Here is a 112,554-nt window from a genome sequence, read left to right as displayed (position 1 = left end):
CCGTCGAGGCCCTGGAGGAGGTGGTCCGGCCCGCCACGGCGCGCGGCACCGTGCGCCTCGCCGCCGTCCCCACGGTGTGCCAGGGCCTGCTGCCGCGGCTCCGCGAGCTGTGGGCGGTGACGCTGCCGGACGTCGACGTGCAGGTCTACGAGGGCGACGACGACGAGATGCCCGAGTGGCTCGAGGCCGGGACGGTCGACGCCGCCGTGCTCGTCGACCCGTCCCCGCTGCCGCCAGGAGGCGTGGTCGTCGCCGAGGACGAGATGGCCGCCGTGGTCCGGCGGGACCATCCGCTGGCCGACCTCCCCGCACTGACCCTCGACGACCTGCACGAGGACGGTCTGGTCGCGGGTGGCGGCGGGTGCGAGCACCAGATTCAGCGGCTGCACGAGCTCGACGGGCAGCCGTTCCGGTACGCCCACCGCGTCCGCGAGATGAGCACGATGTTCGGGATGATCGAGCGGGGCGAGGGGGTGTCCATCGTGCCGACGCTCGGCCGGGTGATGCTGCCGCCGGACCTCGTCATGGTGCCGATGGCCCGGCGGCTGGCGCGGACGCTGGTGCTGAGCGGACCGACGTCCAGGGCGTGGCACCCGCTGGCGAAGGCGCTCGTCGACGCGGTCTGAGGCGGAGTCGAGGCGGCTTCGGCAGGATGGGGCGATGGCCGCGACGCACGTGAAGACCTTCGCCTCCCCCGACGAGGCCGCCGCCGAGGCAGCCGGCCTGGGCTGGCTCGCCGAGGCCGAACCGGACGGCGGCACCCGGATCGCCCGCGTGCTCGGTCGACCGCGCCCGACGGTCCTCGACCTCGAGCTGATCCCGGACGGCTCCCCGTCCACCCGGCAGGCCGAGCGCTTCGGTCGGTCCCTCGCGCACACGCACGCGGCCGGCGCCGAGCACTGGGGTGCGCCGCCGCTCGGCTGGCCGACGGGCACGCCGCTCCGCATGGGACGCTCCCGCACGCCGTTCGTCGACGCCGCACACGCACCGGCCACCTGGGGCGAGTTCTTCGCCGAGTACCGGATCCGCGACTTCGTCCGCCGCATCGTCGATGCCGGCGGGTTCGACCACGCCCAGGCCGCGGTGTTCGACCGGGTCGCCGACCGGGTGCAGGACGGCACCCTCGGGTCCCCGCAGCCGGCGCTCGTCGGGGACCGTGCGGCGCGGCTGCACGGAGACCTCTGGGCGGGCAACGTGCTCTGGCCGACCGACGCGGACCCGGTCGACGGGACGACACCGACGGGCGCGGTGCTCATCGACCCGATCGCGCACGGCGGGCACGCCGAGACGGACCTGGCGCTCCTCGGGCTGTTCGGGCTCCCCCGGCTCGAGGCCGTCCTCGCCGCGTACGACGCCGAGTCGCCGCTCGCCGCCGGGTGGCAGGAGCGCGTCGCGCTGCACCAGCTCGCGCCGCTGCTGCTGCACGTGTTCCTGTTCGGGGGCTCGTACACGGGTGCGGCCCTGCGCGCGGCCGAGCGGTACGCCTGACCGCGCGCGGCGGCTTCGCGCGCACCGTGCCGGTTCGCTCACCCCGTGCGAGGTTGCCCGCCCCGTGCCTGTTCGGTCATCCCGTGCGAGGTTGCCCGCCCCGTGCCCCGCTGCGACCCCGCGCCGAGCGGGCAGCGCCGCACCCGCCGAACAACCCCGCACCGTGCCGGCCGGCAAGGCGACCCCGCGGCCGAACACTTCGCGACCCGCACCGTGCCGGTTCGCTCACCCCGTGCGAGGTTGCCCGCACCGTGCCCCGCTAGGACCCCGCACCGAGCAAACAGCACCGCACTCGCCGAACAACCCCGCACCGTGCCGCCCGGCAAGGCGACCCCGCCGCCGGACACTTCCCGGCGCCGCACCGTGCCGGTTCGCTCACCCCGTGCGAGGTTGCCCGCACCGTGCCCCGCCACAACCCCGCACCGAGCAAACAGCACCGCACCCGCCGAACAACCCAGCACCGTGCGGGCCGGGCGCCGACCGGAGCCGGACGAGCCAGCACCATGCGTCCTTAGCGCCCACATAGCCAGCGCAGTGCATCGTTCGGGGAACGCCCGGAATCCTCACTGCCATGACCACGTACCCGATACCCGTGACCGATCGACGCGAGACCGCGCGCACCGACGCGCGGGATCGGCGCCGCAAGCCCCTCGCCCGACTCTTCCTCGGCGAACGCGAGGACGCCCGCTGGCTCCGGCCGGCGTTCTGGGCGCTCCTGGCCCTGACCGCGGTCGTGTACCTCTGGGACCTCAGCGTCTCCGGGTACGCGAACAGCTTCTACGCCGCCGCCGTGCTGGCCGGCACGAAGTCGTGGGAGGCGTTCTTCTTCGGCTCCCTCGACTCGTCGAACTTCATCACCGTGGACAAGCCCCCGGCGTCGCTCTGGGTGATGGTGCTGTCCGCGCGACTGCTCGGCTTCTCGAGCTTCAGCCTGCTGCTCCCCCAGGCGCTCATGGCGGTCGGCTCCGTCGCCCTGGTGTGGGGCACGGTCCGCCGCACCCTCGCACGCGTCGGCACCACCACCGCGAACCTCGGCGCCCTGCTCGCCGGCTTTGTCGTCGCAGCGACCCCAGCGGCGGCCCTGATGTTCCGGTTCGACAACCCGGACGCCCTGCTCGTGTTCCTGATGACCGCCGGCGCCTACTGCACCGTGCGGGCACTCCCGAAGGGCAGCTGGAAGTGGATCGCGCTCGCCGGCGTCGCCCTCGGGTTCGCGTTCCTCACGAAGATGCTGCAGGGGCTGCTCGTCCTGCCGGCGTTCGGCCTCGTCTACCTGTTCGCCGCTCGCACCTCCTGGGGCCGGCGCGTCGTCGGCCTGCTGATCGCCGCCGGCTCCCTCGTGGTGTCCGCCGGCTGGTGGGTCGTCGCCGTCTGGCTCTGGCCGGCCGAGTCCCGCCCGTACATCGGCGGCTCGACGAACAACACCGTCCTCGACCTGGTGTTCGGCTACAACGGCCTCGGCCGGATCTTCGGCGGCTCGGGCAACGGCGGCGGAGGCGGCGGCATGACGGGTGGCACCGCCGGGAGCTCCTTCGGCGGCTCGACGGGCCTGAACCGGCTGTTCTCCTCCGAGATGGGCCTCGAGATCTCGTGGCTCCTGCCCGCGGCACTCATCGCGCTGATCGTCGGCCTGGTCGTCGTCGGACGCCGTCACCTCGCCGACCCGGCCCGCGCCGGACTGGTCCTCTGGGGCGGCTGGCTCCTCGTCACCGGACTCGTGTTCTCCTACATGTCCGGCACGATCCACCCGTACTACACGGTCGCACTGGCCCCGGCGATCGCCGGACTGGTCGGCACCGGCGGCGCCCTGCTCTGGCACGCTCGCGAACGGTTCGTCGGCCGGCTCGGCCTCGCCGCGATGATCGGCATCACGGCCTTCTGGGGATGGTGCCTGCTGAACGAGAACCCGACGTGGCTGCCCTGGCTCCGCTGGGTGATGCTGGCCGGCGGTCTGCTGTCGGCAGCGCTCGTGGTCATCGGCAGCGTCCCGTCGCTCCGCAAGCTCGTCACGGTCGGCGTCCTCGCCGGCACCCTGTTCGGGCTCAGCGGCACCACCGCCTACGCCCTCGCCACGACGACCGTCGCGCACTCCGGCTCGATCCCGAGCGTCGGCCCGGCCGGCAGCAGCTCCGGTGGGATGGGCGGCGGTGGCACCGGTGGTATGCCGGGAGGCGCGGGTGGACCCGGCGGGTCGACCTCCGGTTCCGAGAGCAGCGGCTCCACGTCCGACGACGGCTCGCAGCAGGGTCCCGGCGGGACCCCGCCGGAGGGCATGACCGGTGAGGCGCCGGAGGGCGCCGACGGGACGGCGCCCGGTGGCGCCTCCGGGACCACCGAGGGCTCGACCGGGACGACCGACGGCACCGCCGAGGGGTCGACCGACGGTGCCCCGAGCGGCATGGGCGGTGGCGGGTCGACGACCTCGTCGGCGCTGCAGAAGCTCCTCGAGGCGTCCGACGCGAAGTGGGCGGCCGCGGTCAACGGCTCGCAGTCGGCCGCGCAGCTCGAGCTCGACACCGACACCGCGGTGATGGCGATCGGCGGTTGGTCGAGCGACCCGGCGCCCACGCTCGCCGAGTTCAAGGCCTGGGTCGCCGCCGGTGACATCGGGTACTACGTCTCCTCCGGTTCGGGCGGCGGCATGGGCGGCGGATCGTCCACCGCGTCGGCCATCCAGGAGTGGGTCGCGGCGAACTTCTCGTCCACGACCGTGGGCGGGCAGACCGTGTACGACCTGAGCAGCACGAAGTGACCGACGACGAGGGCGCGGTGGATAGGCTCGCGGGCGTGACCGGCCAGCCGCTGCAGCGCACCGACGGGTCCCCCGTCCGCGTCCTCGTCGTCGACGACGAGCACGCCCTCGCGGACGCCGTCGCCCTCGCGTTCGAGGGCGACGGCTGGTCCGTGCGGACGGTGCACCGCGGACGCGACGTCCTGTTCGCGGCACGCGAGTCGCAGCCGGACGTGATCGTGCTCGACGTGATGCTGCCGGACATCGACGGCTTCGAGGTCCTCGAACGGCTCCGGGACGCCCGGGACGACGTGCGCGTGCTGTTCCTCACCGCACGGGACGCCCCCGAGGACCGGCTCGCCGGACTCACCGGCGGTGGCGACGACTACCTGACGAAGCCGTTCGGCATCGAGGAGCTCCTCGTCCGGGCACGCATCCTCGCCCGCACCTCTCCCCGGGTGACGGCGGTCGTCGGCTCCGCCGGGACGAGCGTCGGCGACCTCCACCTCGACGAGGACACCAGGACGGTCACGCGGGCCGGCGAACCGATCGACCTCACCCCGACCGAGTACGAGCTGCTGCGACACCTCGCACGGAACGCCAACCGCGTGCTCTCGCGGGAGCAGCTGCTCGCCAACGTGTGGGGCATGGACTTCGGCACGTCGTCCAACCTCGTGGACATGTACGTGTCGTACCTCCGCAAGAAGCTCGACGCCGGACGCGAGCCGATGCTGCAGACCGTGCGCGGGGCCGGGTACGTGCTCCGGCCGACGACGTGAGCCGACGGCGGCGGCCGAGCCGCGCCTCCCGGACCACGACCGTGACCGAACGGTCCCGACGCGTGCCGTCGCTCCGGTGGCGGATCGTGGCGGCCGTCGCCCTCCTGCTCGTCGCGACCAACGTCGTCGTCGGGGCGGTGACGGTCGTCGCGTTCCGCGGGTACCTCGTCGATCGACTCGACGCGGAACTCGCGACGGCGGCGAACCGGACCGTCGGCGGACAGGACGGCGACCGTCCCCCGCCACCCACGAGCAGCTCCGGCTCGGACCCGGAGAACGCGTTCATCGGCGCACCCGGGCAGTCCGCCGGGACGGTCGTCGCGATCCGTCGCGACGGCGCGACGGTCCTCGGCGGGTACACGGACAGCAGCGGCCGACAGCACGGGCTGACGTCGGCGCAGGAGGCGACGCTCGCCGGGATCGCCAGCGACGGCGACCCGGTGACGGTCCACCTCGGGGCGCTCGGCTCGTACCGTGCCCAGGCGATCGGCGACGACGGCGACGTGTTCGTCACGGCGCTGCCCCTCGGCGACCTCGACGCCGCGATCGGCCGCCTGCTGCTCGTCATCGGGGTGGTGACGGTCCTCGGCCTGCTCGTCGCGGCGTGGGCGCTCACGCTGCTCGTCCGACGGTCGCTCCGACCGCTCGAGCGGGTCGCGGCGGTGGCCTCCGACGTCACGGGGCTCGACCTGGAGCGCGGCGGCACCGACATCCCGGTGCGGGTGGCCGCCGGGGACCTCGCAGCGAACCGCGAGGTCGCGCAGGTCGGCACCGCGCTCAACCGGCTCCTCGGGCACGTCGCCCGCGCGCTGACGGTCCGGCGGGACGCCGAGGCGGGCATGCGCACGTTCGTCGCCGACGCGTCGCACGAGCTGCGCACCCCGATCGCGACCGTGCGGGCGTACGCGGAGCTGACCGCGACGACCTCGGACCTCCCCACGATCCACCGGAACGTCGAGCGCATCGGGCGGGAGGCCGTGCGGATGGGCGACCTCGTCGAGGAGCTCCTCCTGCTCGCGCGCCTCGACGCCGTCGCGCTGGCCTCGGGACAGGCGCCGGTGCGGGAACCCGTCGACCTGACCTCGCTCGTCGTCGAGGCGACCATGGACGCGCGTGCGACCGCACCGGACCACCGCTGGACGCTGCAGGTGCCGGACGACCACCCGCTCGTGGTCTCCGGGGACGCGACGCAGCTGCGACGGGTCGTGACGAACCTGCTGGCGAACGCGCGGACGCACACGCCGGCCGGCACCACGGTGGTGGTCTCGCTGCAGCGGTCGGGCGGGGTCGCGCGGCTCGTGGTCGCGAACGACGGGCCGGTCATCCCCGCCGAGGCCCTCCCGACGCTGTTCGAGCGGTTCACCCGCGGCGAGGCGTCCCGGTCCCGCGAGCACGGGACGAGCGGCCTCGGGCTCGCCATCGTCCGGGCCGTGGTGACCGCGCACGACGGGCTCGTCCGGGTCGTGTCGGAGCCGGGGCGGACGGCGTTCACGGTCGACCTGCCGGGCGGGCCGGCGGACGGGGCGGCTGACCTGGACTGACCGGGCGGTCCGGCGGACGGGGCGGCTGACCTGGACTGACCGGGCGGGGCGGCGGGCCGGGCGGGTTCGCTCCGGCCGCCCGGAGCAACTAGGTTCGGACGGTGCCCTCACGCCTGTCCGCACTCGCCGGTGACCTCCGCATCCGGGCAGGGGTGGCGGCCGTGGTCCTCGTCTGGGCCCTCTACCAGTGCTTCTGGAACATCGGCGGGCCGAACATCACCGGTGACGAGGACATCTACCTCCGGGCCGGCTGGCAGTACGTGCACGGCGACTTCTCGTTCAACCGCGAGCACCCCCCGACGGCGAAGTACCTCTTCGGTCTCGCCCAGCTCGTCGCAGGGCAGGGACCGATCGGTCCGCGGGTGCTCGTCGCGCTGCTCACCTTCGGCGTCGGCATCGCGCTCTACGGGTGGCTCCGACGCGAACTCGGGTACTGGGGTGCGCTGCTCGCCGCGGCGCTCTGGTGGCTGACACCCCGCGGCGGTGCCGGTCCGCGCGTCGACCGGCTCGCGCTGCTCGACCCCGTGATGACCGCCTTCGCGGTGCTCGCGGTCGCGACGGCGTGGGTGTGGATCCGCGGCGACCGCTGGTGGCTGGCGCCGGTGTCCGGGGCCCTGATGGCCCTGTCGGTGACGAGCAAGGTGTCCACCGTGGTGCTGCTGCCGGCGTTCCTGCTGCTGCCCGTCCTGTTCCGTGCCTGGCGTCGGCTGCTCGTCGGCGGTGCGATGTGGGCGGTGGCGTTCGGGATCGTGTTCCTGGTGTCCTACGTGCCGATGGGCGTCCGGTCCGCGATCCGCTACATGATCGACTTCCAGGAGGGGCAGAACACCCTCGGGCACCCGATCACCATCGGCGGCACCGTGTACCGGTTCGCGCCGTGGTGGGCGAACCTGCACTTCATGGAGGCCGGCACGGGTGTGCTCCTGCTCGTCGTCCTGGCGGTCGGTGTCGTCGCGGCCCTCGGGATCCGGCCCGACCGCCTCGTCGCCTACGTCGGGGTCGTCCTGGCGCTGCTGGTGGGCTTCTACGTGGTCGTCGCGAAGATCGCGCTTCCCACCTACTACTCGGCCTGGATGCCGTTCCTGCTCGTCCTGGCCGCGATCGGGCTGGCACGGCTGCCGCGCGTGCCGGTGCGGCGGGCAGCCCCGGTCGCGACGGCGCTGTCGCTGGTGGTCGTCCTCTCGCTCGTCGTGCCGTCCGTCCGGCTCAGTCAGGACATCGCACGCCAGCACCCGACGGGCATCGCGCTGCTCGGCGACTACCTCGACGCCCAGCGCGTGCCCGACGGCAAGATCCTGTTCGTGTCGGCGACCCCGGGACTCTTCGTGCCGTACGTCGCCGAGCGGGGCACCACCCGGGCCGACCAGGGTCCGTACGTCGCGATCGTGGTCGGGAACGACCGACGCTTCCCGCCGTCGGGCGCGGTCACGCAGCTGTTCGCCACCGAGCGGTCGCGGTTCTCCGTGGCCGAGGTGGGCGGGCTCCAGGTGTGGCTGCCGAAGGACGGTCGGGTCGTCCTGCAGTCGGGGGCGCTCACCGTCCAGGGGTGACGGTCGGGTCGCCGCGCCGTCGGGGGCGCTCACCGTCCAGGAGTGACGGCCGCGTCGTCCTGCTGCCCGGGGCGCCCACCGTCGAGGGGTGACGGCCGGGCCGTCCGCTGGCACACTGGAGCGGACCGGACGGGGGCCCGCATGCCGAACGACTTCGCACGACTGCCGGACCGTCCACGCGCCGACGACCTCGTGGTCGAGGTGCCCGCCTTCGAGGACGACCGGCCGCAGCCCGAACCCGCGCCGCCGGCCGCCGCACCCGAGCTCGTCGCGGCCACCGAGTTCGCCCGTTCGTCGCACGCGCCGGCCACGATCCGCCGGACCCAGGTGCGTGCCGGTGCCTGGATCGCCGGGGTCCCGATCGCCGTGCTCGCCGTCGTCGCGGTCGTGCAGATCCTGCTGCCCGACTGACGCGACCGTCGCCGCCGGCTGCCGGACGCGTTCTTAGACGCGGCACAGCAGGCTGCAGCGGTCCCCGTATGCCCGCTGTCGAGCATGTGCGGTATGACGGAGACGAACCAGACCCTCGACATCGACATCGTCGTCCCCTGCTACAACGAGCAGGACACGCTCGCCGCGCACGTCCGCCGCTTGCACACCTTCTGCCGGACGTCGCTCCGGAACACCTGGCGCATCACGATCGCGGACAACGCCTCGACCGACGACACCGCACGCATCGCCGACGACCTCGCCGCGATGCTCCCTGACGTACACGCGGTGCACCTCCCCGAGAAGGGACGAGGACGGGCACTCAAAGCGGTGTGGGCGGCTTCCCCCGCCTCGGTTCTCGTGTACGTCGACGAGGACCTCTCCACCGACCTCGCGGCCCTGGAACCGCTCGTCGCTCCGCTGCTGTCCGGGCACTCGGACGTCGCGATCGGCACACGCCTGGCGGGGTCGTCGCGGGTGGTGCGCGGCGGGAAGCGCGAGTTCATCTCACGCTCCTACAACCTGCTGCTCCGCACGACGATGGGGGTGTCCTTCTCCGACGCGCAGTGCGGGTTCAAGGCGATCACCCGCCAGGCCGCGGAACACGTCCTGCCGCTGTGCGAGGACGACGCGTGGTTCTTCGACACGGAGATGCTCGTGCTGGCCGAGCACGCCGGACTCCGGATCCACGAGGTCCCGGTCGACTGGGTGGACGACGTCAACTCGTCGGTGCACATCGCCTCGACCGCGACCGAGGACCTCAAGGGGATGTGGCGCGTGTCCCGCGGGCTCGCGACCGGCCGGGTGCCGGTCGCCGCGGTGTACGACGCCATCGGCCGTCGCCCCTTCACGCCGCCGCACGTCGGGATCGTCGGGCAGGTCCTGCGCTTCGGTGCGATCGGGGTGCTGTCCACGATCGCGTTCGCCGCCCTCTACGCCCTGTTCCGTCCGGCGATCGGCGCGCAGACCGCCGACTTCCTCGCGCTCCTGGTGACCGCGATCGGCAACACAGCGCTCAACCGACGCTTCACGTTCGGGGTCCGAGGCCGGGCCGGGGCGGGACGGCACCACGTGCAGGGGCTCGTCGTCTTCGGCATCGCGTGGGCGATCACCTCCGGGTCGCTCGTGATCCTGCACGCGGCCGCGCCGGGATCGTCGCACGGTGCCGAGATCGTCGTGCTCACCGCTGCGAACCTCGTCGCGACGCTGGTCCGCTTCGTCCTGTTCAAGGCGTGGGTGTTCCGGTCGCGGCGTCGCCCGGAGATCATCCGACCGGGAACGACCCCGGCGGCGGACGCGAGCACGGCGGCGACCGAGCCGATCGAGGTCGAGGAGCGTCGCGCGGCCTGATCCCGTGCGAGGTCGTGCGGCCCGTGCGGGGTTCGCCGCACCGTGCGCACCGGCGCACGGTGCGGCCTTCTCCACTCCGTGCGGCTCAAGTCGCTCCGTGCCGCGCTTCAACCCCGCGCCGAGCGGGCAACGCTGCACCGGCCGAAGAACCCCGCACCGTGCAGCCTCCGCGATCCCGACGGCCCGCGCGGGCCCGGCGCACAGCGGCGCACCGGCCCACCAACGTCGCACGGTGCCGCGCCCGCCAGCCCGTGCGCCCTCGACCGCACCGTGCCCCGCTACAACCCCGCACCCAGCGGGCAGCGCCGCACCCGGCGAGCCGCCCCGCACCAGCCGGACCAACCCGCACCGTGCGGCGCGCGCCAGCCCGTGCGCGCTCGACCGCTCCGTGCGCGGCTACAACCCCGCACCGAGCGGGCAGCGCCGCACCCACCGAACAACCCCGCACCAGCCGAACCAACCCGCACCGTGCGGCGCGCGCCAGCCCGTGCGCCCTCGACCGCACCGTGCCCCGCTACAACCCCGCACCGAGCGGGCAGCGCCGCACCGGCCGAACGAAGCCGCACCGTGCGCCGCTCGCCGCCCGCCCGCGCCGCCCCGCACCCGCACCCGCCCGCCCGCGCCGCCCCGCCGCCCGCCCGCGCCACCCGCAGCCCGCGCGCGGAGCCGCCCCGCGCCTCCTGGCTGCGCCGTGTTGCGCGGGCGGTATACCGCGCCGTAGCATCGCCTCACCGCACCACAACCCCACAGGGCCCGACTGCCACCACCGGTCTGCCCGCGGCGAGCGCTCCACTGATGCAGCCTGGCCGTCCGCTGCCGGCAACGCCCCACTGGACCTGCACACGTGAACCCCTCCTCCTTCGGTCTCTACGACCCTGCCCGCGAATCGAGCGACTGCGGCGTCGGTTTCATCACCCGACTCGACGGGACGCCGAGCCACGACGTCATCCGCAAGGGCGACGAAGCGCTGTGCGCCATCCCCCACCGCGGCGGCAAGTCCGCCGAGGGCGTCGGCGACGGCGCGGGCGTGAGCATCGACCTGTCGGTGGAGTTCTTCAGCGCGATCACCGGCGTGGAGCTCCGCGCGGGCCACTTCGGCGTCGCCAACTGCTTCGTGCCGAGCAGCAACGGAGCCCACGCCGACGACGAGCGCGCAGCAGCCCAGCAGACCGTCACGGACGCCATCGAGCAGCAGGGCTTCGCGCTGCTCCTCGTCCGCGACGTCCCGGTCGACCACTCCGTCGCCCGTCCCGAGGCCGAGCAGTACCAGCTGCCGATCGTGCAGTGGGTCTTCCGTGCCCCCGAGGCCTGGACGCGCGACGAGGTCGACGCCGCCGCCAACCGCGCCCTGCTCGCGATCGAGGCGGTGTCGTACGGCCAGGCCGCCGCCGCCCGCGCCGAGCACGCCGCCCTGTACCCGCTGTCGCTCAGCGCCCGGACGCAGATCCTCAAGGGCCGGCTGAACTCCGGCGAGGTCATCGGGTACTTCACCGACCTGCGGGACCCGCGCCACTCGGTGCGGACGCTCTACTTCCACACGCGCTTCTCGACGAACACCGAGCCGCACCCGACGATGGCGCAGCCGTTCCGCCTGATGGCGCACAACGGCGAGCTCAACACCGACCGCAAGAACCGGCTGTCGGACGAAGCCCTCGCCCGTGCCCGCACCCGGAGCATCGTGCGGCCGCCGGGACAGTCCGACTCGAGCCGCCTCGACCAGACCCTGCAGAGCCGCGTGTTCGACGACGGCCTCGAGATCGTCGAGGCCGTCGTGACGCTCATGCCCCCGGCGTGGGAGAACGACCGGACCCTCACACCCGAGGTCCGGGACATGCTCGAGTACTTCTCGCTCTACGAGGAGAAGAACGACGGCCCGGCAGCGGTGATCTTCAGCGACGGCGACGTCGTCGGTGCCCGGCTCGACCGGCTCGGCCTCCGCCCGCTGCGCTCGGTGCAGACGGCCGAGTACCTGATGGTGTCGTCCGAGGCCGGCCAGGTCGAGTTCGACGCGGACGAGGTCGTGCACCGCGGGCGCATCGAGGCCGGCGGCATGCTCGTCGTCGACCACCGCACCGGCACGCTCATGCGCACCCGCGAGGTGCTCGAGATGCTCGCGGCCCGGAAGCCCTACGGCGCCCTGCTCGACGCGGCGCGCGTCAACCTCGACGACGTCCCGGCGCCGGAGTACCAGCGCACGACGACCACGCTCGGCTACGAGGGCGACCTGTCGCTCGCGGGCCGCTACGTGGCGTACTCGCTGAACCAGGAGAGCTTCCGGTTCATGCTCGACCCGATGCTGCAGAACGGCTCGGAGCGGATCTCGGCGATGGGCTACGGCAACGCCATCAACGCGCTCAGCGACACCGAGGGCGGCATGGCGAAGTACTTCTCGCAGCGCTTCGCCCAGGTCACGAACCCGCCGCTCGACTCGATCCGCGAGGCCGACGGCATGTCGATGCGCGTGGCACTCGGGGCGAAGCCGGACGGCACGGGCACGACCAGCCGACAGCTGGTGGTGCAGTCCCCGATCCTCGGGCACCTCGACATGGTGCGCCTGCGCGAGCAGGACATCGTCCCGCTCGAGCGCTTCGAGATGCTCTACGTGCCGGTGCTCGGCGACGAGCAGGCGAACGCCGACGCGGTCCGTTCCGCGACCGAGCAGCTCGCCGAGGCCGTGACCGCGTTCGCCGAGCGGACCGGCGGGATCGCCGTCCTCACGGACCGCAACGTGTCCTCGACGCACGCGGCCCTGCCGGTGATCCTCGCCGTGGCCGCGGTCAACCAGCGACTCATCGAGACCGGGCTGCGGCTGCGGGTGTCCGTGGTCGCCGAGTCCGGTCAGCTCCCGTCGTCGCACCACGTGGCGACGGCCCTCGGCTTCGGTGCCGCGGCCGTGTACAGCCTCAGCGCACGCCTCCGTGCGGAGGAGAAGTACCCCGCCGCCCCCGCACCCGCCGGTGAGCTGACCGCGACCGACCTCGCGCTCAAGCGCTTCCGGAAGGCGGCGGAGAAGGCCCTCGCGAAGACGATGGGCCGCGTCGGGCTCTGCACGGCCGAGAGCTACATCGGCGGCGAGTTCTTCGAGCCGAACTACCTGGACACCCGCGACGACCTGCTCGCCCGGGTCTTCCCGCACATGCAGGCCCCCGTCGGCGGTGTCGGCTTCGCCCGCATCGCCCAGGCCGCCACGGACTGGCACGAGCGCGCCCGCACGGTCGCCTCCGAGGGCCAGGTGCCGATGCTCGGGCTCTTCAAGGAGCGCTCGGACGGTGCCGGGCACTCGTTCGGCGTCGCGAGCGTGCGCGGCTTCGGCGGCATGACCGAGGAGCGTCCGTCGTTCGAGCGCTCCGGCGACTCCGAGGCCCTGCGGCTGCTCACCCTCGGGCAGCTCGACGACGCCTTCGGCATCACCGACACGGCGTACCGCAACACCGGCTACGACCGGCTGAGCGACGCCGAGATCGACGCGCACCGGATCACGCCGGGCTACGTCACGTTCCTGCAGACCACGCACGACGAGCGCTCGCGCCGTCCCGCGGCGCTCCGCGACGTGCTCGCCCTGCCCGCGGACGTGACCGGCATCGACACGGCCGAGGACTTCGCCCGCGAGCTCGGCCGCTTCTCGACCAGCGGCAACGCCAGCGTCACGGTGCGCGGGCTCTCCGGCTCGCGTCCGTCGGACGACCAGGACCTGCCTGGAGGCACGGCGCGCTTCCGCCTCGAGCTCACGTCGACGGGGACCACGGGTGCACTGCGCCACGCCGCCCTCGCGGACGGCCTCGCGCTGCTGCACCCCGGCCAGGTCGACGTCGACTCCGTCGACGACGCCCAGGTGACGCTCCGCGCCACCGGCTCCGCCGTCGAGCTGCTCGCCCTGTTCGAGCACGCCCCGGCGAGCGTCCCGCTCGACGAGGTCCAGCCGGCACACGAGATCACCCGGACCCTGGCGTCCGGCGCGATGAGCCACGGCGCGCTCGTCGCGACCGCGCACGAGGCGGTCGCGCACGGCACGAACATGGTCGGGGGCATGTCGAACAGCGGCGAGGGCGGCGAGCACCACTCCCGCTACGGCACGATCCGCGGCTCGCGGATCAAGCAGTTCGCCTCCGGACGCTTCGGCATCTGGGCGGGCTACCTCGCCGACCCGATGCTCGAGGAGCTCGAGATCAAGATCGGCCAGGGCGCAAAGCCGGGCGAGGGCGGCCAGCTGCCCGCGCCGAAGGTCACGGTGGACATCGCCGCGGCCCGTGGTGGCACGCCCGGCGTCGAGCTCATCTCGCCGCCCCCGCACCACGACACGTACTCGATCGAGGACCTCGCGCAGCTCATCCACGACTGCAAGGCCGCCCGCGTCCGGGTGGTCGTGAAGCTCGTGTCCTCGGAGGGCATCGGCACCATCGCGGTCGGCGTGGCCAAGGCCGGTGCCGACGTCATCAACGTCGCCGGGAACACCGGTGGCACGGGCGCCGCGGCCGTCACGAGCCTGAAGTACGCCGGCCGCTCGGCGGAGATCGGCGTCGCCGAGGTCCACCAGGCCCTCGTCGCGAACGGCCTGCGCCAGAAGGTCACGCTCCGCTGCTCCGGCGCGCACCAGACCGGCAGCGACGTCGTCACGAGCGCGCTCCTCGGCGGCGACAGCTTCGAGTTCGGCACCACCGCGCTCATGATGCTCGGCTGCGTGATGGCGAAGAACTGCAACGTGAAGTGCCCGGCGGGCCTCACCACGAACGCCGAGGCGTTCGAGGGCGACCCCCGCGCGCTCGCGCAGTACCTGCTGAACATCGCGCACGACGTGCGGCAGATCCTCGCCCGCCTCGGTCTGCGCTCCCTGCGCGAGGCCCGGGGCCGCACCGACCTGCTGCAGCTCCTCGACCACCCGGCGTCGGTCGGGCGCCTCGACGTCCGGAACCTGCTCGCGCAGGTCCCGGAGAAGGTCGTGACCGACCCGGAGTACCTCGAGAAGGACTTCCACACCGACGACGCGCTCCTCGAGCGGGTCCGCACGGCCCTCGTCGACCACGAGCAGGCGCACGTGCTCGTGCACGGCGTCCTGCTCGGCAACAGCGACAAGTCCGTCGGCGGTCAGCTCGGCATCGACGTGGAGCGCCTGCTCAACCACGAGCTCCGCGACACCGACCTGTCCGGGCACCCGGCGATCACCACGGACGACCGCGGCCGCCGCCGGCTCGTCGACGGCGCGGTCACGATCCGCACGCTCGGCTCGGCCGGGCAGTCGTACGGCGTGTTCAACAACGACGGCATCGTCCTCGAGCACACCGGAACCGCGAACGACGGTGTCGGCAAGAGCCAGAGCGGCGGGCGGATCATCGTCCGCGCCCCCGGCGGCGGGAGCACCGGGCAGGGCGGCAACGTCCTCGTCGGCAACTTCGCGCTGTTCGGCGCGACCGGCGGCCGCACGTTCGTCGAGGGCGAGGCCGGCGACCGGTTCGCCGTGCGCAACTCCGGGGCGACCGCGGTCGTCGAGGGCGTCGGCGACTTCGGCTGCGAGTACATGACGGGCGGTGCCGTGTTCAACCTCGGCGCCTTCGGCAAGGGGCTCGGCAACGGCATGTCCGGCGGGTTCCTGTACCAGTACGACCCGTCCGGCGAGGTCACCGAGCGCGCGAGCACCGACTCGCTCCTGGTGTTCCCGGTCACCGACACCGAGCGCGGGGCGTTCCACGAGGCAGCGGCGCGCCTGCTGCTCGAGTGGCACCTCGAGGCGACGGGCTCGGCGCTGGCCGAGCGTCTGCTCGCCGAGTGGGAGACCACCCGCCAGCACGTGTACGTCGGCATGCCGCGGGCGCTCCTGCTCACCCAGGACGCCGACGAGATCCTCGCCGCCGCGACCCGCCCCGAGCTGCTCGACGAGCTCGCGAACTCGGTGGCGACCGACAAGCTCCGTGCGTTCAAGGTCGACTACCGCGACCGGCGCACCGTGCTCGACGGCCGTGCCCCCGCGCTCGGCGACCAGGGCGACGACATGTTCTCGCTGCTGTCCTCGTACACCGTGCTCGGGGTCGCGCAGGACGTCGCGCAGGAGCGGGTCCCGGGCGCCAGCCCGAACGACCCGCGCGTGACCGAGGCCGTGAAGAACCTCGTCCTGACCGAGGACTTCCAGGTCAAGCAGCGCGTCGTGAAGTACCTCCGCAGCACGTTCGACCGGTTCGCGGACGACGAGCTCGCGACCCTCATCGCCGTCAAGCGACTCGACGACTCGAAGCGTGCGCTCGCGCAGCGGAACAACCGCAGCACGGACATGCCGGGCACCACGGGGTGGATCATGCACCAGAACGCCAAGAACGCCGGACGCGCCCGGGCGGCGCGCTTCGACGAGCTGCTCGCGAACGCGGCGCTCGAGGACATCGCCGGCCGCGCGCCGCAGGCCCCGACCGAGGTGGTGTCGGCATGAGCACCCTCCCTCCCACCGGGCAGCTGATCCCGGTCGACGCCCCGTTCTCCGCGGCGCAGGAGTCCTGGCTCGCGGGGTTCATCGCCGGGATCGCCGCCGCGGGCAAGCGGGCCGCCGGTGGTGCCCCGACGACGACGGTCGACGTGCTGTTCGGCACGCAGACCGGCAACGCGGAGTTCCTCGCCGACGAGCTGGTCGCCGGCGCGAAGGCGCGTGGCCTCGGTGGCCGCACCACGCCGCTCGACGCCGTCACGCCGGAGCAGCTGGCCGGGATGTCGCATGTGCTCGTCGTGACCTCGACGTACGGCGAGGGCGAGATGCCCGACAACGCCGGCCTGTTCTGGGACGCGATCCAGGCGACCACCGTGCCCCGGCTCGAGGGGCTGCAGTACGCCGTCCTCGGGCTCGGCGACACGAGCTACGACGAGTTCTGCCAGGCCGGCAAGCTCCTCGACACCCGCTTCGAACAGCTCGGCGCGACCCGCATCCACGACCGCGTCGACTGCGACGTGGACTTCGAGGACCCCGCCGCGCTGTGGACCGCCGCGGTGCTCGACCGTCTCGCGGCAGAGGCCGGCGCGCAGCCGAGCGCATCCGGCCCCGCCGGCGACCCGGCCACGTCGGCGACCGCGACCGGCGGGGCGGGCACGAGCCGTGCCTCCCGGCCCGGTTCCCGGTGGAACAAGCGCAACCCGTACCCGTCGGCCCTGGTCGAGAACCGGCTGCTCTCCTCGCCGCGCAGCGCGAAGGAGATCCGCCACTACGAGTTCGACCTCGGCGACTCCGGGATCGAGTACGCAGCGGGCGACGCACTCGCCGTCGTGCCGACGAACGACGAGGTGTTCGTCGGCGAGCTGCTCGAGCAGGTCGGCGCGAACGGGTCCGAGACGCTCGACGGCCGCACGATCACCGAGGTCCTCCGGACGGACCGCGAGATCCGGACGCCCTCGAAGGACCTCATCGCGGACCTCGTGCAGCGCGCCCCGTCGTCGGAGCTCGCCGCCGTCGTCTCCCACGGCGACAAGCACGAGCTCGACCGCTGGCTGTGGGGCCGTGACGTCCTCGACCTGCTCCGCGACGCGGGACCGGCGGCGCCGGGACTCGACGAACTGCTGCCGAACCTCCGGCCGCTGCAGGCACGGCAGTACTCGATCTCGTCGAGCCCGCTCGCGCACCCAGACCGGATCCACCTGACGATCGCGTCCGTCCGCTACGGCGACCCGCACCGCATGTACGCCGGCGTCGCCTCGACGTTCCTGGCGGACCGGGTAGACCCGGACGGCACAGTCGACGTCTACCTGCAGCCGAACGCGTCGTTCGGCGTGCCGGCGGACGACAGCGCACCGATGATCATGGTCGGACCGGGCACCGGCATCGCACCGTTCCGTGGGTTCCTGCACGAGCGCGCCGTCTCCGGGGCGACCGGGCGGAACTGGCTCTTCTTCGGGGACCAGCACCGCGACACCGACTTCGTCTACGAGGACGAGCTCACCGAGCTGCAGGAGCAGGGCGTGCTGGACCGGCTCGACCTGGCGTTCTCGCGCGACCAGGCCGAGAAGGTCTACGTGCAGACCCGGATGCTCGAGCAGGCCCCGGAGCTGTACGCCTGGCTCGAGGACGGCGGCCACTTCTACGTGTGCGGCGACGCCTCACGCATGGCGAAGGACGTCGAGCAGGCGATCCTGACGGTCATCGCCAGCCAGCGGGGTCGGGGCGAGGACGACGCGCAGGCGTACCTCGCCGACATGCGCCGCGGCAAGCGGTACGTCCGCGACGTCTACTGAGCGGCGAGGGCGGCGCCCGGCACACGACCGGGCGCCCCGTCCGTCGCCCCGGTGCGGAACCCGAATCCACGACCAGGGCGACGGAGAGGGGGCGCTGTGGGCCGGGAGACCCCTGATCCGGGACTCCTCGCACGACGCGTGGTTCCCCCTCTTCCCGCGCGTGCTGCCGTCATCGGATCCCTGGGCCGGAGTCGATCGCTCGCGCGGTACGCCCACCGTAGTCAGTCTGCACGGACGTGCGCGACCCGTTGACCGTCCACAGGCCGTGTGCTAATGCCCATCCTCGGTACCGGAGTCGTCGTCGGCATCGCCCGGCACCACCGCACGGGACCACGCCGAGTCGTCCGCGGTGCTCGTGTCCGACGGCTCCGGGGTGAGCACGAGCCCTGCGCCCGAGGTGGCGGCAGCGTAGAGGTCCTCGAGCCAGCTGCGGTTGATCCGGGGCACCCGGCTGCCGGAGAACTTGAAGTGCAGACTCACGTTCGGGTGCAGCCAGATCGTGCTGCGCCCGTTGCCGTGGACGGCGTCGTCCTTCCACGAGAACGCGAACCGGTGCTCCCGCCGGAGCATGTTCACGATGACGATCTGCAGGTGTGTGAGCGCTCGGTCGTCGATCCGGAGGTCGAGCGGCTCTCCGTCGTAGATGAGCTGACCCATGCGTCCTTGTACACCGCGGGGGTTGTGCGGCGGGCAGGACCGTCGTAACGTACAACCGGATGGTTGCACGAACCGAAATGAGCGATGCCGAGGTCGACCGGGTCTTCCACGCCCTGGCCGACGCGACCAGACGCGACATCGTCCGTCGCACCCTGGTCGGCGAGGCGTCCGTGAGCGCACTCGCGGACGCCTACGCGATGTCGTTCGCCGCCGTCCAGAAGCACGTCGCCGTCCTCGAAGGAGCGGGACTCGTGACCAAGGAACCCCGGGGCCGCACCCGCATCGTGCGCGCCGAGCCGGGACAGATCGATCGCGTCCGTGGGCTGCTCGACGGCTACGCGGACCTCTGGCGCGGCCGGATCGACCGGCTCGACGCACTGCTGGGAGAAGACCGCGCGCCGCTGGGAGAGGACCGCGCGCCACTGGGGGCTCACCGCGCACCGCGCGGCGACGATGACCGAACGCAAGGGAGCCAATGATGCCGACCACGTCCGTCCACACCGACCCCGAGGAGCTCACCATGACCCTCGTGGCCGAGTTCCCCGTCCCCGTCGAACGCCTCTGGGCAGCGTTCGCGGATCCCCGGCAGCTCGAACGATTCTGGGGCCCGCCCGGGTTCCCCGCGACGTTCACGTCGTTCGACCTGCGCCCCGGCGGCGTCGCCCACTACCGGATGACCTCGCCCGAGAACGAACGGTTCCACGCACTCTGGCAGGTGTCCGAGGTCGACGAACCCCGCCGGATCGCCTTCCGCGACCTGTTCTCCGACGCCGAGGGCACGGTCGACGACGCGCTGCCCGCGAGCGAGACCGTGCTGTCGTTCGAGGCCGTCGGCAGCGGCTCACGGGTGACGGTGCTGACGTCGTTCGCGTCCGCCGCCGACCTCGACGCCATGCTCGAGATGGGCATGCTCGACGGCTACGAGCAGGCGTTCGGTCAGCTCGACACGGTGCTGGCCGACCTCCGCGAGTACGCCCTCGGCCGGGGCACGGTCACCGAGATCGTGGACGACACCCACGTGGCCATCACCCGCGCGTTCCGGGCGCCGCGGCACCTGCTCTGGCGTGCGCACACGGAGCCGGAGCTGATGCGGCGCTGGCTGCTCGGCCCGGACGGGTGGGAGATGACGGTGTGCGAGGACGACCTGGTCGTCGGCGGATCGTTCCGGCAGGCCTGGGCGCCCGTCGGGGACACCGAGGGCGAGGCGTTCGGGTTCGAGGGCGAGCACCTCGTCATCGAGCCGGACCGCCGCATGGTCACGACCGAACGGATGACCGGTGCGCCGTTCCCGGCCAACGTCAACGACCTGCAGTTCGACGAGGCCGACGGCGTCACGCTCATGACGCTCCGCATCACCTACCCCGACCGCGAGCAGCGGGACATGATCCTCGCGACCGGCATGACGGACGGCATGGAGACGAGCTACCAGCGTCTGGAACGCGAGGTCCTGTCCACAGCGGCGTGAGTCGTGCGGGACGGGAGGGACGGTGCCAGCGGGCACCGCGCCTCCCGTCCGTCAGACGGTCGCGTCAGCGCTGCGTCGCCTCGTAGCGGCGGGCGCCGCCGCGCACCCCGGCGAAGCGGTACGGCGCGGCCGTGACCTGCGGACGCTCGACGTCCTCGCTCGTCGCGGCACCCGCGGCGTGCAGCTCGCGGTAGGCGTCGACCGAGAGCGGGACCCGTGCGGCGAGGAGCTCGCGGACCCGCCCCTCGCGGCGGTGCTCGCGGTACGCCGGCTGGACGATGCCGGTGACGAGCTCGCCGACACTGCCGGATCCGTAGCTGAACAGCCCGATGCGCTCCCCCGCGAGGTCGTCGTCGAGGTCGAGCAGGGCCGCGAGCCCGATCCAGAGCGACGCCGTGTAGGTGTTGCCGGTCTGCTTGTTGTACGTGAAGCCGAGGGCGAGCTCGGACTCGTCGAAGGGCACCCCGACGTGCTGGGTGAGCTTCCGGTGCGCCTTGAGCGCCATCTTCGTGAACGGCTGGTGGTGGACGAAGCGCACGATGTCCTCGTACGCCGGGCCGCCCTGCGCCGCGAGGTCGTCCCACGCCCCGACGAACGCGTCGACGTAGGCGCTCACGGACAGGCGGCCGTCGACGAGCGCGGTGGAGCGGTCGTTCGGCCGCCAGAAGTCGTCGACGTCGGCGGTGAAGACCCCGGCGGCCGGCTCGATCTCGATGAGGTCCGGGTCGGCGGCGATCAGCATCGCGGCCGCGCCGGCGCCCTGCGTCGGCTCGGCGGCGGTGTCGACGTCGTAGCGCGCGACGTCGGCGGCGATGACCAGCACGCGCTCCCGCGGGGCCCGCGCGACGATGCCGAGGGCGAGCTGGACGGCAGCGGTCCCGCCGTAGCAGGCCTGCTTCAGCTCGACGACGCGGACGTTCTGCGGCAGCCCGAGCAGTCCGTGCACGAACACCCCGGCGGCCTTGGACTGGTCGACACCGGACTCGGTCGCGAACAGCACCGTGCGGATGCCCTCGGCACCGTGCCGGTCGATGATCTCCTTCGCCGCGGCGGCGCCCATCGTGACGATGTCCTCGTCCGGCGCGGGCACGCTGAACGCGTCCTGCCCGATGCCGACGTGGTACTTCGCCGGGTCGACGCCGAGGCGCTCGGCGAGGTCGTCGAGCTCGAGGACGTGGTGCCCGGTCGCGACGGCGAGGTCGTGGATGCCGATGCGGGTCATGCTGCACCTCCGGCAGGCTTGGCGCCACGGCGTTCCATGGCGACGTGGGCGGCCATCAGCTCGCCCGGGTTGGTCTGCGCGGCGAGCAGGGAGAGCTCCCCGCACAGGACGGTCGCGGCGCACAGGGCGGCGAGACGGCGGGCGTTCGCGCCGGGCTCGCGGTCCTCGCGGCAGCCGAGGCGCGCGAGGGCGTCCTCGACGACGGGCAGGTCACCGCCCTTGCCGTTGCCGACCGTGCCGACGATGAGGTGCGGGAGCGAGGTCGCGAAGTACAGGTCGCCGTCGCGGTCCTCGGCGCTCGTGATGCCCTGGGAGCCCTCGACGATGTTCGCGGCGTCCTGTCCGGTGGCGAGGTAGAACCCGAGGAGCATGTTCGCGTAGTGGGCGTTCGCGGAGCGGATGGCCCCGGCGATGGTCGACCCGACGAGGTTCTTCGCGACGTTCAGCTCGGCGATCCGGGCGGCGCTCGACCGCAGGCGCTTCTCGACGACCTCGCCCGGGATGACGATCTCGGCGACGGTGTTCCGGCCGCGTCCGCGGATCCCGTTCACCGCCGTGGCCTTCTTGTCGGTGCAGAAGTTGCCCGAGACGCTGACGTACCGCAGGCCCGGCTCCCACGCGAGGATCGCCGGCAGGAGCTTGTCCGCCGCCTGCGTGACCATGTTGTGCCCGGAGGCGTCGCCCGTGGTGAACGCGAAGCGCAGGAACAGCAGGTCCCCGACGATCTCCGGGTGCACCTCGATGAGCTTCGCGAAGCGGCTCTGCCCGGCGACGATCTGCTCGAGCTCGTCCTGCCGCGCGAGGATGCGCCCGGTCGCCAGGTGCGCGGCGGCGGCGCTGTCGGCACGGACGACGACCGAGCGCGTCATGCGCTCGTCGACGACGGTCGCGACGATGCCGCCCTCGACCATGCGCGAGATGCGAGCACCGCGGCCGACGGACGGCCAGAGCGGCGACTCGTACGTGGCGAGCGGCACCTCGTGCTCGCCCTCCACCGCGTTGCCGCTGATGCGGATCGGCCCCACCCACTTCGTGGGGATCGGGGTCAGCAGGTCAGTCATCGACGCTCCCTTCGGGCGCTTGCACCGCGACGCTGAGGTGTCTGATGTCGTGCGCCTCCCAGGCGCGGTGGATGCCGGCGAGGTCGGTGTCCGCCGGGACGAGCGCGATGCCGCAGTCGCCGCCGCCGGCACCGGACGGCTTGGCCGCCCCGCCCGCCGCTTCGACGACGTCGCACAGGGTCGCGAGTCGCTCGGTCTCGATCTGCGAGCCGACCGACGTGCCGAGGCGCTGGAGCAGGCCGCGAGCGCGACGGAGCGCACCGAGGGACCGCTCGGCGTCGCCGGTCTGCAGGCCCGCGGTGAGGTCGTCGACGCAGGCGCGGCTCTCGTCGAGGAACGCCTGGTAGCCGCCGTTCCGGTGCCGGCGCACGACGCCGACGAGCTTCGTGGTCGACGCCGGCGAACCGGTCCAGCCCACGAGCAGCTCGAGGTTCTCGGGGGCGGGCAGGCGCTGGACGTCGAAGCCCTCCCACGCGTCCTGGTCGCCGAGGATCTCGGTCACGGAGCGGGTGTCGAGCTGGGCCGCGAGCCGCTCGCGGTCGGGCGCGCTGTAGCGGAGCCAGCCGCCGAACGTGCTCGCCGCGAGGTCGCCGCCCGACGCCCGCGGGTTGACCCGGATCGTGGCGAGCAGGGCGACCTGGAACCGCTTCCGCTGCGAGAGCCCGAGCCCGTAGAAGCGGTCGAGGGCGCCGACCGTGGCGACGGTCACGGCAGCGGAGGACCCGAGCCCGAACTTCCGACCGCTCGCGTCGTCGAGCTGGCTGTGGATGCGGAGGTCGTGGAAGCGCGGTTCGATGCCCTGCTCGGCTCGGAGCTTCTCGACGAGGTCGATCGTCGCCATCACGTAGTCGTAGGGGTGGTGCTCGGTGTCGAGCGCGATGCCGTCCTCGGCGCGGGTCCACGTGAGCGGGAGGTGTCCGTACTCCTCGGAGTGCACGCTGCCGGCACCGTGCCCCTCGCTCACCCGCGCGGTGATGGCGCGGTCGAGGGCGATGATGACGGACGGCTGCCCCGGCTCGACGACGGCGTACTCCCCCGCGACGAACAGCTTGCCGTGGGCACGGAACTCGATCACTCGGCGGACTCCTCTGGTCGGACCACGCCCGGTGCGTGTGCCGCCGGGTCCTCGGTCCCCGTTCCTTCGGAGCCGACCAGGTACGCGCCTGGTCCGGTACCGGACTCGATGACGTCGCCGAACGACGCCAGCGCCGTGGCGACGGCCGAGCGGTCCTCCGGCTTGCAGAGCACGACGACGTTCGGGCCGGCGTCGGCGGTGGCGTACGCCTCGAGTCCGGCGGCGCGCAGTTCGGCCACGGCGTCGAACACGGCGACGCTGCGGGCGTTCAGGTACCGGATGGGCGGGAAGGCGCCCTCGATCGTGGCGTGCATGCGGAGCGCGTTGCTCTCGGTCAGCTCGCCGATGCGGGTGAAGTCACCGGCGGCGCAGGCGGTGAGCACGTCACCGACGGTCTCGGTGGTCGAGGTGACCCAGGCCGGGTAGAACGGCGACGTCGCGATGGTGCGTCGCATGGCCTCGCGGGAGCCGATCGGTTTCGGGCCGGCGTCGATCGTCACGACCACCATGGCCATCGGCGGCGCGGGGATCGGTTCGGCGTAGGAGCCCTGGTCGTCGCCGGCGTGCCACACCGCGACCCCGCCGGGGATCGACCGGGTGGCCGAGCCGGAGCCGCGACGGGCGAGCCGGGACAGGTCGCGCGGCGACAGGTCGAGCCCGTAGGCCGCAGCGGCGGCGGTGGCGAGCGCGGCGAACCCCGAGGCGCTCGAGGCGAGGCCTGCACCGGTCGGGACGGTGTTCTCGGAGACGACGGACGCGCGCGCGGAGGACCCGGCGAGCTCGCGCACGAGGTCGAGGAACTGCGTGACCCGGACGAGCGCCCCGTCGGTCGTGAGGGCGCCGTTGAGGGTCAGGGTGTCGTCCGCGGTGTCCCCGACGGTGACCGACGTCGTCGTCGGGAACACGTCGAGCCCCATCGAGACGCTGCCCGTGGCCGGCAGGGCGAGGGCGGCGTCCGCCTTGCCCCAGTACTTGACGAGGGCGATGTTGGGGTGCGCGACGGCGGTGGCGGTCATCAGGCGCGGTCTCCGATCGTGGTGGTCCAGGTGGCTGCGGCACCTGCGCCGCGCAGTGCGGCCGCGATGCGGTCCGCGTGGTCGTCGTCCGTGGCGAGGGCGATCACGCACCCGCCGCGGCCACCGCCCGTGAGCTTCGCGCCGAGGGCGTCGGCCGCACGTGCGGCGTCGACGAGCCGGTCGAGGTCGACGCTCGACACGTCGAGGTCGCCGAGCAGCCCGTGCGCGGCGTCCATCGTGGCACCGAGCGCCTGTGCGTCACCGTCCACGAGTGCCGCCCGCGCGCGTCGGGCGAGCGCGCCGATGCGGTCCACGACGGCGTCGGTGGCGTCCGGGTCGGCGTCGTGGCGGGCACGGACGGCCGCGACCGCCTCGCGCGTGTGACCGGGCACGCCGGTGTCGGCGACGACGAAGGCGAAGCGCGCGCCGAGCTCGACGGGTCCGATGCGGCCGCCCTCGAACCAGACGGGCGCGTCCGCGACGACCCCGCGGGCGTCGAGGCCGGACGGTCGACCGTGGGCGACGCGCTCGCACTCCTGGATGAGGTCGTGGTGCGCCTCGGCGTCGAGGGGCTCGCCGAGGGCGTCCGCGACGGCCGCGGTCACCGCCGCCGCCACCGCCGCGCTCGAGCCCATGCCCCGGGCGGTGGGGACCGCGCTGTCGACCCGCACGTGGAACCGGCGGTCCGTCGCGCCGAATTGGCGGAGCGTCGCGGTGACGGCGGTCACGGTGGGCATCACGGCGGCCGGGGCGAGGTCGAGCGGTCCGGTGTGCACGGCGGACTCGAGGTGGTGCCCCTCGGCGTCGTCGGTCGGCGTCACCGTCGCGACGACCACGGCGTCGAGGACCGGCAGCACGAGCGCGGGTGCGCCGTAGACCACGGCGTGCTCCCCGATCAGGATCGTCTTGCCGTGGGACGACGCCCTACCGGTGCGGCGGGTGGGGCCGGCTCCAGTGGTCGCTGAGTTGTCGAGGTCGTTGGTGGTCATCGTGGGTCACGTCAGCCTAACCGTCCCGGCCACGGGCGCGCTCGACGGTGTCCGTACCCCGCCCGTGCGCGCTGCACGAGGTCCTCGTTCGGGGCGTACGGTGATCGTCAGCATGCTGACTACCCGAGGAGCCGCCACGTGAGCACCCACCACACCCCCGACCGTCGACGCTGGGCCGGACTCGTCGTCATCAGCATCGCCGTCTCGCTCATCATCGTCGACTCGACGATCGTGAACGTCGCGATCCCGAGCATCGTCCGCGACCTCGACATCGGGTCGACGGCGGTGCAGTGGGTGCAGGAGAGCTACACCCTGGTCTTCGCGGCGCTCCTGCTCGTGTTCGGCTCCCTCGCCGACCGGTTCGGCCGACGGCGCCTGCTGGTCGTCGGCGTCTCCGTCTTCGCGCTCGCGTCGGTCCTCGCCGCACTGGCCCCGACGGGCGACCTGCTCGTCCTCGCCCGCATCGCGCAGGGCGTCGGCGGCGCGATGGTCCTGCCGACGACCCTGTCCCTCGTCAACGCGACCTTCACCGGGCGCGAGCGCGGGATCGCCTTCGCGGTCTGGGGCTCGACGATCGGCGGCATGGTCGCCGTGGGCCCGCTGCTCGGCGGCTGGCTGACGACGGACTTCTCGTGGCGGTGGGCGTTCGGCATCAACATCCCGCTCGGCGTCGCCATCGTCATCGGCGCGTACCTGACCGTGCGCGAGTCCCGCGACACCGTGCACGCCGGCCGGATCGACGTCATCGGCGCGGTGCTCAGCGTCGTGACGAGCGCCGCGCTCGTGTTCGGCCTCATCGAGGGACGGACGTACGGCTGGTGGACGAACGCCACCCGGTTGACCGTCGGCGACTGGACCTGGCCCGGACCGCTGTCGCCGATCCCGTACGCGTTCCTCGTCTGCGTCGTCGCGGGCGTGGCCTTCGTGCTCTGGACCCGGCGGCGGCAGCGCGCGGGCCGCTCCACGCTCATCGCGCTCGACCTCTTCACGATCGGGTCGTTCCGGAACGGGTCGATCGCGGCGCTCATCGTGTCGCTCGGCGAGTTCGGCATCATCCTCTCCCTGCCCATCTGGCTGCAGAACGTGCTCGGGTACTCCGCCCTGCAGACCGGGTTCGTGCTGCTCGCCCTCGCGATCGGGTCGTTCGTCGCGAGCGGGTTCGCCGCGACCGCCGGCCAGCGGATCGGCGCACTCAGGATCGTGCGCATCGGCATCGCCGCCGAGATCGTGGGCGTCGCGGCGATCGGCTTCGTCGTGACCTCGTCGACGCCGTGGTGGGCGATCGTGCCGTGCCTGTTCGTCTACGGGTTCGGCGTCGGGCTGGCGACCGCGCAGCTGACCGGCGTCGTGCTGCGCGACGTCCCGGTCGAGCGGAGCGGCGAGGCCTCCGGCGCCCAGAGCACCGCGCGCCAGATCGGCTCGGCGCTCGGCATCGCGGTGCTCGGCACGGTCCTGTTCACCTCGACCGGGACCCTGCTCCAGCACCGCCTCGAGGACGCCGGCACCCCCGCGGCCACGGCCTCGCAGATCGCCGACGCCGTGGTGGCGTCCTCCGGTGGGTCGATCGCGGCACTCACCGAGCAGAGCCCGACCGCCGGAGCCGCGGCGGCCGAGGCGTTCAGCGACGGCACGCGCGCCGCGGCCTGGTCCGCCGCGGGCTTCCTCGTGCTCGGCCTCGCGGCGACGCTGCGGCTGCGCAACCGCCCCGAGGACGTCGAGGACGGTGCGGCCGAGCCGACCCGTCAGCGCACCGACGTGCCCGACTGACGGACGCACGGCGCGGGTCGGCCCCGCACCGCGCCTCCCGGTCCGCGGTCCGCGGCACCGCCCCCGCGGCCCCGGAACAAGGTTGTGCACAACTGAATTGCGTGCAATCCTTGTGGCATGCCCGTGACCGACGAGATGGTGTGCTTCTCCCTCTACGCGGCGAGCCGTGCCACCACGCAGGCGTACCGGTCCCTGCTCGAGCCGTGGGGCCTCACGTACCCGCAGTACCTCGTCCTCGTGACGCTGTGGATCGAGGGCGACCAGACCGTCTCGGGCCTCGGCGACCACCTGCAGCTCGACTCCGGCACGCTCTCGCCACTGCTCCGTCGCATGGAGCAGGGCGACCTCGTCCGCCGCGAGCGCCGCAGTGCCGACGAACGCGTCGTCACGGTCACACTCGGTGACCGCGGCCGCACGATCCGCGGCGAGCTCGCCCACATCCCGTCGACGATCGCCGCGGGGATGGGCCTGGCCGACGAACAGGCTGCGACGGAGCTCATCGCGACGCTGCACCGGCTGACCGAGACCATGCACGCCGCCGCGACGCCGGACCGCGCCGCAGCGGACCACTGACCCCCACGAAGGAAGGAACCACATGGAAGCCCTCTACACCGCCGAGGCCCTCTCCACCGGAGCCGGTCGCGACGGCCGCGTCGCCACCAGCGACGGCTCGTTCGCGCTCGACCTCGCGATTCCCAAGGAGATGGGCGGCTCCGGCGCCGGCACCAACCCCGAGCAGCTCTTCGCCGCCGGGTACGCCGCGTGCTTCCACTCCGCACTGCAGGGCGTCGCCCGCAGCCAGAGGGTGAAGATCGCCGACTCGTCCGTCGGCGGCCGCGTGCAGATCGGCCCGAACGGCGAGGGCGGCTACCAGCTGGCCGTGCTGCTCGAGGTCGTCCTGCCCGGGCTCGAGCACCACCAGGCCCAGGCCCTCGCGGACGCCGCGCACCAGGTCTGCCCGTACTCGAACGCGACCCGCGGCAACATCGACGTCACCATCACCGTCTCGGAGGACTAGTCCATGAGCACCACCCCCACCACCATGCGTGCCGTCGTCCACCACGAGTTCGGCGAGCCCGCCGACGTGCTGACCGCCGAGGACCGCCCGGTCCCCACCCCCGGAGCGGGCGAGGTCCTCGTCCGCACCGTCCTCTCCCCGATCCACAACCACGACCTGTGGACCATCCGCGGCACGTACGGCTTCAAGCCCGAGCTGCCCGCGGCCTCCGGCACCGAGGCGCTCGGCGTCGTCGAGGCCCTCGGCGAGGGCGTCACGAACCTCACCGTCGGCCAGCGCGTCGCCGGCGGCACCTTCGGCGTCTGGGCCGAGTACTACGTCGCGAACGCCGCCGGGCTCGTCCCGGTGCCGGACGCGATGACCGACGAGGACGCCGCGCAGCTCGTCTCGATGCCGTTCAGCGCCATCAGCCTGCTGCACTCCCTCGACCTGCACGAGGGCGACTGGCTCATCCAGAACGCCGCCAACGGCGCGGTCGGCCGCATGGTCGCCCAGCTCGGCAAGGCCCGGGGCATCAACGTCATCGGGCTCGTCCGTCGCGCCGCCGGCGTCGAGGAACTCCGCCAGCAGGGCATCGACCGCATCGTCGCCACCGACGCGGACGACTGGCAGGACCAGGTCCGCGCGATCACGGGCGGCGCCCCGATCGTCGCCGGCGTCGAGTCCGTCGGCGGCAAGGCCGCCGGTGACATCGCCTCCGTGATGGGCGAGAACGGCACCCTCGTCGTCTTCGGCGCGATGGCCTCCCCCACCCTCGAGATCCCGTCGGGCAAGGTCATCTTCGGCCAGCTCACGGTCAAGGGCTTCTGGGGCGCCGTCGTCAGCAGGACGATGGACGCGCCGCTCAAGCAGCAGCTCTTCGGCGAGCTCATCTCGCGCGTGCTGGACGGCTCGCTGACCCTGCCGGTCTCCGAGGTCTTCCCGTTCGACGAGGCGCGCGCCGCGGCGCGCGCCAGCGACACCGCCGGCCGCGTCGGCAAGGTGCTGCTGCGCCCGTAACGCAGACAGCAGGCGGACAGGAGGCTCGTGGCGGATCCGCCACGAGCCTCCTGTCCGTCAGGTGGCAGGGACCAGGGCCCGCAACGCGTCCGCCTGTCCCAACCACCCGACGGGCCGTCCGTCCTCGTCGACGACCGGCAGGCCCGCGGGGTCGGCGGCGTCGACGACCTCCCGGACGACCTCGTCGAGCGGGGCCGTCGCCGACACCGCGGCCACGTCGGCGACCACGTCCGTGACGGGCCGCTCGGCGAACGCGGTGTCCCCGAGCACGGCGTCCCCGACGGACCGCGCCGTGACGATCCCGGCCAGGCGCCCGGCCCCGTCGACGACGACCACCGGACCACCCCCGGCCCCCTCGATCGTCTCGAGCGCCTGCCCGGCAGTCGCCCCGGTGTCGAGCACCGGTCCGAGCGGGCGCGCCGCACCACCCGCCGTCGAGGGCTCCGGGGACCGGACCGCGGCGTCGGTCAGGTCGACACCGCGGCGACTGAGCTTCAGCGTGTAGATCGTGTCCCGCGAGAGCACCTTCGACACCGCCCCGGCGATCACGACCGCGACGACCAGCGGCAGCACGAGTTCGTACGCACCGGTCAGCTCGAACAGCATGATCCCCGCCGTGATCGGCGCACGCGTCGACCCGGCGAAGACCGCGCCCATCCCGACGACGGCGAAGGTGCCCACCTGCCCCTGCATCGACGGGTCGATCGCCGCGACGACCTCACCGAAGGCCGCGCCGGTCATGGCGCCGATGAAGAGCGAGGGCGCGAACACCCCGCCGGATCCGCCGATGCCGAGCGTGAGCGACGTGGCGACCACCTTGCCGACCACGAGCACGGCGAGGAAGCCGAGCGCGTACTGCCCGGCGACCCCGCGTTCGAGCACCGGGTACCCCACGCCGTACAGCTGCGGCAGGACCAGCAGCACGCCCCCGAGCAGCAGCCCGCCGACGACCGGGCGGAGCCACTCCGGCCCCCGCGTCGCGCGCCACAGGACGTCGCAGGCGTCCTCGACGAGGTACAGCACGCGGGTGAAGCCGATGCCGATCGCCCCGGCGAGCAGCCCGAGCAGCGCGAAGAGCAGGTACTCGGGCGGCGTGATCGACCCGATGGACGGCAGGTGCAGGAAGGCCGCGTCGCCGAAGACGGCGCGACCGACGAGCGCCGCGGTGACGCTCGCGATCGCGACCGCGCCGAACGAGGTCGGGGTGAAGTCCCGCAGCAGCAGTTCGAGCGCGAAGAAGATGCCGGCGACGGGGGCGTTGAAGGTCGCCGAGATCCCGCCGGCCGCGCCGCACGCGACGAGGGTCTTCAGGCGCACCTCCGGCATCCGGGCCCACCGACCGATCGTCGAGCCCAGGGCGGCGCCGATCTGGATGATCGGCCCCTCGCGGCCCACCGAACCGCCCGCGCCGATGCAGACCGCACTCGCGAGGGCCTTCACCACGGCGACGCTGCCCCGGATCCGACCGCCGTTCCGGGCGACCGCGTACATCACCTCGGGAACGCCGTGGCCCCGCGCCTCCCGCGCGAACCGCTGGATGAGCGGCCCGTACAGCAGCCCGCCGACCGCCGGGGCGAGCACCACGAAACCGGCCCCGAGCCACGGCACCCACGGGTTGGCCGGGTGCCCGTCGGTCGCCGAGTAGTCCGCGTGGCCGCTGAACACCCACGTGGCGTGCTCGATCAGCCAGCGGAAGACGACCGCCGCGCCGCCGGCCCCGAGGCCGATGAGCAGTGCCGGGAGCGCCAGCCGGACGGCAGCACCACCGAAGCGAGTGCCGGCGGTCACGAGGTGGGGACGGATGGTCTGGGCGGCGTCGGGCACGGTCCTCCTGAGTTGTACGGGCACAATGATTGTACGCGTACAACGAACGGGAGTCACCCCCCGAAGGCGGAGACCTCCTCGGGTGACGGTTCCCCCATCGCCCGACGGAGCGCCGCCATCCCGGCGGTCACGACCGCGCGGTCCGCGACCGGCACCCGCTCGATGATCTCCTCGAGCTCCCGGCGGCGACGATCCGTGACCTCGGCCACCAGTGCACGCCCGCGCTCCGTCGGCGCCACCAGGACCTCGCGGCGGTTGTCCGACGACGCCCGGCGTTCGACCCACCCGCCGGCCACCAGACGGTCGACGTTCCGCGTGAGGGTCGACGGTCCGACCGCCAGCCGGTCCGCCAGGACGCCGGCACGCGTCGGCCCGAGGCTGACGACGAGCACGATCAACCGGAACTGCGGGACCGTGACCGACTCGAGCGCCGGCGCGAGCGACCGCGCGACGACGCCGAGCAGGCCGCGCGACGCGGCGAGGACTTCATCGATCCCGTGGTCCGGACGTTCACCCATGTCCGCCATCCTCGCAGGCGATCACGTCGCCCCCTCGATCCCGCGGCCCAGGAGGCCGGTGCGGGGACGCCTTCGTGGTCAGCCGCGGGCCTGCTTCGTCGGGACCGTGAAGATGTTGCCGGTCGTGACGCCTTCCTGGACCTCTTCGAGGGTGCGCCCGCGACTCTCCGGCACGAACTTCCAGATGAAGAGCAGGGCGAGGACGCCGACGGCCGCGAACCCGAAGAAGGTGCCCGTGATGCCGGTCGCGGCGACGATCGTCGGGAAGTACAGCCCGAGGAACGCGTTCGCGATCCAGAGGCAGAACACCGAGATGCCCATGCCGAGTGCGCGGATCTGGGTCGGGAAGATCTCGGACAGGATCACCCAGGTCGCTATGTTGAGGAACGTCTGCATCGAGCCGACGAACGCGACGACGAGGAACAGGATCACCCACGGGCGGGCGGGGTTGCCCTCGACCAGGGTCATCGACGCGATCCCGATGAGGAAGTGGCAGACGGTCGTCAGCGAGTAGCCGAGGATGAGCGTCGTGCGCCGGTTGATCTTCTCCATGTTGCGGATCGCGATCACGCCGCCGACCACCGCGATGACCCCCGGCGCGATGTTCGCGATGAGCGCTGTCTGGTCCGCGAAGCCCGACTCGACGAGCACGGTCTGGCCGTAGTACATGATCGAGTTGATCCCGGTGAGCTGTTGCGCCACCCCGATGCCGGCACCGATGAGCACGATGCGGATCAGCCACTTGTTGCCGAGCAGGGTGCGCCAGCCGCTCTGCCGCTCGACGTTCGCCTCGAGCTCGTTCGACCGCGTGATGTCCTCGAGTTCGGCGTGGGCGCGCTCGCGGGAGCGGATCTGCCCGAGCACCTCGAGGGCCTCGTCGTCGCGCCCCTTCGAGGCGAGCCACCGCGGCGACTCCGGCACGCGGAGCATGCCGACGAACAGCGCGATCGCCGGCAGGGCACAGACGGCGAGCATCACGCGCCAGACGCCGTCGCCCTCGCCCCAGAGGGAGCCGATGATCGCGTTCACCACGAACGCGGCGAGCTGGCCGATCACGATCATCAGCTCGTTCCGACCGGACAGCGACCCGCGGATCTCGTACGGCGCGAGTTCCGCGAGGAACACCGGGACCACCGTCGAGGCACCACCGACCGCCAGGCCGAGCAGGACGCGACCGACGACCATCACCCCGAAGACCGGGGCGAACACGCAGACGAGCGTCCCGACGAAGAACGTCACGGCGAGCAGGATGATCGTCCTGCGGCGCCCCCAGCCGTCGGCGATCCGGCCGCCGAGCATCGCGCCGATCGCGGCACCGAACAGGAGCGAGCTCGTGACCACGCCCTCGGTGAGGTTCGTGAGCCCGAGCTCCTGCTTCATCGGCAGCAGGGCGCCGTTGATCACACCGGTGTCGTAGCCGAAGAGCAGGCCGCCGAACGTGGCCACGAGTGCGAGGACGCCGAGGCGTCGGACGTGCGGGCCGTGTCCGACCGGCGGGAGGGGGACGCTCGTGGCTGTCGGTCTGATGTCGACCATTCGGTGACTCCTTCGTCAGTGATCGGGCTGCATCGCTGTGGAGGATCGTAGCCCGAATCCATGTCCTGTCAATCGGTCATACACACAAAATGACGAATGGATGGCTCCGCGAAAGCCCCGGTCAGCGATCACTCGCCGTCGCCGGCGGGGTCGTCGAGCACATCGCCCAGCGACGGCATCTCCGCACCGTGGTCGGTGTAGCGACGGACGGTGCGTCGAGCGGCGGCACTCGCGGCGCCCGAGAGCCGGGGGTTCCGTCGTGCAGCGTCGGCCACGCGTCCAGCGTGCCCGGCGGTCGACAGCAGGATGTTCGCCAGCGCGCGGGCGTCGCCCGGCTCCGGGACCCCCGTCACCGTCCAGGCCGTGCGGACCTGCTCGTCCGGGGTGACCCCGCGACGCGTCCCCATCCGGTGCCAGTCGGACAGCGAGCCCTCGGTGCGGGCGGCGGCACGGTCGGCCTCGCCCGCCCGACGACGCTCGGCGTCGCGAGCGGCGTCGTCGGCCGCTTCGCTCCGTTCGATCCGGTCGACCAGGCCGTCCGCCCGCTTCCGGACCTGCTCGGCACGCTCGCGCGCGGCGGCGTCGTCACCGCCGGCCTCGGCGATGCGGGCGGCGTGCGCGGCAGCCGCCGCGGCGAGGATCTCCGAACGCTCCATGCACCGACGGTAACCCGTGCAGCCGACAGCGCCCGACCGTACGTCCACCGACACATCGCCGCACGGGCGACGGTGTGCACGTCCGGCAGTCCGCTACGGTTGAAACCGAGGGGGAGTCATGAAACGAACCGCAGTGGTCGGAACCGTCCTGGTGTCGACCGTCCTGCTGTCCGGCTGCTCGTGGCTGCGCGGGACGGACGGGGCGATCCCCGCCCCGTCCGCCCCGCCCACGAGTGCCTCCCCGACCCCGAGCGACACACCCACCGCCGACGGCGACTCGGCCGCGGACCTCCTCGAGGCCTCCGCGAACCCGCGCACACCGACTGCCGCGCCCACCGAGGCCGCCGCACCGGCACCGACGCTGACGCCCATCCCGGCCGGCACGGTCCTCGCCCAGGGCGACGTCGCGTCCCCGAAGGGCAGCATCCACTTCCACTTCCGTCTCGTCGCCGACGGAGCGGACGCGTTCACCGCCGAGTACTCCGGGTTCACGTCGACGCTGCCGGTCCCCGTCGGGGTCGGGCTGTTCGACCTGCCGAAGGAGGTCGGCGACGGCCTGACCTACCGCGGGGTGGGCGACCACACGCTCGGCGGGCCGACGAGCACACCCGGCTCCGCATCGGTCCCGCTCACCGGGTCCGGCGTCGAACCGTCGCACCTCGGCACCCTCGTGACGTACTCGGCCGCCCGCCCCGGCCAGGACGTCCCCGTCGAGATCGCCGCGGACAAGGTCCTCGCCGTCACGACCGTGCGGTGGTCGATCCCCGCCCGGAAGACGAACGTGCACCCGGTCGACCACGGTGCCCGCCCGAACGCCACCGGATCGGTGACGGCAGCCGCCGGCGGCGGGGCTCCTGCGCGGTACACCGTGGCGCCCGACGACCTCATCGGCGACGTCGCCGCACGGTTCGGCATCACCGTCCGGGCGCTCGTCTGGCTCAACGAGGGCGTGCAGGTCTTCGGCGAGGACCAGCACCTCTACGAAGGCACCACGCTCAACCTCGACCCGCTCGGCCGCTGAGCCGCGCGGGTCCCGCCGGAGCGCGACCCACCGACGACAGGAGGCGCGGTGCCAGCCGGCACCGCGCCTCCTGTCCGTCAGGTGCGTGCGTTACTCGCCGCGCAGCTCCAGGTACTTGGCGATGAGCGCCTTCGTCGAGGAGTCCTGCGCGTCCAGCGCGGCCTGGTCACCGTCGACCGCCGGAGCGATCTGCAGCGCCAGCTGCTTGCCGAGCTCGACGCCCCACTGGTCGAACGAGTCGATGCCCCAGATCGTGCCCTCGGTGAACACGATGTGCTCGTACAGCGCGATGAGCTGACCGAGCACGCTCGGGGTGAGCTCCGGCGCGAGGATCGACGTCGACGGCTTGTTGCCGGTGAAGGTGCGGGCGGAGACGATGGCCTCGTCCGTGGTGCCCTCGGCGCGGACCTCGTCCGCCGTCTTGCCGAACGCGAGCGCCTTCGTCTGCGCGAAGAAGTTCGCCAGGAAGAGCGCGTGCACGTCCTGCCCGGGCTGCACCGCCCCGCCGTCACCGGTCTCGTCCTTGAGCGGACGCGCGGGCTTCGCGACCGTGATGAAGTCGGTCGGGATGAGGCGTGTGCCCTGGTGGATGAGCTGGTAGAACGCGTGCTGGCCGTTCGTGCCCGGCTCACCCCAGAAGACCTCGCCGGTCTCGGTGGTGACGGGCGAGCCGTCCCAGCGGACGCGCTTGCCGTTGGACTCCATGGTGAGCTGCTGCAGGTACGCGGCGAAGCGGTGCAGGTACTGCGTGTACGGCAGGACCGCGTGGCTCTGCGCGCCGAGGAAGTTCGAGTACCAGACGTTGAGCAGGCCCATCAGGACGGGGACGTTCTGCTCGAGCGGCGTCGTGCGGACGTGCTCGTCGATCGCATGGAAGCCCGCGAGGAACTGCTCCCAGTTCTCCGGGCCGATCGCGATGACGACGCTCGTGCCGATGGCGGAGTCGACCGAGTACCGGCCGCCCACCCAGTCCCAGAAGCCGAACGCGTTCTCGGGGTCGATGCCGAACGCCGCGACCTTGTCGAGCGCGGTCGACACGGCGACGAAGTGCTTCGCGACGGCGTTCGACTTCTCGTCGTCGGACGCGTCGGCCAGGCCGAGCCGCTCCCAGAGCCACTGGCGAGCCAGGCGGGCGTTGGTCAGCGTCTCGAGCGTGCCGAAGGTCTTCGACGCGACGATGAAGAGCGTGGTCTCGGGGTCGAGGTCAGCGGTCTTCTCGTAGATGTCCGCCGGGTCGATGTTCGAGACGAACCGCGCCTCGAGGCCGGGCTGGACGTACGGCTTCAGCGCCTCGTAGACCATGACGGGGCCGAGGTCGGAGCCACCGATGCCGATGTTCACGACGGTCTCGATGCGCTTGCCGGTGACACCGGTCCACGCGCCGCTGCGGACCTGCTCGGCGAAGGCGTAGACCTTGTCGAGCGTGGCGTGCACGTCGGCGTCGACGTCCTGGCCGTCGACGACGAGCGCCGGCGAGGCGCCCTTCGGACGGCGCAGGGCGGTGTGCAGGACCGCGCGGTCCTCGGTCGCGTTGATGTGCTCGCCGGCGAGCATCGCCTGGAAGCGCTCGGCGACGCCGGTGTCCTTCGCGACCTGGAGCAGGTCGGCGAGGATCTCGTCGGTGACGAGGCCCTTCGACAGGTCGACGGTGAGGTCGGCGGCCTGGAACGTGTAGCGCTCGGCGCGAGCGGGGTCGCTGTCGAACCAGCCGCGCAGGTCCGGGGTGAAGTCGGCGGCGAGGTGCGCCAGCTTCTTCCAGCCGTCGGTCGATGTGGGGTCGACGGGAGCGGATTCGGTCACTTGTGGTCCTCCTGGATCGCCTTCAGACGTACGAGCCCGCGGGTCACCGCTGCGCTGCGTCGCGGACCGCCTCCGAGCGTAGTGCGCTCCGGCGGATGGTGTGCGCCGTCGGACAGGAGGCGCGGGGCACGTTCGCTGTGCGCGTCACGGGGCGAGCGGCGCGAGCGCGTCCGCGACCGGGCAGGCCCGGGCGACGCGCCAGGCGCGTCCGGCCCGCGGGTGGCGACGCCGCGGGCCGTGCGCGGTGGCGGCGCGGTCAGGACTCGGGGGTGAACCGGCGGAGGCGCAGGCTGTTCGTCACGACGAAGACCGACGAGAACGCCATCGCCGCGCCGGCGAGCACCGGGTTCAGCAGCCCCGCCATCGCGAGCGGGATCGCCGCGACGTTGTACGCGAACGCCCAGAACAGGTTGCCCTTGATCGTGCGGAGGGTCGCTCGCGAGAGCCGGATCGCCTCGGCCACCACGGTCAGCCGACCGCTCACCACCGTGATGTCGCTCGCCGCGATCGCGGCGTCGGTCCCGGCGCCCATCGCGATCCCGAGGTCGGCCGCCGCGAGGGCCGCGGCGTCGTTCACGCCGTCACCCACCATCGCGACGTGTCGGCCATCGGCCTGCAGGCGGCGGACGGTGTCGAGCTTCGAGGCCGGGGTGGCGCGGGCGTGCACCTCGTCGATGCCGACCGCGGCGGCGACGGCGCGTGCAGCGCCCTCGTTGTCACCGGTGAGGAGCACCGGGTGCAGCCCGAGCTCCCGGAAGCGCCGGACGGCGTCCGCAGCTTCGGGCTTCACGGTGTCGGCGACGACGACCACGCCGAGTACTCGGCCGTCCGTCGCGACGACCACCGCGGTGCCACCATCGGACTCGGCGTCCCGGACGGCACGCAGCACGGTCTCCGGGACGGCGACGGACCACGACGTCTCGAGCCACGCGGTCGTGCCGACGAGGACCACCGCGCCGTCGACGACCGCCTGGACCCCGGCCCCGGGGGTCGCGGTGAACTGCATCGCTCCGGTGACGTCGAGTCCTCGGGCGCGGGCGGCCGTGACGATCGCCCGGGCGACGGGGTGCTCGGAGCCGTCTTCGACCGCGGCGGCGAGCCGGAGGACCTCGGCGTCGTCGGTGCCGGGCGTGCCCGTGACCGTCCGCAGGGTCATCGTCCCGGTCGTCACCGTCCCGGTCTTGTCGAGGACGATCGTGTCGACGCCGTGGGTCTGCTCGAGGACCTGCGAGCCACCGATCAGGATGCCGAGCTGCGAGCCCCGGCCGGTCCCGACCAGGAGCGCGGTCGGGGTCGCGAGGCCGAGCGCGCAGGGGCAGGCGATGATGAGCGTCGCGACCGCCGCGGTGAAGGCGGCCGTCAGGGATCCGCCGAGGACGAGCCACCCGACGAACGCCGTCACCGCGAGCCCGATGACGATCGGCACGAAGACCCCGGACACCCGGTCGGCGAGGCGCTGGACGTCGGCCTTCCCGGTCTGCGCGTCCTCGATGAGCCGCCCCATCCGAGCGAGTTCGGTGTCGGCCCCGACCCGGGTGACCGCGACGACGAGCCGACCGCCGACGTTGATCGTGGCGCCGGTGACGTCGTCGCCGACGTGGACCTCGACCGGTACGGACTCGCCGGTGAGCATGCTGCGGTCGACGGCCGACGTGCCCTCGCGCACGGTGCCGTCGCTCGGGATCCGCTCCCCCGGCCGGACGACCACGACGTCGCCGACGACGAGGGACGCGGCGGGCACGCGCGTCTCGGTGTGCCCGCGCAGCACCGTGGCGTCCTTCGCGCCGAGTTCGAGCAGCGCACGGAGTGCGGCACCGGACTGCTGCTTCGCGCGGGCCTCCATGTACCGCCCCGCGAGGATGAACACCGTGACGGCAGACGCGACCTCGAGGTAGAGGTCGCTCGCCTCGGGATCGGTCGCGAACCACGAGAAGGTCATGTGCATGCCGGTCGTCCCGGCGTCGCCGAGGAACAGCGCGTACAGCGACCACCCGAACGCGGCGAGGACGCCGACGCTCACGAGGGTGTCCATCGTCGCCGCGCCGTGCCGGGCGTTCACCCAGGCGGCCCGGTGGAACGGCAGCGCGCCCCACACGGCCACCGGGGCGGCGAGGGTCAGTGCCAGCCACTGCCAGTTCGGGAACTGCAGGAGCGGCACCATCGAGAGGACGACGACGGGGACGGCGAGGACCGCCGAGACGACGAGTCGTCGCCGGAGCGCCGCGGTCGGGTCGTCCACGCGGTCGTCGTCGGCGGTCTCGGGGTCGGCGGTCGCCGGCGGGCGCGGCACCGAGGCCCCGTACCCGGCCGACTCCACGGCCGCGATGAGGGCACCGGTGTCCGAGCTGCCGGAGACGGTGGCCTTCTCGGTCGCGTAGTTCACGGTCGCGGTGACGCCGGGGAGCTTGCCGAGCTTCCGCTCGATGCGGTTCGCGCACGAGGCGCAGGTCATCCCGGTGATGTCGAGCTCGACGACCCCGTCCGTCATGACCGCACGACCTCGTACCCCGCCTCGGCGACGGCGGCGCGGAGCGCGTCCTGCGGCACCGGGGCCGCGGACGTCACGGTCACCTCGGAGGCGCCGCCGGGGACGAGCCGCACCCGGACGTCGGACACCCCGTCGAGCTCGCCGAGCTCCTCGGTGACGCTCATCACGCAGTGGTCGCAGGTCATGCCCTCGACGAGCAGCAGTTCGGTGGTCATGGTGGTTCCCTTCTGGGGTCGGGTCACGACGTCGGCGTCGACGCCGTCAGGAGCGGACGAGCCGCGCGATGGCGTCGCTGGCCTCGCGCACCTTCGCGTCCGCAGCGTCACCGCCCTCGGCGACGGCCTCGGCGACGCAGTGCCGCAGGTGGTCCTCGAGCAGCGAGAGGGCGACGCGTTCGAGTGCCCGGTTCGCCGCGGAGATCTGGGTGAGGACGTCGATGCAGTACGTCTCGTCCTCGACCATGCGCGCGATGCCACGCACCTGCCCCTCGGCGCGACGGAGTCGCTTGAGCAGGTCGTCCTTGTCGCCGATGTAGCCGACGTGTTCGTGCATGCTGGCCTCCGTCATCCGTACGGTACCCCCCTAGGGTATACCCATCCGCCGTTGCCGTGACCCGGGACGAACCGTGCGATGATGCGATCATGACCGAGGCGGCGACGAACGGCTTCCGCAGACTGCGGTTCGCCGACGGCGACGGGTCGGACTACTCCGACATCTTCGAGGCCGAGTACCACGGCTCCGACTTCGCCTCGGACACCTTCGCCACCCGGGACACCCGCTACGAGTACACGGTCGTGGGCGACGACGACCTGACGCTCCGCACGATGCGGGCGGAGGGCGGCAGGCGTGGCGGGGTCATCGGGCCACGGGACGACCACGTCGTGTTCTGGCTCACCAAGGGCCAGCTCGAGATGCACTTCGCCGACCGATCCCGCGTCGTCGTCCCCGGCAGCCCGTACATCGCCTCGGCGTCCGAGGCCTACCGCTTCGAGTCGACCGGCACGATCTACAACGGCGTGCACATCGCCGACCGGTTCCTCCGCGCGGTCGGACAGGACCTCGGCTTCGCACTCCCCGACGGCCCGCTCCTGTTCGACCAGCAGGACGAGGTCGTCGCGCGCCAGGAACCCCTCCGACACCTCGTGCGCGAGATCGGTCCGATGCTCGTCGACGACCGCGTGCTCGGCCCGATGCGCACGGCACTCAACCGCCGGCTCGCGGTCGTCGTCCTCGACACGTTCCCGATCCGGAACCGCGGCTCGGACGTCCCGGTGGCGAACCGGCTGCGGGACGCGGTCCGGTTCATCGAGGAGCACGCCGCCGAACGCCCGGCAGTCCCCGAGATCGCCGCCGCGTGCGGGCTGAGCCAGCGCGGCCTGCAGGACGTGTTCTCGCGGACCCTCGGGTCGACCCCGCACCGTTTCCTCCGCGACCACCGACTCGACCGCGTCCGACGCGAGCTCCTGCACACGGACGGCGACGAGAGCGTCACCGAGATCGCCCGGCGATGGGGCTTCACGAACCACGGACGCCTCGCCGTCGCGTACCGCGACCGGTTCGGCGAGGACCCGGCGTCGACCCTGCGCTCCTCACGCGCCGCCCGACCGGGCCGCGCCTCGTGGCGGCTCCGTCGTGCCGTCGAGTTCATCGAGTCGAACCCCGACGAGGCACTGACGCTGCAGGCGATCGCCGACGCCGCGGGCGTGCGTCCACGGCGGCTGCAGCAGCTCTTCCTGGAGGAACGGGGCGAGTCCCCGATGGCGGCCGTGCGGTCGATCCGTGGTGCTGCAGAACGCAACGCGTCGGACGGAATCAGCGCAGCTCGCTGACCGTCGGCACAGCAGGGGTACGCAGCGAGGCGCGTTCCGCGCCATCCCTGGGAAGTTCCTGAACTCGATCGGCCCCGTGTGACGATCCTCGATTCAGCCCCGTCTCATCCGTGAACAGCAACCGCTGGGAACGCCCGGCGGGACCGAATCGGAAGGAAACCACGATGGCTGACACCACGACGACCACCCCGGCTGCGACGACCGCGGGCCGCGCTGCGACCGCACCGGCTGCTGGCGTGACGGGCAAGACCACGATCGACGACACGGTGGTGTCGAAGGTCGCGGGGATCGCGGCACGCGAGGTGAACGGTGTGCACTCGCTCGGCAACGGTGCGGCGCGTGCGATCGGTGCGATCCGCGACGCGATCGGACAGCGTGACTTCGGGCAGGGCGTCAAGGTCGAGGTCGGCGAGAAGCAGGTCGCCGCGGACATCGTGATCGTCGCGGAGTACCCGGTGTCGCTGCAGCAGGTCGCCGACGGCGTCCGCTCCGCGGTGGCCCGTGCGCTGACCCAGATCGTCGGCATGGAGGTCGCCGAGGTCAACGTGACCGTCCAGGACGTCTACATCCCGGGCGACGACGACGACAACGACGACAAGAAGGAGTCCCGCGTTGAGTAACACACTGGTCGGCGCGCTGATCGGCGCGATCCTCGCCGTCGTGGCGTTGCAGTTCGGGTTCTGGGGCTTCGTCCTGGTGGTCGTGTTCGGTGCTCTCGGCGCGCTCGTCGCGGCGTTGGTGACGGGCAAGATCGACCGTGGTGCCCTGACGGACGTGCTGACCGGACGTCGGAGCTCCCGGTGACCGGCGGCCCGGACGTCCCGGGCCGGGTCGAGATCTCCGCTCGCGCGCTGAACTCGCTGGCGCGGGCCGTCGCCGCCGAACGGCTCGGCGCGCCCGCGAAGCGGGTGCGGGTCGGCCTGGGCGATGCGTCCGGGGCGCTCGCGCTCGACATCACCGGTCCGATCTCGGCGGGCGAGGACATCCTCGCCCGGTCCGTGCGGGTCGCTGACGAGGTCAAGGGCCGGGTCGGGGACCTCACCGGCCGCCGGGTGGGCAGTGCCCACATCGAACTCACCGGGATCGTGCGCGAGCACCGGTCCCGGACCCTGTAGGAGGCCATCATGAGCAACGGTTCCGTGGAACGACGCATCCGTCGCCGCAGCGTGCACCGCTCCCGCTCGACCGCGGTCGCCGTCGCCCTCGTGGTGCTGGCGTTGGTCGCGGCGTGGATCGGCACCGAAGCGGTCCTCGCCGGGATCGGCCGTCCGCCGCTCGTGGCGGACCCGCAGCAGGTCGTGGACGCGGCCCTGCGCCCGGACGCGGCGTTCGTGACGATCGCCGAGGTCGTCGCGGTGGTGCTGCTGGTGCTCGGTGTGGTGCTGATCGTGCTGGCCCTCAAGCCCGGCCGGCAGCACCGCTCGGTCATCGACCACGACCGTGGCGCGGTGATCATCGACAGCCGCATCGTCGCCTCGACGGCCGCCAACGCGGCCGGGCTCGCCGCGGGTGTGCCCGAGGGCAACACGTCCGCGACCGCTCGTGGCCGTTCCACCCACGTGCGCGTGGTGCCCGTCAGCGGGATCCCCGTCGACGACTCCGTCGTCCGGGACGCCGTCCAGGCACGCCTGGCGGGCTTGGACGAACGCTTCGGCCGGCGCGTGAGCGTCAGCGTCGAGGAGAAGGGAACGCTGGCATGACCGGCAGCAACCGGACCATGAACCGGATCATCCTGCTCGTGCTCGGCCTGGTCGCGGTCATCGTCGGTGTCACCATCGGCGCCGGCGTGCTGACCCCGGTCCGGGACGCCGTGCAACCGTACGTGGACCTGCCGCGCAACCTCGACGTGCCCGCGTCGTCGCTGTGGATCGTCGTCGCGGTCTGCGCGGTCGTGATCGTGCTGTCGCTGCTGTGGGTGTTCACCCGCGGTCGTGGCGGGACCTCCGTCGCCGTGCGGGAACGCTCCGGCGACGACCAGGTCACCGTGAACGTCGCGCTCGTCCGCGACGTCGTCGAACACGAGCTCCAGGACGTCCGTGACGTCGTCGGTACCCGGGTCGACACGTACCTGGTCCGTCGTCAGCGCGCCGCACGCATCCGCGTCGCGGTCCGCCGCGGCGGTGACGCGGTCACCGTCCTCGACGCCGTCGACCACGCCGTCTCCACGCTGGACCGGACCCTCGGCCGGCAACTGCCGATCCTGGTCCACCTCACGGGCGGCACCCGCTCCGCCCTCGCCAAGGCAACCCGCGTCCACTGACACACGCGTGCCGGGCGGCCACCGCGCCTCCCGTCCCGCCGGACGCACCCACCGGGCGTCAGCCCGACCGATGAAAGGACCCCTCATGGGACTCGACGACAAGATCAAGAACGCCGCTCAGGACCTCGCCGGCAAGGCGAAGGAAGCCGTGGGCAAGGCCACCAACGACGACGACAAGGTCGCCGAGGGCAAGAAGGACCAGGCCGCCGCGAGCGTCAAGCAGACCGGCGAGGACGTCAAGGACGTCTTCAAGAAGTAGGACGCACGAACCGTGTCGGGGCACTCGCGATGTCGAGTGCCCCGACATGTTTCCGGTGGACCGAACGAGGAGGAGAACGATGCAGCACGACCCGAATGCGCACACGCAGGTGACCGAAGTCGCCCTGCCCGCGGAGCTCACGGAGCCCCTGCCCGACGACGCGAGCACCGTGACGGTCGTCGCCCGCACCGCGGCCGAGACGGCGCTCGGCGTCCCCGGCGTGCACCACCTCGGCGGTCTCGCCGCCCGCGCGGCCGACCAGCTCCGCCAGCAGCTCGGGAAGAGCGCCGGGACCGCGGGCGTCCAGGTCGACGACGAGGACGGCGCCCTCGCGGTGAACGTCTCGGTCGTCGTGAGCTACCCGCACCCGGTCATCTCCGTCGCGGAGGAGGTCCGCAAGCAGGTCGCCGCGGCCACGCGCCAGGTGTCCGACGTCCCGACCTCGGTCGACGTCCGTGTGCTCGATGTGCACGGTCCGTTCGACGACGAGCAGTCGCCGCTCGGCCGGGCGGCGGAGGCGACCGGCGACGCCGTCAAGCAGGCCGCGACCGCGACCGCGGATGCGACGAAGCGCGCCACCGACGCCACGGGCGCGGCACTGAAGGACGCGGCGGAGGCCACCGCCGATGCCACGAAGCGAGCCGCGTCCGCCACCGCCGACGTGACCAAGCGCACCGCCGAGGCGACCGCCGACGTCGCCCGTCAGGCAGCCGACGCCACCCGCGACGCCGCGGAGGCGACGGCGGAACAGACCAAGCGGGCCGCTGACGCCACGGCCGACGCCACCCGCCGTGCGGCGGACGCCACCGCCGACGCGACCAAGCGCGCCGTCGACTCCGCCGCCGAGACCACCGGTGACGTCCGTGACGCGGCGACCGAGGCGCTGGCCCGCTCCTCCGAGCTGGCAGCGGACGCCGCCGACTCGGCGAAGGACGCCGCAGCCGGTGCACGGGACGCCGTCGTCGACACCGTCGCCGAGCACGACGCGACCCCGGCCGACCGTGCCGCTGCCGCCGCAGACGCGGCCGAGGACGCGGCCGACGCCGCCGAGGACGCCGCAGCAGCCGCGTCGGAGTCCGCCGACGCAGCAGCCCGGGCCGCCCGCTCGGACGCAGCGGACACGCAGGACTCAGCGGACACGCCGGACGCGCCGGCCACGCAGGAGGCACCGGAGGCGTCGGACACCACGGCCGCCCTCGACGCCGACACCGAATCCGGTCGCCACCGTCAGGACCAGCCGTGACGACCGCCTGGTCGGGGAACCGTCGGACGCGCGTCCGACGGCCCCGCCCGCGCGGCGTGTGGATCGCGGGCGGCATCGGCGTCGTCCTGGTCCTCGGCACGCTGCTCGGCGCCTTCCTCCCCCTCGTCGGCTTCCTCGGCAGCGTCACCGCCACCACCGCCGGCCTCGTGCCGTTCCCGTTCATCCGGGTCACGGTCGTCGCCCTCCTCGGCGCGATCGTCGTCCTGGCGCTCCTGCTGCTCGCGTTCACCCGGCGGCACACCGCCACCGCGACCATCGCGGTGGTCCTCGCCGTCCTGGTGAGCATCGCCGTCACGGTCGTGCCGGTCGTCCTCGTCGCCGTCGGGTCCGCCGACCGTGCCGGTGACGTCTGGCCCATCGTCACCGAGCTCTGGAACCTCTTCACCGGCTGAGTCCCTCGGCCGTCCGCACCACCATCGAAGGAGTCACCATGCGCAACCGCATCATCCTCATCGGCGCGATCGTGTTCCTCGGGTTCTGGTTCGGCGCACGCGCCACCCGTCCCGTGAACAAGAAGTCCAAGGCCCAGACCGCGCGCGAGCTCTGGAACGACCCACGTTCGCGGAAGGCCCGCAAGAAGCTCCGGAAGAAGATCGCCGGAGCGACCAAGCACTGACGCCGACACGAGGCGCGGTGCACGTGACCCGATCTGGGTGGCGTGCACCGCGTCCGTCGTTCGCTACGGTCGCAGCATGCACCGTCTCTCCCCCGCACAGCGCTGGGTCGTCGCGCTCGGCACGTTCGCCGTCGTCCTCCTCGTGCTCGGCGTCGTCGGGCTGGTCGTCGGGCTGTCGAACCGGTACGGGTGCCTCGGCGCGGGCGACACCTGGCCCGAGGAGCGGCGCCTCGGCGACGACTCCGGGATCGTCTGGGGCAGCGTCCTCGGCATCGTGGGGCTGCTCCACCTCGGTCTCACCGGCCTGGCCGGCGCGATCGTCTGGACGGCCGCGCCGACGATCGCTCCCGGCCGTCTGCGTCGCCCGCCCCGAACGTCGGTGTGAACGTCGTCTTCACGGTCGGCGCGCTCCGGCAGCCCGAGGTGCAGGACGCGCTGTTCGGCGACCCGGTGCCGACTGCCGAGGACGCCCTGGCCGGCTGGCGGATCGACGACGCGACGAGCACCGACCCGGACGTGATCCGAGCGAGCGGACCGGGCCGTCGTCCGACCCTGCGACGCGGCACCAGCGAGGACCGGGTCGAGGGTGCGGCCCTCACGCTCGGGTACGAGTGGCAGCTGCGGGACGTCGACGACCACGAGCCCGCCGACCACCAGCGCATCGAGGTGACGCTGGAGTCGGGTACCCGGGCCTGGGTCTACGTCGCCGCCGACGAGGTCTGAGCGGCTGCGAGCCGTTCGAGCCCCTCGTCGATCGACACCGCCGGCGTCCACCGCAGGTCCTGGCGGGTGCGGCGCTGGTCGAACCAGTGCGCCGTCGACAGCTGCTCCGCGAGGAACCGGGTCATCGGCGGCTCGTCCTGCCCGGGTCGTACCCGCCAGAGGGCCCCGACGAGCGATCCGGCGACGCGGGCCACACCGGCCGGCACGTGCAGCCGGGGTGCCGGGACCCCGGACGCCGCGCAGATGCCCGCGAGCAGGTCGGCGACGGGCCGGGGCTCGCCGTTCGTGACGACGTGGGCGGCGCCGTGCACCGCGTCGTCGGCGGCGTGCTCGAGCGCAGCGACCATGGCCGAGGCCGCGTTGTCGACGTAGAGCGTGTCGATCAGGGCGGCGCCGGAGTCCAGCACCGGGAGCCGTCCGCTGCGGGCCCGGTCGACGATCCGCCCGATGAGCTGGGTGTCGCCCGGTCCCCACACCAGGTGGGGGCGGACGGCGGTGACCGCGAACCCCGGGGCGTCGGCGGCGAGGGCGAGGAGCTCGGCGGCGGCCTTCGTGCGGGCGTAGTCCCCGCGGGCGCGCGCCGGCTCGGCCGGTGCGGCGCCCGCCCCGACGAGCGACGAGCCGGTGTGCGCGACCGAGGGCGACGACACGAACACGAACCGTGTCGCCCCCGCGCGGCGTGCGGCGTCGAGCAGGGTCCGGGTGCCCACGACGTTCACGCGGACGAAGTCGGCCGGGTCGCCGGCGAGCGAGACCTCGGCGGCGAGGTGCACGACCGCGTCGACGCCCTCGACCGCCCGGACCACCGCGGTGGGGTCGGTCACGGTGCCGAGGACGTCCGCCGCCCCGTCGACGCCGGACGGACGCCGCTGGAACGTCCGGACCTCGTGGCCGGCGTCCCGCACGGCCGCGGCGGTCGCCCGCCCGAGGAACCCGCTCGCGCCGGTGACGAGGACCCTCACGGTCGGACCATCCGCCCACCGGACAGCACCGATGCGGCCCACCGTGACAGCCGCGCACGGTCGACCTTCGAGTTGTGCCGGATGTCGGTCGGCAGCTCGGGCACGGTCAGGACCGCCGCGACGGGGATGCCGGCGGCTGCCCGCACGGCCCGCGCGAGGCCCGGGTCCGCGAGTGCGGGTCGACGAGCGCGGCGCGTGCCGGTCGTCTCGACGACGGCCACCGCCTGCTGCGTCCCGCGCGGGCCGACCCCGGCGAGACCGGCGCGGCCGACGCCGGGGACCCGTTCGATCCGCTGCTCGGGTCCGACCGGCGTGACGACACCGTCCGGGGTCGTCAGCACGTGCTGCAGGCGTCCCTCGACCCAGAGGCGGCCGGCTGCGTCGAGGTGCCCGACGTCACCGGTGCGGTGGCCCCGGGGGTCGTCCACGCCGAGCCGCGACACCCGGTCCTGTCGCCAGAGCCGGTCGTAGCGCGCCCGGACGTGCGGCGCGGCCACGACGATCTCGCCGGTGACGCCCGGGTCGTCGGTCAGCGTGCCGGTCGGCAGACCGTCGCCGTCGAGCGGGGCGATCCGCACCCGGACGTTCGCCGCCGGGGCCCCGACGCAGATGCCGTCGTCGACCGCGGACCGCGCCGAGCGGACCCCGTCGAGGTCGACGTCGGTCATCAGCAGCCCCTCGGTCATGCCGTAGGGCGTGTGGGCGCTCGCGTTCGGCATCAGCTCGGTGGCCGCGGTCAGCAGGGCCGCCGACACCGGCGCCCCGGCCGACAGGAACAGCCGCACCCGGCCGAGTGCCGCACGCTCGTCGGCGGTGAGCGCACCCGCGGTCGCCACCACGTTCGCGACGGCGGCCGGCGACAGGAACACGACCGTGGCGTCGGCTGCCTGAACCGCGTCGGCGACCGCCCGCGCGGTGAGCGTCCTGGGTGCCGTGACGTCCATGTCCGGTGCGACCGACCGCGCCCCGAGGGCCGGACCGAGGAGGGCGAACGGGGCGAACCCGGCGACGAGCCCGGTGCCGACGCCGATGTCGTACTGGGTGGCCAGCGCGTCCCGGACGGCACCGAGCTGCCCGTGCGTGTACACGACGCCCTTGGCCGGGCCGGTCGACCCCGACGTGAACAGCACGGCGGCCGGTGCGTCGGCGCCGGGGGCCTCGGGCATGGCGGTCCCCCGTGCGAGCCGGTCGGCCCCGCGGCGAGCGACCTCGGTGAGGGTGCGTTCGACCCGGAGCGCACGCCGGGCGGCGGCGGGCAGCGCGACCGTCGCGATCCGACGACCGGGCCAGCCGAGCGCCCGCGCGGCTCCGAGGCCGGGCAGCGCACCGATGATCCAGTCGGGACGCGCGCCGCGCACGGCCCGGGTCAGGCCGCGCAGGCCCAGCCCGGCGTCGGCGACCACGACGACCGCGCCGATGCGGACGCAGGCGTAGAGGACCGCGGTGAGGTCGGCTCCCGGGGTGACGAGCAGCGAGACACGGTCGCCGGGGCGGACGCCGAGGTCGACGAGTCCCGCCGCGATCTCGTCCACCCGGCGGGCGAGCAGCCGCCACGACACCGTGCGGGGTCCGCCGGCGGCGGCCATCTCGACGAGCGCGGCGTCGTCGCGCTCGCGCAGTGCGTCGAGTGCGGCCCACAGCGGTCGGCCCGCGTCGGCGGCGGTGTCGGTGGGGGCCTGGAGGGACGGTTCGACCCCGGCGGGCCCGTGTCCGTCCGGCAGGTGGTCACCGAGCCAGTCGAAGACCGTCCCGGCGACGTCGGCGTCGTCCGGCAGCAGGTGCCCGGCGCCCTCGAAGCGGTGGACGTCGGCGTGCGGCAGGCGGTCCGCGAGGTCGTCGAGGTAGCGCTCCAGGAACACCGGGTCGCGCGGGCCCCACATCACGAGGGCCGGCACGTCGAGCGCCGCGACCCCCGCGGCGATCCGGTCGAGTTCCGGTGCGCTCGGGTGGTCGGCGTCGACGGGGATGTCGGCGACGAACCCGCCGATGCCCCCGCGACGGGCGGCGCCGCGGTAGGGCGCCCGGTACGCGTCCGCGACGGGACGGTCGAGCCGCGGGTGCGCGATCGCGAGGGTCGTCTCGAGGAACGCCGGCGTCAGCACCGTGGCGCGGCCGAGGAGCTCGGGACGGAGGGCGAGCCGCAGCGGCGCCGGGATCGGGGCGTCGTCCGGCTGGTGCACGGCGGTGTTGCAGGTCGTGACGGCCACGACGAGGTCCGGGTGGTCCACCGCCCAGCCGAGGGAGACGACGCCGCCCCAGTCGTGCCCGAGGGTCACCACCGGGCCGGTCAGGCCGAGTTCGTCAGTGAGCGCGCCGAGGTCCCGCACGCGGTCCGCCAGCCCGTGCTGCGCGCCGGTCCGCTCCGAGAACCCCATGTCGAGCTGGTCGACCGCGACGACCCGCCATGCCGGACCGCCGGCCGCGGCGACGTCGAGCGAGGTGCGGAGCACCGACCGCCACAGGTACGACCACGTCGGGTTGCCGTGCACGCACAGCAGCGTGCCGACGGGTTCCACACCGAGCGCGGCCAGCGAGCCGGCCGTGTCGAGGAGGTGCCAGGAGCGCCCGGGGCGAGCCGCGCCTCCTGGACCCGCAGCGGCCGGGACCGCGACGACGCGCGACCAGGCGGGGTCGAGTCCGGGCAGGGGCGGCGGGGGCGTCGCCGGAGCCGTGGCAGCGGCGACGCGCGGGAGGCCGGAGGTCACCAGCGCAGTTCCATCATCGCCGTGTTGATACCGGAGCCGACACCGCCGAGGAACACCCGGTCGCCGGGGCGGATGGCGCCGCGGGCGACCTCGTCCGCGAGGGTGATCGGGATCGACGCGGGGCCGACGTTGCCGAAGCGCTCGTACGTGGTGGGGACCTTGTCGCGCGGGACGCCGATGGCCTCGACGAACGCGTTGGTGTGCACGTCGGAGACCTGGTGCAGCACGTAGCGGTCCATGTCGGCCCAGTCGAAGTGGGAGCGCGCCTCGTTCCAGGCGGCGACGACGAGTTCCATCCCGCCCTTGAGGAGCATCTTCGCGTCGGTGAACATGCCGTCGACGCTGCCGACGCAGAGGTCGTACCACTGGGTCGCCGCGCGGGTGACGCCGCCGACGATCCGGTGGCCGCCCGGGTGCATGTCCGCCGGGCCGAGCACGGCTGCGGCGGCACCGGAGCCGAGCGTCAGGCTGGCGAACTCGCTCATGAAGTCCTTGCGGTTGCGGCCGCCCTGGTTCAGGCGCTCGATGGTGTTGAGCTGCACCTGGTCGGCGTCCTCGCCGTCCACGACGAGCGCGTACTTGATCTGGCCGGAGTCGATCATGCCCGCAGCGACGCTCATCGCGTTCACGAACCCGAGGCAGGCGTTCGCGATGTCGAAGTTGATCGCGGACGACGGCAGCCCGAGTCCGTGGTGCAGCCGCACGGCCACCGAGGGCTCGAGGTGCGGACGGGTCACCGACGTGTTGATGAGCAGGCCGACGTCCTCGGGGCGGATGCCCGCCTCGGCCATGGCACGGCGCCCGGCGTCGATGGCGGCGTCCTGGAAGGACTGCCCCTCGCCCCAGTTGCGACGCTCCTTGACCCCGGCGACACGCTCGAGCAGCCCCATCGGCAGGCGCAGGCGGCGCAGCACGCCGCGGAGCTTCTCCTCGATGTCGGCCGAGGTGGTCACGCGTTCCGCCACGGTCGTCGCGACGGAGAGCAGCGCGACGTTGTCGTGCTTGGCCGTGGCGTTGCCGGGCCGCTCCGTGTCGCTGCTCGTCGCCTGGTCGACCGGCCGTTCCGTCATGATCGTCACCGACACATACTTCCGCATCTGGCCTGGGTACGCGATCCGGAAGCGCTGACAGGCGGGGGACAGTGCGCTCCGGATGCGCCTCACGCCTCGGGCTGGCGTGGTTCCTTGGGGAGTTTCCGGACCTTCGCGCGACGCTTCCTCCGCTCCGGGATCATCGATCGCATCTCCTCCAGCTTGCCGAAACAGAGCAGGCGGTCCCCGGGTTCGAGGGCGACGCCGCTCCGGGGGTTGGGGATGACGCCGGAGCCGCGGTGCAGGGTGAGGACGGTGATGTCGCGGTCCCAGAGACCGGACTCCTTGATGGTCTTCCCGACGAGGTCGGCGTTCGTGTGCACGAGGAGCTCGGCGACGCCGTACCCGGTCGAGACGGAGAGCCGCTGGCGGACGTCGATCTCCGGGAAGGCCACCTGGTTCGCGATGAAGTCGATGATCGCTCCGGCGATGTCGAGCCCCGTGGCGCGCTCGATCCCCTCGAGCCCCGGCGACGAGTTGACCTCCATCACGAGCGGTCCGTCGTTGCCCTCGAGCATGTCGACGCCGGCGACCCGGAGGCCCATGATCTGCGCCGAGCGGACCGCGGCCTCCTCGTACTCGGGCGTCAGCGTGACCTTCTCGACGGTCCCGCCGCGGTGCACGTTGGACCGGAACTCGTCACCCGAGGCGCTCCGCCGCATCGCCGCGACCACCCGGTCGCCGACGACCAGCGCACGGATGTCCTTGCCGCGGCTCTCCGAGATGAAGCTCTGGATGAGGACGTTCTGCTTCGTGGAGTGCAGCGTCTCGACGATCGACTCGGCCACCTTGGCCTCGGGGGCGAGGATGACGCCGATGCCCTGCGTGCCTTCGAGCAACTTGATCACGACCGGAGCACCGCCGACGCGCTCGATCGCCCCACGGACGTCGGCGCGGCCGTTCACGAACGTCGTCGCGGGCATGCCGATGTCGTGCCGCGACAGGATCTGGTTCGCCCGCAGCTTGTCGCGCGAGTTCGTGATCCCGTTGGCGGTGTTCGGCGTGTAGACGTCCATCTGCTCGAACTGCCGGACCACCGCGGTGCCGTAGTACGTGATCGAGTTCCCGATGCGCGGCAGGACGGCGTCGTAGTCGGACAGGAGCTTGCCGCGGTACTGCAGGTCCGGGTCGTCGCCGGTCAGGTCGATCGCGAACCGGAGCGTGTTGAGCACCTTGACCTCGTGCCCGCGGTCGATCGCGGCAGCCCGGAGGCGCTCCGTCGAGTACGCGTGCGGCGCGCGCGACAGGATGGCGAGTTTCATCGGGTGTGCTCCGGGGTAGGGGTATCGACGGCGACGCTCCATCCAAGCATGCGACAGGATGGGCACATGGCCCGAGAACCGAAGTCACCCAACGGCGGTCTCGTGGTCGCCGGATGGCGGGAGTGGGCCGCCCTGCCGGGGCTCGGCATCCCGTGGATCAAGGTGAAGCTCGACACCGGTGCGCGGAGCTCGGCGCTGCACGCGTTCGACCTCGAGGAACTCCCCGGCGACCGGGTCCGCTTCTCGGTGCACCCGTGGCAGGACACCGATGCCGACGCCGTCACGATCGAGTGCGCGGTGCACGACCGTCGCATCGTCCGCAGCTCCACCGGGCACACCCAGGAGCGCATCGTGGTGCTCACCGAGATGTCCCTCGCCGGGCGTGTCTTCGAGGCCGAGGTCACCCTGAGCAACCGCGACCAGATGGGCTTCCGGATGCTCGTCGGCCGCGAGGCACTGCGCCAGGGCTTCCTCGTCGACCCGGCCCGGTCCTTCATGGCCGGTCGGGCCCCGAAGGAGATCCGCCGGCGCAACCGGGGCCGCGCCTGATGCCGAGCGGTCACGCGGCCGACGTGCTCGAGCGCATCGTCGCCGGTGTCGACGCGGCCGGACTCGGTGCCTACGGCGTGCACGTCCGGATCGGTGACGACGAGGTCGAGCACCGGTGGCGCAGCGACGATCGCGAGAACCTCTACTCCGTCTCGAAGGGCGTCTGCGCGCTCGCGATCGGGATCGCCGTCGACGCGGGCATCCTCACGCTCGACACCCGCGTCCCCGAGCTGCTGCCGGACATCCCGCTCGGAGACGGCGTCGACGCGGTCACCGTCCGACACCTGCTGACGATGACGAGCGGCATCGACTTCGCCTGGTTCGGCGACGAGGTCGTGTCGTGGCCGGACCTCGCGGCCGAGATGCTCGGTCGACCGACGGTCGGCCCCGGCTCGGTCTTCCGGTACTCCGACGCGAGCCCCTACGTCGCGATGCGCATGCTGGGAGCCGTCGTCGGCGACGTCCGCGACTGGCTCCTCCCGCGCCTGTTCGACCCGCTCGGCATCCACAACCCGCAGTGGCACCGGTGTCCGCGCGGCTGGATCGTCGGCGGCAGTGGCCTGGAGCTCCGCACGTCCGAACTCGCCCGCATCGGCGCGCTGCTGCGCGACCGCGGACGGTGGGGCGCGGACCAGCTCGTCCCGGCGTCGTGGGTCGACCGGATGCACGCGGAGTGGGTACCGACGGAAGGCGGAGCCCCCTTCGAGCGCTACGGCCTCGCCGTGTGGGACGGCCCGGGCGAGACGTGGCGGCTCGACGGCCGCTACGGCCAGTACGTGGTCGTCGACCAGGCGCGCGACGCGGTCGTGACGATCACCGCCCACGAGGAGACGGACGACCACCGCCTCGCCGAGCTCGCCGCCGAAGCGGTGCGCGACGTTCGCGCGACCCACTGATCGTTCCCGCTCAGGCCGAGCTCGCTGCCGACGCGGTGCGCGACGCGCGCGGGACCCACTGATCATTCCTGCTCGCTGACCGTTCCGGTTCGCGGATCCCGGGGATCGCGAACCGGAACGGTCAACGCCGTGACGGGAAGGGCCCTCGACCGGACCGACGGGCGGTCGGGAGGGACGGTGCGGGCCCGACCCGCGCCTCCCGTCCGCCGTCGGTGCGGGTCAGGCCTGCAGGTGCCGCCCCAGGAACCGCAGCTGGTCCGGCGCGAGGCGCCGCCAGTAGGCGGAGGTGTGGCCGCCGGCCTCGAAGCCGCCGGCCGGTGCCGTCGCGAAGCCGTCGACGTACGTCTGCACGGCCGGCTCGAACCCGTCGCCGGTGCCGCAGTCGACCCGGACCGCGACGCCGTCGAGCGATGCCTGTCGGCCGAGCACGGTGTTCGCGGCGAAGTCCGCGGGGTCGTCGAACGCGCCCCGTGCCGTCTCCCCCGCCGACCGCCACAGCGCAGGGCTGATCGCGGAGACCGCGCGCACGTGCTCCGCGCCGAGACCGCCGGCGAGGTGCAGCGCGCCGTAGCCGCCCATCGAGTAGCCGGTGAGCCCGAGTCGCGCGGTGTCGAAGCCTCGGCGGGCGAGCAGGGGCAGGAACTCGTCGACGACCATCGCGGCAGGGTCGTCGCCGTCGGCACGACGGTGCCAGTACCGGTTGCCGCCGTCGACCGCGGCGATCGCGAACGGCGTCCCGCCCGCCGCGACGTGCGCGGCGAGGAACCGGTCGTAGCCGAGGTGGGAACCGAAGAAGTCCGCGTGGTCGTCGCCGTACCCGTGCAGGGCGACCACGATCGGCAGGGGGTCGTCGGACCGCGGCGCGGCGATCGTCCAGCCGACCTCGAGTCCCTTCCGGGCGCGGGACGTGAACGATCCGGACACGGTCGGCACCGGGGTGACGTCGGGGACCGTTCCCGCGGGACCGTCGAGGCCGAGTACGCGGTACATGGTCGACCGGCCGGGGAGGAGCCGGAGGTTCACGGCCTCGGCCGCGGCGCCCGCCGCGACGACCGCGGCCCCACCGACGATGAGCGAGCGGCGGGTGATCCGGGCTGCACGGGAGCCGCTCATGCGCGGGGGCCGGCGTCGCCCTGGGGCACGCACGTCGTCACGAGGGTCGGGGAGGTCCGCTGCACACCGGGCAAGCTACCGAGTCGGGCGCCGGAGCACCTCGGGTACACGCGGACGTCAGGTGTGAAGTCGCGCAGGAACCGGTCGCTCCGCCGACCCGAGGAGCGCGTCGGCGACGGCACGCGCGGTACCCGTCCCGAGGCCGGGTTCGCGCAGGCGCATCGCGAGGTACCCCGAGACGAGGAGCAGCAGCTGCTCGGCGAGCGCCCCGGCGTGTGCGCCGACCACGGGCTCGGCCGACGCGGTCAGGCGTCGACGCAGGGTGTCGGTCTCGTGGTCGAGGACCGCGCGGACGTCGGACGGGGCGTCGACGTACTCGGCGGCAGTGCCGAGGAACGCGCACCACCGCGAGCCCGCTGCGGTGGACCGGTACGCGTCGAGCGCGTCGAAGACCGCCAGCAGACGGCCCCGGTCGTCCGACGCGTCCGCGACGGCCCGGTCCCACGTCGCGAGCCAGTCGTCGTGCCGGCGACCGAGGGCAGCGGCCACGAGGGACTCCTTGCTGGCGTACCCGCGGTAGAGCGTGGCGCTCGAGATCCCCGCGCGCTCGAGGACGGCGTCGATGGGCGTCGCGGCGATGCCCTGCGAGAAGAAGAGCTCCTCGGCGGCGTCGAGCAGCTTCCGCTCGGTTCCTGGACGCATCGCCATGAGAGCACCCTAGGCTCTCAAAAGTGAAACGATCGTTTTCGTTACGAGAGTCGGTGTTCGTGGGGAGCGGCCTCGGTCTGATCGCCGCGACGTACGGCTTGGTCCGGCTGGCCTACGGCCTCTTCCTGCCCGACGTCCAGCGGGACCTCGGGCTACGCGCCGACGCTGCGGGGTGGGTCTCGTCCGGAGCCTCGGCGCTGTACTGCGTCGGCGCCGTGGTCGGGTACCGCTGTGCCGGCCGCGTGCCCCGGGTCCTCGTGGCGATCGCCGCCGCCGTGGCTGGCGCAGGTGCACTCGGCATGGCTGCGGCCGGCGCCCCCGCGGCGTTCGCGATCGCGTCCGTCGTCGGTTCGGCGGGCGCGGGGCTGGCATCGCCCGCGCTCGTCAGTCTCGTGACGACCCTGGTGCCGCAGCCGGCGCAGCGCCGAGCGCAGACCGTGGTGAACGCCGGGACGGGCCCCGGCCTCGTCGCCGCGGGCGTCCTCGCGCTCGCGCTCCTGCCCGACTGGCGGACCGCGTGGACGTGGTCCGGCATCGCGACCCTGGTCGTCGGGGCGGTCCTCCTCGCGTCCTCGTGGCCGCCCCGCCGGACGGGGGCCGACGGGCGGACCCGCACCGAGCGGACCCCGGCCGCGGGGCCGGACCCGGCGTGGTGGAGGGCGCACCGTGCGGTCCTCGTGCTCGCCCTGCTCTTCGGCGCCGGGTCGGCGGTCGTGTGGACCTACGGCCGCTCGGTGCTCGTCGATGCCGGCGCACCGGTCGCCGTCTCGGTGTCCGCGTGGATCGCGCTCGGCGTGGGCGGCGCCGCGGTCGTGGTGACCGCCCGGTGGACGAGTCGGCTCCACGCCCGCACGCAGTGGGCACTCACCGGTGTCGCCGTCGCCCTCGGTGTGCTGGCGCTCGGCACGGTGCCGCAGTGGACGCCCGTGGCGCTCGTCGCGTGCGCCGTGTTCGGCTGGGGGTACACCGCGGCGACCGGGGCCCTGATCGCGTGGACCACCGAGATCGACCCGGAGCGGTCCTCGGCGGGCACCGCGGTGCTCTTCGTGGCGCTCGTCCTCGGCCAGGCCGGCGGTGCCGCGGCAGCCGGAGCGGTCGTCGAGCCGCTGGGGTCGCCCGGCACGTTCGGGGCCGGGGCGCTCGTGACGGCCGTCTGCGCCGTGCTCGGTGCCCGGGTCAGAGCAGCGGGCGCAGCTCGATCTTCCGGTTGCACGCCACCGACGCCTCCTGTGCGACCCGCAGCGCGGCCTCGGCGTCCGGCAGGTCCATGACCCAGAACCCGGCGACGAACTCGGCCGGGTCCCCGACGAGCCCCGGGACGGTGGTCGGCTCGGCACGACGGGCATCGACCACGACGGCGTCCGAAGGGGCCGACACCCCGGCCGCGAAGACGACGGCATCGCCGAGCCGCTCGTTGAGCGCGTCGACCGCGTCCGCCTCGGCCCGTGTCGCGGACGCGGTCCGACCGGCGGCCTCGGCCTGCCCGTCGTCGATGACGTTGACGAGGAACTGCACGGCGTCTCCCCTGTTCGGTTGACCGCAGGCTACTCCGACCACCGCACCCGCTACCGTGGTGCCCATGGGGACGGCGGCGGAGTGGTCACGGCTGCCGGTGGGGCGCCGTGAACACCGGCAGGACGCCCTGCTCGCGGTCGTGCTCGGCGTCGGCCTGACGATCACGACGATGCTGTACGGCTCGGCCGGCACCTACGGCGACGACCAGGCGGCGTGGTGGGTCTCGGGCCTGCTCATCGTGGCGAACGCCGCGCCGGTCGCGTTCCGCCGTCGCTGGCCGATGACCATGGCGGTCGTCTCGGCCCTCGCGTTCGCGGCGACGCAGATCCTGCACGTGCCCGAGCTCTTCCTCGTGAACTTCACGCTGTTCATCGCGCTCTACACGGTCGGCGCGTGGTGCTCGGACCGGGTCCGCGCCGAGGTCGTGCGGTGGGTGGTCATCGGGGGCATGTTCGCGTGGCTGTTCGTCGCGATCGCCTTCGGGTGGGCCGTGCCGAACGCGCTGCCGAACGACGACGGCGGACTCATCCCGCCGTACATCGCGCTCTCCCTGCTCAACATCGTGATCAACGTCATCTACTTCGGCGCTGCCTGGTACGCCGGCAACCGGGCCTGGGCGTCCGCGGTGGCGAAGCACGAACTCGACCTCCGCACCGCCGAGCTCGCCGCCGAGCGGGAGCGCAGCGCGGCCCAGGCGGTCACGATCGAGCGCGTACGGATCGCCCGCGAGCTCCACGACGTCGTGGCGCACCACGTGTCCCTGATGGGCGTGCAGGCCGGGGCCGCGCGCCGCGTGATCGGCCACGACCCCGAGCAGGCGACGGCGTCGCTCGGCGTCGTCGAGCAGAGCGCCCGGACCGCCGTCGAGGAGCTCCGTCGGATGCTCGGCACCCTGCGGGCCGACGGGGACCTCGGCGACGACCACCGTGCCGCGCCGAGCACCGAGGGGCTCGCCCGGATCGGCGAGCTCGCCGACTCCGCCCGCACGGCCGGCCACCCGACCGAGTACGTGGTCGTCGGCTCCACCCGTGCCGTCCCGCCGACGGTGTCCGCCGTCGCGTACCGGATCGCGCAGGAAGCGGTGACGAACGTCCTCAAGCACGCTGGTCCGAGCGCCCGGGCGGACGTCCGGGTCCGGTACCTCGACGGCGGCGTCGAGGTCGAGGTCACCGACGACGGCCACGGCGACCGGGCACCGCGGAACACCGCGGGCAGCGGACTCGGCCACGTGGGGATGCGCGAACGCGTCGCCGCGGTGGGCGGACGGATCGAGATCGGGCCGCGCGCCCGGGGAGGCTTCCTGGTGCGGGCATGGCTGCCGACGACCTGACCATCGTGCTCGCGGACGACCAGGACCTCGTCCGGGCCGGCTTCCGCGTGATCCTCGAGTCCGAACCGGGCTTCCGGGTCGTCGGCGAGGCCGCTGACGGCGCCGAAGCGGTCGAGGCGGTCCGGACGCACCGACCGGACGTGGTGTGCCTCGACGTGCAGATGCCGAACGTCGACGGGCTCGAGGCGGCGCGCCGGATCGCCGCGCTCCCGGAGCCCCCTGCCGTGCTCGTCCTGACGACGTTCGACCACGACGACGCCCTCTTCCAGGCGCTCGAGGCGGGGGCGAGCGGCTTCCTGCTGAAGAACGCCTCCCCCGAACGGCTGATCGACGCCGTCCGCACGGTCGCTGCCGGTGACGCGCTGCTCGCCCCGGACGTGACCCGCCGGGTGATCAGCCGCGCGACCTCGGGGCCGGCGGCGCCCGCGGCCGCGGACGGCCACGGCGAGGACGCCGTCCAGACCGCGGGGCTCACCGAGCGTGAGACCGAGGTCCTCCGGCTGCTCGCGCGCGGCCTGAGCAACGCCGAGATCGCGACGGAGCTGTGGGTCGGCGAGGCGACCGTGAAGACCCACGTGTCGAACGTGCTGCAGAAGCTCGGACTGCGTGACCGCATCCAGGCGGTCGTCTGGGCCTTCGAGCACGGCGTGGCCGGAACCCCCGCCTAGTCCCCCGCCGCCCCGCGCTCCCCCACGCGGCGGAGGCCGCAGTGCTCCGATCCCCGTCGCCAGCCGGAGGCGCCCGTCGCACCGCGCGCAATAGCGTCGACGCAGGCGGACTGAACCGCCACGAGAGGGGAACGAGATGCTCACCATCGACGGGGTGACCAAGCAGTACGGTGACCGCCGCGTGCTCGACGACGTGACGTTCACGGTCGGCGACGGACGCCTGACCGGATTCGTCGGCGGCAACGGCGCCGGCAAGACCACCACGATGCGGATCCTGCTCGGCGTGCTCCAGGCCGACGCCGGCACCGTGTCCATCGACGGCTCGGTGATCGGTCCGGCCGACCGCCGCCGCTTCGGCTACATGCCCGAGGAGCGCGGCCTCTACCCGAAGATGCCGGTCGCCGAGCAGATCACGTACTTCGCCCGGCTGCACGGCGTGGACAAGCGGACCGCCACGGACCGCACCACGGACCTGCTCGACCGCCTCGGGCTCACCCAGCACGCGACCGACGCCGTCGAGAAGCTGTCCCTCGGCAACCAGCAGCGTGTGCAGGTCGCGGCGGCACTCGCCCACGACCCCGAGGTCCTCGTGCTCGACGAGCCGTTCTCCGGCCTCGACCCGATGGCCGTCGACGTCGTGCTCGCCGTGCTGCGCGAGTCGGCGGCGGGCGGCGTGCCGGTCCTGTTCTCGAGCCACCAGCTGGACGTCGTCGAACGACTCTGCGACGACGTCGTCGTGATCGCCGACGGCACGATCCGCGCCGCCGGCCCGCAGGAGGAGCTGCGGAAGCACGCCGGGCCCGCCGCGTGGGAGCTGCTCGTCGACGGCGACGTCGCCTGGCTCCGCGACGAAGCGGGGGTCACCGTCCGCGAGTTCGACGGCGGCTACGCCGTGTTCGAGGCCGACGACGCCACCGCGCAGCGGGTGCTGCAGCGTGCCGTCCAGCACGGCACCGTCGGGTCGTTCTCGCCGCGCGTACCGCGCCTCAGCGAGGTCTTCCGGGAGGTCGTCCGATGAACTCCTCGTTCGTTGCGTCCGTGCGGCTCGTCGCCGCGCGCGAGATCCAGGCCCGCCTGCGCAGCAAGGCGTTCGTCGTCTCCGCCCTGATCCTCGTCCTCATGGTCGTCGCGTCGATCGTCGTCGGCGGCATCGTCGGCAAGGCGACGTCGGGCGACACCACCCCCGTGGCGGTCGTCACGGGCGTCGACCTGCCGACCAGCAGGGGGCTCGACGTCACCGAGGCGCCGACCACGGCCGCGGCCGAGCGACTCGTCCGTAGCGGTGACGTCGACGCGGCGGTCCTGCCGTCCGACGACCCGCTCGGCTACCGCGTCGTCGGACTGGACGACGCGCCGACCGACGTCGTGCAGGCGCTGAGCGTCTCGCCCCGCGTCGAGCTCCTCGACCCGAGCGCGATCCCCGGCGGGCTGATCTACATCGTGGCGCTGGCCTTCGGCGTCGTGTACTTCGCCTCCGCCGTGACGTTCGGCCAGTCGATCGCCCAGAGCGTCGTCGAGGAGAAGTCCACCCGCGTGGTCGAGATCCTGATGGCGGCGATCCCGGCACGGGCGCTCCTCGCCGGCAAGGTGCTCGGCAACAGCGTGATGGCCTTCGCGCAGATCGTCGCGGTGGCGATCGCGGCGGCGGTGACGCTCGCGGTGACCGGTCAGGACAACATGTTCACGGTGCTCGGCCCGAGCATGCTCTGGTTCGTCGGCTTCTTCGCGATCGGCTTCGTGCTCGTGGCCTCGCTGTTCGCGGCGGCCGCGGTGCTCGTCTCGCGCCAGGAGGACGTCGGCAGCGTCACCACCCCCGTGATGATGCTCGTGATGATCCCGTACATCCTCATCATCGTCGCGTACAGCAACCCGACGATCCTGGGCGTGATGTCCTACGTGCCGTTCAGCGCCGCGATCGGCATGCCGATGCGGATCTTCCTCGGCACGGTCGAGTGGTGGGAGCCGATCCTGTCGCTCCTCGTCGTGGCGGCCTCGGTCGTCGTCGTCGTGCTCGTCGGCGCCCGGATCTACGAGAACGCACTGCTGCGCACCGGCGGCCGCGTGAAGCTCGCGGAGGCCCTCCGCGGCTGACGCCGCAGCACCGGACGGGAGGCGCGGTGCGGGTGAGCGGATCTGCTCACCCGCACCGCGCCTCCCGTCCGACCGCCGACGCTCAGGCGCTCAGCGTCGCGAACGCGGAGCGGTGCCAGACCAACGGGCTGTGCGCGAAGTCCGACATGAGCCCGAGGACCCGGAGCACGACGATGTCGTGATCCCCCGCCGGGTAGGTGTGCTCGACGGCGCACTCGAGCCAGATCGGAGCACCCTCGAGGAACACCGAGCCCGTCTCGGAGACCGTGGTCTCCACGCCGACGAAGCGGACCGACCGGTCCTTCGACGCGAGCTGCCGGGTGACCTGCGCGTGCCCCTCGCCGAGGATCGAGACGCCGATCGTGCCGGCCTCCCGCAGGACCGGCCACGTCGACGAGGTGTGCTGCACCGCGAACATCACGAGCGGCGGGTCCTGGGACACCCCGACCGTGAAGGACGAGGCGACGAGCACGGTGGGCTCGTCGTCGACGACCGCGGCGAGCGCGGCGACCCCGCAGGGGAAGCCGGAGAAGGCCTGGCGGAGGGCGGTGAGGTCGGGCGCCTCGGGCGAGTAGGGGCTGATCATGAGCGGGTTCCTTCCTGGAGGCTCGCGGCCGCACCGAGGACGACGTCACGCCACCGGGCGAGCCAGACCTCGGTCGATGCGGGCTCGGAGTACTGCTTGTCGTTGAGGTACAGGGCCGGGGCCGGGACGGTCGCGCCGAGCTCGACGAGCACGGGCTTGAGGAAGACCTCGGGGGCGAGGGCGTGTGCGGGCCCGGCGCCGAGCATGAGCGGGACGACGGTGACCCCGGCGAGTCCGTCCCCGGTGCCGAACTGGTCGAGGAACAGCTTGAGCACGCCGGTGTAGGTCGCCTTGAAGGTGGGCGAGGCGACGACCACGAGGTCCGACGCGGCGACGGTGCGCACCGCCTCGGCGACCCCGTCGTCGCCCCAGCCGAGCAGGCCCGGGCCGAGGTCGATCACGTCGACGACGTGGTCCGGCGCACGGCCGGTGAGCCGTTCGAGCACGACGGTGGCCGCGTCGAGCGTCCGTGATGCCGGTTTGGGGTTGCCGGCGACGACGGTGGTGATCATCGTGTGCTGCTCCTGCGGTCGGGGACGGGGTGGTCGGGGGCGGGGTGGTCGGGGGCGGGGTGGTCGGCGACGGGGTGGTCGGGGGCGGGGTGGTCGGGGAGGGATGGTCGGCGACGGGGTGGTCGGCGACGGGGTGCGAGTGCAGTCCATCCGTCGTTCGTTTCGCCTCCGTGGCGCCGTCGTGTCGGGTGGGTTACGCCAGCGCGCCCCAGGCGACGCGACGGGGAATGTCCTGGTCAGCAGGCGGCGGTGCGGGCCGGTTCCGCGCATTCCGCCAGCCTCGGTCGCCTCCGGGAGCGCCGACTTGTGAGAGACGCGTTACCGGAAGTCGGCGCGGGTGCGTCCGGGGTGTTTCGCCCGGGCGTCGCCGCCGCGTGATCGCGCGGATCCGCGCCGATCCGGGTGCGGGCGGCGGGAACGGCCGGCCCGGAACGGCGCCCCGCGGCGGGTCGTCGAGCGTGCCGTGTCGGTGGCCTAACACCGGCGAAACAAACGCCTAACAGGACCGTTACCCCGCGGGCCCCCTCGGCCGTCCACAGCCCGTTACATTCGCATCAGCCCCACCGGAGCGGCCCCGTCACCCACGACGCATCGCCGCCGGCGGAGCGCTCTCCCACATCCCGTGCCGTGACCGGGCCCCTCGCCGTCACGCCCACCCCACCCCGCGCCGCGGGGTGTTCGGCGTCCCCGCAGCACCCGCACCCGTCACCCGTCCCCGCAGCACCCGCACCCGTCACCCGTCCCCGCACCACGTCCTGGAGGTCCTCGACCGATGTCGTCCCCCGCACCCACCCGAACCAGGCTCGTCCGACCCGCGGTCCTGGCCGCCGCGCTCTCCGGCGTGCTGTTCCTGTCCGCCTGCTCCGCCACCTCGACCGCCTCGACCGGTTCGGCGGACGACTCCGCCGGGGTCGAGCACGCCTCCAGCCAGATCACGGCAGCCAGCGTCGACCCGGAGTTCACCTTCGAGGGCAAGCCCTTCGACATGTCGAAGATCGCCGGCAAGACGATCTTCAACATCCCGAACTCGTCCGCGGTGCCGTTCATCGTGTCCGTCGACGAGGCGGGGCAGCAGCTCGCCGAGCAGTACGGCGCGAAGTGGATCGAGTACACGAACCAGGGCACCCCGACCGAGCAGTCCGCCGGCATCGACCAGGCGATCAGCCGGAAGGCCGACATCATCGTCCTCGCGCAGGGCGTCAACGGCGAGCTCATCGTGCCGGCGCTCAAGCGGGCGAAGGCGGCGGGCATCCCGGTGCTGATCAGCCACACCTACCAGACCGGCGAGTCGCTCCCCGACCAGCTGCAGCCGCTCGTCGCCGCGCAGGTCACGGCCCCGTTCCACGAGGCCGCGAAGCTCAACGCCGACTGGGCGATCAAGGAGACGAAGGGCGCGGGCGACGTGCTCATCATCACCTCGTCCGAGGTCCCGCCGTCGGACGGCATCGTCAAGGCCATGCAGGAGGAGTTCGACCAGTACTGCTCCGGCTGCAAGGTGAAGGTGACGAACGTGCCGGTGGCCGACTGGGCGACGAAGATCTCGTCGACCGTGCAGTCCGCGATCCAGTCCGACCCGAACCTCGACTACGTCCTGCCCGTGTACGACTCGATGGCCCTCTTCGTCGAGGCCGGGGTGACGGCGGCCGGCAAGACCGGTCAGGTGTTCACGTCCTCGTACAACGGGACGCCCGCGGTCATGAAGATCCTGCAGCAGGGGAACGTCATGACGATGGACATCGGCGAGAACATGGAGTGGCTCGCCTACGCCACGCTCGACCAGGCCGGCCGCGTCCTCACCGACACCCCGATCGTCGAGGACGGTGACGAGAAGACGCCGCTCAAGGTCTTCACGAAGGACAACGTCGACGAGGCCGGGACGCCGCCGGCACCGAGCAAGGGCTACGGCGACGCCTACAAGTCCGGCTACGAGGCGATCTGGGGTCCGGCGAAGTGAGCGCCACCCGGGAGGCACGGCTCGGCCCCGCAGCGCACGCTGCGGTCGCCGACGCCGGTACGGTCACCGCACCGGTCCTGCGGATCAGCGGGCTCACCAAGCGGTTCGGCGGCCTGACCGCGCTGGACGGCGTCGACCTCGAGGTCCGTCCCGGCCAGGTCCACGCGCTGCTCGGCGAGAACGGCTCCGGCAAGTCGACCCTCATCAAGATCCTCTCCGGCACGTACGCGCCGGACCCGGGGGCGACGATCGAGGTCCGCGGCGCCCGCCTGCCCCTGCCCGTGCCCCCCGGGTACTTCCGCCGCGTCGGCATCAGCTTCGTGCACCAGGACCTCGCGCTGGTGCCGTCGCTCGGCGTGACGGAGAACCTCCGGCTCGCCACGGTCGTCGCCGGCCGCGGGCCATTCGTCCGCTGGGGCGCCGAGCACCGGGCGGCCGCCGAGCTCTTCGCCCGGTACGGGGTGGACATCGACCCGCGGGCCCGGATCGACGAGCTGACCGACACGCAGAAGGCACTCGTCGCGATCCTGCGGGCCGTCGCCGAGCTGGGCGAGCACCGCGCCCTGATCGTCCTCGACGAGCCGACGGTGTTCCTGCCCAAGGAGGACGCGGACCTGCTCTTCCGCGTCGTCAAGGACCTGGTGTCCGACGGTCGCACGTCGGCGCTGCTGGTCTCGCACGACATGTCGGAGGTGCTCGAGCACGCCGATCGTGTCACGGTGCTCCGTGCCGGTCGGGTCCAGGCGCACCGCGACACCGCGACCACGACGGCCGACGAGCTCGTCTCGCTCATCGTCGGACGGGGTCTCGACACGGCGGCCGCCCGCAGCCCGCGTCCGGCGACCACGGGCGACGCGGTGGTGTCGGTCCGGGACCTCCGTGCCGGTGTCGTCGACGGACTCTCGTTCGACGTCGCGGACGGCGAGGTCGTCGGCATCACCGGACTCGCCGGCTCCGGCGTCGAGGACGTGCTGCCCGGCCTGTACGGCGCGCGGGCGGCGAGCGGTTCGCTCACGCTGCGGGGCACCACCGTCGAGGTCGGCGGGACCACCCCGGCTGCTTCCGTCGCCCGGGGCGTGGTCTACGTCCCCGCCGACCGGAAGCGCGAGGGCGGCGCCCTGACCCTGTCCGTCGAGCAGAACGTGACGCTGCCGGTCCTCGGGAAGCTCCGGGGCGTGCTCGGGCTCTCGCCGGCACGGGAGCGGTCGCACGTCCAGGGACTCGTCCGCGACTGGGACGTCCGTCCGGCGGACCCGTCGGCGCTGTTCGGCACGCTCTCCGGCGGCAACCAGCAGAAGGCCGTCCTCGCGAAGTGGATGCAGGACGACCCGACCCTCGTGCTGCTCCAGGAGCCGACGCAGGGCATCGACGTCGGTGCCCGCGCGGCGATCTTCTCGATGCTCCGACGGAGGGCCGACCAGGGCGTCCCGATCCTCTGCGCCTCGACGGACTACGACCAGCTCGCCCAGATGTGCGACCGCGTCGTGGTCCTCGCCCACGGCTGTGTCCACGACGTCCTCACCGGCGACCGGATCGACCGGGACGTCATCGCGGCGGCCGTCGTCGCGAGCCTCGTCGATCCCGCCCCCTCCTCCCCCGTCGACTCCTCCCCCGTCAAGGAGACCGCCTGATGTCCACCACCGCCGAACCCGTCCTCGAGACCTCGATCGTCCGTCCCTCCCGCCCGCGCTTCTCGTGGGGGCACACCGAGCGGTACGCGCTGCTCGGCGCCTGGCTCGTCATCGTCATCGCGTTCAGCGTGGCGCTGCCGGACACCTACCCGACGCTCGGCAACCTGCAGAACATCCTCGGGTCGCAGTCGGTGCTGCTCATCCTGGCGCTCGGGTTCCTCTTCCCGCTGACCGCCGGTGAGTTCGACCTGTCCGGTGCCTCGACGATGTCGCTCTCCGCGATGGCGATCGCCGTCCTGAACGCGAAGATGGACGTGCCGCTCGTGCCCTCGATCCTCGTCGGCCTGGCGATCGGCGTCGTCGTCGGGCTCGTGAACGGGCTCCTGACGGTGGCGTTCCGGATCGACTCGTTCATCGTGACGCTCGGCACCTCGACGTTCATGATCGGCATCGTCCAGTGGATGAGCGCGTCCTCGTCGGTCACCGGGATCGACGCCGCGCTCGTGAACGCCACGGTCGGCTGGCGCGGGCTCGCGGGGCTGCCGCTGGCGTTCGTGTACGGGCTCGTCGCGACGGTCGTCGTCCTCGTCGTCCTGAGCGCCACGCCCGTCGGCCGCCGTCTGCTCTTCGTCGGCACCGGCCGCACGGTCGCCGAGCTCTCCGGTCTGAACGTCCGTCGGCTCCGGGTGGGCGCGTTCGTCGGCGCCGGCTTCACCGCCGCGGTCGCCGGGGTCGTCTACGCCGGCACCCTCGGTGGGGCGGACCCGTCGAGCGGACAGTCGTTCCTACTCCCCGCGTTCGCCGCCTGCTACCTCGGGGCGACCGCGATCATCCCCGGGCGCTTCAACGCCATCGGCACGTTCATCGCCGTGTACTTCCTGTTCTCCGGCGTCGTCGGGCTGCAGATGCTCGGCGCCGACAACTTCGTCCAGCAGCTGTTCTACGGCGGCGCGCTCATCGTCGCCGTCGCCGTCTCCCAGACCATCCGTCGACACGCCGTCGCGAGCGCCGCCAAGGCCGCCGCGAAGCAGTCCTGACCCTCCACCACACACAGAAAGCGAGTCCCCCATGGACATCGGAGTCTTCATCCCGATCGGCAGCAACGGCTGGCTCATCTCGACCACCTCGCCGCAGTACAAGCCGTCGTTCGACCTCAACCTCGAGATCGTGCAGAAGGCCGAGTCGTACGGCTTCGACTTCGCCCTGTCGATGATCAAGCTGCGCGGCTTCGGCGGTCCGAGCGGGTTCTGGGACGAGAACCTCGAGTCCTTCACCCTGATGGCCGGGCTCGCCGCACGGACGGAGCGCATCCGCCTGTTCGCCACCACCGCGGTGCTGACCATCCCGCCGGCGATCGCCGCCCGCATGGCCGCAACGATCGACTCGATCTCACACGGACGCTTCGGGCTGAACCTCGTCGCCGGGTGGCAGAAGGCGGAGTACGACCAGATGGGGCTCTGGCCGGGCGACGAGGTGCACTTCAAGCGCCGCTACGCGTACCAGACCGAGTACATGCAGGTCATGAAGGAGCTGTGGGAGGACGGCGTCAGCAACTTCCAGGGCGAGTACTTCCAGATGGACGACTGCCGGATGCTCCCGAAGCCGACGTCGCACATCCCGATCGTCTCGGCCGGCCAGTCGTCCCAGGGCATGGCCTTCGCCGCGGAGTACTCGGACTACAACTTCTCGATGGGCGTCGGCGTGAACACCCCGACCGCGTACGCCGAGCAGAACCAGGCGCTCCTCGAGGCCCGCGCGAAGACCGGCCGCGACGTCGGCTCGTACGTCCTCTTCATGGTCATCGCCGACGAGACCGACGAGGCCGCGCAGGAGAAGTGGCAGCGCTACAGCGACGGCGTGGACGTCGAGGCCATCGCCTGGATGACCGGGCAGGCGCTCACCGACACGAACGGCGAGGACGGCAACACCGCGAAGCGGATCTCGCTCCCGGAGGGCGCCGTGAACATGAACATGGGCACGCTCGTCGGCTCGTACGAGCGCGTCGCGGCGATGCTCGACGAGGCCGCCGCGGTCGAGGGCACGAAGGGCATCATGCTCGTGTTCGACGACTTCCTGCAGGGCATGGACGACTTCGGCACGAAGATCCAGCCGCTCATGCGCACCCGCGAGGGCGTCGTCTCCTCCGCACCGAGCGCGGTCACCGCATGACGGCCGACACCACGGCGCCGGTCCTCGAGGTCGCGGTCGTGCAGGCCGGGCAGATCCCCGCCGACCACGACCGGGCGCTCGACGAGCTCCTCGCCCTGTTCGAACAGGCAGCGGCGGGCGCCGACCTCGTCGTCTTCCCGGAACTCACCACGACGCCGTACTTCTGCGGCGTCCGGAACGACACCCGCAAGGCATGGGCGCAGCCGGTCCCCGGTCCGGCGACGGCCCGGTTCGCCGCGGCCGCGAAGCGACTCGGCACCGCGGTGGCCTTCGGCCTCTACGAGGACGCCGGCGACGCGCAGTACAACAGCGCCGTCCTGATCGACGCGGACGGCACCCTCGTGCACGGCACCGACGTGCACGGCGACCGCGTGCCGGCCTACCGGAAGACGTCGATCCCGACGAACGCGATCTCCGACGTCGACGAGAAGCACTACTTCGCGCCGGGGTCGGGGCCGGTCGTGTTCGACGCGCTCGGCACCCGGTTCGGCATGCTCATCTGCTACGACCGGAGCTTCCCCGAGTACTGGCTCGCCTCGCGTGCGGCCGGCGCCGAGGTGATGCTCGTGCTCGTCTCCTCGATGGGCTTCCGCGAGACGCTCTTCACGCAGGAGCTGCAGGTGCGCGCCCTCGAGACGCAGACCTGGGTCGTCGCCCCGAACCGGGGCGGCGAGGAGACCGTCGACGGCAAGACCGTGAGCTACTTCGGTCGATCGTCGGTCGTGTCGCCCCGCGGCGAGCTCGTGGTCTCCGCCCCGGCGCACGAGGCCGGGCCGATCGTCCGGGCGACGCTCGACGTCGCCGAGGTGGCGGCAGCCCGGTCGGACTTCCCGCTCGGCCGCGACCGGCAAGCCGGCGTGTTCCGCTACCTCGCAGATGCACACGCGGCGGCGGTGCCGGCGTGACGGACGTCTTCGCCGTCGTGCGCGGGACGATCGCGCCCCAGCTGGAGCAGGCGCTGCGGGACAGCCGCGCCAACCCGCTCCCGGCCGCGCCGTCGTCGCTCCCCGCCGAGCCGGGCCACAGCCACGCGCTGTTCGCCCGGCTCCTCGGGGCGGCGGTCGACGCCGCGCCGGCACCCGCCGCGCCGACACCAGCCGCACCGGTCCGCGCGACGACGGACACCGCGTCCGACCCCGCCGCCGCGAGCGTCACGGAGCTCCTCGCCGCCTACCGCGACGGCGCCACCACCCCCACCGCGGTCGTCGCCGCCCTCGCTCCGCACTGGACGAGCGACGCCGTGTGGTCCGACGCGGTCCTCCGACCGGTCGACGGTGCCGAGCAGGCAGCGGCGGAGTCCACCCGGCGCTGGGCCGCGGGCGACGCCCGTCCGCTCGAGGGCATCCCGTTCGCGGTGAAGGACATCATCGACGTCGCCGACACGGTCGTCACGAGCGGGTCGCTGCAGACCGGCGACCGCGTGGCCCCCGCCGACGCGACCGTCGTGGCACGACTCCGTGCCGCCGGGGCGATCCCGGTGTTCATGGCCGCGACGACCGAGTTCGCCTGCGGCGGCCCGCACAACGCCCGGTACGGCGCGGTCCGGAACCCGTGGGACCCCGAGCGGTGGACGGGCGGGTCGTCGACCGGCTCCGGCTCGGCGCTCGCCGCGCGGATCGTGCCGCTCGCCCTCGGGTCGGACACCGGCGGCTCCATCCGGGTCCCTTCGGCGCTGTGCGGCACGACCGGCATCAAGCCGACGTACGGCCTCGTCCCCCGCACCGGCGTCGCGAGCCTGTCCTGGACCCTCGACCACGTCGGCCCGATGGCCCGCACGGCCGAGGACCTCGCGCTCGTACTCGCCGTCATCGCCGGCGGCGACGGCGAGGACCCGACGACGCACACCGCGGTCCCGCTCGTCGAGGCCGCGCCGGACCGCGTCGTCGGACTCCGCATCGGCGTCCCGCGCGGCTGGTTCACCGAACGGGTGGACGGCGCCGTGCTCGACGCGCACACGGCCGCGATCGATGGGTTCCGCGGCCTCGGGGCGACGATCGTGCCGATCGAGTTCGACGACCTCGAGGCGATCGACGCCGAGTGCTGGACCGTCTTCTACGGGGAGCTCGCCGCCAACCAGGAGGCCAACGCCGACACCGCCGACCTGTTCGACGCCGGCACCCGGGCGCGCTTCGACGTGGCGTTCACGCCGACGGCCGCGGACTACCTCCGTGCCCTCCGTCGCCGTCCGCTCGTGCAGGCCGCGATGGTCCGGCGGATGGACGAGGCCGGCGTCGACGTCGTGCTGACGCCGGGGATCGGCGCCACCGCGCCGCGCCTCGACGACCTCACGATGTCGGTCGACGGGGTGCCGTACAACCTGCACGACGTCGTCCCCCGGAACACCCGGCTGTTCGACTACGTCGGCTTCCCCGCGCTCATGATGCCCGCCGGGACCGCGCCGGACGGGCTGCCGGTCGGGGTCCAGCTCGTCGCGCGCCCGTGGGACGACCGGCTCGTGCTGTCCGCCGCCGCGGCGTTCCAGGCCGTCACCGACCACCACCACCGGGTGCCGCCCGCATCCGCCACGAGAGGGTCGACCGATCAGTAACCGCACCACGGACGAGGGCGGCGCCCGCCGACGCGCGTGGCAGGTGCTCTGCGCCTCGAGCCTCAGCGTCGTCCTCGTCTTCATCTCCTCGAGCGCCCTGCTCGTCGCCCTCCCCGACGTCAGTCGCGACCTCGACGCCACCGCCCTGCAGTCCAGCTGGGTCCTGCTGAGCTACATGCTCACCACCACGACGCTCATCCTGGTGTTCGGCCGGATCGCGGACCTCGTCGGTCGCCGTCGGCTGTACATCGCCGGCATCCTCGTCTTCCTCCTCGCCTCGCTCGCGTGCGGGGTCGCGCCGGACGCCGCCGTCCTGCTCGCCGCAAGACTCGTGCAGGGGGTCGGTGCCGCCGCCATCGTGACGAACACCACCGCGCTCCTCACCGACGTGTTCCCGGAGTCGATCCTGTCGCTCGGCCTCGGGCTGAACGCCACCGTCGCCGCCGTCGGGCAGGTCATCGGCCCGGTCGTCGGCGGCCTCGTCGCGGAGTCGTTCGGCTGGCGCTGGATCTTCCTCGGCGGCATCCCGATCTCGCTCGCCGGCCTGGTGTGGTCCCTGCGGCTCATCCCCCGAGCGGCCCGCCCACGCTCCGGCGAGCGCCTCGACGTCCCCGGCTCGCTGCTGTCCGTCGCGGCGGTCGGCCTGCTCGTCGGTGCCGTGTCGGTCGGCGGCTCAGCCGGGTGGGCGGCGACGCCGGCCGTGGCGATGGCCTCGGGCGCGGTGCTGCTCGGCGCCGTGTTCGTGTGGACCCAGCGCCGCGTGGCGCACCCACTCGTCGACCCGGCGATCTTCCGTGACCGGGCGACCATCACGCTGTTCTCGGCCGCCGGACTGTGCGCGCTGTCGAGCTACGCGCTCGTGCTGCTGGCGTCGCTGTCGTTCCAGGCGGTCTCCGGGAAGGACGCCGTCGAGGCCGCCCTCTGGGTCCTGCCGACCCCGATCGGCACGACGGTGGCCGCGGCGAGCGCCGGGGTCCTCGCCCGGCGGGTGCCGGCCCGGACACTGTCGACCATCGGCATGCTCCTCATCGCGGTCGGCGCGGCGGTCCTCGCGGGCTCCCTCGCCGACGACGGCGACTACGCGGTCACGGCCGTCGGACTCGGTGCCGTGGGCGTCGGCACCGGCGTGTTCATGACCCCGAGCACATCGGCGCTGATGACCCGGGTGCCGGAGCACCGCCGGGGCATCGCGAACGCCATCCGGTCGGCGCTCCAGAACGCCGGCTTCCTGTTCTCGACGGCGCTCGGCCTGGCGATCGCCACGAGCGGCCTGTCCGCGGCGCAGCAGGCCGCGGCCTACGACGGCAGCCTGCTCGGCCTGCCGGCGACCGACGTCCAGGCCTTCGTCGACGGGGTCCGCGCGGCGGCGCTCACCTTCGCCGGGTGCGCGGTCGTCGGTGCGCTCATCGTCGCGTTCGGTCCGTTCGGACCACCGGACCGGGAGGCGCCGCTCCGGCCCGGCACGTCGAGCCCCGTCCCCGGGCCGGGGACGACCGCATGACCGCCGCGACGCGTGCGCGCCGCTCCGTCCGCACCGGCCGCCGGAGCGGCGGCCGACCCGACGGGGCCGCACCGCGCCTCCAGGACGACCACCGCCCCACGCACGACGGAAGCAGGACCGCATGAGCGACGACCACGACGACTACGCCTCGGCCGGGTACACCGGCGCCCTCGAACCCGGCCGGCGGGCGGCGCTCGTCGTCGTGGACCCGGTCCGGGCCTACGTCGACCCGGCGTGCGGGCTGTACGCGGGGGTCGAGGAACCCGTCGAGCGGATGCGCGAGCTCACCCGGGCGGCGCGGGCGGCCGGCGTGCACGTCGCCGTCACGACGATGGCGCTGTCGGCCGACGGGTCGAACGCCGGGGTGTTCTTCCGGAAGGTGCCCGCGCTCGCCGCCTACCTGCCGGGGACCTCGACGGGCGCCTTCATCGCGGGGCTCGCCCCGGTCGACGGGGACACCCTGGTGCCGAAGCAGTACCCGAGTGCGTTCTTCGGGACCTCGTTGGCCGCGGACCTCGTGGCCCGCGGGGTGGACACGCTGTTCATCGCCGGGCTGTCGACGAGCGGCTGCATCCGGGCGACCGCGACCGACGCGATGCAGCACGGGTTCGTGCCGATCGTCGTGCGCGAGGCCGTCGGCGACCGGCTGCCGAGCGTGCACGAGGCGAACCTGTTCGACATCCAGGCGAAGATCGGCGAGGTCTGGGGCATCGACCGGGTGCTCGCGCACTGGAGCGCCGCGTGAGCACCGCGGCACCGGTCCGCGGACGGCCGCGGAGTGCGGCGGTCGACGAGGCCGTGTACGTGGCGTGCGTGGCGATCCTCGCCGAGGGCGACCCGCGGGCGTTCACGATCCGGGCGGTGGCCGACGCCGCCGGGGTGGGGGCGGCGACGATCTACCGGCGGTGGCCGAGCCGGGACGTGCTCCTCACCGAGACCGTCATCCGCCTGATGGAGGAGACGATCCCGACGGAACTCGACGCGCCGATCGACGAGGGCGTGCTCGGGCTCACGCGCGGCTGGGTGCACGCGCTCGTCGCGACCCCGGTCGGACGGGCGCTTCCGCTCATCGTGGAGGCTGCCTCGCACGAGCCCCGGGTCGCCGAGGCGGTCGCCGCGTGGCACCTCGACCGACGCGTCCGGGTGAACGCGATGCTGCAGCGCGCCATGGACGCCGGCGACCTACGGCCGGACGTCGACCTCGGGATCGCCGTCGACCTGCTGGGCGGCCCGACCTTCTACCGCCGGGTGTTCGTGTCCATCGACATCCAGGCACCCGACTACCCGGTGCGTCTCGCCCGGGAGTTCCTCCGGTGGGCCGGGTGGACCGGCGACACCACGACCGTGGGGGTGGTCTCGTGACCGACGTCGCGCCGGACGACCGGCTGGACGAGCCGACGGAACGCCGTCCCGTGCTGCCGTGGACGGACATGGGCGTCGGCGACGTCGCGCCCGGGCACTGGATCGGGTTCAACCGACGCTCCGACGCGGCCCGGCAGGTGTCCGACCTCATCCGCGCCGACATCGTCGCCGGTCGGTTCGCCGGACCGCTGCCGTACGAGTGGGAGCTCCTCGACCTGTACGGCACGACACGGAACGTCCTGCGCGCGGCACTGACGCTGCTCAAGGAACAGCGGCTGCTCACCCGGGCCCCGCGTTCCGGCACGTTCGGGGTGCGCCCGGTGGCCTCGGTGAGCCTCGCCCGCACCACCGAGGAGGTCACGATCTACGGCGAGACCGCCGGCGGCAGCATCTTCGACTCGCCCCGCCTGAGCATCGTGCACCTGTGCGTGCAGCTCGTCCCGGCACCGGAGACCGTGCGGCGGAACCTCGAGATGGACGGCAGCGCGGCGTACTTCGTCGAGAGCCTCATCTCGTTCGACGGGGAACCGAGCCGGGTGCGGACGAGCTGGGTGCCGCGCGAGCGGTTCCCGGACCTCGTGTCGGAGCCCCTCACCGAGTACGTGCCGGACGTGCTCGTCCGTCGGGTCGGGCAGCGGCCGGTCGCCCGTCGGCTCCTGCTCAGCACGGTGAACGCGGACCAGTGGACCGCCGACCTGCTCGACATCGACCCCGGTCAGGCGATCTTCCACATCGAACGGCTGATGTGCCTGGCCGACGGCACCCCGGTGGAGTACGGGTTCTCGCGGTACCGGGGCGACCGGGCGGTGATCGACTCGCGGGTGGTGTGACCGGTCGGCTAGGACCGTCGCACGGAGAACACGTCGCCCGGCTGGCAGTCGAGCGCCTCGCACAGGGCGGTGAGCGTCGAGAACCGGATCGCCCGGGCCCGGTTGTTCTTCAGCACCGACAGGTTCACGACGGTCACGCCGACCCGGTCCGCGAGCTCGGTCAGGGACATCCCACGGGCGACGAGCAGGTCGTCGAGGTGGCAGACGACCCGGTGGCCGTCCTCCTCCGGCGGCATCAGACGAGTCCGGCCTGGTCGCGCACCATCCGCTGCGACGCGGTGAGGGCGAACCGGAAGCAGGTCACCAGGAGCACGCCGAGGTAGACGGGCACGTACTGCGGGTCGACGAGCGGCGTGGGGAGCCTGCCGTCCCACCCGAGCCCGGCGACCACCCAGTTCCAGCCCATCCGGCGAACGAAGTCCGGCAGGAGACCGGCCACGATGGTGAGCCCGGCGGCCCAGTCGAGCAGCCGCGTGGTCCGACGGTCGAAGAGCCCGCCCCGGCTGATCTGCCACGCGACCGCGGCGACGGCGGCGATGAGGGCCGCGACGGCGACCACCTCGACGGCGTCCCCCACGCGGATGAACCCGAGGGCCCCGGCCGGGACGTCGGTCGTCCGGACGCGCATCGTGAGCTCGGTCGCCTGGACCGTCGCGCCCCCCGGCGGCTGCGGGACCCGGGTCGTCGGCTCGATGCGCACCGGCACGGTCACGACACGGTCGCGGACCGAGTGGACGAGGTCCGCGACGTACCACCACACGACCCACGCGACGCCGACCGCGCACGCGACGACGTAGGCGAGGTAGGACCGCGAGCCCCGCGGCGGCTCGTAGACGGGTACGCTCATGTCCTTCTCCCTTGTCGATCATCGATACCATCGAACATCGATAGCAACGATAAACGATGGGTCAGATCGGGGCAAGGCCCGGCAGGGGACCCGTCAGAGGAGGCCGAACACCGCCTGCGCGCCGAGGCTCGTGCCCGCGACGAGCACCCACAGCGCGATGCCGAGCAGCATCGGTCGGAACCCCGCCCGTCGGAGTGCGCCGAAGTCCGTCGAGACGCCGATCGCGGCGAGGGCCACCGTGATGAGGAACGTCGCGGCGGTCGAGAACCCCGGGGCCGCAGCGGCCGCCAGCACCCCGACGGTGCGCAGGAGCACGACCACGAGGAAGCCGACGAGGAACCACGGGACCAGGCGGAACACGCCGGCTCCGCGGACGCCCCCGGCGCGACCCTGGCCGTCGGCGGACGCCTGCTGCGCACGGGAGGTGCGCCGCGCCTCCAGGCCGGCCAGCCCCAGGACGATCGGGATGATCATGAGCGTCCGGACCAGCTTCACGACCACGGCCGTGTCGGTCGCCTGGCGACCGTAGACCGTCGCCGTGGCGACGACCGACGAGGTGTCGTTCACCGCGGTCCCCGCGAAGACACCGAAGGCGTGCTGCGACAGCCCGAGCGCGTGCCCGACGAGCGGGAAGACGAACACGGCCGCGATGTTGCAGAGGAAGATCGTCGACATCGCGTAGGCGACGTCGGCACTGACCGCGCCGATCACGGGGGTCACGGCCGCGATCGCCGATGCGCCGCAGATCCCGGTGCCCACGCCGATCAGCGTGCGGAGCGCACCGGACACGCGGAGCAGCCGACCGATCCCCCACGCGGCGGCGAGGCACACGACGAGGGTCGTCAGCATCACCGGCAGGGTCTCGCCGCCGATCCGGAGCACCTCGGCGATCGAGAGCTGTGCGCCGAGCAGGACGACCGCGAGCTGCAGGACCCGGCTCGACGCGAACTTCACGCCGGGCTGGAGGACGCCGAGGTCCCCACCGGCAGCCGCGCCGGTGCCGGACGCGGGGCCGCCGACCTCCTGCTGCCGACGCCGACGCACGAGCCAGCCGACGAGTGCGCCGAGCACCACCGCGGGGACGGGACCGCCGACGACCGGGACCTCGCGGCCGACGACGGTGGCGGCGAGTCCGATGAGCACGGCGAGGGCGACACCGGGCCAGACGGTGCGGAGGAACGGCATGGCGTCCAGCATGGCAGCACCCGGCGGCGGCGCGCGCTTCGCGGTCAGCCCTCCGGCGGCGTCTGCCCGGTCATCACCACGCGCCCCGCGGCCTCGTCCCACCGGAAGGTCGCGTTCGTCCGGCCGCTCTCCTCGGCCGTCGTCTCGTCGGGCTTCGCGTAGTGGTAGGTCACCGCGATGGTCGACGCGTCGGTCCGGCTGATGTCGGGGACGAACCCGTACTGCTCCTTCGTGGCGGTGCCGAGGTACCGGCCGTCGTGGAAGAGCAGGATCGCGACGGGCGAGCTGCCGGTGGCGCGCTCGACGCTCACCGTCACCCAGGACAGCGGTGCGCAGGCGTCGTACCCCGCGGTGTCGGCGTTCGCCGCGTCCCACCTCGCGTCCTCGAGCCCGGCGGGCAGCGGCAGGTCGGCGATCGGGCCGGCAGCGGCCTCGGCACCGCTCGACGGACCGCAGGTCGGCGTCGGGGTGGGGGTCGACGACGGCGTCGACGACGGGCTCTCCGCCACGGCCGTCGGCGTCGCGGTCACGGTGCGGGTCGTCGTGGCGGTCGGGTCCGCATCCTCCCCGCCGCTGCACCCGGCCAGGACGACGGCCAGGACGGCGGCGAACAGGATCCCCCCGGTGGTGTGCAGCGTGCGCATCCGGTCAGGTTCCTCCTCGCCGCGCGCAGCATTCTCGGCGTATTCTTGGATTCGGGAGCAACGACGATTCCGGCCATGCCTCGTCGTGTCGTACTCCCCGACCCCGACGGGCCCACGACCCGACCAAGAGCCCGCGTGTCTGAACACCTCATCGAGTACGTCGCCCGTGACCGAACGGGCATCACCGCCGTCGTGACGACCACCAGCGTCATCGACGTCGACACCGTGATCCAGCACATCCACGCCGGCCACGCCGGGTACTACGTCGCAGCCGACTCGTGGAAGCGCACGCCGGTGCGGAGCCTGTCGTTCCTCGGTGGCGCGTACCTGTTCGCGAACTGGGACGGCTCGAAGCGGAACATGCTGCACGACCTCGCGCTCCGCGCCCCGACCCGCTCGATCGAGACGAAGCCCGTCCGCCCGCGTCCGCGGTTCGCCCGCGTGCTCGACGCGGTCCTCGGCCGCCGGCGGTCCCACCGCCTCTGACCGCACGGACGACGGACGGGAGGCGCGGTGCCGGCTGGCACCGCGCCTCCCGTCCGTCACCGGTCGCGGTGCAGGCCGCGATCGCCCCGGCGCGCGACCTCAGTCGTCGTCGCGCCGCGACCTCGTGCGGCGGAACCGCTTGCCGGTCTCCTCGTCGACCGCGATGCTGCCGGTCGGCAGGTTCGAGAAGTCGGGTGCGATGACGGTCGGTTCCGGGACGGCACCCGGGACGTCGAGGACGAGGATGTTGCTCGTGCTCGTGAGGGTCCGCCCCCGGAAGAAGTCCGGCGACCGGACCCACCAGACGACCATCAGCACGACCCCGATGAGGATCGCACCTACACCGACGACGGCGACGGCACCGATGCCGAGGATCGTGACGTCCTTCCCGTCGTCGCCCTGCAGCCAGTCGGGTTGGGCGAACTGCACGAGGCCGTAGACGAACGTGACCGCGAGGGTCAGCCCGCCGAGCAGCGGGACGAGGCCCCGCATGACGAAGTTCCGGACCGTGCTGAACAGCGTACGCCGGTAGACCCAGACGCACGCGAAGCCGGTGAGCCCGTAGTAGAACGCGATCATCAGACCGACGGAGCCGATCAGGGCGGTGAGGAGGTTCGTCGAGATGACGGTGAAGAGCACGTAGAAGCCGATCGACGCGACGCCCATCCCGATGGTCGACCAGGTCGGGGTGAGGAAGCGGCGGTGGATCCGGGCGAAGTGGGACGGCAGGGCCTTGTAGACCGCCATCGAGAGCGAGGTGCGGGCGGTCGGCATGATCGTGGTCTGCGTCGAGGCGGACGCCGACGTGAGGATCGAGAACGACAGCAGCGCCATCGCCGCGTGCCCGAGGAACGAGTTGCCGAAGAGCGCCGGGCCGATCGCCGAGAACACGTCGTCGGCGTTGCCCTGGGCCCCGAGGCCGATGCCCTTCGTGCCGACGCCGGCGAACGCGATCGCCGCGATCGAGACGAGGGCGTAGATGACGAGGAGCAGGACCGTGCTGATGACGGCCGCGCGACCGGGGGTCTTCTCCGGGTCCTTCGTCTCCTCGTTGAGCGAGACGGCCGTGTCCCACCCCCAGTAGATGAAGATCGCCGTGAGCATGGCGGGCGCGATGACCGACCCGAAGTCCATGCCGCTCGGCCACAGCCACGACAGCGACGGGGTGATCGAGCCCTCGACGCCGTTGCCGGTGGCGACCCGGACGAGCGCGACGGCCGCGAACATCACCAGGACGAGCACCTCGACGCCGAGCAGCACGTACTGCAGGCGGGCCGACACCTCGACGCCGACGTAGCAGATGAACGTCATGATCGCGATCCAGGCCACCCCGGCCACGGTCGACCACAGCGTGCTGTTCCCGAGGGCGCTGATCGCCGGGTCGTTCGTCAGGACGCCGACGAACGAGTACCCGTACGAGCCGGCGATCTGGGCGAGGTTCGCCATCACGATGACGTCCGCGGCGATGATCCCCCACCCGCCGAGCCAGCCGGTCACGGCACCGAACGCGCGGGTCGCCCACGTGAAGGTCGTGCCGCAGTCGGGGTCCTCGCGGTTGAGCTCCTGGTAGGCCACCGCGATCATCCACATCGGGATGAACGCGAGCAGCATGATCGCCGGCGCCTTCACCCCGGCCAGCAGGGCACCGCCGCTCGCCACGACCAGTCCGAGACTCGCCGCCAGGCTGTAGGCGGGCGCGGTGGACGAGATGCCCATCACGACGCTGCCCACCAGCCCGATGGCTCCCGGACGCAGCCCCTTCTCGGTACCGACCGTCTCGGTCGACACCGTCACGACCCGTTCGTCTCGCATGACCACCACGCTCTCTCGATGGCGGGCGACGGAAACCGTCGCCGTTGCTCCACGACTCTGTGGATACGAGCACTGAAACTAGACCCTGGCGACGATTTCCGCACCTGGCTGTGTCAATCTTGATCCAGTCCCGAGAGGAGCACCAGCATGGAGGAGACCGAGGTCGTCGTGATCGGTGCCGGCGTCGCCGGACTCACCGCCGCTCGGCTGCTCGCCGGGGCCGGGCGTCGGGTCGTCGTGCTCGAGGCCCGGGACCGGATCGGCGGACGCGTCCACACCGACCGGACCGACGGGCTCGTGACCGACCTCGGCGCGTCGTGGATCCACGGCGTCGAGGACAACGCGGTCGCCGACGCCGTCGCCGCGTTCGGGATCCGCACCGTCGAGTTCACGGTCGGCGGGTACCAGGTCGACAGCCGGCCGATCGCGTACCACGGGCCGGACGGCCGTCGGCTCGACGCCGGCGCAGCCGCCCGGTTCGCCGCCGACGTGCACACCGTCGACCGCGACCTGGTCGACGAGATCGAGCGGTCCGCTCCGGACGACTCGTACCGCGACGTGGTCGCCCGGGCCGTCGCGGCACAGGGGTGGGACGCCGAGCGGGCCGAGCGGGTGCGCGAGCACCTCGAGCACCGGAGCGAGGAGCAGTACGGGGTCGCGAGCGACGAACTCGCCGCGCACGGGCTCGACGACGACACGATCGCGGGCGACGAGGTCGTGTTCCCGGACGGGTACGACGCCCTGCCCGCGCACCTCGCGGCGGGGCTCGACGTCCGGCTCGGACACGTCGTCGCGCGGGTCGATCACGGCGACGACGGCGTCGTCGTGACGAGCAGCCGGGGCACCGTCCACGCCGACGTCGTCGTGGTGACGGTCCCGGTCGGGGTGCTGCAGGCCGGTGACCTGGTGCTCGAGCCGCCGCTGCCCGGACGCCACCGCGAAGCACTCGGACGACTGCGGATGAACGCCTTCGAGAAGGTCGTCCTGCGGTTCCCGGAGCGGTTCTGGGACGAGGACGTCTACGCGATCCGGCAGCTCGGACCGGCCGGGCACCGGTGGCACTCCTGGTACGACCTGACGCGGCTCGACGGCGTCCCGACGCTGCTCACCTTCGCCGCCGGGCCCGCCGCGAGGGCGATCCGCGGCTGGAGCACGGAGCAGGTCGCGGACTCGGTGCTCCAGCAGCTCCGCCGGTTGTACGGCGATGCCGTGGGAACCCCGACCTCGGTGCTCGTCACGGCGTGGCAGGACGACCCGTTCGCCCGGGGCTCGTACGCGCACATGCTGCCGGGGTCGACGACGGACGACCACGACGACCTCGCGACACCGATCGCGGGGCGCGTGCACCTGGCGGGCGAGGCGACGTGGACGCTCGACCCCGCGACGGTGGCCGGAGCGCTGTACTCGGGGCACCGCGCGGCCGTCGCGGTGCTCGGGCAGGACGTCCCGATCGACCGGCTCTGGGCGGACACCCCCGCCGGGTGACGTGTGCGAGGATCGTCGCGCACGCCGGGACGAGGGGTTCGTCCCGGCACGACAGTCCGGCGATGGGCCGGCGGTGGGCCGGCGATGGGCCGGTACGAGGGGGAGAGCATGCTCGCGAGCGATGTGACGAACGTGCGGTTCGCACCGACGAAGTGGCGCGAAGGGTACGACCAGGGCGAGGTCGACGACTTCCTCGACCGGGTCCGGGCGACCCTCGCCGGGTACGAGTCCGGACGTCCGGTCGACCCCCTCACACCCGAGGACGTCACCCTGGCGCGCTTCCGGCCGACCAAGTTCCGCGAGGGCTACCGCCAGGACGAGGTCGACGACTTCCTCGACCGTGTGGTGGTCGCCCTGCGGGAGCACGCCGGCCGCGGCTGACCGACCCCGGCCGTCGCCGGCCGCGCGCCGGCGGTTGACCGGCCCCGTCAGGCGCTGACCGCGTCGGCCGCCTCGCCGATCCGCAGTCCGGTCTCCACCAGCCGCGCGACCGCCGGGTTCCGCCGTCCCGCGGGCCACCCGAGCACCGTCGTGGCGACGGGCGCGTCGAGCACCGGCACCGCGGTGTGCTCCGGCCACTGCCAGGCGCGACTCGACCGGGGGATCACGAGCAGCGTCCGGCCGAGGGCGACCAGCTGCGCCAGCTGCGACTGCGAGTGCACCTCCGGGCCGGGCCCGGGCGGGTAGGTCCAGTCGGCGAGCGGCCACCTGGCCATCGGCAGGTCCGGGACCGACGACACCTCGGCCATCGTGAGCGATCGACGATCGGCCAGCGGGTGTGATGCGGGGACGATCGCGACCTGCGGCTCGGAGTACAGGTCGACCGCGTCGATGCCCGCGAAGTCGTCGAACGGCCGGTGCATGAGGGCGACGTCGGCGGTCCCGTCGAGCAGGAGCCCGGCCTGCTCGCCGATCTCGCACAGGACCACGTCGATCGGCACGTCCGCGGGAGCGGCGTCGAGCAGCGCCTGCAGGAACTCGTGCGACGACCCGGCCTTCGTCGCGAGGACGAGGCGCTGCTCCGGCATCCCGGCGCGGCGGGCCCGTCGGACGGCCGCGCGCACCGCGTCGAGGGCGACGGGAGCGTCGCGCAGGAGCACCGATCCGGCCTCGGTGAGTGCCACCCCGCGGCGGTCACGGTCGAACAGCCGGACGCCAATCCGCTCCTCGAGCTGCCGGATCGCCCGCGACAGCGGGGGCTGGGCCATGCCGAGCCGGGCGGCTGCGCGACCGAAGTGCCGTTCCTCGGCGACGGCCACGAAGTACCGGAGCTCCCGCGTCTCGACGTCGTCCACGCCCGGATCCTACGCCGTTCGATACCCGGCGAGTATCACCACCTACCCGATCGGTGTTGGACGTCGCCGACGCTCCGGGCGGACGATCGAGCCATGGATGACGATGTGACCACCGCGCTGGTGACCGGCGCGAACAAGGGGATCGGGTACGCGATCGCCGAGCAGCTCGGCGCGAGGGGGATGCGGGTGCTCGTCGGGGCACGGAGCGACGCCGGTCGCGACGAGGCGGTCTCCCGGCTGCGCGCGAGCGGCGTCGACGCGCACGGGGTCCGGATCGACGTGACGGACGACCGGAGCGTGGCGCAGGCGGCCGCCGAGGTCGAGGAGCGCTTCGGTCGACTCGACGTGCTCGTGAACAACGCCGGGGTCTCCGGCCCGTTCGACCCGGTGACGTGGACGCAGGACCCGACGACCCTCGACCTCGACGTGGTCCGGCAGGTCGTCGACGTGAACGTGTACGGGGTGGTCCGGGTGACGAACGCGATGCTGCCGCTCCTCCGGCGCTCCCCCGCCCCGCGGATCGTGAACGCGTCGAGCAGCATGGGCTCGCTCGGACGCCAGCCGGGTCCGGTGATGGCCGCCTACGCGCCGTCGAAGACGTTCCTGAACGGGATCACGACGCAGTACGCCCGTGCGTTCGCGGACACCCCGATCATCGTCAACGCGGCGTGCCCGGGACTCGTCGCGACGGACTTCAACGACTTCGCCGGCGACCGGACGGCGGCCCAGGGCGCGGCGACCGCGGTCCGGCTGGCGACCCTGCCGGACGACGGCCCGCGGGGCGGGTTCTTCGAGGACGCCGGCGTCGTCCCCTGGTGACGACGGACGGCGTCCGGTGACGGACCGGAGGCGCTGCTCGCGTTCCGCACGCAACGGAACGTGAGCGGCGCCTCCTGTCGCGCACCGGCGCGGGTCAGACGGCGGCCGGCTCCGTGGCGAGCGTGCGGGCGAACGGGTCGAAGTCCTCCGCCAGCGATGCGATCGGCGCCACGGTGGACGCGACCTCGACGAACGCACGGCGCTCGACGGACTCCTCCACCGCGACCATCGCGTCGAGCACGTGGTACCCGACCTCGCCCGTCGCGATGTGTGCGCCGCCGCCGCGGATCGCCCGCGCCATGTCGAGCACGCCGAGTCCCCGGCCGGCCGTGGGCTCGGCGTCGAGGACGGTCTCCCACTCCTGCTCGAACGGGAACGACACGTCCTTCGAGAGCGGCCGAGCGATGCGGATCGGGTGGCCGCCGCCGAAGGTGTTCGGGTCGGGCAGGACGATCGTGCCCTCGGTGCCGTTGACCTCGAAGACGCCGTGCCGGAACAGCGGGGTGTCGAACGAGAGCAGGGACTGCGCGTGGCCGCCGTGCTCGAACGACGTCAGCACGGAGAGGTGCGTGGGGACCTCGACCGGGAACTCCTGGCCGGCGTTCGGCCCGACGACCAGCTGCCGGGTGTCCCGCGATCGGGAGCCGGTCGCGACGACCGAGGCGATCGGCCCGAGCAGGTGCACGAGCGCGGTGAAGTAGTACGGCCCCATGTCGAACAGCGGGCCGGCGCCCTTCGCGTACAGGAACGACGCGTTCGGGTGGAAGACGTCGGGGCCCTGCCACTGGAAGCTGGTGACCGCGGTCAGCGGTGTGCCGATCGCGCCGGCCTCGATCGCCCGCTTGGCGGTCTGCCACCCGGTGCCGAGCACGGTGTCGGGTGCGATGCCGAGCCGCAACCCGAGCGACTCGGCGAGTGCGACCAACCCGGCTGCGGACTCGCGGTCGACCCCGATCGGCTTCTCGCTCCACACGTGCTTGCCGGCACGGAGCGCGGCGGTGGAGACCTCGACGTGCGTCGCCGGCAGCGTGAGGTTGATCACGATCTCGACGTCCGGGTCCGCGAGGACCTCGTCACCGGTACCGGACGCTGCGACGCCCCACTTCGCGGCCGACGCCGCCGCGCGCTCGGTGTCGATGTCGCCGATCCGGACCACCTCGACGTCGGGGAACCGCGTGAGGTTCGACAGGTACTGCTCGCTGATCATGCCGGCGCCGATGAACCCGATGCCGACCGTGCCCGTGCGGGTCATGCGGAGACCGCCTCCGTGCTCAGGGTGGCGCGGAGCCACCGGTAGGACTGTTCGACGCCGTCGAAGACGTCGCCGTCGTAGCCGTCGAACTCGATGACGGCGTACTCGAGGGCTGGCGCCGCGGCCAGCGCCTCGGCGAGCCGGACGTCGCCCTGGCCGGCCGGGGTCTGGTCGGTGGGGATCGTCGCGGTGGAGATGCCCTCGCGCATCGGGCCGTCCTTGACGTGCACGGCGACGATGCGGTCGCCGAGCTCCTGGATGAACGCGACGACGTCGATGCCGGCGGCAGATGCCCAGTAGAGGTCGAGTTCGAGCACCACGCCCGGGTCGAGGAGCGAGGCGAGCACCTGCAGCGCGGGCTGGCCGTCGATCTGCGGCCGGAGCTCGTGGTCGTGGTTGTGGTAGCCGACGCGCAGACCGTGCTCGGCGGCTTCCACGGCGGCGGCGTTGAGTCTGGCAGCGATGCGTTCGACGCCCTCGCGGGTGGTCCAGTGGTCGGGCCCGACGAACGGGTCGATGACGATCTCGAGGCCGAGCTCCTTCGCGGCGGCGAACGTGTCGGCGTGCGACGGGGCGGTCATGACGCTGCCGTCCGGCAGCGGGATGGTCTCCTCGACGAGGAAGGCGTGCCCGGTCGTCGCGGTGATGCCGTGGGCGTCGAACGCCTGCTTGAGCTCGGCGGATCGACCGACGAACGCGAACGCCTCGACGGTGTCGAAGCCGATCTCGGCGAGGCGGCGGACGCCGCCGTCGAGGTCGGGCTCCAGCGCGGCGTTCACCGTGTAGAGCTGCAGGGAGATGGCGGGAGCCATGGTGGGTCCTTTCTGCCCGCGTCGTCGCGGGGTGGCGGTGACGGCCTGGAGGCGCGGCTCGCGTTGCGGACGCGGGTCGCGCCTCCAGGCTGCTGACGCACTGAGTGCGCTACTTGACCGACTTGATGGGGAGGATGACGAGGGCCCCGAGCAGGACCGCGACGCCGGCGCCCCAGAGCATGAGCGTGTAGTTCTGTCCACCGCCGATGCCGAGGAGGAACAGGCCGACCGCGGGGGCGAGCGACTGGGGCAGGGCGTTCGCGATGTTGATGACGCCGAGGTCCTTGCCGGGACGCTCCGGGTCGGGCAGCACGTCGACGATGAGCGCGGTGTCGATCGCGGCGTAGATGCCGAAGGCGAAGCCCATCACGATCTCGGCGAAGTAGAACCCGCCGACCGTGTCCACGTGCGCCAGGATGACCAGGCCGACCGCGGTGAGGGCGGTGGAGCTCCAGACGAACACCTTGCGGCGGCCGACACGGTCGGACACCCAGCCGGAGAGCGCGGCGCTGGCGAGGAGGGCGACGGTGTAGAGGAGCACACCGAACGCGACGACCCCGACGGCCTCCTTCTGCGGGAGCCCGATCCGGTCCTCCATGTAGAGGAGGCGGTACGTCGTGAACATGAAGGTGCCGAAGGTGATGAGGAAGCGGCCCCACCAGGCGAGCCCGAAGTCGCGGTGCTTGATCGGGTTCGTCCAGAACGAGCTGATCAGGTTGATCCAGCTGAACGGCTTGATCGGCGTGGTGGGCAGGTCGTCACGGGCGATGACGGCGTAGACCACGATCGCGATGATCGCCAGGATGCCCGGAGCGATGAAGAGGACGGGCAGGTTGCCGACGAGGTAGACGGCCAGGTACAGCCCGGCGAGGATCGCGATGTTCTGGGCAAGGGCGATGACGCTCGACGCCTTGCCGCGCTGGAACTCGGGCACGTTGTCGGCGAAGCTCGCGGTCAGCGTGGCGAGCACGGCGTTGGCGGTGACCTGCGCGAGGACCCACGCCAGGGTGAGCTGCAGCTGGTTCGGCGAGAAGGCCAGCCAGGCGAGTGCGCCGACGAAGACGACGACGCCGCCGATCATCCACGGGCGACGGCGACCCCAGCGGGTGCGGGTGCGGTCCGAGATGGCTCCGAAGAGCGGGTTCGCCAGCAGGGCACCGAAGGCGCCGAACGGCAGGACCGATCCCACGACCGACTCCGGGTTGCTCGGGTTGAGCTCGCTCGCCTTGATCGACATGCTCACGAACACCGGCGTGAGCAGGGCGACGAACAGGCCGAACTGGGCGAAGCTCAGGCCCCAGAGGTAGCCGCGGCCGACGCGCACGGAGCTGACGGCCTGGGTGATGCCCTCGACCGAGAAGGCGCGGGAGGCTGCTGCCTCGTCCGTCGCGGTGGCGCCGGCGGCTGCGGTGACCGCGGGGGACGCGGTCCCGGCGATGCCGCGGGTGGGTTCTTCCTTCGACGTCGGTGTCGACATGACTCCTCCTCGAGTCACAGGGGCTTCGGGGCCCGTCTGAATCCCTAGTCCTACTAGGTGATCGGGACAGTAGCACCCAAAACCTCCGACCGGAAGTTTTTGTTGCGGTACTTTCCGCTCGTTCTTCGGCAATGCGGGGCTGCCGGTAGGTTTGGCCGCGTGACCTCCACCGACGGAAGCAGCAGCCGCGGCCCGTACGCCAAGGGCGTGCAGCGTCGGCAGGAGATCCTCGACCAGACGCTCGAGGTCGTGGCCTCCCGTGGCATCGACGGCACCTCGCTCCGGGCGATCGGCGAGGCGATCGGTGTCTCGCACGCCGCCCTCCGGCACTACTTCTCGTCGCGGGAAGCCCTGCTCGTCGAGGTGCTCCGGGAACGCGACGAGGCGTCGAACCGGGCCCTCGGCGACACCGCAGGCGTGTTCACCAGGCTCGAGTTCGTCGCGCACCGCAACGTCGTCGAACCCGCGCTGGTGACGCTCTACACGACCCTCCTCGGGACCTCGGTCGAACCCGGGAACGAGACGGCACGGTCGTACTTCGCGGGGCGGTTCGCAACGGCCAGGGCCGAGCTCGCCGGCCAGCTCCGCGACGAGCTCACGGCGTCCGGCCGGCACAGCGACGCGGACCTCGACCAGGTGGCGTCACTCATCATCGCGGCGTTCGACGGCCTGCAGGTGCAGTGGTTGCTCGACCGGGACGTCGACATCGCGGGGACGCTCCGGCTGCTGGAGCGGGTGCTCTAGTCTCCGAGCGTCTCCGAGCTCACCGTCCGGTGCGGCCCGCACCTCGGGTCGTCAGTCGAGTCGGACCTCGGCGACACCGCTCCCCCGGCACTGCAGGGGTGCCCCGAAGCCGTAGTCCGTCCAGGCCAGGTCGACCCCGCGCTCGTCGAGCCGCGCACCGTGGGCGTCGAAGAGCGCCACACGGCCGCGTTCGTCCTGCGTCTGCTCGACCGGGACCGTCCAGGTCGTGCCGTCGACCTCCGACGTCGCCGACTCCCGCTCCGGCGTGCAGTCGGCACCGACGCACACGGCGACGGACTCGACGGCGGTCGCGAGGTGGTCGGGCACGACCACGTTCACCGTGTTGCCCTGCCCGTAGTCGGCGCAGGCCGACCCGGGCGAGGAGCACCCGGCGAGCGCCAGCACCAGCCCGATCCCGATCGTGGCGGTGACCAGCGTGCCCCGGCGATTCCCCATGCTCGATCGTCCCAGGTCACCCGCCGGTCGGCCACCCCGCGCCGCGCTCACTCCGTGCCGTCGTCCTCCTCGGGGTTGAAGTGCGAGTCGTCGCCCGCGTGTCCGGCGGCGAGGCCGTCGGGCTCGTTGGGGATGGTGCCGTCCTCGCCGAGGCCGTCCGGCTTCGGGGTGCCCTCCGAGTCGTTCTTCGGTGCGGTGCCGTCGGTGTCGCTCATGGTGTGCTCCCGTGCAGTGTCGGTGCGGGACCGCCGTGGTCCCGGTGGTGTCGGAACGTACCGACCCCGCCTCGGAGAAGCCCGCCGGACGCGGCCTCGACCACGCCTTCCGGATGTCCGCGCGGGCGGCCAACGCCTAGGCTGACGGCGTGAACCCGGCGCGCCACCAACTGTCCGCGCTCGTGGCTCCCGGTGCCGCCCCGCTCGTGACGGGCATGCCCGAGGCGAGCGCCTCACGCAACGCCGCCGTCCTCATCCTGTTCGGCGAGCTCGACGACGTCCCGAGCGACCGTCCGGCCGCCGACGCCGCGGTGTCCAGGGGACTCGACGTCCTGCTCCTCGCCCGTGCCGCCACACTCCGGGCACACCCCGGCGAGGTTGCGTTCCCCGGCGGCCGGGTCGACCCGGGAGACACCGACGCGGTCGACGCGGCGCTCCGCGAAGCGCGCGAGGAGACGGGTCTCGACCCCGCGGGCGTGGACGTCCTCGGCACGGTCGCCCCGGTGCCGCTCGCGTTCTCGAGGCACCTCGTGACGCCGGTGCTCGGGTGGTGGCGGGAGTCCTCCCCCGTCCGGGTCGTGGACCGGGCCGAGTCCGCCGCGGTGTTCCGCGCCCCGGTCGCCGACCTGCTCGACCCGGCCCACCGGGGTGTGACGGTGATCCGCCGCGGCGGCCAGGAGTGGCGCGGCCCCGCCTTCACCATCGACGCCGACGGGACCGAGCACGTCGTCTGGGGCTTCACCGCGATGCTCCTCGACGCGCTCTTCGACCGCCTCGGCTGGGCCGAACCGTGGGACGACCGTCGCGAGGTCGCCCTGCCGCGCACGCGCGCCTGACCGCGTCGCTGCACGGGCGGTCGCGGGTGCGGCCGGGCCCGCTCCCGGACGGGAGGCGCGGTGCGGGCCCGACCCGCGCCTCCCGTCCGCCGTCGGCGCACGTCGACACCCTGCCCCTACGCTGGGGACGTGGGGGCACGCGAGGACTGGTGGGACGATCCCGGTGACGACCTGGAGCTGCACCCCGAGCGACCCGTCGAGCGACCCGCACGGCCGGCGCCGGGCGTGGGCGACCTCGTCGCCACCGTCCTGCTCCTCGGCGCGGCCGTCCTCGTGAGCCCGGCGGCGTGGTTCGCGGTCCTCGTCGGCCAGCTGGCGTTCGCCGCCTGCGCGCAACCCACACCGGGGTGCGCCGCCGGCGACGGGGACGTCGGCACGACCATCGAGGCCTGGCACCTCGTCCTCACGGCGGTCGTCCTCGTCGTGGGGATCGCCGGGTCGGTCGCACGCCGCGGCCGACGGCGGACGGGGTGGCCCGTCGCGCTGACGACGCTCGTCGGCGTGCTGCTCGTCTTCGCCGGGGCGGTCGTCGCGCTGCAGGTCGCCAGCGGCGGCAACCTGTTCTGACCGACCCGGCCGACGGCGCTCGGACTACCGACGCGTCGCGCCGATCGCCCAGACACGCGGCGGCTCGACGCCGTTCACGGCGTGGTCGCCGATGATGCGCGCCTTGAACACCCACGGGTTGTGGCTGCCAGCGGTGCGGGCGTTGCGCCAGTGCCGGTCGAGGTTCTTCGTCGTGCTCACGCCGGACGCGGCGAGGGCGTCGAACAGGTGGCTCGTCGCCGTCGTCGCGAGGGAGGTGAGCGCGACCTGCGCCTGCGCCGTCGCGAGCTCCGCGCGGTCGTTGCGCCGCTCGTCCTCGGCGGTGTCGAGGGCGGCGCCCTCGTACGCGGCCTGCAGCGCCTCCGCTGCCCGGTCGACGATCGCCGACGCGGCGAAGCCGGCGGCGGAGACCTCACCGACGACCTGCAGGATCTGCGGGTCGGCCGCGAAGGTGTCGGCGTTGCCGTGCGAGAACACGCGGTTGCGGCTCCGGACCTGCAGGGCGATCTCGCGTTCGGCGGCGAGGACCGAGCCCGCCAGCACCGTGAGGAGCACGGCCTGGTAGTAGGCGGTCTGGTACTTGAACCGGTCGTCGAACGGGATGACCGCGTCGGCGGCGACGACCGCGTCGGTGAAGGTGCTGGTGCCCGAGCCGGTGGTGCGCTGGCCGAAGCCGTCCCAGTCGTCGCCGTGGGTCACACCCGGCTGGTGGGCGTCGACGATCGCGATGACCCGTTCCCCGGTGTCGGTGCGCTCGGCGTACGTGTCGATCCAGTCGGCGAAGATGCTGCCCGTCGAGTAGTACTTCTGGCCGCTGATCCGGAACGTGCCGTCGTCCTGCGGGGTCACCTTCGTGATGACGTCACCGATCTGGACGGCACCGACCTCGGTCCAGGAGTTCCCGGCGATCTCCCCGCGGCCGAAGCGCTCGAGCCACGCGTCGCGCTCCCCCGTGCGGGCGACGAGTCGGTCCTCGACGAGGGCGAAGTGGCCGCGGAGGGCCTGCGGGATGTTGCTGTCGGCGGCGGCGAGTTCGGTGAGCAGGCGGAACACCTGCGGCAGCGTCGCACCCGCCCCACCGAACCGGACGGGGACGCGCACGGCGCCGAACCCGGCGGCGGCGAGCTCGCGGATCTCGTCGAAGGGCAGGCGGTGCTCCTGCTCGCGGGCACTGGCACCGGCGGCGATGCGGTCGAAGATCGGTCGGAAGCGGGCGGCGAGGGTCTCGTAGTCGACGGCGTCGTCGGTCGCGGGACGGGCAGCGGTGGTGTCGGTCATGGTGGTGTGCCTTCCGGTACGGGGTCGGGCGGTGGGGGCGGGGTTCGGGGTCGGGCGGTGGGGCGGGCTTCGGGGGCGGGGTCGTGGTCGCTGTCGCGGCGCTGTCGTCAGACGGCCGCGGTCGGCGCGGCGACCACGTGCTCGACCGGGGTGGCACCGTCGACGCCGGCTGCGGCGGTCGACCGGGGCGATGCCCGTCGTGCGAGGACCGCGGCGCCGACGAACACGGCGATCGCGACCACGACCGCTCCGGTGGTCCACCAGCCCCCGGCGGGCCACCGTCCGGCGAGTCCGAGCAGCGCCGGCACCGTCGTGGTGGTCTGGCTCGCGAGGACGAGCGCCCAGGCGGTGAACCGGCCGATGTCACGACCCAGGGCGAGCAGCAGGAAGAACAGCGTCCAGAGCCCGGCCCACGTCGCCCAGAGGACGGCGAGCACCGGGTCGACCGCGACGTTCGTGGCGGCGAACGCGACGGCGACCGCCGCGACGAAGCCGCAGAACCACCCCAGTCCGGTCGCCCCGAGGCCGGCGAGGGCATCGAGACCGACGTACAGGTAGGTCAGGCCGAACAGGAACGTCCCCGTGATGGACAGCAGGGCGGGGAGGGAACCGTCTGCGGCGACGGCGACGGCGATGCACAGCAGGAGCTGGAGGCCGCCGATGAGGACGTTGAACACGCCGCTGTCCCGGCCGGGGACGCGTCCGAGGAGCGTGAGGCCGTTGACCAGGAGCGCTGCGCCGGAGAGGAGCAAGCAGATGTACGCCATGCGGAGAACCGTGGCACCGCGCCGTGCCCGCCGGAAGGGTTGTGTCGCACCGTGTCCGTCCGTGACGCGCGGTGACGGAGCGGCCGCGGCTCGTTGCTCCGCGTGACCGACGTGCCACCGGTGCCCCGTGCGCGGACGGATCGACGGACGGGCCTGGGCCGGTGAGCGGTGGGCCGGTTGGCCGGTTGGCCGGTTGGCCGGTTGGCCGGTTGGCCGGTTGGCCGGTTGGCCGGTTGGCGGTGATGTCAACCGCTGGACGGACGATCCCCGACCGTGCCCGCTCCTATCCTGGGACGGCCGCGCAGCGCACCGCGCGCCGCGGCGCGACGAGGGGAGGACGACGTGCTCGAGAACCTGGGTGGGACGCACGTGCTGGTGGTGCTGGTCCTGCTGGCGCTGGACGTGATCGCGCTGGTGCAGGTGTGGCGGGACCGACGGCGGAGCGACGTCGTGAAGGTGCTCTGGACCGTCGTGGTCCTCGCGCTGCCGGTCATCGGTGTGCTCGGCTGGGCCGTGAACTGGCTCCTGGGACGAGCAGCCGATCGACTCGACCGGGCGAACGGCCCGCGCGCGTGAGCGTCGTCCGCCCGTTCCGTGCTCGTCCGGGCGCGTGACGCGGTGACGAGCGAGCGCCACGCCGAGCTGATCGCCGGACTCGAGTCGGCTGCGTCGGACGAGTGGGGTCCGCGCGCACTCCTCGCCTGTCTGCGGAAGCTGCGCGACGGCGGCCCGACCGAGGGCCGCTCCGTGGTGGTCCACGACGCCTGGGCGACCGAGGACGGGTTCCGGGTGGTCTACGACGCACCGTTCGGCGGTCCGCGGGTCGGTGTCATCCGCGACCGCGGCACCTCGGTCGACTGGCTCGACGTGTACACGACCGGCGACGAGCCGACGCCCGAGGAGTTCGGGTGGGAGGTCGCGGACCACAACATCGGCGAACCGCTCGGTCGGCACATCGACGACCTCGACCTGGACGCCGACGGGCTCGGCTGGTGGGGTCACCGGCCGCTGCGCCGTCCCGGTCGGCGGGGCTGACCCACCGCACCGGGGCCGCACATCGGGCATGATGCAGGTCGACCCGAGGAGGCCCCGTGCACCAACCGTACGACGCCGTCCTGCTCGCCGGTGGGCGGGCAGCGCGACTCGGCGGCATCGACAAGACGGCGCTGCGCGCTCGCGGCACGACGCTCCTGGACCACGCGGTCGCGGCTGCGGCGAGCGCCGTCCGGGTCGTCGTGGTCGGACCGCGTGACGCCGACGCGCTGCCCCCGCGGGTGGTCCGCGCGCGTGAGGACCCGCCGTTCGCCGGTCCCGTGGCCGCGATCGCCGCCGGGCTGGAGGCGGTGTCGGTGCACGCGCCGCTCACCCTCGTCCTGGCGTGCGACCTGGTCCACCCCGGGGCGGCGACCGCACGGCTGGTCGAGGCGGCGGCCGCGCGGTTGATCGAGGCTGCGAGCGTGACGGCGACCGACGGACTCCGGGACGGCGTCGTCGCGGTCGACGACGACGGCCGACGCCAGCCGCTGCTCGCGCTGTACGGGACGGCCGCGCTCCGGGAGGCGGTGGAGTCGCTGCGAGCGGACGCCGGCACGCTGGCGGGCACGTCGATGCGGCGACTCCTCGCTCCGCTCGACCTGGTCGAGGTCGCCGTGCCCTCGGCGCTCTGCGCGGACGTCGACGATCCGGATGCCGCAGCCCGTCTCACCGATCCTGCTTGACTGGCCCCATGACCACAGACGACGTCCTGGCCGGATGGACCGCAGAGCTCGCCGCGGCGCTCGGGTTCCCCGCCGACTTCGAGCTCGACGTCGACGTCGTGCTCGACCTCGCTCGTGACGCGGCGCACGGGGTGGCGCGGCCGGCCGCACCGCTGACGACGTTCCTGGTCGGGTACGCGGCGGGGCTCCGCGGTGGCACGACGGCCGACGTCACCGAGGCCGCGGCCACCGCGACCCGGCTCGCCACCGCACGGGGCGAGCAGTCCGACGCGTGACGGGCTCACTCCTGCCCTGGCTGGACGCCCGGGACGCGGCGCACCGGCAGGGCCTCCAGCTCCTCGGCGTTCCCGAGACGATCGCGCTCGACGGGGCCGTCGGTCGCACGCTCGCGGCGCCGCTCGACGCTCCCGGCGACGTCCCCGGGCACGACGGTGCCGCGATGGACGGCTGGGCCGTGGCGGGCGACGGACCGTGGCGGGTCGGTGCGCCGATCGTCGCCGGGGCTGCGCCGTCGGTCGAACCCCTGGTTCCCGGCACGGCGCGTCCGATCACCACGGGGGCGCCCGTCCCTCCGGGCACGTCCGTGGTGGTCCGCTCCGAGGACGCCGGACTCGATGCGGCGGGGCTGCTCGTCCGGCACACCGCCTCGCACCGTCGACACGTCCGGCCCGCTGCGGAGGAGGTCGCACGGGGCGAACTGCTGTTCGGGTCCGGGCACGTCCTGACCCCGCCGCGGATCGCCCTCGCCGCTGCGTCGGGCGTCGACGAGGTGCGCGTCGCCCCTGCTCCGACCGTCAGGGTTGCGGTGCTCGGCGACGAGGTCGTCGGGCGCGGCGTCCCACTCCCGGGTCGTGTCCGCGACGTCTTCTCCCCCACGCTGCCCGCTGTCCTCCGGTCGATGGGCGCCGCTCCGACCGTGGCCGTCCACGTGCCGGACGGCGCGGACGAGACGGCCGCTGCCCTCGGCGACGCCCCGGAGCGCCTCGTGGTGAGCACCGGCGGGACGGCCGGTTCGTCGACCGACCACGTCCGCGGCGCGCTCGCACGGATCGGTGCGGAACTCGTCGTCGACCGCGTCGACGTCCGTCCGGGCCGACCGGTGCTGCTGGCTCGCCGGGGACGGACGCTCCACCTGTGCCTGCCCGGCAACCCGATGGCCGCCATGGTCGGGATGGTGCTGTTCGGCGGGCCGCTGGTGGCCGGGCTCCTGGGGCGCCCGGTCGACCGGCCATCGGTGATCCGGCTCGGCGTCGACGTGCCGAACGAGCGGCCCGGTGCCCTCGTCCTGGCGTACCGGTCCACGGGTGCGGGTGCGGTCCCGACGACGCACCAGAGCTCGGCGATGCTGCGCGGGCTGGCCGAGGCCGAGGGGCTGCTCGTCGTCCCCGCCGGTGGACGACGAGCAGGCGAGACCGCCGCGGCCGTCCCGCTGCCCTGGGGCTGACGACCCGACGGGGTGACGACCCCGACGGGACGATGACCCCGACGGGGTGACGACCCCGACGGGATGACGACCCCGAGGCTGGCCCCGATCCGCACTCCGACGGGCGAGCCCCTTGGTGGTCGCAGCCGCCGGTGGTAGACCCGAACCATGAACCGGATCACCGCCCGGAAACGCGTCACCCGCATCACCGTCGGAACGTCCCGGGCGGTCCGGGACGACCTGCTCGCCGTCGAGGAGCCCCTGGAGATCCGCGTCGGGGGGAGCGCACTCGCGATCACGATGCGCACCCCGGGGAGCGACTTCGACCTCGCCGCGGGCTTCCTGGTGTCCGAGGGCGTCATCGCCCGGGGCGACGACTTCGCGGCCGCCCGGTACTGCGCGGGCGCCACGGCCGAGGGGTTGAACACGTACAACGTCCTCGACGTCACCCTCGCGCGGGGCGTCCCCGCGCCGGACCCGAGCCTCGAGCGGTCGTTCTACACGACGAGCTCCTGCGGGCTCTGCGGCAAGGCGAGCATCGACGCGGTCCGGACGCAGTCGCAGCACGCCGTCCTCCACGACGACCTCGTCGTCGACCCGGCGCTCCTGGCGACCTTCCCCGACCAGCTCCGCGAGGCCCAGGCCGTGTTCGAGAAGACCGGCGGGCTGCACGCCGCAGCGCTGTTCGACGGCCGCACCGGTCGCATGCTCGTCCTGCGTGAGGACGTCGGGCGGCACAACGCCGTGGACAAGGTCGTCGGCTGGGCCGTCAAGGAGGACCTGCTCCCCCTGACCGGCACGGTCCTCATGGTGTCGGGGCGCGCGAGCTTCGAACTGACACAGAAGGCGTCGATGGCCGGCATCCCCGTGCTCGCGGCCGTCTCCGCGCCGTCGTCGCTCGCGGTCGACCTGGCCACCGAGGTCGGCGTCACCATCGTCGGCTTCCTCCGCGGGCAGAGCATGGTGGTCTACAGCCGACCGGACCGCATCGCCGAAGCACGAGCAGCAGCAGAAGCAGAAGCTGAAGCTGAAGCTGAAGCTGAAGAACCAGCAGCAGCAGACCCCGCCTCCCACCCCCGAACGACCGTGAGCGCCTCATGACCGAAGAACCCCCCGTCGCCGACGTGACCGACGCCGACCTCACCGTCGGCGAGCCGAAGGACTGGGCAGCCGGCGTCCCCGGGGTGCTGCACTCGATGGGTCCGGCGATCCAGCAGCTCGGCGTCGCACGCACGCTGAAGCTCATGACGTCCCTGAACCAGAAGGGCGGCTTCGACTGCATGAGCTGCGCCTGGCCGGACCCCGACCACCGCAAGGTCGCGGAGTTCTGCGAGAACGGCGGCAAGGCGGTCGTCTGGGAGGCCACGCCCGTGCTCGTGCCGGAGACGTTCTGGGCCGAGCACTCCGTGACCGACCTCGCCGAGAAGACGGAGTACTGGCTCGGCATGCAGGGTCGGCTGACGGAGCCGGTCTGGAAGCCGAAGGGCTCCGACCACTACGAGACGGTCAGCTGGGACCGCGCGTTCGAGATCATCGCGGACAAGCTGCGGAGCCTCTCGAGCCCCGACGAAGCGTCGTTCTACACCTCCGGGCGCACCTCGAACGAGGCCGCCTTCGTCTACCAGCTGTTCGTCCGGGCCTTCGGCACGAACAACCTGCCGGACTGCTCGAACATGTGCCACGAGTCGACGAGCCTCGCCATGGCCGAGACCGTCGGCATCGGCAAGTCCACCATCGCGTACGACGACTTCGAGCAGACCGAGCTCATCATCGTGATGGGCCAGAACCCCGGCACCAACCACCCGCGGATGCTCACCGCCCTCGAGGACGCCAAGAAGAACGGCGCCGAGATCGTCGCGGTCAACCCGCTGCCCGAGGCGGGGCTCCGCCGGTACAAGAACCCGCAGAAGGTCCGGGGCGTCGTCGGGACGGGGACGCAGATCGCCGACCAGTTCCTGCAGATCCGTCTCGGTGGGGACATGGCGCTGCTGCAGGCCGTCGCGAAGCGGGTCGTCCTCGCCGAGCAGGCGGCACCGGGCACCGTCGTCGACCACGCCTTCATCGCCGAGCACACGAGCGGGTACGACGCCTTCGTGGAGCACATCCTGCAGGTGGACGACGACGAGGTCGTCCGCGCCACCGGCCTGACGATCGACGAGATCGACGAGCTCGCCGACCGCTACCTGCGGTCCGAGCGCACGATCATCACCTGGGCGATGGGCATCACGCAGCACACGAAGGCCGTCGACACGATCAAGGAGATCATCAACCTCCTGCTGCTGCGCGGGAACATCGGCCGCCCGGGTGCCGGCGCCTCGCCGATCCGGGGTCACAGCAACGTGCAGGGCGACCGGACGATGGGCATCTGGGAACAGATGCCGGACAGCTTCCTCGACGCCCTCGCCGCCGAGTTCCACTTCGAGCCACCGCGCGAGCACGGCGTCGACGCGCTCAAGGGCATCCACGCGATGCGTCGCGGTGACATCCGGTTCTGGATGGGGATGGGCGGCAACCTCGTCGCCGCGATCTCGGACTCGCAGCTGGCCGAACAGGCCTTCCGCGGCACCGAGATGACCGTGCAGGTGTCGACCAAGCTGAACCGGTCGCACGCGGTCGTCGGTGAGGAGGCGCTCATCCTGCCCACCATGGGCCGTACCGAGATCGACGTCCAGGCGTCGGGCCCGCAGTTCGTCTCCATCGAGGACACGGTGTGCTCGGTGCACGGCAGCCACGGCCAGGTGCCGCCGGTCGCCCCCGGCCTGCTCTCCGAGGTCGCGATCGTGTGCGAACTCGCGAAGGCCACGCTGGGTGACCGGGTCGCGATCGACTGGCAGCGCATGCGCGACGACTACGACGTGATCCGCGACCACATCAGCCACGTCGTGCCCGGCTTCGACGACTACTCGCGTCGCGCCGGCAGCAAGGAGGGCTTCGTCCTGCCGAACGGTCCCCGGGACTCGCGGACCTTCGCGACGGCGACCGGCAAGGCGATGATCACGGTCAACGAGCTCGAGCACGTCGACCGACCGGCGGGCACGCTGCTCCTGCAGACCCTGCGCTCCCACGACCAGTACAACACGACGATCTACAGCCTGAACGACCGGTACCGGGGCATCAAGAAGGGTCGGCACGTGGTCTTCGTGAACCCCGACGACCTCGCCGAGCTCGGTCTCGAGGACGGCCAGCACGTCGACGTCACCACGGTCTGGGACGACGACGTCGAGCGCGTGCTGCGCGACCAGCGCATCGTCGCCTACCCGAGTGCGAAGGGCTGCGCGGCCGCCTACTTCCCCGAGGCGAACGTCCTCGTGCCGCTCGACAGCGCGGCGAAGGGCAGCAACACCCCCGTGTCGAAGGCGGTCCCGGTCCGGCTCACGCCGACCGCCGCCACCCGGTCCGCGTAGGTCGCCAGGCGCTCCGGACGTCGCGCCCGTGGGCCGGGAGGCGCGGTGCGGGCCCGCACCGCGCCTCCCGTCCCACGGACGGTCACGTCCGCTGCCCGCGGAACGTCACGACGAGCGCGTCGACCACCAGGAAGAGGAGCAGGCCGACCCCGAGGGTCGGCAGCACGGCGCTGAGCGCGAGCGCCGCCGCGACGACGGCCGCGACGCCCCACCACGGCGCACGGGCCAGCGCCCCGCCGGTCGGCGCACGCCCGACCCGACCACCGGGCGGACGGCGCTGCCACCACATGCCGTACCCGAACACGACCATCGCGGCGATGCCGAGCGCCGTGACGAACAGCAGGACCTGGTTCGGCAGGCCCCACATCGTGCCCATGTGCGTGTCGATGCCCCACCGGGTGAGCTTGGCGGGGACCGAGAACGTGTCGAAGTCCGTCCGGGACACCACGCTCCCGTCCCGTGGGTCGATCGCCACCGAGTCCACCGCCGTCGGGTACGAGCGCTTGATCTCGGCGACGGTCCAGGCCTGGTCGGCCGTCGTCGGCGGGGTGATCTGCACCTCGGCGGCGTCGATGTTGACGGCCTTCGCCGCCGCGAGCACCTCGTCGAAGCGCTCCGGGGTGACCGTCGGTGCGCCGGCACCGGTCGCGGCGGACCCGTGGTGCCCGGCGTGCTCGTCCGCCGGAGCGGACGACGGCCCGAGCGACGTGGTCAGCGACGGCGTCTGCCAGCCCCATGCGGCGCGCAACGCATCGACGTTGGCGCCGCCGAACTGTGACCAGGTGATGCCGGTCGCGGACAGGAAGAGGGCGCCGACGAGCAGCCAGATGCCGGTCGAGGCGTGCCACGAGGCCAGGCGGCGGTGTCCGCTGACGCCCCGGGCGGGGCGCACGAGGTCCCGTCGGCGACGCGCTGTCCGTGCCCGGGCGATCCAGAGCGCCAGGCCGGCGAGCGCCACGACCCCCAGCCACGACGCCGCGGTCTCGCTGTACACGCGCCCGACGTCGCCGAGGAACAGCGTGCGGTGGAAGGTGCTGATCCAGGTCCGGACCGGCAGGGCCCCCGAGGTGCCGTAGACGAGCAGGTCGCCGCGGACCTCGGCCGTGGCGGGGTCGACGAACACGGCGCGGGACTGTGACTCGAGCAGCCCGTCCTCGGCGAACATGACGCGCGTGGTGTCACCGGCCGTCGGCGCCGGACGCACCGCGGACAGCGTGTCCTCGGGGTGGTGCTCGTCCGCGTACGCCTGCGCGGCCGCGACCTGGTCGGCGAGCGGCAGGGGTGCCGCACGCGACGGTGTCGTGAGCTCGTGCGCGTACACGGCCGACTCGATCGAGGGGGCGAGCGCGTACGCGGCGCCGGACAGCGCCGCGATCAGGACGAACGGTCCGACGAACACGCCGGCGGTGAAGTGCAGCCGGAGCAGGAGCTGCAGGAACCAGCCGCGTCGGCGGTCGGGCGTCGGCTCGGGTCGGGTGGGCGGGGTGACGGGACGATCGTCCAGGGCGGTCATCGGGTCCTCGGTGGCCGGGGTCGGGCCGGGTGCCGCGACGAGGAGCACTCTACAAGTTGTAGAACCATTGGTGCACGGACTCGCGGGGAGCCGTGCCGCCGAGCGCAACCGGCCAGCCGGAACCCGTACCGGAGCGCGACCTTGAACGAATCCGAATCGACTGCCGACGCCCGGGCCGGATACGGTCTGCCGCATGACGATCGACCCCCGGAACGGAAGCGGCGCCGGCGCCTCCTTCAGCGAGCTCGTCCCCGCCGTGGAGTGGCTCTGGTTGGTGGTCGGCCTGGTCTGGCTCGTCGTGGCGATCGCCGGCGACCACCTCACCGACCGGCTGCGCGGCGCAGGAGCGCCGGGCAGCGGACGGCGCCCCGGATCCGCCCGATCCCACTGATCCGAGGCCGTCGCCGCACCGGGGACTCGACGAGCCGGACGCCGGCTGACCACGCCGGAGTCCCCGGCGCGGCGAGCGTTGCCGCACCGGGGACGTCCGTCGATCAGTTGTAGGAAGCCAGCCGGTTGGGGGCGGTGTTCCCCGCCGGCGTCGGCACCGCTCCGCCGACCCCGTTGATCACGCTGGAGATCGTGCCCGTGTCACCGAGCGACACCGTGACGAGCCCGTGCGCGCGGACACCGGCGGTCTGCGGGACCTCGAACGCCCGGTCGGCGTGCACCGCGGGGTTCGTGTTGAAGAAGCAGTAGACACCGCCGCCCCAGATCTCGTGGCTCGTGACGTTCGCGGCGACCTTGTACGCCGCGTAGCCGGCGCCGGTCGGGCTCTGCCACGACGCGTTGTCCGGCACGTCGTACGGCATCTCGTTCTGGAAGAAGATCGTCCGTCCGTTGTTGCCGTTCCACTGCACTTCGTACTTCTGGTAGTGCTCGACGAACAGACCGGTCGCGAGGACGTCGTTGCCGTTCACCTCGACACCGGTCGCGCCGGTGTTGACCGTCCACCCGGTGGCGGCCCCACCGTGGTCGGCACGCCAGGCCCAGATGTGGTCGACCAGGGTGTCGTCCGCGTTGACCTGCAGGGTCGTCGTCGCCTTGCCCTGGATGCTCGAACCGACGCGGAAGAAGACGTCCTGGATGCTCTGCGGGTCGGCGGCGTGGTCGACGTGCGAGCCACTCGTGCCGAGTCGGACGAGCTGGGCGCTGTTCTGCGAACCGGCGTCGACGACGAGGTTCGACACGTTCACGCCGGCGACGTCGGTCGAGGTGAGCACCGCGTTGCCCTGCGTCGGCACGAGCGTCGGGAAGCCGATCCCGGTGACGACCGTGTCCGGACGGGTGATCGCGATGGGCGCGTTCAGCTGGTAGGTGCCGGGCGTGAAGAACAGGTTGAGTCCCTGCGACAGCGCGCTGTTGATCGTCGCCGCCGAGTCGCCCGGGTGGGCGACGTAGAAGTTCCGCATCGGGATGTCCGTGCCGGCGGTGTCCGGCCAGGTCACACCCGACGAGCTCTGCCGCAGCGACGGCACGAACACGTGGTACCTGTTCGACGAGTCGATGTACAGGTACGGCTTCTCGCGGGTCGTCGGCGTGGTCGCCAGGGTCGTGTAGCTCTTCGAGAAGTCGTTCGCCGGTGCACCCTGCACGCCCGAGAACGTCATGTTCCAGTTGCCGCCCTGCCAGGACCCGATGGACGAGTTGCGGGTGTACCACTGCTGCTGCGAGCCGGACGTGACCGTCCCGTCGACCTTCGTGTCGGCGATGTACCCGCCGGACGAGTACCCCTGGCCGCCGTCCTGGTTCGAGGGTCCCATCGTGAGGTTCCCCTTGATGTGCACCCGGCGCATCGGCGCGGCCTGGGACACCGCCCAGCGATCGGTCCCGCCCTCCGGGACGATCGCCACGTTCTCGACCGACCGCCAGAAGTTCTGCGTCGCGTTCTTCTCGTCACCGGCGTTCCACCCGGAGTCGACGTTCACGGCACCGTTGATGGTGACGTCGTCGGGGTTCTTCCCGAGGCCGGCGACCGTCGTGTAGAACCCGAGGTTCGCCCACACCCGTCCGTAGGAGCCGGGCTTGAACAGGAACGCGTACCGCTGGCTCCCGAACTGCGCGCTGGTGCTCCGGAGCTGGGAGTCGAACGCCGCGTCGACGTCGGCCTGGATCGTGGACGTCGGCGTGGAGGAACTGTAGATCTTGACGTTGCTCCCGAAGTCCGGGGTGTCGCTCGTGGTGACCGCCTGGGCGGAGACCGCGGGCAGCACTGCCCCCACGACACCGACGCTCAGCGCGATCGCGACGAGGTGCTTCATCCGTCGTTGCATGATGCTCGATTCGTCATCGTGCGGCGTCGTTGCCGCACGCAACAGACGGTAGACCCGACCGTGCCAGGAGACAGTCCGACGATCGGAGGACCGGGACGTGCCCCGCAACGGAGGAACCTTGCGCGGTGCGGTCGGTTCGGAGCGCGGTGCCGTCGGATGCGCATGATTCCGCCGGAGATGGGCAAGATTGCGTTCCCCGATCCTGCCTAGGCTCGAGACACGATCCGGTTCCGCGCACCACCAGCCGCACACCGCGGCCGACCCGATGACGGGAGGTACGACATGTCGCAGTTCGTCCAGGAGTTCTCGAAGGACGCCATCGTCGGAGAACCCGAGGTCGTCGAGGACCGCCTGTCCGTCCGCGAGGTCGCAGCCCACCCGGCCTGGCTCCGGCTGAAGGACGCCGTCACCGCGCTGCAGACCGTCCAGGTGCAGGACGGCTCCGTGCCCGAGCCGGCCGACCACGCTGCCGCGACCGAGCACGTCGCGAGGATCATCCCGGCCATCGCCGAGCTCGCCCCGCACTTCCCGCACGATGCCGCGTTCCTCGACGCCGTGCAGGACGACTTCGCCCGGTGGCGCGACGAGGGCTTCGGGGTCCCCGACTTCCTCGACTCCCTGACCGCGTTCCAGCCGCAGCAGCACCGCGTCGACGGGATCGGCCACCTCGTCGTGTTCCCGATGGTGACGCAGAACGGCAGCTCCTCGCGGTTCGTCGAGGCCGTGCTGGTCGAGGTCATCTGGCCCGAGTTCATCGCCGAGCTCGAGGCCGGCGACTACGGCAACACGCTCTTCGTCGCGCTGCGCTTCGTCGACTTCACCCCCGGGTACGACACCAACTCGGCCGTGCTCTTCCCCGAGACCGTCGCGATGCGCGAGCTGCCGACGTTCACGTGGGGCGCGATCTTCCAGGACCGTGAGGCCGCCCGCTACCGCCGGGTCGTCCGCGCAGCCGCCGAGATCACCAAGCTCGATCTTCCTGACGACGCACGCGCGATGCTCGACGACCAGGAGCTCACCGAGCGGGTCTTCGTGATGTGGGACATCATCCACGACCGGTCGCACATGCGCGGGGACCTGCCGTTCGACCCGTTCATGATCAAGCAGCGCATGCCGTTCTTCCTCTACTCGCTCGAGGAGCTGCGCTGCGACCTCACCGCGTTCCGCGAGTCGGTGCGTCTGGAACGCACCCTCTCGGCGCTGCCGGATGCGAGCCTCCAGGACGCGCAGCGCGCGATCCGCGACCACGCGCGCCTCGTGCAGTACGCCGTCGTGTTCGACCGGATCTTCCGCTTCGCGATCACCGGCAGCCGCGTCCGGAACTACGACGGGCTCGGCGGGCAGCTCCTCTTCGCGTGGATGCACCAGCACGACGTCCTGCACTGGACGGACACGCAGCTCACCATCGACTGGGAGGCCGTGCCGGACGTCATCATCGCCCTGAGCGACCAGATCAACGAGCTGTACCGGCGCTCGATCGACCGGCCGAAGGCGGCGCACTGGCTCGCCGCCTACGAGATGCTCACCCGGACGCTCACCCCGCACCCGGCCTCGGCGTGGGCGCGCGGACTCCCGACCGAGACGCTCGCCGGGCCACCGAGGGGCTACACCGACGCCGTCCTCGACGACGAGTTCCCGCTGTCGATGTTCTACGAGGCGCTCGACAAGAAGATGGCCGCGGTGATCGAGTCGACCGCGGGCATCACCGGGACGAGCGACGACGCACGGGCCGCCGCCGCGTGAGCGACGGCAGCCTCGACGGCCGCACGGTGCTGGTCGCGGGGGCGACCAGCGCCAGCGGCCTCGCCGTGTCACGGGCACTGGTCGCCGCCGGAGCGACGGTGGTGGCCGTGGGCACGAGGGCGGCGGGCCTGGAGGCGCTCCGCACCGCCGTCCCGGGCGTCACCACCCACGCGTGCGACCTGTCGTCGCGTGCCGACGTCGACGCGCTGGTCGCGCGGATCCACCGGGACACCGGGCCGGTCGACGGGCTCGTCCACCTGGTCGGCGGCTGGCGCGGGGGCGGCAGCATCGCCGGGCAGACGGACGCGGACTGGGACTTCTTCGACCGCGGGTTCCGCACCCTCCGCAACACCACCCGAGCGCTGGTCGACGACCTCGTCGCGTCACCGGCCGGGCGACTCGCGTCCGTGTCGTCCACCGCCGTCGACGCCCCCACCGCTGGCGCGGCGAACTACGCGGCCGCCAAGGCGGCGGCGGACGCCTGGGTGCGCGCCGTCGCCCAGGGGTTCCGGAAGGACGCCCCCGACACCGCAGCAGCGGCCGTGTTCGTCGTCCGGAGCCTGGACGGCCTCGAGGACCGCCTCGGCGACGAGGTCGTCCGCCTCTGGGACGTCGATGCGGCCACCGTGAACGGCACCCGACTCCCCCTCGACCCCTCCCTAGGATGAACCAGTGACCCTTCGACTCCACGACCTGGACCTGCGGGGCTTCGCCTCGGACAACTACGCCGGCATCCACCCCGAGATCCTCGACGCGATCGCAGCGGCCAACGACGGCCACCAGATCGCCTACGGCGAGGACGTCTACACCGCCCGCCTCAACGAGGTCGTCGCCGAGCACTTCGGCGCGCAGGCGCAAGCGTTCCCGGTGTTCAACGGCACCGGTGCGAACGTCGTCGGCCTGCAGTCGATGCTCCCACGGTGGGGCGCCGTCGTGTGCACCTCGACCGCGCACATCCACACCGACGAGGCCGGTGCCCCCGAGCGCGTGGGCGGGATCAAGCTCCTGCCCGTCGAGACGCCGGACGGCAAGCTCACCCCCGAGCTCATCGACAAGGAGGCCTGGGGCTGGGGCGACGAGCACCGCGCCCAGCCGCTCGTCGTCTCGATCACCCAGACCACCGAGCTCGGCACCGCCTACTCGGTGGACGAGGTCCGCGCGATCGCCGACCACGTCCACCCGCTCGGCATGACGCTGCACATGGACGGCGCCCGCATCTCGAACGCAGCCGCGAGCCTCGGGCTCCCCCTGCGCGACTTCACCACCGACGCCGGCGTCGACGTCCTGAGCTTCGGCGGGACCAAGAACGGGATGCTCTACGGCGAGGCGATCGTCGTCCTGAACCCCGACGCGTCCGAGGGCCTGCACTACCTCCGCAAGCTCAACATGCAGCTCTCGTCGAAGATGCGCTTCGTCTCGGCACAGCTCATCGCCCTGCTCACCGACGACCTCTACCTCCGGTCGGCCGGGCACGCCAACGCCATGGCGCAGCGACTCCGCGGCGCCCTCGAGGCGGGGATCGCCGACGGCAGCATCCGCGGCGTCGGGTTCAGCCAGGAGACCCAGGCGAACGGGGTCTTCGCGACCCTGCCCGCCGGGGTGGCCGACCGCCTCCGCGAGCACTTCCGGTTCTACGACTGGGACGCCAGCCGGAACGAGGTGCGGTGGATGTGCTCGTTCGACACCTCGGAGCAGGACATCGACGCGTTTGTGGCGGCGCTGACGCGCGAGCTCGCCGCCGTCTGACGACCATACAGCGGACGGGAGGCGCGGGGCGGGGCCGCACCGCGCCTCCCGACCGTCAGCCGGTCACGTGACGGTCCGCACCAACTCGACCAGGCGTAGCGACGGGGCGTCCCGCCCCTGCCCCAGCAGGCGGAATTCGCGGGAGCGACCGCTCGGGCGGAACCCGCGACGCTCGTAGAAGCGACCAGCGGGCACCGCCTGGTCGTACACCTCGAGGCGGAGCCGATCGCCGTGCCCAGCTGCCCACCCGACCACGTGGTCGAGCAGCGCATCCGCGACACCGTTCGCCCGGCCGCGGAACGACGGCGTGACGTACACGCCGGTGAGCACGGGATCGTTGCCGGATGCGTCGCCGACCTGGCCGCTCATCATGCCGATCCAGCGGCCCGTCGGGTCGACCGCCACCACACTCGTCGTCTCGGTCCCCTCTCCACGTCGCGCGCGGAGCCGCCAGTCGTCCTCGCTCATCGCGAGCGTGTACTCGAGCGTCGCACCGTAGGAGATCGGGTCGTCGGTCGCGTTCTCGATGCGGAGCGACCGCACCTGCTCCCAGTCGCGCTCGGTCGTGGTCCGGATCGAGAACGCAGCCTGCACGACTCCACGGTACGACCCGCGCTCTGGGGTGTCCGTCACGGCCCACCCGACGGGTGCCCCCTTTCGAATCCTCGGCACGCATCCACCCGAGGATCGGAGTCCGTCGTGCCCCTGCACGCCCCCACCACCGTGTCGCCACCGTCCGCGGACCCCACGGCGTTCGCATCCGTCGTGCGGCGGCACACGCCGCTGGTGCGCGCGACCGCGATGCGCCTGCGGCACTGCCGGGCGGACGCCGACGACGTCGTGCAGGAGACGTTCCTCGCGGCGTGGACGCACCTGGAGTCGATCGTCGACCCGGAGGCGATCGGCGCGTGGTTGGTGACGACCGCGCGGCGACGGAGCTACGACCGGCTGCGTCGGGGCGGGTCGTCGGCGATCCGGTGGGTCGACGAGTCGACGCCGGCGACCGAGGACCACGCCCCGACCGGGGTCGCCGAGCGGTCGTCGCTGGCGGACGCGGCGAGCGCCGTCCTCGCCACGATGCCGGCCGTGCAGCGCTGGTGCTGGGAGCTCCGGCACCTCGACGAGCTGCCGTACCGCGAGGTCGCCGCCGCGGTCGGCCTGCCGGTCTCGACGGTGCGTGGCATGCTCGTGCGGGCCCGGTCGACGCTCGCGCGGGAGCTGGCCGGGTGGCGGTGACGTCGGGGCGTTGCTGTCGGCCGGCTCCGCCGTCCCGGGCGGGAGGCACGTGGCGGGCCCGCACCGCGCCTCCCGACCGGATCGGGTCGCGCCGGCGACCCTCGACCGCGCCGGGCTGCCCGCTCGCGTCGACCGGGTACAACGGCACTCGGCTCGCACGCCGACGCCGCGCGCAGGATGGCGCGGTGTTCATCCCCACGCGAGCCGCCGGCCTCGACGCACTCCACGAGTTCGTCCCGCGAGCCGGCGCGGACTACCGACGCGACCGCAACCACGACCTCGGACCGGCACGGACGAACGTGTCCGGACTCTCTCCGTACATCCGGCACCGGCTGGTGACCGAGCAGGAGGTCGTCGACGCCGTCCTCGACCGACACAGCCTGCACGCCGCCGAGAAGTTCGTGCAGGAGGTGTTCTGGCGGACCTACTGGAAGGGGTGGCTCGAGCAGCGTCCCGAGGTGTGGCGCCGGTACCGGACCGACGTCGGGGACCTGCTCGGCGGCGACCTGCCGGACGGCTACGAGGACGCGGTCGCGGGTCGGACCGGGATCGACGCGATGGACGCCTGGGTGCGGGAGCTCGTCGACACCGGGTACCTGCACAACCACGTCCGGATGTGGTTCGCGAGCATCTGGGTGTTCACGCTCGGGCTGCCGTGGCAGCTCGGCGCCGACTTCTTCCTCCGGCACCTCCTCGACGGGGACGCGGCGTCGAACACGCTCTCGTGGCGGTGGGTCGCCGGGCTGCAGACGCGTGGGAAGACCTACCTCGCGACGGCGGACAACATCGCGCGGTACACGGACGGGCGGTTCTCGCCGACGGGGCTCGCCACGCGTGCCGTCGCGCTCGACGAGGACCCCTTCCCGCCGGCGGTGCCGATCCCGGATGACGACGACCCGGCCGCGATCGGTCCGCGCGCGGGTCTGCTGCTGCACGACGAGGACCTCGAGCCGGTCTCGTTGCTCGCTCCGCTCGGGGGCTCGGTCCCGGCACTCGCCGCGACCGCGGTGGTCGGGGCCGCCGCAGCACGGTCGCCCGCGGGGGCGTCGACGCTCGTCGAGGAGTTCACGGCCGGTGCCCTCGACGACGCGGCGTCACGGGCGCTCGACGCCGACGGGCGAGCGGCCGAGGTGCTCGACCCGTCCGACGTGGCCGCCGTGGTCGACTGGGCGACCTCGGAGCGGCTCGACACCGTCGTGGTCCCGTACGCCCCGGTCGGGCCGGCCGAGGAGCGCTTGGACGCCCTGCGGTCGGCACTCGCCGAGACGGACACGGGGCTGGTGGTCGTGCGGCGTCCGTGGGACAGTCGAGCGTGGCCGTTCGCGTCGCGCGGCTTCTTCCCGTTCAAGGAGCGCATCCCGGGGCTCGTGCGCGGGCGGTAGCCGACGGGTCCGGCGGTGACTACGGCAGCATCTGCTGGAAGGTCACGACGGCACGGCCGATCCCGACGACGAAGCCGAGCACGGTGACGGCGATGGCCACCCAGAGCGGCCACATCCCTCGCCCTGGTGCCACCTTGCGGACCACGACGTACCGGCCGATGACGTAGACGACCGGCGACAGGAAGGCCCACGGCCACGGGAACGGGCGGACCACACCGCGTCGGCGGAGCACGCGGTGGTCGAGGAACGCGAGCACGACGTTCGCGGCGTACAGGAGCACGCTGAACCCCTGCAGCGCGAAGTACCCGGCCGTGTAGATCGATCGCGGGTCGACCGTCCGGACGCCCGGTCCGATGACCTCGTACCGGATCTGCGGCTGGTACAGGAACGAGATCGGCAGCGCGAGGAGCGGGAGCAGCGCGAGGACCCAGACGAAGACGGTGTCGGTCGGCACGTGGTCGGCGAGGCGCGGGCGCGGCATCTGTGCCCTCGGCGGGCCGACCTGCGCGGTCCACCCGGTGCCGTCCCACCACCGACTGCCGTGCTCCCCCGAGGGGTCGGGGTACCAGCCAGGGGGCGTCGTGGACATCGGTGCTCCTCGAGGGTCGTCGGGAGCGGACCGCCCCCGCGTCCGACCGTAGGGCAGCGCGGCGCGGTCTGCTCCGATCCGGAGCTGACGAACCGTTCAGGAACGGTGTCACGCCCCGACGGTGCGTGCTTGCGCTGATGGTCCGCCACCACGACGGACGCCAGGCGCGGTGCCGGTCGGCACCGCGCCTGGCGTCCCTGTGTGGTCGCGACGTCACCCCCAGATGGACCGCAGGGTCCAGGCCGTCAGGTCGTCCACCCGGGCGGTGCCACCCGTGGCGAAGGCGCTGACGCCGGTGCTGGTCGGGTCCGGGAAGACCTGGTCGGTGAGGACGACCTGCCCGTCGTCCGCGAACACCTCGATCGAGGACGCGTCGACCAGGATGCGGAGGTCCAGGCCGCCGCGGGTCAACGGCAGGGGTGCTTCGCTGCGCGAGGGGAAGGCGCTGCTGAACCCGACGTTCCCCGAGTGGGTCCGGTCGATGAAGACCTTCCCCGTCGTCGTGTCGTACCCGACCTGCGTGGACTGTCCGGCGCCGGTCCGCACGGCGAGCCCGAAGGTCTTCGCCGATCCTCGGGTGAGGTGGGCCCGCAGGTCGAGCGTCTCGCCCCGCACGGGGAGCACCGTCGTCGTGTTCGCGACCGGGACGTTCCGCGCCCGGACGGGACGACCGGAGTGCAGCCGGTCGATGCCGTCCACGGGTTGCTCGACGATGCGGACCTTCCCGTCGATGGTCCGCAGTGACAGGGAGCGTGGGAACGTCTCGGCGCCCTGCCACGGTGTGGTGGGCACGTTGGAGGCGTAGGCCCAGTTGTTCATCCACGCGATCGCGATGCGTTGACCGCCCGGGGCGTTCTCCCACGTGTTCTCCGCGTAGAAGTCCTCGCCGTGGTCGAGCCAGTCCGCCCGCTCGTACTGGTTCAGTGCCGGGGCGTCACTCTGGGTGAACGCGTCGGCGAGGATGTGCCCCCACCCACCGGTGCCCCGGTCGACGATCTGGATCTGCGCGTCCTCACCCCGGAACTCCGCGATGTCCCACGAGGTCCAGTCGAGGACCTCGCTGTTCGACCCGGTCGCGCTCCGGACGACCTTCCCGCCGACGAGGAGGTTCACCGTGGTCTGCGTGTCCCACGGCGCGGCCTCGTGGTCCGCCGCGATGATCTGCCCGACCATCAGGTGGCCCCAGCCACCCGTCCCGTCGTTGTCGTCGACGATCTGGACCTGGGCGTCCTCGCCCCGGTACGCGGAGGCGTCGAGGCTCGCCCACCGGAGCGTGCCGGTGCCGTCACCGGTGACCGACTGCACGACCTTCCCGCCGACGACGAGGTTGACCGCCGTGGGGTGCGGCTGCCCCCACGGGTGGTCCCCGCCCGCGACCTGCAGGTCGACGTACGGCTTCGTGATCGTGAACGTCGGCGATGTGATCGTCCCCGTCCCGGTGTCGCCGGCAGGCGTGAAGGTGTCGAGCACCGAGCTGCCGATCTGGTTCGGCAGGGACTCCTGGGTCGGACCGGCACCGACGAACGCCCCGGTGGCCGTCCATCCCGTTCCGTAGGTGGGTCCGGCGAAGTCGGCGAGGACGGTGCCCTCGGGGACCGTCCCGGCGGGGACCGCGCCCGGAACGGCGGGGCTGTCGCCGCCACCGACGAGGAAGTTGAGCCGCTTCCCGCGGACCGTGAACGGCGCTGAGGTGAGGGTCCCCGTCGATGCGTCACCACCGGCGAAGCTGTCGACGAGGTACCGGCCCTGGTACCCGCTGACGTCCTGCTGGTCGGGGAGCGCGCCCGCCGCTGGACCGGTGCCGAACGCGGAACCGGTCGCCGTCCACCCGGCGTAGGTGCCGGACTCGAAGTCGGCGACGTCCGTGCCACGCGGCGCCGTGTAGGTGGCGGGTCCGTCCGGTGTGAAGGACGTCCCGTCGAACTGCCCCGTGAAGTACTGGACGCCGGTGCTGCCCACGCTGACGGTCAGGACCCACTTCGTCCTCCGGCGATCGCCGTCCACCGGCAGGGAGTAGAGGTCCGGCATCTCCCACACACCGCTGGTCGCACCGTGCGGGCCGAAGTCGCTCGCGTGCGTCCACGACCGGAGGTCCTTCGACGTGTAGAAGGCGATCTTGTACTGGTCGGAGAGCGTGACGGCCATCACCCACTGCTTCTTCGGCGCGTACCAGAACACCTTCGGATCGCGGAAGTTCGTCGAGTGGAGGTCGAGGACCGGGTTGCCGGCGTACCGGGTCCAGGTGCGGCCGTGATCGGTGCTGTACGCCATCGACTGCGTCTGGATGCCGGTGCCCGCCTGCACGCTCGTGTAGAACGCCACCATCGCGGGGTGCCGCTTCGTCCCGAGGCCGCTGGTGTTGCCGGTGTCCACGACCGCTCCCCCGGAGTAGAACGCCGAGCTCCCGGGGTCGGGCTCCGGACCGCGCACGGGGATCTTCTGCCAGTGCACGAGGTCCTTGCTGACGGCCCCCTCCCACGTGCCGTAGCTGAACAGGTACCAGAGGCCGTCCTCGTGGACGAGCCCGTTCGGGTCGCCGATCCAGCCGGACGGGAGCGAGTAGTGGAACTGGGGCCGGTACGTCTCGTGGTACTGGCGGGTGTCGGCTTCGCTGGCGGTGGCGGTCACGGACGCCAGGACCAGCGCGCCCGTCACGGCTGCCGCCGCGATCGCGCCGAAGCGCTGCAGTGGTCGGAACATGGTGGTTCGAGCCTTCCTCTCTGAAGACCTTCTCGGGAGTCGTCGGGACGACGGGGGTGCGAGCGCAGGGTGTCAGCCGTGCGGTTCGCGAGCGCAGGGTGTCACTCGTGCGGTCCGCGCCCGCCGGGCGGCGTCACGGACAGGTGGTCCGGCTGCTCGCTCGCGGACGGTGTCGACGGCGGTTGGGTGAGGGCGTCACGGATGATCCGGCGTGGGTCGTACCGACGCGGGTCGAGCTCGGACCAGTCGATCTCGACACCGGTCTCCTCCTCGACCTGCGCCTTCGTGGCGTCGGCCCACCGACGGAGTCGTCGGATGAAGACGGCGAGTTGCTGCGCCGCGCCGACGAGGCGATGGGGGCCGAGGAACACGGCGGCGACGATCCCGAGGACGATCAGCTTGTCGACGTCCACCGCACGCTCCCGTCGGACCGGCGTGGTCGGGTCATTCGGTGGGGGTCGCCGGGGCCGCTCCCGGTGCGGGAGCCGCGGTGTCGGACGCGGGACGGTGCTGGTCGCCGTCCCGCACCTCCCGCCGGAAGATCGTGAGCGACTGTCCGAGGCCCTTGGCGAGCGCCGGCAGCTTCGTGGCGCCGAAGAGCAGGACGACGATGCCGAGGATGACGAGCAGGTGGATGCCGGTGAGGTTGCCGAGCACGGTGTTCTCCTTGGGTGGACGGGATGGGGGATGCAGGACAGGAGGGTGCGCGTCAGTCGACGGCGCGCGAGGCCGCTGCGAGGCGACGCTCGAGGCGACGGTCGTGCAGCCACGCGACGGTGCACGCGGCGAGGTAGAGCACGACCATGGGCACGGCCAGCAGGAACATCGAGGCGACGTCGGCGGACGGCGTGACGAGGGCGGTGAAGACGAGGATGCAGAGGACCGCGATGCGCCAGGCGCCCCGGATCGCCGCCGCCGAGAGCACCCCGACGACGTTGAGCAGGACGAGGAACACCGGGAGGACGAAGGCGATCCCGACGGCGAGCACGAGCTTGATCGCGAAGTCGTAGTAGGCCTTCGCGTCGACGATCGAGGTGTCCTGGTGCGCGACGAAGCTGCCGAGCACCTGCACGACGTGGGGCAGGACGGACCACCCGAACCAGCACCCGCCGAGGAACAGCGGGATCGCCGAACCGAGGAACCCGACGGCGTGTGCCCGCTCCTTCCGGAGCAGCGCGGGGACGACGAACGCCCACGCCTGGTGGAGCCAGACCGGACAGGCGAGGACGACGGCGATGGTCAGGGTGATCTGGAGGCGGAGGTCGAAGGCCCCGCTGATCGCCGGGAAGTTCAGCTCGGCGGTGTGCCCGCCGATGCCCGTCGCGAGTTCGGTGACCGGGGCACGGAGCCCCGCGAGCACGGCGGGTGTGAGGAACCAGCCGGCGACCGCCGCCACGGCCACGGCCAGCGCTGCACGGGCGAGCCGTCGGCGCAGTTCGTCGAGGTGCTGGCCGAGGGACATCGTGCCCGTCGTGCGGCGCCGTGCCCCGTCCGTGACGGTGGGCGCCGTCACCGCTCGGCCCTCGGTGCGCCGGCGAGGTGGATCTCGTCCGCCGTCGGCAGGTCGGCACCGCGGCGACCGACCGTGATCGCCGCGGCGGTGGAGCAGGTCCGCCCAAGCACGGTCAGCGCCGCGCGGTCGAGGGGCCCCAGCGACGATCCGTCGGTCGGCTGCGCCCGGTCCCCGGTGAGCTGCCGGACGAGCGTGGCCGTGTAGGTGTCGCCGGCACCCACGGTGTCGACGACCTCCACCGGTTCACC

General features: G+C 72.8%; 110 protein-coding genes and 2 pseudogenes (2 of these 112 running past the window's edge). 67 read left to right on the top strand and 45 right to left on the bottom strand.

The features are described from left to right. The 10 genes from ACQXVK_RS14760 to ACQXVK_RS14715 all read left to right on the top strand — a co-directional run. A protein-coding gene (locus tag ACQXVK_RS14760) for a LysR family transcriptional regulator (protein WP_022905900.1) crosses the window boundary here: on the top strand, positions 1 to 626 show its 3' portion. It extends 223 nt beyond the left edge of the window; the window shows 626 of its 849 coding nt (coding positions 224-849); its start codon lies beyond the left edge, outside the window; the stop codon is at positions 624 to 626. Between the two features lie 34 nt (positions 627 to 660). Further along, entirely contained in the window at positions 661 to 1,488 is an 828-nt protein-coding gene (locus ACQXVK_RS14755; protein ID WP_430854054.1) for a fructosamine kinase family protein, read from the top strand. A gap of 571 nt (positions 1,489 to 2,059) precedes the next feature. Further along, complete coding sequence (locus ACQXVK_RS14750) at positions 2,060 to 4,240, top strand: ArnT family glycosyltransferase (RefSeq protein ID WP_430854053.1); 2,181 nt, start codon at positions 2,060 to 2,062, stop codon at positions 4,238 to 4,240. Then, positions 4,237 to 4,998 (top strand): response regulator transcription factor, encoded by a 762-nt coding sequence (locus ACQXVK_RS14745; protein ID WP_430854052.1) that lies wholly within the window; start codon positions 4,237 to 4,239, stop codon positions 4,996 to 4,998. The genes ACQXVK_RS14750 and ACQXVK_RS14745 overlap by 4 nt, the downstream gene beginning before the upstream one ends. 41 nt (positions 4,999 to 5,039) lie before the next feature. Then, positions 5,040 to 6,539 carry a sensor histidine kinase gene (locus tag ACQXVK_RS14740; RefSeq protein WP_430854051.1) on the top strand — a complete coding sequence of 500 codons (1,500 nt, stop codon included), beginning with the start codon at positions 5,040 to 5,042 and terminating at the stop codon, positions 6,537 to 6,539. 101 nt (positions 6,540 to 6,640) lie between these two features. Beyond that, positions 6,641 to 8,089 (top strand): ArnT family glycosyltransferase, encoded by a 1,449-nt coding sequence (locus ACQXVK_RS14735; protein WP_430854050.1) that lies wholly within the window; start codon positions 6,641 to 6,643, stop codon positions 8,087 to 8,089. A gap of 141 nt (positions 8,090 to 8,230) precedes the next feature. Next, positions 8,231 to 8,500 carry a hypothetical protein gene (locus ACQXVK_RS14730; protein ID WP_022905355.1) on the top strand — a complete coding sequence of 90 codons (270 nt, stop codon included), beginning with the start codon at positions 8,231 to 8,233 and terminating at the stop codon, positions 8,498 to 8,500. A gap of 84 nt (positions 8,501 to 8,584) precedes the next feature. Next, positions 8,585 to 9,868, top strand: coding sequence for a glycosyltransferase (locus tag ACQXVK_RS14725; RefSeq protein ID WP_402267744.1), 1,284 nt, complete (start codon positions 8,585 to 8,587; stop codon positions 9,866 to 9,868). Between the two features lie 844 nt (positions 9,869 to 10,712). Then, positions 10,713 to 16,280, top strand: a complete 5,568-nt coding sequence (locus ACQXVK_RS14720; protein ID WP_430854049.1) for a glutamate synthase-related protein — start codon at positions 10,713 to 10,715, stop codon at positions 16,278 to 16,280. Continuing rightward, the gene (locus ACQXVK_RS14715) at positions 16,277 to 18,064 is read left to right on the top strand and encodes a sulfite reductase subunit alpha (RefSeq protein WP_430854048.1); all 1,788 of its coding nucleotides are present in this window, start codon (positions 16,277 to 16,279) and stop codon (positions 18,062 to 18,064) included. The genes ACQXVK_RS14720 and ACQXVK_RS14715 overlap by 4 nt, the downstream gene beginning before the upstream one ends. A gap of 270 nt (positions 18,065 to 18,334) precedes the next feature. On the opposite strand, the gene ACQXVK_RS14710 is transcribed toward ACQXVK_RS14715, so the two are convergent. Further along, entirely contained in the window at positions 18,335 to 18,721 is a 387-nt protein-coding gene (locus tag ACQXVK_RS14710) for an ATP-dependent DNA ligase (RefSeq protein WP_430854047.1), read from the bottom strand. Positions 18,722 to 18,780: 59 nt separating this feature from the next. Here ACQXVK_RS14710 and ACQXVK_RS14705 point away from each other — a divergent pair, with 59 nt between their 5' ends. Together ACQXVK_RS14705 and ACQXVK_RS14700 are read left to right on the top strand one after the other, a co-directional pair. Continuing rightward, positions 18,781 to 19,200, top strand: coding sequence for an ArsR/SmtB family transcription factor (locus tag ACQXVK_RS14705; RefSeq protein WP_430854046.1), 420 nt, complete (start codon positions 18,781 to 18,783; stop codon positions 19,198 to 19,200). Next, positions 19,200 to 20,186 (top strand): SRPBCC family protein, encoded by a 987-nt coding sequence (locus tag ACQXVK_RS14700; protein WP_430854045.1) that lies wholly within the window; start codon positions 19,200 to 19,202, stop codon positions 20,184 to 20,186. The genes ACQXVK_RS14705 and ACQXVK_RS14700 overlap by 1 nt, the downstream gene beginning before the upstream one ends. A 64-nt stretch (positions 20,187 to 20,250) precedes the next feature. Here ACQXVK_RS14700 and ACQXVK_RS14695 read toward each other — a convergent pair whose 3' ends face one another. From ACQXVK_RS14695 to mvk, 5 genes are read right to left on the bottom strand one after another with little or no spacing between them, the layout of a single operon-like run. Further along, positions 20,251 to 21,408, bottom strand: coding sequence for a hydroxymethylglutaryl-CoA synthase (locus ACQXVK_RS14695; RefSeq protein WP_416393146.1), 1,158 nt, complete (start codon positions 21,406 to 21,408; stop codon positions 20,251 to 20,253). Further along, entirely contained in the window at positions 21,405 to 22,469 is a 1,065-nt protein-coding gene (locus ACQXVK_RS14690) for a hydroxymethylglutaryl-CoA reductase (protein WP_402267765.1), read from the bottom strand. The genes ACQXVK_RS14695 and ACQXVK_RS14690 overlap by 4 nt, the downstream gene beginning before the upstream one ends. Continuing rightward, a complete protein-coding gene (locus ACQXVK_RS14685; protein WP_430854044.1) occupies positions 22,462 to 23,544 on the bottom strand; it encodes a phosphomevalonate kinase in 1,083 nt (360 codons plus the stop codon). Before ACQXVK_RS14685 ends, ACQXVK_RS14690 begins: the two co-directional genes overlap by 8 nt. Beyond that, a complete protein-coding gene (gene mvaD / locus ACQXVK_RS14680) occupies positions 23,541 to 24,560 on the bottom strand; it encodes a diphosphomevalonate decarboxylase (RefSeq protein ID WP_430854043.1) in 1,020 nt (339 codons plus the stop codon). Before mvaD ends, ACQXVK_RS14685 begins: the two co-directional genes overlap by 4 nt. Further along, entirely contained in the window at positions 24,560 to 25,549 is a 990-nt protein-coding gene (mvk, locus tag ACQXVK_RS14675) for a mevalonate kinase (protein WP_430854042.1), read from the bottom strand. The genes mvaD and mvk overlap by 1 nt, the downstream gene beginning before the upstream one ends. Positions 25,550 to 25,687: 138 nt before the next feature. Between mvk and ACQXVK_RS14670 the strand changes: the two genes are divergently transcribed. The 4 genes from ACQXVK_RS14670 (at position 25,688) to ACQXVK_RS14655 (ending at position 29,333) form a co-directional block, all read left to right on the top strand. Then, entirely contained in the window at positions 25,688 to 27,316 is a 1,629-nt protein-coding gene (locus ACQXVK_RS14670) for a DHA2 family efflux MFS transporter permease subunit (RefSeq protein ID WP_430854041.1), read from the top strand. Positions 27,317 to 27,433: 117 nt separating this feature from the next. Beyond that, the gene (locus ACQXVK_RS14665; RefSeq protein WP_430854040.1) at positions 27,434 to 27,889 is read left to right on the top strand and encodes a MarR family winged helix-turn-helix transcriptional regulator; all 456 of its coding nucleotides are present in this window, start codon (positions 27,434 to 27,436) and stop codon (positions 27,887 to 27,889) included. A 22-nt stretch (positions 27,890 to 27,911) separates the two neighbouring features. Beyond that, positions 27,912 to 28,334 carry an organic hydroperoxide resistance protein gene (locus ACQXVK_RS14660; RefSeq protein WP_430854039.1) on the top strand — a complete coding sequence of 141 codons (423 nt, stop codon included), beginning with the start codon at positions 27,912 to 27,914 and terminating at the stop codon, positions 28,332 to 28,334. Positions 28,335 to 28,358: 24 nt separating this feature from the next. After that, positions 28,359 to 29,333, top strand: coding sequence for a zinc-binding dehydrogenase (locus ACQXVK_RS14655; protein ID WP_430854088.1), 975 nt, complete (start codon positions 28,359 to 28,361; stop codon positions 29,331 to 29,333). Positions 29,334 to 29,390: 57 nt separating this feature from the next. Here ACQXVK_RS14655 and ACQXVK_RS14650 read toward each other — a convergent pair whose 3' ends face one another. The 4 genes from ACQXVK_RS14650 to ACQXVK_RS14635 all read right to left on the bottom strand — a co-directional run bounded on the left by ACQXVK_RS14650 (position 29,391) and on the right by ACQXVK_RS14635 (position 33,867). Next, positions 29,391 to 31,157: a chloride channel protein gene (locus tag ACQXVK_RS14650; RefSeq protein ID WP_430854038.1), complete on the bottom strand. Its 1,767-nt coding sequence runs from the start codon at positions 31,155 to 31,157 to the stop codon at positions 29,391 to 29,393. Between the two features lie 53 nt (positions 31,158 to 31,210). Then, a complete protein-coding gene (locus ACQXVK_RS14645) occupies positions 31,211 to 31,675 on the bottom strand; it encodes a MarR family winged helix-turn-helix transcriptional regulator (protein WP_031261031.1) in 465 nt (154 codons plus the stop codon). A gap of 78 nt (positions 31,676 to 31,753) precedes the next feature. Next, on the bottom strand, positions 31,754 to 33,211 hold the full coding sequence (locus tag ACQXVK_RS14640) for a sugar porter family MFS transporter (RefSeq protein WP_430854037.1): 1,458 nt from the start codon (positions 33,209 to 33,211) through the stop codon (positions 31,754 to 31,756). 128 nt (positions 33,212 to 33,339) lie between these two features. Then, on the bottom strand, positions 33,340 to 33,867 hold the full coding sequence (locus ACQXVK_RS14635; protein WP_430854036.1) for a hypothetical protein: 528 nt from the start codon (positions 33,865 to 33,867) through the stop codon (positions 33,340 to 33,342). Between the two features lie 118 nt (positions 33,868 to 33,985). Between ACQXVK_RS14635 and ACQXVK_RS14630 the strand changes: the two genes are divergently transcribed. Further along, a complete protein-coding gene (locus ACQXVK_RS14630) occupies positions 33,986 to 34,888 on the top strand; it encodes a LysM peptidoglycan-binding domain-containing protein (RefSeq protein WP_430854035.1) in 903 nt (300 codons plus the stop codon). Positions 34,889 to 34,978: 90 nt separating this feature from the next. Here ACQXVK_RS14630 and pgi read toward each other — a convergent pair whose 3' ends face one another. The 4 genes from pgi to ACQXVK_RS14610 form a co-directional block, all read right to left on the bottom strand. After that, complete coding sequence (pgi, locus tag ACQXVK_RS14625; RefSeq protein WP_430854034.1) at positions 34,979 to 36,688, bottom strand: glucose-6-phosphate isomerase; 1,710 nt, start codon at positions 36,686 to 36,688, stop codon at positions 34,979 to 34,981. Between the two features lie 256 nt (positions 36,689 to 36,944). Then, positions 36,945 to 39,176 carry a heavy metal translocating P-type ATPase gene (locus ACQXVK_RS14620; RefSeq protein WP_430854033.1) on the bottom strand — a complete coding sequence of 744 codons (2,232 nt, stop codon included), beginning with the start codon at positions 39,174 to 39,176 and terminating at the stop codon, positions 36,945 to 36,947. Further along, positions 39,173 to 39,391 (bottom strand): heavy-metal-associated domain-containing protein, encoded by a 219-nt coding sequence (locus ACQXVK_RS14615; RefSeq protein ID WP_022908520.1) that lies wholly within the window; start codon positions 39,389 to 39,391, stop codon positions 39,173 to 39,175. Before ACQXVK_RS14615 ends, ACQXVK_RS14620 begins: the two co-directional genes overlap by 4 nt. 46 nt (positions 39,392 to 39,437) lie before the next feature. Next, entirely contained in the window at positions 39,438 to 39,728 is a 291-nt protein-coding gene (locus ACQXVK_RS14610) for a metal-sensitive transcriptional regulator (protein ID WP_031263278.1), read from the bottom strand. A gap of 89 nt (positions 39,729 to 39,817) precedes the next feature. Between ACQXVK_RS14610 and ACQXVK_RS14605 the strand changes: the two genes are divergently transcribed. From ACQXVK_RS14605 to ACQXVK_RS14550, 12 genes are all read left to right on the top strand, one after another. After that, on the top strand, positions 39,818 to 41,005 hold the full coding sequence (locus ACQXVK_RS14605) for a helix-turn-helix domain-containing protein (protein WP_430854031.1): 1,188 nt from the start codon (positions 39,818 to 39,820) through the stop codon (positions 41,003 to 41,005). Between the two features lie 164 nt (positions 41,006 to 41,169). After that, on the top strand, positions 41,170 to 41,625 hold the full coding sequence (locus ACQXVK_RS14600; RefSeq protein WP_430854030.1) for an Asp23/Gls24 family envelope stress response protein: 456 nt from the start codon (positions 41,170 to 41,172) through the stop codon (positions 41,623 to 41,625). Then, positions 41,618 to 41,809: a DUF2273 domain-containing protein gene (locus tag ACQXVK_RS14595; protein WP_022908524.1), complete on the top strand. Its 192-nt coding sequence runs from the start codon at positions 41,618 to 41,620 to the stop codon at positions 41,807 to 41,809. Before ACQXVK_RS14600 ends, ACQXVK_RS14595 begins: the two co-directional genes overlap by 8 nt. Further along, positions 41,806 to 42,120 (top strand): hypothetical protein, encoded by a 315-nt coding sequence (locus tag ACQXVK_RS14590; RefSeq protein WP_430854028.1) that lies wholly within the window; start codon positions 41,806 to 41,808, stop codon positions 42,118 to 42,120. The genes ACQXVK_RS14595 and ACQXVK_RS14590 overlap by 4 nt, the downstream gene beginning before the upstream one ends. Positions 42,121 to 42,129: 9 nt before the next feature. Continuing rightward, a complete protein-coding gene (locus tag ACQXVK_RS14585; RefSeq protein WP_022908526.1) occupies positions 42,130 to 42,705 on the top strand; it encodes a DUF6286 domain-containing protein in 576 nt (191 codons plus the stop codon). Further along, positions 42,702 to 43,265: a hypothetical protein gene (locus tag ACQXVK_RS14580; RefSeq protein ID WP_022908527.1), complete on the top strand. Its 564-nt coding sequence runs from the start codon at positions 42,702 to 42,704 to the stop codon at positions 43,263 to 43,265. Before ACQXVK_RS14585 ends, ACQXVK_RS14580 begins: the two co-directional genes overlap by 4 nt. Before the next feature lie 85 nt (positions 43,266 to 43,350). Further along, entirely contained in the window at positions 43,351 to 43,524 is a 174-nt protein-coding gene (locus ACQXVK_RS14575; protein WP_022908528.1) for a CsbD family protein, read from the top strand. A 79-nt stretch (positions 43,525 to 43,603) separates the two neighbouring features. Continuing rightward, entirely contained in the window at positions 43,604 to 44,767 is a 1,164-nt protein-coding gene (locus tag ACQXVK_RS14570; RefSeq protein WP_430854027.1) for an Asp23/Gls24 family envelope stress response protein, read from the top strand. Next, on the top strand, positions 44,764 to 45,180 hold the full coding sequence (locus ACQXVK_RS14565) for an MFS transporter permease (RefSeq protein WP_430854026.1): 417 nt from the start codon (positions 44,764 to 44,766) through the stop codon (positions 45,178 to 45,180). The genes ACQXVK_RS14570 and ACQXVK_RS14565 overlap by 4 nt, the downstream gene beginning before the upstream one ends. Positions 45,181 to 45,218: 38 nt before the next feature. Then, the gene (locus tag ACQXVK_RS14560; protein WP_022905857.1) at positions 45,219 to 45,404 is read left to right on the top strand and encodes a hypothetical protein; all 186 of its coding nucleotides are present in this window, start codon (positions 45,219 to 45,221) and stop codon (positions 45,402 to 45,404) included. Between the two features lie 76 nt (positions 45,405 to 45,480). Further along, positions 45,481 to 45,789, top strand: coding sequence for a hypothetical protein (locus ACQXVK_RS14555; RefSeq protein ID WP_430854025.1), 309 nt, complete (start codon positions 45,481 to 45,483; stop codon positions 45,787 to 45,789). Further along, on the top strand, positions 45,786 to 46,127 hold the full coding sequence (locus tag ACQXVK_RS14550; RefSeq protein ID WP_430854024.1) for a gamma-glutamylcyclotransferase: 342 nt from the start codon (positions 45,786 to 45,788) through the stop codon (positions 46,125 to 46,127). Before ACQXVK_RS14555 ends, ACQXVK_RS14550 begins: the two co-directional genes overlap by 4 nt. On the opposite strand, the gene ACQXVK_RS14545 is transcribed toward ACQXVK_RS14550, so the two are convergent. From ACQXVK_RS14545 to rimK, 4 genes are all read right to left on the bottom strand, one after another. Continuing rightward, positions 46,103 to 47,089: an NAD-dependent epimerase/dehydratase family protein gene (locus ACQXVK_RS14545; protein ID WP_430854023.1), complete on the bottom strand. Its 987-nt coding sequence runs from the start codon at positions 47,087 to 47,089 to the stop codon at positions 46,103 to 46,105. The two genes, ACQXVK_RS14550 and ACQXVK_RS14545, sit on opposite strands and share 25 nt — an antisense overlap. After that, positions 47,086 to 49,794, bottom strand: coding sequence for an alpha/beta fold hydrolase (locus ACQXVK_RS14540; protein WP_430854022.1), 2,709 nt, complete (start codon positions 49,792 to 49,794; stop codon positions 47,086 to 47,088). The genes ACQXVK_RS14545 and ACQXVK_RS14540 overlap by 4 nt, the downstream gene beginning before the upstream one ends. Next, complete coding sequence (locus ACQXVK_RS14535; RefSeq protein WP_430854087.1) at positions 49,791 to 50,864, bottom strand: 3-oxoacyl-ACP synthase III; 1,074 nt, start codon at positions 50,862 to 50,864, stop codon at positions 49,791 to 49,793. Before ACQXVK_RS14535 ends, ACQXVK_RS14540 begins: the two co-directional genes overlap by 4 nt. Before the next feature lie 89 nt (positions 50,865 to 50,953). Continuing rightward, a complete protein-coding gene (rimK, locus tag ACQXVK_RS14530; RefSeq protein WP_070418032.1) occupies positions 50,954 to 52,147 on the bottom strand; it encodes a 30S ribosomal protein S6--L-glutamate ligase in 1,194 nt (397 codons plus the stop codon). Positions 52,148 to 52,213: 66 nt separating this feature from the next. Between rimK and ACQXVK_RS14525 the strand changes: the two genes are divergently transcribed. Next, the gene (locus tag ACQXVK_RS14525) at positions 52,214 to 52,696 is read left to right on the top strand and encodes an ATP-dependent zinc protease family protein (protein WP_022906836.1); all 483 of its coding nucleotides are present in this window, start codon (positions 52,214 to 52,216) and stop codon (positions 52,694 to 52,696) included. Continuing rightward, positions 52,696 to 53,592: a serine hydrolase domain-containing protein gene (locus ACQXVK_RS14520; RefSeq protein WP_430854021.1), complete on the top strand. Its 897-nt coding sequence runs from the start codon at positions 52,696 to 52,698 to the stop codon at positions 53,590 to 53,592. The genes ACQXVK_RS14525 and ACQXVK_RS14520 overlap by 1 nt, the downstream gene beginning before the upstream one ends. A gap of 219 nt (positions 53,593 to 53,811) precedes the next feature. Here the strand turns inward: ACQXVK_RS14520 and ACQXVK_RS14515 are convergent, their stop codons facing one another. Together ACQXVK_RS14515 and ACQXVK_RS14510 are read right to left on the bottom strand one after the other, a co-directional pair. Then, positions 53,812 to 54,705 carry an alpha/beta hydrolase gene (locus ACQXVK_RS14515; RefSeq protein ID WP_022906834.1) on the bottom strand — a complete coding sequence of 298 codons (894 nt, stop codon included), beginning with the start codon at positions 54,703 to 54,705 and terminating at the stop codon, positions 53,812 to 53,814. A 117-nt stretch (positions 54,706 to 54,822) separates the two neighbouring features. Continuing rightward, the gene (locus ACQXVK_RS14510; protein ID WP_402267828.1) at positions 54,823 to 55,413 is read right to left on the bottom strand and encodes a TetR/AcrR family transcriptional regulator; all 591 of its coding nucleotides are present in this window, start codon (positions 55,411 to 55,413) and stop codon (positions 54,823 to 54,825) included. 23 nt (positions 55,414 to 55,436) lie between these two features. On the opposite strand from ACQXVK_RS14510, the gene ACQXVK_RS14505 reads away from it, so the two are divergent. Next, positions 55,437 to 56,684 (top strand): MFS transporter, encoded by a 1,248-nt coding sequence (locus ACQXVK_RS14505; RefSeq protein ID WP_430854018.1) that lies wholly within the window; start codon positions 55,437 to 55,439, stop codon positions 56,682 to 56,684. Here ACQXVK_RS14505 and ACQXVK_RS14500 read toward each other — a convergent pair. Then, entirely contained in the window at positions 56,590 to 56,928 is a 339-nt protein-coding gene (locus ACQXVK_RS14500) for a YciI family protein (protein ID WP_430854017.1), read from the bottom strand. The two genes, ACQXVK_RS14505 and ACQXVK_RS14500, sit on opposite strands and share 95 nt — an antisense overlap. Before the next feature lie 64 nt (positions 56,929 to 56,992). Between ACQXVK_RS14500 and ACQXVK_RS14495 the strand changes: the two genes are divergently transcribed. From ACQXVK_RS14495 to ACQXVK_RS14480, 4 genes are all read left to right on the top strand, one after another. Then, entirely contained in the window at positions 56,993 to 58,258 is a 1,266-nt protein-coding gene (locus ACQXVK_RS14495) for a sensor histidine kinase (protein WP_430854016.1), read from the top strand. Continuing rightward, positions 58,240 to 58,926: a response regulator gene (locus ACQXVK_RS14490; RefSeq protein WP_402267839.1), complete on the top strand. Its 687-nt coding sequence runs from the start codon at positions 58,240 to 58,242 to the stop codon at positions 58,924 to 58,926. The genes ACQXVK_RS14495 and ACQXVK_RS14490 overlap by 19 nt, the downstream gene beginning before the upstream one ends. Positions 58,927 to 59,062: 136 nt before the next feature. Then, complete coding sequence (locus tag ACQXVK_RS14485) at positions 59,063 to 59,944, top strand: ABC transporter ATP-binding protein (protein WP_430854014.1); 882 nt, start codon at positions 59,063 to 59,065, stop codon at positions 59,942 to 59,944. Beyond that, on the top strand, positions 59,941 to 61,017 hold the full coding sequence (locus ACQXVK_RS14480; protein WP_022906827.1) for an ABC transporter permease: 1,077 nt from the start codon (positions 59,941 to 59,943) through the stop codon (positions 61,015 to 61,017). The genes ACQXVK_RS14485 and ACQXVK_RS14480 overlap by 4 nt, the downstream gene beginning before the upstream one ends. An 82-nt stretch (positions 61,018 to 61,099) precedes the next feature. Here ACQXVK_RS14480 and ACQXVK_RS14475 read toward each other — a convergent pair whose 3' ends face one another. Both ACQXVK_RS14475 and ACQXVK_RS14470 read right to left on the bottom strand, forming a co-directional pair. After that, complete coding sequence (locus tag ACQXVK_RS14475; protein ID WP_022906826.1) at positions 61,100 to 61,603, bottom strand: flavin reductase family protein; 504 nt, start codon at positions 61,601 to 61,603, stop codon at positions 61,100 to 61,102. Beyond that, the gene (locus tag ACQXVK_RS14470; RefSeq protein ID WP_022906825.1) at positions 61,600 to 62,115 is read right to left on the bottom strand and encodes an NADPH-dependent FMN reductase; all 516 of its coding nucleotides are present in this window, start codon (positions 62,113 to 62,115) and stop codon (positions 61,600 to 61,602) included. The genes ACQXVK_RS14475 and ACQXVK_RS14470 overlap by 4 nt, the downstream gene beginning before the upstream one ends. Before the next feature lie 772 nt (positions 62,116 to 62,887). On the opposite strand from ACQXVK_RS14470, the gene ACQXVK_RS14465 reads away from it, so the two are divergent. The 10 genes from ACQXVK_RS14465 (at position 62,888) to ACQXVK_RS14420 (ending at position 74,110) form a co-directional block, all read left to right on the top strand. Further along, entirely contained in the window at positions 62,888 to 64,069 is a 1,182-nt protein-coding gene (locus ACQXVK_RS14465; RefSeq protein ID WP_022906824.1) for a sugar ABC transporter substrate-binding protein, read from the top strand. Next, on the top strand, positions 64,066 to 65,700 hold the full coding sequence (locus tag ACQXVK_RS14460; protein WP_430854013.1) for a sugar ABC transporter ATP-binding protein: 1,635 nt from the start codon (positions 64,066 to 64,068) through the stop codon (positions 65,698 to 65,700). The genes ACQXVK_RS14465 and ACQXVK_RS14460 overlap by 4 nt, the downstream gene beginning before the upstream one ends. Continuing rightward, on the top strand, positions 65,700 to 66,737 hold the full coding sequence (locus tag ACQXVK_RS14455) for an ABC transporter permease (protein ID WP_430854011.1): 1,038 nt from the start codon (positions 65,700 to 65,702) through the stop codon (positions 66,735 to 66,737). Before ACQXVK_RS14460 ends, ACQXVK_RS14455 begins: the two co-directional genes overlap by 1 nt. Positions 66,738 to 66,768: 31 nt before the next feature. Continuing rightward, entirely contained in the window at positions 66,769 to 67,869 is a 1,101-nt protein-coding gene (gene rutA, locus ACQXVK_RS14450; RefSeq protein ID WP_022906820.1) for a pyrimidine utilization protein A, read from the top strand. Continuing rightward, entirely contained in the window at positions 67,866 to 68,774 is a 909-nt protein-coding gene (locus ACQXVK_RS14445; RefSeq protein WP_430854010.1) for a carbon-nitrogen hydrolase family protein, read from the top strand. Before rutA ends, ACQXVK_RS14445 begins: the two co-directional genes overlap by 4 nt. After that, positions 68,771 to 70,417: an amidase gene (locus tag ACQXVK_RS14440; protein WP_430854009.1), complete on the top strand. Its 1,647-nt coding sequence runs from the start codon at positions 68,771 to 68,773 to the stop codon at positions 70,415 to 70,417. The genes ACQXVK_RS14445 and ACQXVK_RS14440 overlap by 4 nt, the downstream gene beginning before the upstream one ends. 43 nt (positions 70,418 to 70,460) lie before the next feature. Next, a complete protein-coding gene (locus ACQXVK_RS14435) occupies positions 70,461 to 71,918 on the top strand; it encodes an MFS transporter (protein WP_430854008.1) in 1,458 nt (485 codons plus the stop codon). A 121-nt stretch (positions 71,919 to 72,039) separates the two neighbouring features. After that, positions 72,040 to 72,663, top strand: a complete 624-nt coding sequence (locus ACQXVK_RS14430) for an isochorismatase family protein (RefSeq protein ID WP_402267861.1) — start codon at positions 72,040 to 72,042, stop codon at positions 72,661 to 72,663. After that, positions 72,660 to 73,280 carry a TetR/AcrR family transcriptional regulator gene (locus tag ACQXVK_RS14425; protein WP_022906815.1) on the top strand — a complete coding sequence of 207 codons (621 nt, stop codon included), beginning with the start codon at positions 72,660 to 72,662 and terminating at the stop codon, positions 73,278 to 73,280. Before ACQXVK_RS14430 ends, ACQXVK_RS14425 begins: the two co-directional genes overlap by 4 nt. Next, a complete protein-coding gene (locus ACQXVK_RS14420) occupies positions 73,277 to 74,110 on the top strand; it encodes a GntR family transcriptional regulator (protein WP_430854007.1) in 834 nt (277 codons plus the stop codon). The genes ACQXVK_RS14425 and ACQXVK_RS14420 overlap by 4 nt, the downstream gene beginning before the upstream one ends. An 8-nt stretch (positions 74,111 to 74,118) precedes the next feature. On the opposite strand, the gene ACQXVK_RS14415 is transcribed toward ACQXVK_RS14420, so the two are convergent. The 4 genes from ACQXVK_RS14415 to ACQXVK_RS14400 all read right to left on the bottom strand — a co-directional run bounded on the left by ACQXVK_RS14415 (position 74,119) and on the right by ACQXVK_RS14400 (position 76,786). Then, the gene (locus tag ACQXVK_RS14415) at positions 74,119 to 74,346 is read right to left on the bottom strand and encodes a helix-turn-helix domain-containing protein (protein ID WP_022906813.1); all 228 of its coding nucleotides are present in this window, start codon (positions 74,344 to 74,346) and stop codon (positions 74,119 to 74,121) included. Then, positions 74,346 to 74,957, bottom strand: a complete 612-nt coding sequence (locus tag ACQXVK_RS14410) for a hypothetical protein (RefSeq protein ID WP_430854006.1) — start codon at positions 74,955 to 74,957, stop codon at positions 74,346 to 74,348. The genes ACQXVK_RS14415 and ACQXVK_RS14410 overlap by 1 nt, the downstream gene beginning before the upstream one ends. 93 nt (positions 74,958 to 75,050) lie before the next feature. Continuing rightward, entirely contained in the window at positions 75,051 to 76,142 is a 1,092-nt protein-coding gene (locus tag ACQXVK_RS14405) for a YeiH family protein (protein WP_430854005.1), read from the bottom strand. A gap of 44 nt (positions 76,143 to 76,186) precedes the next feature. After that, entirely contained in the window at positions 76,187 to 76,786 is a 600-nt protein-coding gene (locus ACQXVK_RS14400; protein ID WP_430854004.1) for an LppP/LprE family lipoprotein, read from the bottom strand. A gap of 135 nt (positions 76,787 to 76,921) precedes the next feature. Between ACQXVK_RS14400 and ACQXVK_RS14395 the strand changes: the two genes are divergently transcribed. Further along, a complete protein-coding gene (locus ACQXVK_RS14395) occupies positions 76,922 to 77,272 on the top strand; it encodes a hypothetical protein (protein ID WP_402267875.1) in 351 nt (116 codons plus the stop codon). A 99-nt stretch (positions 77,273 to 77,371) separates the two neighbouring features. On the opposite strand, the gene ACQXVK_RS14390 is transcribed toward ACQXVK_RS14395, so the two are convergent. After that, positions 77,372 to 79,084, bottom strand: coding sequence for an APC family permease (locus ACQXVK_RS14390; RefSeq protein ID WP_402267878.1), 1,713 nt, complete (start codon positions 79,082 to 79,084; stop codon positions 77,372 to 77,374). 147 nt (positions 79,085 to 79,231) lie between these two features. On the opposite strand from ACQXVK_RS14390, the gene ACQXVK_RS14385 reads away from it, so the two are divergent. From ACQXVK_RS14385 to ACQXVK_RS14375, 3 genes and pseudogenes are all read left to right on the top strand, one after another. Then, positions 79,232 to 80,569, top strand: a complete 1,338-nt coding sequence (locus ACQXVK_RS14385; RefSeq protein ID WP_430854002.1) for a flavin monoamine oxidase family protein — start codon at positions 79,232 to 79,234, stop codon at positions 80,567 to 80,569. 84 nt (positions 80,570 to 80,653) lie between these two features. Beyond that, positions 80,654 to 80,773: pseudogene (locus ACQXVK_RS14380) on the top strand (DivIVA domain-containing protein); the annotation flags it as partial. A 66-nt stretch (positions 80,774 to 80,839) separates the two neighbouring features. After that, a pseudogene (locus ACQXVK_RS14375) lies at positions 80,840 to 80,929 on the top strand (DivIVA domain-containing protein); the annotation flags it as partial. A 68-nt stretch (positions 80,930 to 80,997) separates the two neighbouring features. Here the strand turns inward: ACQXVK_RS14375 and ACQXVK_RS14370 are convergent. Continuing rightward, complete coding sequence (locus ACQXVK_RS14370) at positions 80,998 to 81,864, bottom strand: LysR family transcriptional regulator (RefSeq protein ID WP_430854001.1); 867 nt, start codon at positions 81,862 to 81,864, stop codon at positions 80,998 to 81,000. A 93-nt stretch (positions 81,865 to 81,957) separates the two neighbouring features. On the opposite strand from ACQXVK_RS14370, the gene ACQXVK_RS14365 reads away from it, so the two are divergent. Then, the gene (locus ACQXVK_RS14365) at positions 81,958 to 82,683 is read left to right on the top strand and encodes an SDR family NAD(P)-dependent oxidoreductase (RefSeq protein ID WP_430854000.1); all 726 of its coding nucleotides are present in this window, start codon (positions 81,958 to 81,960) and stop codon (positions 82,681 to 82,683) included. 94 nt (positions 82,684 to 82,777) lie between these two features. Here the strand turns inward: ACQXVK_RS14365 and ACQXVK_RS14360 are convergent, their stop codons facing one another. The 3 genes from ACQXVK_RS14360 to ACQXVK_RS14350 all read right to left on the bottom strand — a co-directional run bounded on the left by ACQXVK_RS14360 (position 82,778) and on the right by ACQXVK_RS14350 (position 86,224). Beyond that, on the bottom strand, positions 82,778 to 83,935 hold the full coding sequence (locus ACQXVK_RS14360; protein WP_430853999.1) for a Gfo/Idh/MocA family protein: 1,158 nt from the start codon (positions 83,933 to 83,935) through the stop codon (positions 82,778 to 82,780). Beyond that, positions 83,932 to 84,747: a sugar phosphate isomerase/epimerase family protein gene (locus tag ACQXVK_RS14355; RefSeq protein ID WP_416393194.1), complete on the bottom strand. Its 816-nt coding sequence runs from the start codon at positions 84,745 to 84,747 to the stop codon at positions 83,932 to 83,934. Before ACQXVK_RS14355 ends, ACQXVK_RS14360 begins: the two co-directional genes overlap by 4 nt. 109 nt (positions 84,748 to 84,856) lie before the next feature. Then, positions 84,857 to 86,224: an MFS transporter gene (locus tag ACQXVK_RS14350; protein WP_022906503.1), complete on the bottom strand. Its 1,368-nt coding sequence runs from the start codon at positions 86,222 to 86,224 to the stop codon at positions 84,857 to 84,859. A 159-nt stretch (positions 86,225 to 86,383) separates the two neighbouring features. Here ACQXVK_RS14350 and ACQXVK_RS14345 point away from each other — a divergent pair, with 159 nt between their 5' ends. Beyond that, positions 86,384 to 86,968 (top strand): TetR/AcrR family transcriptional regulator, encoded by a 585-nt coding sequence (locus ACQXVK_RS14345; RefSeq protein ID WP_430853998.1) that lies wholly within the window; start codon positions 86,384 to 86,386, stop codon positions 86,966 to 86,968. Positions 86,969 to 87,019: 51 nt separating this feature from the next. Here ACQXVK_RS14345 and ACQXVK_RS14340 read toward each other — a convergent pair whose 3' ends face one another. After that, positions 87,020 to 87,424, bottom strand: coding sequence for a hypothetical protein (locus ACQXVK_RS14340; RefSeq protein ID WP_430853997.1), 405 nt, complete (start codon positions 87,422 to 87,424; stop codon positions 87,020 to 87,022). Positions 87,425 to 87,471: 47 nt separating this feature from the next. After that, positions 87,472 to 87,639, bottom strand: a complete 168-nt coding sequence (locus ACQXVK_RS14335; RefSeq protein WP_430853996.1) for a hypothetical protein — start codon at positions 87,637 to 87,639, stop codon at positions 87,472 to 87,474. Positions 87,640 to 87,854: 215 nt separating this feature from the next. Here ACQXVK_RS14335 and ACQXVK_RS14330 point away from each other — a divergent pair, with 215 nt between their 5' ends. Both ACQXVK_RS14330 and ACQXVK_RS14325 read left to right on the top strand, forming a co-directional pair. Then, positions 87,855 to 88,475: an NUDIX hydrolase gene (locus tag ACQXVK_RS14330; protein ID WP_083857904.1), complete on the top strand. Its 621-nt coding sequence runs from the start codon at positions 87,855 to 87,857 to the stop codon at positions 88,473 to 88,475. A 129-nt stretch (positions 88,476 to 88,604) separates the two neighbouring features. Beyond that, complete coding sequence (locus tag ACQXVK_RS14325; protein WP_402267901.1) at positions 88,605 to 89,042, top strand: hypothetical protein; 438 nt, start codon at positions 88,605 to 88,607, stop codon at positions 89,040 to 89,042. A 24-nt stretch (positions 89,043 to 89,066) separates the two neighbouring features. Here the strand turns inward: ACQXVK_RS14325 and ACQXVK_RS14320 are convergent, their stop codons facing one another. Together ACQXVK_RS14320 and ACQXVK_RS14315 are read right to left on the bottom strand one after the other, a co-directional pair. After that, positions 89,067 to 90,299, bottom strand: coding sequence for an acyl-CoA dehydrogenase family protein (locus ACQXVK_RS14320; RefSeq protein ID WP_430853995.1), 1,233 nt, complete (start codon positions 90,297 to 90,299; stop codon positions 89,067 to 89,069). Between the two features lie 107 nt (positions 90,300 to 90,406). Continuing rightward, complete coding sequence (locus tag ACQXVK_RS14315) at positions 90,407 to 91,066, bottom strand: AmiS/UreI family transporter (RefSeq protein ID WP_430853994.1); 660 nt, start codon at positions 91,064 to 91,066, stop codon at positions 90,407 to 90,409. Between the two features lie 342 nt (positions 91,067 to 91,408). On the opposite strand from ACQXVK_RS14315, the gene ACQXVK_RS14310 reads away from it, so the two are divergent. The 7 genes from ACQXVK_RS14310 (at position 91,409) to ACQXVK_RS14280 (ending at position 97,611) form a co-directional block, all read left to right on the top strand. Beyond that, a complete protein-coding gene (locus tag ACQXVK_RS14310; RefSeq protein WP_430853993.1) occupies positions 91,409 to 91,642 on the top strand; it encodes a PLDc N-terminal domain-containing protein in 234 nt (77 codons plus the stop codon). Between the two features lie 42 nt (positions 91,643 to 91,684). Beyond that, on the top strand, positions 91,685 to 92,101 hold the full coding sequence (locus tag ACQXVK_RS14305) for a hypothetical protein (protein ID WP_416393201.1): 417 nt from the start codon (positions 91,685 to 91,687) through the stop codon (positions 92,099 to 92,101). 56 nt (positions 92,102 to 92,157) lie between these two features. Then, positions 92,158 to 92,784, top strand: a complete 627-nt coding sequence (mobA, locus tag ACQXVK_RS14300; protein WP_430853992.1) for a molybdenum cofactor guanylyltransferase — start codon at positions 92,158 to 92,160, stop codon at positions 92,782 to 92,784. 8 nt (positions 92,785 to 92,792) lie between these two features. Further along, positions 92,793 to 93,059: a DUF6457 domain-containing protein gene (locus tag ACQXVK_RS14295; RefSeq protein WP_031262690.1), complete on the top strand. Its 267-nt coding sequence runs from the start codon at positions 92,793 to 92,795 to the stop codon at positions 93,057 to 93,059. Beyond that, on the top strand, positions 93,056 to 94,228 hold the full coding sequence (locus ACQXVK_RS14290; protein WP_430853991.1) for a molybdopterin molybdotransferase MoeA: 1,173 nt from the start codon (positions 93,056 to 93,058) through the stop codon (positions 94,226 to 94,228). Before ACQXVK_RS14295 ends, ACQXVK_RS14290 begins: the two co-directional genes overlap by 4 nt. A 147-nt stretch (positions 94,229 to 94,375) precedes the next feature. Further along, a complete protein-coding gene (fdhD, locus tag ACQXVK_RS14285) occupies positions 94,376 to 95,308 on the top strand; it encodes a formate dehydrogenase accessory sulfurtransferase FdhD (protein WP_430853990.1) in 933 nt (310 codons plus the stop codon). Further along, positions 95,305 to 97,611: an FdhF/YdeP family oxidoreductase gene (locus ACQXVK_RS14280; RefSeq protein ID WP_430853989.1), complete on the top strand. Its 2,307-nt coding sequence runs from the start codon at positions 95,305 to 95,307 to the stop codon at positions 97,609 to 97,611. The genes fdhD and ACQXVK_RS14280 overlap by 4 nt, the downstream gene beginning before the upstream one ends. An 82-nt stretch (positions 97,612 to 97,693) precedes the next feature. Here the strand turns inward: ACQXVK_RS14280 and ACQXVK_RS14275 are convergent, their stop codons facing one another. Then, positions 97,694 to 99,124, bottom strand: coding sequence for a PepSY-associated TM helix domain-containing protein (locus tag ACQXVK_RS14275; RefSeq protein ID WP_430853988.1), 1,431 nt, complete (start codon positions 99,122 to 99,124; stop codon positions 97,694 to 97,696). A 193-nt stretch (positions 99,125 to 99,317) separates the two neighbouring features. Here ACQXVK_RS14275 and ACQXVK_RS14270 point away from each other — a divergent pair, with 193 nt between their 5' ends. Continuing rightward, the gene (locus ACQXVK_RS14270; RefSeq protein WP_022907410.1) at positions 99,318 to 99,515 is read left to right on the top strand and encodes a hypothetical protein; all 198 of its coding nucleotides are present in this window, start codon (positions 99,318 to 99,320) and stop codon (positions 99,513 to 99,515) included. A 103-nt stretch (positions 99,516 to 99,618) separates the two neighbouring features. Here ACQXVK_RS14270 and ACQXVK_RS14265 read toward each other — a convergent pair whose 3' ends face one another. Next, positions 99,619 to 101,385, bottom strand: coding sequence for a hypothetical protein (locus tag ACQXVK_RS14265; RefSeq protein WP_430853986.1), 1,767 nt, complete (start codon positions 101,383 to 101,385; stop codon positions 99,619 to 99,621). 294 nt (positions 101,386 to 101,679) lie between these two features. Here ACQXVK_RS14265 and ACQXVK_RS14260 point away from each other — a divergent pair, with 294 nt between their 5' ends. Genes ACQXVK_RS14260 through ACQXVK_RS14250 form a run of 3 tightly spaced genes read left to right on the top strand, consistent with a single transcriptional unit; the run spans position 101,680 to position 104,886 of the window. Continuing rightward, a complete protein-coding gene (locus ACQXVK_RS14260; RefSeq protein WP_430853985.1) occupies positions 101,680 to 103,140 on the top strand; it encodes a DUF6421 family protein in 1,461 nt (486 codons plus the stop codon). Then, positions 103,137 to 103,808, top strand: a complete 672-nt coding sequence (locus ACQXVK_RS14255) for an SDR family oxidoreductase (protein ID WP_430853984.1) — start codon at positions 103,137 to 103,139, stop codon at positions 103,806 to 103,808. The genes ACQXVK_RS14260 and ACQXVK_RS14255 overlap by 4 nt, the downstream gene beginning before the upstream one ends. A gap of 4 nt (positions 103,809 to 103,812) precedes the next feature. Next, complete coding sequence (locus ACQXVK_RS14250; protein WP_430853983.1) at positions 103,813 to 104,886, top strand: threonine aldolase family protein; 1,074 nt, start codon at positions 103,813 to 103,815, stop codon at positions 104,884 to 104,886. 63 nt (positions 104,887 to 104,949) lie between these two features. On the opposite strand, the gene ACQXVK_RS14245 is transcribed toward ACQXVK_RS14250, so the two are convergent. Beyond that, a complete protein-coding gene (locus ACQXVK_RS14245; protein WP_430853982.1) occupies positions 104,950 to 105,480 on the bottom strand; it encodes a GNAT family N-acetyltransferase in 531 nt (176 codons plus the stop codon). 105 nt (positions 105,481 to 105,585) lie between these two features. Between ACQXVK_RS14245 and ACQXVK_RS14240 the strand changes: the two genes are divergently transcribed. After that, entirely contained in the window at positions 105,586 to 106,122 is a 537-nt protein-coding gene (locus tag ACQXVK_RS14240; RefSeq protein WP_430853981.1) for an RNA polymerase sigma factor, read from the top strand. 185 nt (positions 106,123 to 106,307) lie between these two features. Beyond that, positions 106,308 to 107,504: an FAD-binding domain-containing protein gene (locus tag ACQXVK_RS14235; RefSeq protein ID WP_430853980.1), complete on the top strand. Its 1,197-nt coding sequence runs from the start codon at positions 106,308 to 106,310 to the stop codon at positions 107,502 to 107,504. 19 nt (positions 107,505 to 107,523) lie between these two features. Here the strand turns inward: ACQXVK_RS14235 and ACQXVK_RS14230 are convergent, their stop codons facing one another. From ACQXVK_RS14230 to ACQXVK_RS14205, 6 genes are all read right to left on the bottom strand, one after another. Then, complete coding sequence (locus tag ACQXVK_RS14230; RefSeq protein WP_430853979.1) at positions 107,524 to 108,093, bottom strand: DUF2510 domain-containing protein; 570 nt, start codon at positions 108,091 to 108,093, stop codon at positions 107,524 to 107,526. A gap of 213 nt (positions 108,094 to 108,306) precedes the next feature. Beyond that, a complete protein-coding gene (locus ACQXVK_RS14225; protein WP_430853978.1) occupies positions 108,307 to 110,793 on the bottom strand; it encodes a GH32 C-terminal domain-containing protein in 2,487 nt (828 codons plus the stop codon). Positions 110,794 to 110,894: 101 nt separating this feature from the next. Then, a complete protein-coding gene (locus ACQXVK_RS14220; RefSeq protein WP_022905743.1) occupies positions 110,895 to 111,206 on the bottom strand; it encodes a twin-arginine translocation protein subunit TatB in 312 nt (103 codons plus the stop codon). Positions 111,207 to 111,237: 31 nt separating this feature from the next. Then, positions 111,238 to 111,450 (bottom strand): twin-arginine translocase TatA/TatE family subunit, encoded by a 213-nt coding sequence (gene tatA / locus ACQXVK_RS14215; RefSeq protein ID WP_402267957.1) that lies wholly within the window; start codon positions 111,448 to 111,450, stop codon positions 111,238 to 111,240. Between the two features lie 52 nt (positions 111,451 to 111,502). Beyond that, positions 111,503 to 112,306 carry a twin-arginine translocase subunit TatC gene (tatC, locus tag ACQXVK_RS14210; protein ID WP_430853977.1) on the bottom strand — a complete coding sequence of 268 codons (804 nt, stop codon included), beginning with the start codon at positions 112,304 to 112,306 and terminating at the stop codon, positions 111,503 to 111,505. Next, positions 112,303 to 112,554, bottom strand: the end of a protein-coding gene (locus ACQXVK_RS14205) for a carbohydrate kinase family protein (protein ID WP_416393231.1). It continues 684 nt past the right edge of the window; the window shows 252 of its 936 coding nt (coding positions 685-936); its start codon lies beyond the right edge, outside the window — the gene reads right to left on this strand; it ends in the stop codon at positions 112,303 to 112,305. The genes tatC and ACQXVK_RS14205 overlap by 4 nt, the downstream gene beginning before the upstream one ends.

Source organism: Curtobacterium sp. AB451, assembly GCF_050585845.1.
Lineage (GTDB): Bacteria > Actinomycetota > Actinomycetes > Actinomycetales > Microbacteriaceae > Curtobacterium.
This window is presented reverse-complemented; position numbering and strand designations above follow the sequence as displayed.

Coding starts and splice junctions, on each gene's coding strand:
- ACQXVK_RS14755 (WP_430854054.1), top strand. CDS start 661: ATGGCCGCGACGCACGTGAAGACCTTCGCCTCCCCCGACGAGGCCGCC.
- ACQXVK_RS14750 (WP_430854053.1), top strand. CDS start 2,060: ATGACCACGTACCCGATACCCGTGACCGATCGACGCGAGACCGCGCGC.
- ACQXVK_RS14730 (WP_022905355.1), top strand. CDS start 8,231: ATGCCGAACGACTTCGCACGACTGCCGGACCGTCCACGCGCCGACGAC.
- ACQXVK_RS14725 (WP_402267744.1), top strand. CDS start 8,585: ATGTGCGGTATGACGGAGACGAACCAGACCCTCGACATCGACATCGTC.
- ACQXVK_RS14715 (WP_430854048.1), top strand. CDS start 16,277: ATGAGCACCCTCCCTCCCACCGGGCAGCTGATCCCGGTCGACGCCCCG.
- ACQXVK_RS14710 (WP_430854047.1), bottom strand. CDS start 18,721: ATGGGTCAGCTCATCTACGACGGAGAGCCGCTCGACCTCCGGATCGAC.
- ACQXVK_RS14705 (WP_430854046.1), top strand. CDS start 18,781: ATGGTTGCACGAACCGAAATGAGCGATGCCGAGGTCGACCGGGTCTTC.
- ACQXVK_RS14700 (WP_430854045.1), top strand. CDS start 19,200: ATGCCGACCACGTCCGTCCACACCGACCCCGAGGAGCTCACCATGACC.
- ACQXVK_RS14695 (WP_416393146.1), bottom strand. CDS start 21,408: ATGACCCGCATCGGCATCCACGACCTCGCCGTCGCGACCGGGCACCAC.
- ACQXVK_RS14690 (WP_402267765.1), bottom strand. CDS start 22,469: ATGACTGACCTGCTGACCCCGATCCCCACGAAGTGGGTGGGGCCGATC.
- mvaD (WP_430854043.1), bottom strand. CDS start 24,560: ATGACCGCCACCGCCGTCGCGCACCCCAACATCGCCCTCGTCAAGTAC.
- mvk (WP_430854042.1), bottom strand. CDS start 25,549: ATGACCACCAACGACCTCGACAACTCAGCGACCACTGGAGCCGGCCCC.
- ACQXVK_RS14665 (WP_430854040.1), top strand. CDS start 27,434: ATGCCCGTGACCGACGAGATGGTGTGCTTCTCCCTCTACGCGGCGAGC.
- ACQXVK_RS14660 (WP_430854039.1), top strand. CDS start 27,912: ATGGAAGCCCTCTACACCGCCGAGGCCCTCTCCACCGGAGCCGGTCGC.
- ACQXVK_RS14655 (WP_430854088.1), top strand. CDS start 28,359: ATGCGTGCCGTCGTCCACCACGAGTTCGGCGAGCCCGCCGACGTGCTG.
- ACQXVK_RS14645 (WP_031261031.1), bottom strand. CDS start 31,675: ATGGGTGAACGTCCGGACCACGGGATCGATGAAGTCCTCGCCGCGTCG.
- ACQXVK_RS14640 (WP_430854037.1), bottom strand. CDS start 33,211: ATGGTCGACATCAGACCGACAGCCACGAGCGTCCCCCTCCCGCCGGTC.
- ACQXVK_RS14635 (WP_430854036.1), bottom strand. CDS start 33,867: ATGGAGCGTTCGGAGATCCTCGCCGCGGCGGCTGCCGCGCACGCCGCC.
- ACQXVK_RS14630 (WP_430854035.1), top strand. CDS start 33,986: ATGAAACGAACCGCAGTGGTCGGAACCGTCCTGGTGTCGACCGTCCTG.
- ACQXVK_RS14620 (WP_430854033.1), bottom strand. CDS start 39,176: ATGACGGACGGGGTCGTCGAGCTCGACATCACCGGGATGACCTGCGCC.
- ACQXVK_RS14615 (WP_022908520.1), bottom strand. CDS start 39,391: ATGACCACCGAACTGCTGCTCGTCGAGGGCATGACCTGCGACCACTGC.
- ACQXVK_RS14610 (WP_031263278.1), bottom strand. CDS start 39,728: ATGCACGAACACGTCGGCTACATCGGCGACAAGGACGACCTGCTCAAG.
- ACQXVK_RS14605 (WP_430854031.1), top strand. CDS start 39,818: ATGACCGAGGCGGCGACGAACGGCTTCCGCAGACTGCGGTTCGCCGAC.
- ACQXVK_RS14600 (WP_430854030.1), top strand. CDS start 41,170: ATGGCTGACACCACGACGACCACCCCGGCTGCGACGACCGCGGGCCGC.
- ACQXVK_RS14585 (WP_022908526.1), top strand. CDS start 42,130: ATGAGCAACGGTTCCGTGGAACGACGCATCCGTCGCCGCAGCGTGCAC.
- ACQXVK_RS14580 (WP_022908527.1), top strand. CDS start 42,702: ATGACCGGCAGCAACCGGACCATGAACCGGATCATCCTGCTCGTGCTC.
- ACQXVK_RS14575 (WP_022908528.1), top strand. CDS start 43,351: ATGGGACTCGACGACAAGATCAAGAACGCCGCTCAGGACCTCGCCGGC.
- ACQXVK_RS14570 (WP_430854027.1), top strand. CDS start 43,604: ATGCAGCACGACCCGAATGCGCACACGCAGGTGACCGAAGTCGCCCTG.
- ACQXVK_RS14560 (WP_022905857.1), top strand. CDS start 45,219: ATGCGCAACCGCATCATCCTCATCGGCGCGATCGTGTTCCTCGGGTTC.
- ACQXVK_RS14555 (WP_430854025.1), top strand. CDS start 45,481: ATGCACCGTCTCTCCCCCGCACAGCGCTGGGTCGTCGCGCTCGGCACG.
- ACQXVK_RS14535 (WP_430854087.1), bottom strand. CDS start 50,864: ATGACGGAACGGCCGGTCGACCAGGCGACGAGCAGCGACACGGAGCGG.
- rimK (WP_070418032.1), bottom strand. CDS start 52,147: ATGAAACTCGCCATCCTGTCGCGCGCGCCGCACGCGTACTCGACGGAG.
- ACQXVK_RS14525 (WP_022906836.1), top strand. CDS start 52,214: ATGGCCCGAGAACCGAAGTCACCCAACGGCGGTCTCGTGGTCGCCGGA.
- ACQXVK_RS14520 (WP_430854021.1), top strand. CDS start 52,696: ATGCCGAGCGGTCACGCGGCCGACGTGCTCGAGCGCATCGTCGCCGGT.
- ACQXVK_RS14515 (WP_022906834.1), bottom strand. CDS start 54,705: ATGAGCGGCTCCCGTGCAGCCCGGATCACCCGCCGCTCGCTCATCGTC.
- ACQXVK_RS14510 (WP_402267828.1), bottom strand. CDS start 55,413: ATGGCGATGCGTCCAGGAACCGAGCGGAAGCTGCTCGACGCCGCCGAG.
- ACQXVK_RS14495 (WP_430854016.1), top strand. CDS start 56,993: ATGGGGACGGCGGCGGAGTGGTCACGGCTGCCGGTGGGGCGCCGTGAA.
- ACQXVK_RS14490 (WP_402267839.1), top strand. CDS start 58,240: ATGGCTGCCGACGACCTGACCATCGTGCTCGCGGACGACCAGGACCTC.
- ACQXVK_RS14485 (WP_430854014.1), top strand. CDS start 59,063: ATGCTCACCATCGACGGGGTGACCAAGCAGTACGGTGACCGCCGCGTG.
- ACQXVK_RS14480 (WP_022906827.1), top strand. CDS start 59,941: ATGAACTCCTCGTTCGTTGCGTCCGTGCGGCTCGTCGCCGCGCGCGAG.
- ACQXVK_RS14475 (WP_022906826.1), bottom strand. CDS start 61,603: ATGATCAGCCCCTACTCGCCCGAGGCGCCCGACCTCACCGCCCTCCGC.
- ACQXVK_RS14470 (WP_022906825.1), bottom strand. CDS start 62,115: ATGATCACCACCGTCGTCGCCGGCAACCCCAAACCGGCATCACGGACG.
- ACQXVK_RS14465 (WP_022906824.1), top strand. CDS start 62,888: ATGTCGTCCCCCGCACCCACCCGAACCAGGCTCGTCCGACCCGCGGTC.
- ACQXVK_RS14455 (WP_430854011.1), top strand. CDS start 65,700: ATGTCCACCACCGCCGAACCCGTCCTCGAGACCTCGATCGTCCGTCCC.
- rutA (WP_022906820.1), top strand. CDS start 66,769: ATGGACATCGGAGTCTTCATCCCGATCGGCAGCAACGGCTGGCTCATC.
- ACQXVK_RS14445 (WP_430854010.1), top strand. CDS start 67,866: ATGACGGCCGACACCACGGCGCCGGTCCTCGAGGTCGCGGTCGTGCAG.
- ACQXVK_RS14430 (WP_402267861.1), top strand. CDS start 72,040: ATGAGCGACGACCACGACGACTACGCCTCGGCCGGGTACACCGGCGCC.
- ACQXVK_RS14415 (WP_022906813.1), bottom strand. CDS start 74,346: ATGCCGCCGGAGGAGGACGGCCACCGGGTCGTCTGCCACCTCGACGAC.
- ACQXVK_RS14410 (WP_430854006.1), bottom strand. CDS start 74,957: ATGAGCGTACCCGTCTACGAGCCGCCGCGGGGCTCGCGGTCCTACCTC.
- ACQXVK_RS14405 (WP_430854005.1), bottom strand. CDS start 76,142: ATGCCGTTCCTCCGCACCGTCTGGCCCGGTGTCGCCCTCGCCGTGCTC.
- ACQXVK_RS14400 (WP_430854004.1), bottom strand. CDS start 76,786: ATGCGCACGCTGCACACCACCGGGGGGATCCTGTTCGCCGCCGTCCTG.
- ACQXVK_RS14390 (WP_402267878.1), bottom strand. CDS start 79,084: ATGCGAGACGAACGGGTCGTGACGGTGTCGACCGAGACGGTCGGTACC.
- ACQXVK_RS14385 (WP_430854002.1), top strand. CDS start 79,232: ATGGAGGAGACCGAGGTCGTCGTGATCGGTGCCGGCGTCGCCGGACTC.
- ACQXVK_RS14365 (WP_430854000.1), top strand. CDS start 81,958: ATGGATGACGATGTGACCACCGCGCTGGTGACCGGCGCGAACAAGGGG.
- ACQXVK_RS14360 (WP_430853999.1), bottom strand. CDS start 83,935: ATGACCCGCACGGGCACGGTCGGCATCGGGTTCATCGGCGCCGGCATG.
- ACQXVK_RS14355 (WP_416393194.1), bottom strand. CDS start 84,747: ATGGCTCCCGCCATCTCCCTGCAGCTCTACACGGTGAACGCCGCGCTG.
- ACQXVK_RS14350 (WP_022906503.1), bottom strand. CDS start 86,224: ATGTCGACACCGACGTCGAAGGAAGAACCCACCCGCGGCATCGCCGGG.
- ACQXVK_RS14340 (WP_430853997.1), bottom strand. CDS start 87,424: ATGGGGAATCGCCGGGGCACGCTGGTCACCGCCACGATCGGGATCGGG.
- ACQXVK_RS14335 (WP_430853996.1), bottom strand. CDS start 87,639: ATGAGCGACACCGACGGCACCGCACCGAAGAACGACTCGGAGGGCACC.
- ACQXVK_RS14330 (WP_083857904.1), top strand. CDS start 87,855: ATGCCCGAGGCGAGCGCCTCACGCAACGCCGCCGTCCTCATCCTGTTC.
- ACQXVK_RS14320 (WP_430853995.1), bottom strand. CDS start 90,299: ATGACCGACACCACCGCTGCCCGTCCCGCGACCGACGACGCCGTCGAC.
- ACQXVK_RS14315 (WP_430853994.1), bottom strand. CDS start 91,066: ATGGCGTACATCTGCTTGCTCCTCTCCGGCGCAGCGCTCCTGGTCAAC.
- ACQXVK_RS14295 (WP_031262690.1), top strand. CDS start 92,793: ATGACCACAGACGACGTCCTGGCCGGATGGACCGCAGAGCTCGCCGCG.
- fdhD (WP_430853990.1), top strand. CDS start 94,376: ATGAACCGGATCACCGCCCGGAAACGCGTCACCCGCATCACCGTCGGA.
- ACQXVK_RS14280 (WP_430853989.1), top strand. CDS start 95,305: ATGACCGAAGAACCCCCCGTCGCCGACGTGACCGACGCCGACCTCACC.
- ACQXVK_RS14275 (WP_430853988.1), bottom strand. CDS start 99,124: ATGACCGCCCTGGACGATCGTCCCGTCACCCCGCCCACCCGACCCGAG.
- ACQXVK_RS14270 (WP_022907410.1), top strand. CDS start 99,318: ATGACGATCGACCCCCGGAACGGAAGCGGCGCCGGCGCCTCCTTCAGC.
- ACQXVK_RS14265 (WP_430853986.1), bottom strand. CDS start 101,385: ATGAAGCACCTCGTCGCGATCGCGCTGAGCGTCGGTGTCGTGGGGGCA.
- ACQXVK_RS14260 (WP_430853985.1), top strand. CDS start 101,680: ATGTCGCAGTTCGTCCAGGAGTTCTCGAAGGACGCCATCGTCGGAGAA.
- ACQXVK_RS14230 (WP_430853979.1), bottom strand. CDS start 108,093: ATGTCCACGACGCCCCCTGGCTGGTACCCCGACCCCTCGGGGGAGCAC.
- ACQXVK_RS14225 (WP_430853978.1), bottom strand. CDS start 110,793: ATGTTCCGACCACTGCAGCGCTTCGGCGCGATCGCGGCGGCAGCCGTG.